Annotated in this window: 136 protein-coding genes, 1 tRNA gene and 2 pseudogenes (2 of these 139 running past the window's edge); 78 read left to right on the forward strand and 61 right to left on the reverse strand. The window is 61.1% G+C overall.

Features of this window, described 5'->3' with window-relative positions; genetic code table 11:
- A protein-coding gene (locus ACHMW7_RS15805; protein WP_395451117.1) for a nicotinate-nucleotide--dimethylbenzimidazole phosphoribosyltransferase crosses the window boundary here: on the forward strand, positions 1-326 show its 3' portion. Its footprint begins 670 nt before the window's first position; 326 of the gene's 996 nt are visible here — the last part of the coding sequence; its start codon lies off the left edge, out of view; the stop codon is at positions 324-326.
- A gap of 1 nt (position 327) precedes the next feature.
- Here ACHMW7_RS15805 and ACHMW7_RS15810 read toward each other — a convergent pair whose 3' ends face one another.
- The gene (locus tag ACHMW7_RS15810) at positions 328-1,845 is read right to left on the reverse strand and encodes a sensor histidine kinase (protein WP_395451118.1); all 1,518 of its coding nucleotides are present in this window, start codon (positions 1,843-1,845) and stop codon (positions 328-330) included.
- Between the two features lie 76 nt (positions 1,846-1,921).
- Between ACHMW7_RS15810 and ACHMW7_RS15815 the strand changes: the two genes are divergently transcribed.
- The 4 genes from ACHMW7_RS15815 (at position 1,922) to ACHMW7_RS15830 (ending at position 4,418) form a co-directional block, all read left to right on the forward strand.
- Positions 1,922-2,539, forward strand: a complete 618-nt coding sequence (locus tag ACHMW7_RS15815; RefSeq protein WP_395451119.1) for a thermonuclease family protein — start codon at positions 1,922-1,924, stop codon at positions 2,537-2,539.
- A 47-nt stretch (positions 2,540-2,586) separates the two neighbouring features.
- On the forward strand, positions 2,587-3,198 hold the full coding sequence (locus tag ACHMW7_RS15820; protein WP_395451120.1) for a glutathione S-transferase: 612 nt from the start codon (positions 2,587-2,589) through the stop codon (positions 3,196-3,198).
- A gap of 2 nt (positions 3,199-3,200) precedes the next feature.
- The gene (locus ACHMW7_RS15825) at positions 3,201-3,818 is read left to right on the forward strand and encodes a uracil-DNA glycosylase family protein (RefSeq protein ID WP_395451121.1); all 618 of its coding nucleotides are present in this window, start codon (positions 3,201-3,203) and stop codon (positions 3,816-3,818) included.
- 108 nt (positions 3,819-3,926) lie between these two features.
- Positions 3,927-4,418 (forward strand): Lrp/AsnC family transcriptional regulator, encoded by a 492-nt coding sequence (locus tag ACHMW7_RS15830; RefSeq protein WP_184767513.1) that lies wholly within the window; start codon positions 3,927-3,929, stop codon positions 4,416-4,418.
- Here the strand turns inward: ACHMW7_RS15830 and ACHMW7_RS15835 are convergent, their stop codons facing one another.
- The 12 genes and pseudogenes from ACHMW7_RS15835 to moaA form a co-directional block, all read right to left on the reverse strand.
- Positions 4,419-5,120, reverse strand: a complete 702-nt coding sequence (locus tag ACHMW7_RS15835) for a DNA alkylation repair protein (RefSeq protein WP_395451122.1) — start codon at positions 5,118-5,120, stop codon at positions 4,419-4,421.
- Positions 5,121-5,126: 6 nt separating this feature from the next.
- Positions 5,127-5,996: an NAD(P)-dependent oxidoreductase gene (locus ACHMW7_RS15840; protein ID WP_395451123.1), complete on the reverse strand. Its 870-nt coding sequence runs from the start codon at positions 5,994-5,996 to the stop codon at positions 5,127-5,129.
- A 94-nt stretch (positions 5,997-6,090) separates the two neighbouring features.
- Complete coding sequence (locus tag ACHMW7_RS15845) at positions 6,091-6,918, reverse strand: ABC transporter permease (RefSeq protein ID WP_395451124.1); 828 nt, start codon at positions 6,916-6,918, stop codon at positions 6,091-6,093.
- The gene (locus ACHMW7_RS15850) at positions 6,915-7,628 is read right to left on the reverse strand and encodes an ABC transporter permease (RefSeq protein WP_395451125.1); all 714 of its coding nucleotides are present in this window, start codon (positions 7,626-7,628) and stop codon (positions 6,915-6,917) included. Before ACHMW7_RS15850 ends, ACHMW7_RS15845 begins: the two co-directional genes overlap by 4 nt.
- Positions 7,629-7,761: 133 nt before the next feature.
- Complete coding sequence (locus tag ACHMW7_RS15855) at positions 7,762-8,541, reverse strand: ABC transporter substrate-binding protein (protein ID WP_395451126.1); 780 nt, start codon at positions 8,539-8,541, stop codon at positions 7,762-7,764.
- A 160-nt stretch (positions 8,542-8,701) separates the two neighbouring features.
- Positions 8,702-9,214 (reverse strand): molybdopterin-guanine dinucleotide biosynthesis protein B, encoded by a 513-nt coding sequence (gene mobB, locus ACHMW7_RS15860; RefSeq protein WP_395451127.1) that lies wholly within the window; start codon positions 9,212-9,214, stop codon positions 8,702-8,704.
- Positions 9,214-9,837, reverse strand: coding sequence for a molybdenum cofactor guanylyltransferase MobA (mobA, locus tag ACHMW7_RS15865; RefSeq protein ID WP_395451128.1), 624 nt, complete (start codon positions 9,835-9,837; stop codon positions 9,214-9,216). The genes mobB and mobA overlap by 1 nt, the downstream gene beginning before the upstream one ends.
- A gap of 2 nt (positions 9,838-9,839) precedes the next feature.
- Positions 9,840-10,760, reverse strand: coding sequence for a DMT family transporter (locus tag ACHMW7_RS15870; RefSeq protein WP_395451129.1), 921 nt, complete (start codon positions 10,758-10,760; stop codon positions 9,840-9,842).
- 92 nt (positions 10,761-10,852) lie between these two features.
- Positions 10,853-11,323: a hypothetical protein gene (locus tag ACHMW7_RS15875; protein ID WP_395451130.1), complete on the reverse strand. Its 471-nt coding sequence runs from the start codon at positions 11,321-11,323 to the stop codon at positions 10,853-10,855.
- Between the two features lie 48 nt (positions 11,324-11,371).
- A pseudogene (locus ACHMW7_RS15880) lies at positions 11,372-11,545 on the reverse strand (GTP 3',8-cyclase MoaA); the annotation flags it as partial.
- Positions 11,546-12,532 carry a hypothetical protein gene (locus ACHMW7_RS15885; protein ID WP_395451131.1) on the reverse strand — a complete coding sequence of 329 codons (987 nt, stop codon included), beginning with the start codon at positions 12,530-12,532 and terminating at the stop codon, positions 11,546-11,548.
- Between the two features lie 80 nt (positions 12,533-12,612).
- A complete protein-coding gene (moaA, locus tag ACHMW7_RS15890) occupies positions 12,613-13,608 on the reverse strand; it encodes a GTP 3',8-cyclase MoaA (RefSeq protein ID WP_395451132.1) in 996 nt (331 codons plus the stop codon).
- Between the two features lie 206 nt (positions 13,609-13,814).
- Here moaA and ACHMW7_RS15895 point away from each other — a divergent pair, with 206 nt between their 5' ends.
- The 3 genes from ACHMW7_RS15895 (at position 13,815) to ACHMW7_RS15905 (ending at position 15,873) form a co-directional block, all read left to right on the forward strand.
- Complete coding sequence (locus ACHMW7_RS15895; RefSeq protein WP_395451133.1) at positions 13,815-14,168, forward strand: gamma-butyrobetaine hydroxylase-like domain-containing protein; 354 nt, start codon at positions 13,815-13,817, stop codon at positions 14,166-14,168.
- Positions 14,169-14,235: 67 nt separating this feature from the next.
- Entirely contained in the window at positions 14,236-14,847 is a 612-nt protein-coding gene (locus ACHMW7_RS15900) for a pyridoxamine 5'-phosphate oxidase family protein (RefSeq protein WP_395451134.1), read from the forward strand.
- Positions 14,848-14,988: 141 nt separating this feature from the next.
- Positions 14,989-15,873 carry a sulfite oxidase heme-binding subunit YedZ gene (locus ACHMW7_RS15905; protein WP_395451135.1) on the forward strand — a complete coding sequence of 295 codons (885 nt, stop codon included), beginning with the start codon at positions 14,989-14,991 and terminating at the stop codon, positions 15,871-15,873.
- A 3-nt stretch (positions 15,874-15,876) separates the two neighbouring features.
- Here ACHMW7_RS15905 and ACHMW7_RS15910 read toward each other — a convergent pair whose 3' ends face one another.
- Entirely contained in the window at positions 15,877-16,326 is a 450-nt protein-coding gene (locus tag ACHMW7_RS15910) for a MarR family winged helix-turn-helix transcriptional regulator (protein WP_395451136.1), read from the reverse strand.
- Positions 16,327-16,374: 48 nt separating this feature from the next.
- Between ACHMW7_RS15910 and ACHMW7_RS15915 the strand changes: the two genes are divergently transcribed.
- Complete coding sequence (locus tag ACHMW7_RS15915; RefSeq protein WP_395451137.1) at positions 16,375-17,280, forward strand: alpha/beta hydrolase; 906 nt, start codon at positions 16,375-16,377, stop codon at positions 17,278-17,280.
- A gap of 39 nt (positions 17,281-17,319) precedes the next feature.
- On the opposite strand, the gene ACHMW7_RS15920 is transcribed toward ACHMW7_RS15915, so the two are convergent.
- The 3 genes and pseudogenes from ACHMW7_RS15920 to ACHMW7_RS15930 form a co-directional block, all read right to left on the reverse strand.
- On the reverse strand, positions 17,320-18,249 hold the full coding sequence (locus ACHMW7_RS15920; protein WP_395451138.1) for a hypothetical protein: 930 nt from the start codon (positions 18,247-18,249) through the stop codon (positions 17,320-17,322).
- 14 nt (positions 18,250-18,263) lie between these two features.
- Positions 18,264-19,067 carry a MerR family transcriptional regulator gene (locus ACHMW7_RS15925; RefSeq protein ID WP_395451139.1) on the reverse strand — a complete coding sequence of 268 codons (804 nt, stop codon included), beginning with the start codon at positions 19,065-19,067 and terminating at the stop codon, positions 18,264-18,266.
- 72 nt (positions 19,068-19,139) lie between these two features.
- Positions 19,140-19,536: pseudogene (locus ACHMW7_RS15930) on the reverse strand (rhodanese-like domain-containing protein).
- 275 nt (positions 19,537-19,811) lie between these two features.
- Here ACHMW7_RS15930 and ACHMW7_RS15935 point away from each other — a divergent pair.
- Positions 19,812-21,680 (forward strand): murein L,D-transpeptidase, encoded by a 1,869-nt coding sequence (locus ACHMW7_RS15935; protein WP_395451140.1) that lies wholly within the window; start codon positions 19,812-19,814, stop codon positions 21,678-21,680.
- Between the two features lie 77 nt (positions 21,681-21,757).
- Here ACHMW7_RS15935 and ACHMW7_RS15940 read toward each other — a convergent pair whose 3' ends face one another.
- The 26 genes from ACHMW7_RS15940 to ACHMW7_RS16065 all read right to left on the reverse strand — a co-directional run bounded on the left by ACHMW7_RS15940 (position 21,758) and on the right by ACHMW7_RS16065 (position 37,908).
- Positions 21,758-22,534: a glycosyltransferase family 25 protein gene (locus ACHMW7_RS15940; RefSeq protein ID WP_395451141.1), complete on the reverse strand. Its 777-nt coding sequence runs from the start codon at positions 22,532-22,534 to the stop codon at positions 21,758-21,760.
- 47 nt (positions 22,535-22,581) lie between these two features.
- On the reverse strand, positions 22,582-24,477 hold the full coding sequence (locus ACHMW7_RS15945; RefSeq protein WP_395451142.1) for an LTA synthase family protein: 1,896 nt from the start codon (positions 24,475-24,477) through the stop codon (positions 22,582-22,584).
- A gap of 997 nt (positions 24,478-25,474) precedes the next feature.
- On the reverse strand, positions 25,475-26,014 hold the full coding sequence (locus tag ACHMW7_RS15950) for a helix-turn-helix domain-containing protein (protein ID WP_395451143.1): 540 nt from the start codon (positions 26,012-26,014) through the stop codon (positions 25,475-25,477).
- Positions 26,007-27,071, reverse strand: coding sequence for a tyrosine-type recombinase/integrase (locus ACHMW7_RS15955; RefSeq protein WP_395451144.1), 1,065 nt, complete (start codon positions 27,069-27,071; stop codon positions 26,007-26,009). Before ACHMW7_RS15955 ends, ACHMW7_RS15950 begins: the two co-directional genes overlap by 8 nt.
- Positions 26,966-27,229 (reverse strand): helix-turn-helix domain-containing protein, encoded by a 264-nt coding sequence (locus ACHMW7_RS15960; RefSeq protein ID WP_395451145.1) that lies wholly within the window; start codon positions 27,227-27,229, stop codon positions 26,966-26,968. Before ACHMW7_RS15960 ends, ACHMW7_RS15955 begins: the two co-directional genes overlap by 106 nt.
- On the reverse strand, positions 27,226-27,489 hold the full coding sequence (locus tag ACHMW7_RS15965; protein ID WP_395451146.1) for a hypothetical protein: 264 nt from the start codon (positions 27,487-27,489) through the stop codon (positions 27,226-27,228). Before ACHMW7_RS15965 ends, ACHMW7_RS15960 begins: the two co-directional genes overlap by 4 nt.
- On the reverse strand, positions 27,482-27,718 hold the full coding sequence (locus ACHMW7_RS15970) for a hypothetical protein (RefSeq protein WP_395451147.1): 237 nt from the start codon (positions 27,716-27,718) through the stop codon (positions 27,482-27,484). The genes ACHMW7_RS15965 and ACHMW7_RS15970 overlap by 8 nt, the downstream gene beginning before the upstream one ends.
- A complete protein-coding gene (locus ACHMW7_RS15975) occupies positions 27,711-28,013 on the reverse strand; it encodes a hypothetical protein (RefSeq protein ID WP_395451148.1) in 303 nt (100 codons plus the stop codon). The genes ACHMW7_RS15970 and ACHMW7_RS15975 overlap by 8 nt, the downstream gene beginning before the upstream one ends.
- On the reverse strand, positions 28,003-28,458 hold the full coding sequence (locus ACHMW7_RS15980) for a hypothetical protein (protein ID WP_395451149.1): 456 nt from the start codon (positions 28,456-28,458) through the stop codon (positions 28,003-28,005). Before ACHMW7_RS15980 ends, ACHMW7_RS15975 begins: the two co-directional genes overlap by 11 nt.
- On the reverse strand, positions 28,455-29,255 hold the full coding sequence (locus tag ACHMW7_RS15985; protein ID WP_395451150.1) for a hypothetical protein: 801 nt from the start codon (positions 29,253-29,255) through the stop codon (positions 28,455-28,457). The genes ACHMW7_RS15980 and ACHMW7_RS15985 overlap by 4 nt, the downstream gene beginning before the upstream one ends.
- A 298-nt stretch (positions 29,256-29,553) precedes the next feature.
- Positions 29,554-29,907, reverse strand: a complete 354-nt coding sequence (locus ACHMW7_RS15990; protein ID WP_395451151.1) for a DUF4406 domain-containing protein — start codon at positions 29,905-29,907, stop codon at positions 29,554-29,556.
- Between the two features lies 1 nt (position 29,908).
- Entirely contained in the window at positions 29,909-30,229 is a 321-nt protein-coding gene (locus ACHMW7_RS15995) for a hypothetical protein (protein WP_395451152.1), read from the reverse strand.
- Positions 30,229-31,194, reverse strand: a complete 966-nt coding sequence (locus ACHMW7_RS16000) for a hypothetical protein (protein ID WP_395451153.1) — start codon at positions 31,192-31,194, stop codon at positions 30,229-30,231. The genes ACHMW7_RS15995 and ACHMW7_RS16000 overlap by 1 nt, the downstream gene beginning before the upstream one ends.
- Complete coding sequence (locus ACHMW7_RS16005; RefSeq protein WP_395451154.1) at positions 31,187-32,227, reverse strand: HNH endonuclease signature motif containing protein; 1,041 nt, start codon at positions 32,225-32,227, stop codon at positions 31,187-31,189. Before ACHMW7_RS16005 ends, ACHMW7_RS16000 begins: the two co-directional genes overlap by 8 nt.
- 1 nt (position 32,228) lies before the next feature.
- Positions 32,229-32,498: a hypothetical protein gene (locus ACHMW7_RS16010; protein ID WP_395451155.1), complete on the reverse strand. Its 270-nt coding sequence runs from the start codon at positions 32,496-32,498 to the stop codon at positions 32,229-32,231.
- Between the two features lie 94 nt (positions 32,499-32,592).
- On the reverse strand, positions 32,593-32,847 hold the full coding sequence (locus ACHMW7_RS16015; protein WP_395451156.1) for a hypothetical protein: 255 nt from the start codon (positions 32,845-32,847) through the stop codon (positions 32,593-32,595).
- Positions 32,848-32,973: 126 nt separating this feature from the next.
- Positions 32,974-33,183: a hypothetical protein gene (locus tag ACHMW7_RS16020; protein ID WP_395451157.1), complete on the reverse strand. Its 210-nt coding sequence runs from the start codon at positions 33,181-33,183 to the stop codon at positions 32,974-32,976.
- Positions 33,180-33,365, reverse strand: coding sequence for a hypothetical protein (locus ACHMW7_RS16025; protein ID WP_395451158.1), 186 nt, complete (start codon positions 33,363-33,365; stop codon positions 33,180-33,182). Before ACHMW7_RS16025 ends, ACHMW7_RS16020 begins: the two co-directional genes overlap by 4 nt.
- Entirely contained in the window at positions 33,362-33,781 is a 420-nt protein-coding gene (locus tag ACHMW7_RS16030) for a hypothetical protein (RefSeq protein ID WP_395451159.1), read from the reverse strand. Before ACHMW7_RS16030 ends, ACHMW7_RS16025 begins: the two co-directional genes overlap by 4 nt.
- A 3-nt stretch (positions 33,782-33,784) precedes the next feature.
- Positions 33,785-34,894, reverse strand: a complete 1,110-nt coding sequence (locus ACHMW7_RS16035) for a hypothetical protein (RefSeq protein ID WP_395451160.1) — start codon at positions 34,892-34,894, stop codon at positions 33,785-33,787.
- 2 nt (positions 34,895-34,896) lie between these two features.
- Positions 34,897-35,952, reverse strand: a complete 1,056-nt coding sequence (locus tag ACHMW7_RS16040; protein WP_395451161.1) for a hypothetical protein — start codon at positions 35,950-35,952, stop codon at positions 34,897-34,899.
- Between the two features lie 2 nt (positions 35,953-35,954).
- Positions 35,955-36,137, reverse strand: a complete 183-nt coding sequence (locus tag ACHMW7_RS16045) for a hypothetical protein (protein ID WP_395451162.1) — start codon at positions 36,135-36,137, stop codon at positions 35,955-35,957.
- Complete coding sequence (locus ACHMW7_RS16050) at positions 36,134-36,634, reverse strand: hypothetical protein (RefSeq protein ID WP_395451163.1); 501 nt, start codon at positions 36,632-36,634, stop codon at positions 36,134-36,136. Before ACHMW7_RS16050 ends, ACHMW7_RS16045 begins: the two co-directional genes overlap by 4 nt.
- A 91-nt stretch (positions 36,635-36,725) precedes the next feature.
- Complete coding sequence (locus ACHMW7_RS16055) at positions 36,726-37,115, reverse strand: VVA0879 family protein (RefSeq protein WP_395451164.1); 390 nt, start codon at positions 37,113-37,115, stop codon at positions 36,726-36,728.
- Positions 37,115-37,501 (reverse strand): hypothetical protein, encoded by a 387-nt coding sequence (locus tag ACHMW7_RS16060; protein WP_395451165.1) that lies wholly within the window; start codon positions 37,499-37,501, stop codon positions 37,115-37,117. The genes ACHMW7_RS16055 and ACHMW7_RS16060 overlap by 1 nt, the downstream gene beginning before the upstream one ends.
- The gene (locus ACHMW7_RS16065) at positions 37,501-37,908 is read right to left on the reverse strand and encodes a hypothetical protein (protein ID WP_395451166.1); all 408 of its coding nucleotides are present in this window, start codon (positions 37,906-37,908) and stop codon (positions 37,501-37,503) included. Before ACHMW7_RS16065 ends, ACHMW7_RS16060 begins: the two co-directional genes overlap by 1 nt.
- 101 nt (positions 37,909-38,009) lie before the next feature.
- Here ACHMW7_RS16065 and ACHMW7_RS16070 point away from each other — a divergent pair, with 101 nt between their 5' ends.
- The 38 genes from ACHMW7_RS16070 to ACHMW7_RS16255 all read left to right on the forward strand — a co-directional run bounded on the left by ACHMW7_RS16070 (position 38,010) and on the right by ACHMW7_RS16255 (position 64,618).
- Positions 38,010-38,384, forward strand: coding sequence for a DUF1064 domain-containing protein (locus ACHMW7_RS16070; RefSeq protein ID WP_395451167.1), 375 nt, complete (start codon positions 38,010-38,012; stop codon positions 38,382-38,384).
- 11 nt (positions 38,385-38,395) lie between these two features.
- Positions 38,396-39,232, forward strand: coding sequence for a hypothetical protein (locus tag ACHMW7_RS16075; RefSeq protein WP_395451168.1), 837 nt, complete (start codon positions 38,396-38,398; stop codon positions 39,230-39,232).
- Between the two features lie 136 nt (positions 39,233-39,368).
- On the forward strand, positions 39,369-39,611 hold the full coding sequence (locus tag ACHMW7_RS16080) for a hypothetical protein (RefSeq protein ID WP_395451169.1): 243 nt from the start codon (positions 39,369-39,371) through the stop codon (positions 39,609-39,611).
- Positions 39,612-39,617: 6 nt separating this feature from the next.
- The gene (locus ACHMW7_RS16085) at positions 39,618-40,085 is read left to right on the forward strand and encodes a helix-turn-helix domain-containing protein (protein WP_395451170.1); all 468 of its coding nucleotides are present in this window, start codon (positions 39,618-39,620) and stop codon (positions 40,083-40,085) included.
- On the forward strand, positions 40,082-40,345 hold the full coding sequence (locus ACHMW7_RS16090) for a hypothetical protein (protein ID WP_395451171.1): 264 nt from the start codon (positions 40,082-40,084) through the stop codon (positions 40,343-40,345). Before ACHMW7_RS16085 ends, ACHMW7_RS16090 begins: the two co-directional genes overlap by 4 nt.
- Positions 40,342-40,518, forward strand: coding sequence for a hypothetical protein (locus ACHMW7_RS16095; RefSeq protein WP_395451172.1), 177 nt, complete (start codon positions 40,342-40,344; stop codon positions 40,516-40,518). Before ACHMW7_RS16090 ends, ACHMW7_RS16095 begins: the two co-directional genes overlap by 4 nt.
- Positions 40,515-40,784: a hypothetical protein gene (locus ACHMW7_RS16100; RefSeq protein WP_395451173.1), complete on the forward strand. Its 270-nt coding sequence runs from the start codon at positions 40,515-40,517 to the stop codon at positions 40,782-40,784. Before ACHMW7_RS16095 ends, ACHMW7_RS16100 begins: the two co-directional genes overlap by 4 nt.
- Positions 40,781-41,470: a MucR family transcriptional regulator gene (locus tag ACHMW7_RS16105; protein ID WP_395451174.1), complete on the forward strand. Its 690-nt coding sequence runs from the start codon at positions 40,781-40,783 to the stop codon at positions 41,468-41,470. The genes ACHMW7_RS16100 and ACHMW7_RS16105 overlap by 4 nt, the downstream gene beginning before the upstream one ends.
- Complete coding sequence (locus tag ACHMW7_RS16110; RefSeq protein ID WP_395451175.1) at positions 41,471-42,010, forward strand: transcription termination/antitermination protein NusG; 540 nt, start codon at positions 41,471-41,473, stop codon at positions 42,008-42,010.
- 797 nt (positions 42,011-42,807) lie between these two features.
- The gene (locus tag ACHMW7_RS16115) at positions 42,808-42,984 is read left to right on the forward strand and encodes a hypothetical protein (RefSeq protein WP_395451176.1); all 177 of its coding nucleotides are present in this window, start codon (positions 42,808-42,810) and stop codon (positions 42,982-42,984) included.
- A gap of 37 nt (positions 42,985-43,021) precedes the next feature.
- Positions 43,022-43,318, forward strand: coding sequence for a hypothetical protein (locus ACHMW7_RS16120; protein ID WP_395451177.1), 297 nt, complete (start codon positions 43,022-43,024; stop codon positions 43,316-43,318).
- A 60-nt stretch (positions 43,319-43,378) separates the two neighbouring features.
- The gene (locus ACHMW7_RS16125) at positions 43,379-43,936 is read left to right on the forward strand and encodes a terminase small subunit (RefSeq protein ID WP_395451341.1); all 558 of its coding nucleotides are present in this window, start codon (positions 43,379-43,381) and stop codon (positions 43,934-43,936) included.
- Complete coding sequence (locus ACHMW7_RS16130) at positions 43,936-44,721, forward strand: terminase large subunit domain-containing protein (RefSeq protein WP_395451178.1); 786 nt, start codon at positions 43,936-43,938, stop codon at positions 44,719-44,721. The genes ACHMW7_RS16125 and ACHMW7_RS16130 overlap by 1 nt, the downstream gene beginning before the upstream one ends.
- 3 nt (positions 44,722-44,724) lie before the next feature.
- On the forward strand, positions 44,725-45,033 hold the full coding sequence (locus tag ACHMW7_RS16135) for a hypothetical protein (RefSeq protein WP_395451179.1): 309 nt from the start codon (positions 44,725-44,727) through the stop codon (positions 45,031-45,033).
- Between the two features lie 5 nt (positions 45,034-45,038).
- Positions 45,039-45,599, forward strand: a complete 561-nt coding sequence (locus tag ACHMW7_RS16140; protein WP_395451180.1) for a hypothetical protein — start codon at positions 45,039-45,041, stop codon at positions 45,597-45,599.
- 2 nt (positions 45,600-45,601) lie between these two features.
- Positions 45,602-46,018: a hypothetical protein gene (locus ACHMW7_RS16145; protein ID WP_395451181.1), complete on the forward strand. Its 417-nt coding sequence runs from the start codon at positions 45,602-45,604 to the stop codon at positions 46,016-46,018.
- A 3-nt stretch (positions 46,019-46,021) separates the two neighbouring features.
- The gene (locus ACHMW7_RS16150; protein WP_395451182.1) at positions 46,022-46,309 is read left to right on the forward strand and encodes a hypothetical protein; all 288 of its coding nucleotides are present in this window, start codon (positions 46,022-46,024) and stop codon (positions 46,307-46,309) included.
- Between the two features lie 10 nt (positions 46,310-46,319).
- The gene (locus ACHMW7_RS16155; RefSeq protein WP_395451183.1) at positions 46,320-48,686 is read left to right on the forward strand and encodes a hypothetical protein; all 2,367 of its coding nucleotides are present in this window, start codon (positions 46,320-46,322) and stop codon (positions 48,684-48,686) included.
- Positions 48,686-49,429, forward strand: a complete 744-nt coding sequence (locus tag ACHMW7_RS16160) for a hypothetical protein (RefSeq protein WP_395451184.1) — start codon at positions 48,686-48,688, stop codon at positions 49,427-49,429. The genes ACHMW7_RS16155 and ACHMW7_RS16160 overlap by 1 nt, the downstream gene beginning before the upstream one ends.
- Positions 49,429-51,816 (forward strand): hypothetical protein, encoded by a 2,388-nt coding sequence (locus ACHMW7_RS16165; RefSeq protein ID WP_395451185.1) that lies wholly within the window; start codon positions 49,429-49,431, stop codon positions 51,814-51,816. The genes ACHMW7_RS16160 and ACHMW7_RS16165 overlap by 1 nt, the downstream gene beginning before the upstream one ends.
- 109 nt (positions 51,817-51,925) lie before the next feature.
- Positions 51,926-52,147 carry a hypothetical protein gene (locus ACHMW7_RS16170; protein WP_395451186.1) on the forward strand — a complete coding sequence of 74 codons (222 nt, stop codon included), beginning with the start codon at positions 51,926-51,928 and terminating at the stop codon, positions 52,145-52,147.
- A gap of 14 nt (positions 52,148-52,161) precedes the next feature.
- The gene (locus tag ACHMW7_RS16175; protein ID WP_395451187.1) at positions 52,162-52,347 is read left to right on the forward strand and encodes a hypothetical protein; all 186 of its coding nucleotides are present in this window, start codon (positions 52,162-52,164) and stop codon (positions 52,345-52,347) included.
- Positions 52,344-53,333 (forward strand): hypothetical protein, encoded by a 990-nt coding sequence (locus ACHMW7_RS16180; RefSeq protein ID WP_395451188.1) that lies wholly within the window; start codon positions 52,344-52,346, stop codon positions 53,331-53,333. Before ACHMW7_RS16175 ends, ACHMW7_RS16180 begins: the two co-directional genes overlap by 4 nt.
- Before the next feature lie 35 nt (positions 53,334-53,368).
- Entirely contained in the window at positions 53,369-54,364 is a 996-nt protein-coding gene (locus tag ACHMW7_RS16185; protein ID WP_395451189.1) for a N4-gp56 family major capsid protein, read from the forward strand.
- A gap of 62 nt (positions 54,365-54,426) precedes the next feature.
- Positions 54,427-54,984 (forward strand): hypothetical protein, encoded by a 558-nt coding sequence (locus ACHMW7_RS16190; protein ID WP_395451190.1) that lies wholly within the window; start codon positions 54,427-54,429, stop codon positions 54,982-54,984.
- A 15-nt stretch (positions 54,985-54,999) separates the two neighbouring features.
- Positions 55,000-55,593 carry a hypothetical protein gene (locus ACHMW7_RS16195; protein WP_395451191.1) on the forward strand — a complete coding sequence of 198 codons (594 nt, stop codon included), beginning with the start codon at positions 55,000-55,002 and terminating at the stop codon, positions 55,591-55,593.
- A 56-nt stretch (positions 55,594-55,649) separates the two neighbouring features.
- Complete coding sequence (locus ACHMW7_RS16200) at positions 55,650-55,817, forward strand: hypothetical protein (protein WP_395451192.1); 168 nt, start codon at positions 55,650-55,652, stop codon at positions 55,815-55,817.
- Between the two features lie 77 nt (positions 55,818-55,894).
- On the forward strand, positions 55,895-56,149 hold the full coding sequence (locus ACHMW7_RS16205; RefSeq protein ID WP_395451193.1) for a hypothetical protein: 255 nt from the start codon (positions 55,895-55,897) through the stop codon (positions 56,147-56,149).
- Positions 56,146-56,610 (forward strand): hypothetical protein, encoded by a 465-nt coding sequence (locus ACHMW7_RS16210; protein ID WP_395451194.1) that lies wholly within the window; start codon positions 56,146-56,148, stop codon positions 56,608-56,610. The genes ACHMW7_RS16205 and ACHMW7_RS16210 overlap by 4 nt, the downstream gene beginning before the upstream one ends.
- 10 nt (positions 56,611-56,620) lie before the next feature.
- A complete protein-coding gene (locus ACHMW7_RS16215) occupies positions 56,621-57,187 on the forward strand; it encodes a hypothetical protein (protein ID WP_395451195.1) in 567 nt (188 codons plus the stop codon).
- A 390-nt stretch (positions 57,188-57,577) separates the two neighbouring features.
- A complete protein-coding gene (locus ACHMW7_RS16220) occupies positions 57,578-59,203 on the forward strand; it encodes a hypothetical protein (RefSeq protein WP_395451196.1) in 1,626 nt (541 codons plus the stop codon).
- Entirely contained in the window at positions 59,204-60,115 is a 912-nt protein-coding gene (locus ACHMW7_RS16225; protein WP_395451197.1) for a hypothetical protein, read from the forward strand.
- A gap of 11 nt (positions 60,116-60,126) precedes the next feature.
- Complete coding sequence (locus tag ACHMW7_RS16230; RefSeq protein ID WP_395451198.1) at positions 60,127-60,600, forward strand: hypothetical protein; 474 nt, start codon at positions 60,127-60,129, stop codon at positions 60,598-60,600.
- 39 nt (positions 60,601-60,639) lie between these two features.
- On the forward strand, positions 60,640-60,996 hold the full coding sequence (locus tag ACHMW7_RS16235) for a hypothetical protein (protein WP_395451199.1): 357 nt from the start codon (positions 60,640-60,642) through the stop codon (positions 60,994-60,996).
- Positions 60,959-61,876 carry a hypothetical protein gene (locus tag ACHMW7_RS16240; protein ID WP_395451200.1) on the forward strand — a complete coding sequence of 306 codons (918 nt, stop codon included), beginning with the start codon at positions 60,959-60,961 and terminating at the stop codon, positions 61,874-61,876. Before ACHMW7_RS16235 ends, ACHMW7_RS16240 begins: the two co-directional genes overlap by 38 nt.
- Positions 61,876-62,568 (forward strand): hypothetical protein, encoded by a 693-nt coding sequence (locus ACHMW7_RS16245; protein ID WP_395451201.1) that lies wholly within the window; start codon positions 61,876-61,878, stop codon positions 62,566-62,568. Before ACHMW7_RS16240 ends, ACHMW7_RS16245 begins: the two co-directional genes overlap by 1 nt.
- Positions 62,569-63,570: 1,002 nt before the next feature.
- A complete protein-coding gene (locus ACHMW7_RS16250; protein WP_395451202.1) occupies positions 63,571-63,738 on the forward strand; it encodes a YlcI/YnfO family protein in 168 nt (55 codons plus the stop codon).
- 55 nt (positions 63,739-63,793) lie between these two features.
- A complete protein-coding gene (locus tag ACHMW7_RS16255) occupies positions 63,794-64,618 on the forward strand; it encodes a hypothetical protein (RefSeq protein ID WP_395451203.1) in 825 nt (274 codons plus the stop codon).
- Positions 64,619-64,667: 49 nt separating this feature from the next.
- Here ACHMW7_RS16255 and ACHMW7_RS16260 read toward each other — a convergent pair whose 3' ends face one another.
- Positions 64,668-64,919, reverse strand: a complete 252-nt coding sequence (locus ACHMW7_RS16260; RefSeq protein ID WP_395451204.1) for a DUF2958 domain-containing protein — start codon at positions 64,917-64,919, stop codon at positions 64,668-64,670.
- On the opposite strand from ACHMW7_RS16260, the gene ACHMW7_RS16265 reads away from it, so the two are divergent.
- Genes ACHMW7_RS16265 through ACHMW7_RS16275 form a run of 3 tightly spaced genes read left to right on the forward strand, consistent with a single transcriptional unit; the run spans position 64,884 to position 67,463 of the window.
- Complete coding sequence (locus tag ACHMW7_RS16265; protein ID WP_395451205.1) at positions 64,884-65,108, forward strand: hypothetical protein; 225 nt, start codon at positions 64,884-64,886, stop codon at positions 65,106-65,108. The two genes, ACHMW7_RS16260 and ACHMW7_RS16265, sit on opposite strands and share 36 nt — an antisense overlap.
- Positions 65,105-65,749 carry a hypothetical protein gene (locus ACHMW7_RS16270; RefSeq protein WP_395451206.1) on the forward strand — a complete coding sequence of 215 codons (645 nt, stop codon included), beginning with the start codon at positions 65,105-65,107 and terminating at the stop codon, positions 65,747-65,749. The genes ACHMW7_RS16265 and ACHMW7_RS16270 overlap by 4 nt, the downstream gene beginning before the upstream one ends.
- Before the next feature lies 1 nt (position 65,750).
- On the forward strand, positions 65,751-67,463 hold the full coding sequence (locus tag ACHMW7_RS16275) for a hypothetical protein (protein WP_395451207.1): 1,713 nt from the start codon (positions 65,751-65,753) through the stop codon (positions 67,461-67,463).
- Here ACHMW7_RS16275 and ACHMW7_RS16280 read toward each other — a convergent pair.
- Complete coding sequence (locus tag ACHMW7_RS16280) at positions 67,460-67,846, reverse strand: hypothetical protein (protein ID WP_395451208.1); 387 nt, start codon at positions 67,844-67,846, stop codon at positions 67,460-67,462. The genes ACHMW7_RS16275 and ACHMW7_RS16280 overlap by 4 nt on opposite strands.
- 135 nt (positions 67,847-67,981) lie before the next feature.
- On the opposite strand from ACHMW7_RS16280, the gene ACHMW7_RS16285 reads away from it, so the two are divergent.
- The 9 genes from ACHMW7_RS16285 (at position 67,982) to ACHMW7_RS16325 (ending at position 74,685) form a co-directional block, all read left to right on the forward strand.
- Entirely contained in the window at positions 67,982-68,785 is an 804-nt protein-coding gene (locus tag ACHMW7_RS16285; protein WP_395451209.1) for a hypothetical protein, read from the forward strand.
- The gene (locus ACHMW7_RS16290; protein WP_395451210.1) at positions 68,785-69,552 is read left to right on the forward strand and encodes a hypothetical protein; all 768 of its coding nucleotides are present in this window, start codon (positions 68,785-68,787) and stop codon (positions 69,550-69,552) included. Before ACHMW7_RS16285 ends, ACHMW7_RS16290 begins: the two co-directional genes overlap by 1 nt.
- The gene (locus tag ACHMW7_RS16295) at positions 69,509-69,832 is read left to right on the forward strand and encodes a hypothetical protein (RefSeq protein ID WP_395451211.1); all 324 of its coding nucleotides are present in this window, start codon (positions 69,509-69,511) and stop codon (positions 69,830-69,832) included. The genes ACHMW7_RS16290 and ACHMW7_RS16295 overlap by 44 nt, the downstream gene beginning before the upstream one ends.
- Entirely contained in the window at positions 69,832-72,018 is a 2,187-nt protein-coding gene (locus ACHMW7_RS16300) for a hypothetical protein (RefSeq protein ID WP_395451212.1), read from the forward strand. The genes ACHMW7_RS16295 and ACHMW7_RS16300 overlap by 1 nt, the downstream gene beginning before the upstream one ends.
- Positions 72,019-72,253: 235 nt before the next feature.
- On the forward strand, positions 72,254-73,111 hold the full coding sequence (locus tag ACHMW7_RS16305; protein WP_395451213.1) for a glycoside hydrolase family 19 protein: 858 nt from the start codon (positions 72,254-72,256) through the stop codon (positions 73,109-73,111).
- A 415-nt stretch (positions 73,112-73,526) separates the two neighbouring features.
- Positions 73,527-73,775 carry a hypothetical protein gene (locus tag ACHMW7_RS16310; protein ID WP_395451214.1) on the forward strand — a complete coding sequence of 83 codons (249 nt, stop codon included), beginning with the start codon at positions 73,527-73,529 and terminating at the stop codon, positions 73,773-73,775.
- Entirely contained in the window at positions 73,696-74,025 is a 330-nt protein-coding gene (locus ACHMW7_RS16315) for a hypothetical protein (protein WP_395451215.1), read from the forward strand. The genes ACHMW7_RS16310 and ACHMW7_RS16315 overlap by 80 nt, the downstream gene beginning before the upstream one ends.
- A gap of 44 nt (positions 74,026-74,069) precedes the next feature.
- Positions 74,070-74,318 carry a hypothetical protein gene (locus ACHMW7_RS16320; RefSeq protein ID WP_395451216.1) on the forward strand — a complete coding sequence of 83 codons (249 nt, stop codon included), beginning with the start codon at positions 74,070-74,072 and terminating at the stop codon, positions 74,316-74,318.
- Between the two features lies 1 nt (position 74,319).
- Entirely contained in the window at positions 74,320-74,685 is a 366-nt protein-coding gene (locus ACHMW7_RS16325) for a DUF1515 family protein (protein ID WP_395451217.1), read from the forward strand.
- A gap of 72 nt (positions 74,686-74,757) precedes the next feature.
- Here the strand turns inward: ACHMW7_RS16325 and ACHMW7_RS16330 are convergent, their stop codons facing one another.
- The 6 genes from ACHMW7_RS16330 to ACHMW7_RS16355 form a co-directional block, all read right to left on the reverse strand.
- Entirely contained in the window at positions 74,758-75,036 is a 279-nt protein-coding gene (locus ACHMW7_RS16330) for a ribbon-helix-helix protein, CopG family (protein WP_395451218.1), read from the reverse strand.
- Between the two features lie 30 nt (positions 75,037-75,066).
- Positions 75,067-75,951: a non-homologous end-joining DNA ligase gene (gene ligD, locus ACHMW7_RS16335; protein ID WP_395451219.1), complete on the reverse strand. Its 885-nt coding sequence runs from the start codon at positions 75,949-75,951 to the stop codon at positions 75,067-75,069.
- Positions 75,951-76,106, reverse strand: coding sequence for a hypothetical protein (locus tag ACHMW7_RS16340; protein WP_395451220.1), 156 nt, complete (start codon positions 76,104-76,106; stop codon positions 75,951-75,953). Before ACHMW7_RS16340 ends, ligD begins: the two co-directional genes overlap by 1 nt.
- 20 nt (positions 76,107-76,126) lie before the next feature.
- Entirely contained in the window at positions 76,127-76,375 is a 249-nt protein-coding gene (locus ACHMW7_RS16345; protein WP_395451221.1) for a hypothetical protein, read from the reverse strand.
- 174 nt (positions 76,376-76,549) lie between these two features.
- Positions 76,550-76,624, reverse strand: a tRNA-Val gene (locus tag ACHMW7_RS16350).
- A gap of 68 nt (positions 76,625-76,692) precedes the next feature.
- Entirely contained in the window at positions 76,693-77,376 is a 684-nt protein-coding gene (locus ACHMW7_RS16355; protein WP_395451222.1) for a phosphoglycolate phosphatase, read from the reverse strand.
- A 145-nt stretch (positions 77,377-77,521) separates the two neighbouring features.
- Here ACHMW7_RS16355 and rpiA point away from each other — a divergent pair, with 145 nt between their 5' ends.
- The 4 genes from rpiA (at position 77,522) to ACHMW7_RS16375 (ending at position 81,911) form a co-directional block, all read left to right on the forward strand.
- Positions 77,522-78,220, forward strand: a complete 699-nt coding sequence (rpiA, locus tag ACHMW7_RS16360; protein ID WP_395451223.1) for a ribose-5-phosphate isomerase RpiA — start codon at positions 77,522-77,524, stop codon at positions 78,218-78,220.
- Positions 78,221-78,238: 18 nt separating this feature from the next.
- Positions 78,239-78,805 (forward strand): DUF2059 domain-containing protein, encoded by a 567-nt coding sequence (locus tag ACHMW7_RS16365; protein WP_395451224.1) that lies wholly within the window; start codon positions 78,239-78,241, stop codon positions 78,803-78,805.
- A 179-nt stretch (positions 78,806-78,984) separates the two neighbouring features.
- Complete coding sequence (gor, locus tag ACHMW7_RS16370; protein ID WP_395451225.1) at positions 78,985-80,379, forward strand: glutathione-disulfide reductase; 1,395 nt, start codon at positions 78,985-78,987, stop codon at positions 80,377-80,379.
- A gap of 158 nt (positions 80,380-80,537) precedes the next feature.
- Complete coding sequence (locus ACHMW7_RS16375) at positions 80,538-81,911, forward strand: class II 3-deoxy-7-phosphoheptulonate synthase (RefSeq protein WP_395451226.1); 1,374 nt, start codon at positions 80,538-80,540, stop codon at positions 81,909-81,911.
- Positions 81,912-81,993: 82 nt separating this feature from the next.
- Here ACHMW7_RS16375 and ACHMW7_RS16380 read toward each other — a convergent pair whose 3' ends face one another.
- On the reverse strand, positions 81,994-83,064 hold the full coding sequence (locus ACHMW7_RS16380) for a GGDEF domain-containing protein (protein ID WP_395451227.1): 1,071 nt from the start codon (positions 83,062-83,064) through the stop codon (positions 81,994-81,996).
- A 329-nt stretch (positions 83,065-83,393) separates the two neighbouring features.
- Between ACHMW7_RS16380 and ACHMW7_RS16385 the strand changes: the two genes are divergently transcribed.
- The 4 genes from ACHMW7_RS16385 (at position 83,394) to ACHMW7_RS16400 (ending at position 85,756) form a co-directional block, all read left to right on the forward strand.
- Positions 83,394-83,813 (forward strand): GFA family protein, encoded by a 420-nt coding sequence (locus ACHMW7_RS16385; RefSeq protein WP_395451228.1) that lies wholly within the window; start codon positions 83,394-83,396, stop codon positions 83,811-83,813.
- Between the two features lie 104 nt (positions 83,814-83,917).
- On the forward strand, positions 83,918-84,715 hold the full coding sequence (locus tag ACHMW7_RS16390) for a DODA-type extradiol aromatic ring-opening family dioxygenase (protein ID WP_395451229.1): 798 nt from the start codon (positions 83,918-83,920) through the stop codon (positions 84,713-84,715).
- A gap of 50 nt (positions 84,716-84,765) precedes the next feature.
- Entirely contained in the window at positions 84,766-85,125 is a 360-nt protein-coding gene (locus tag ACHMW7_RS16395; RefSeq protein WP_395451230.1) for a diacylglycerol kinase, read from the forward strand.
- Between the two features lie 40 nt (positions 85,126-85,165).
- Positions 85,166-85,756: a hemerythrin domain-containing protein gene (locus tag ACHMW7_RS16400; protein ID WP_395451231.1), complete on the forward strand. Its 591-nt coding sequence runs from the start codon at positions 85,166-85,168 to the stop codon at positions 85,754-85,756.
- Positions 85,757-85,759: 3 nt separating this feature from the next.
- On the opposite strand, the gene ACHMW7_RS16405 is transcribed toward ACHMW7_RS16400, so the two are convergent.
- Positions 85,760-86,341 carry a DedA family protein gene (locus ACHMW7_RS16405; RefSeq protein WP_395451232.1) on the reverse strand — a complete coding sequence of 194 codons (582 nt, stop codon included), beginning with the start codon at positions 86,339-86,341 and terminating at the stop codon, positions 85,760-85,762.
- Positions 86,338-86,895, reverse strand: coding sequence for a DUF1003 domain-containing protein (locus ACHMW7_RS16410; protein WP_395451233.1), 558 nt, complete (start codon positions 86,893-86,895; stop codon positions 86,338-86,340). Before ACHMW7_RS16410 ends, ACHMW7_RS16405 begins: the two co-directional genes overlap by 4 nt.
- A 97-nt stretch (positions 86,896-86,992) precedes the next feature.
- Here ACHMW7_RS16410 and ACHMW7_RS16415 point away from each other — a divergent pair, with 97 nt between their 5' ends.
- The 4 genes from ACHMW7_RS16415 to ACHMW7_RS16430 are packed head-to-tail and all read left to right on the forward strand — an operon-like array spanning position 86,993 to position 91,203.
- Positions 86,993-87,706, forward strand: a complete 714-nt coding sequence (locus tag ACHMW7_RS16415) for a DNA-3-methyladenine glycosylase I (RefSeq protein ID WP_395451234.1) — start codon at positions 86,993-86,995, stop codon at positions 87,704-87,706.
- A gap of 53 nt (positions 87,707-87,759) precedes the next feature.
- Complete coding sequence (locus ACHMW7_RS16420) at positions 87,760-89,442, forward strand: NAD+ synthase (RefSeq protein WP_395451235.1); 1,683 nt, start codon at positions 87,760-87,762, stop codon at positions 89,440-89,442.
- A gap of 45 nt (positions 89,443-89,487) precedes the next feature.
- Positions 89,488-89,907 carry a GNAT family N-acetyltransferase gene (locus tag ACHMW7_RS16425; protein ID WP_395451236.1) on the forward strand — a complete coding sequence of 140 codons (420 nt, stop codon included), beginning with the start codon at positions 89,488-89,490 and terminating at the stop codon, positions 89,905-89,907.
- Positions 89,908-89,916: 9 nt separating this feature from the next.
- Complete coding sequence (locus ACHMW7_RS16430; protein ID WP_395451237.1) at positions 89,917-91,203, forward strand: MFS transporter; 1,287 nt, start codon at positions 89,917-89,919, stop codon at positions 91,201-91,203.
- On the opposite strand, the gene ACHMW7_RS16435 is transcribed toward ACHMW7_RS16430, so the two are convergent.
- The 3 genes from ACHMW7_RS16435 to ACHMW7_RS16445 are packed head-to-tail and all read right to left on the reverse strand — an operon-like array spanning position 91,161 to position 92,511.
- Positions 91,161-91,781 carry an ATP-dependent Clp protease proteolytic subunit gene (locus tag ACHMW7_RS16435; RefSeq protein WP_395451238.1) on the reverse strand — a complete coding sequence of 207 codons (621 nt, stop codon included), beginning with the start codon at positions 91,779-91,781 and terminating at the stop codon, positions 91,161-91,163. The two genes, ACHMW7_RS16430 and ACHMW7_RS16435, sit on opposite strands and share 43 nt — an antisense overlap.
- Positions 91,782-91,816: 35 nt before the next feature.
- On the reverse strand, positions 91,817-92,200 hold the full coding sequence (locus ACHMW7_RS16440) for an SRPBCC domain-containing protein (protein ID WP_395451239.1): 384 nt from the start codon (positions 92,198-92,200) through the stop codon (positions 91,817-91,819).
- Positions 92,197-92,511, reverse strand: a complete 315-nt coding sequence (locus ACHMW7_RS16445; RefSeq protein ID WP_395451240.1) for an ArsR/SmtB family transcription factor — start codon at positions 92,509-92,511, stop codon at positions 92,197-92,199. Before ACHMW7_RS16445 ends, ACHMW7_RS16440 begins: the two co-directional genes overlap by 4 nt.
- 340 nt (positions 92,512-92,851) lie before the next feature.
- On the opposite strand from ACHMW7_RS16445, the gene ACHMW7_RS16450 reads away from it, so the two are divergent.
- Positions 92,852-94,654 (forward strand): ABC transporter ATP-binding protein, encoded by a 1,803-nt coding sequence (locus ACHMW7_RS16450; protein WP_395451241.1) that lies wholly within the window; start codon positions 92,852-92,854, stop codon positions 94,652-94,654.
- Between the two features lie 171 nt (positions 94,655-94,825).
- Positions 94,826-96,199, forward strand: a complete 1,374-nt coding sequence (gltX, locus tag ACHMW7_RS16455; RefSeq protein ID WP_395451242.1) for a glutamate--tRNA ligase — start codon at positions 94,826-94,828, stop codon at positions 96,197-96,199.
- On the opposite strand, the gene ACHMW7_RS16460 is transcribed toward gltX, so the two are convergent.
- The 3 genes from ACHMW7_RS16460 to ACHMW7_RS16470 all read right to left on the reverse strand — a co-directional run bounded on the left by ACHMW7_RS16460 (position 96,152) and on the right by ACHMW7_RS16470 (position 100,526).
- Entirely contained in the window at positions 96,152-97,123 is a 972-nt protein-coding gene (locus ACHMW7_RS16460) for a DUF2865 domain-containing protein (protein WP_395451243.1), read from the reverse strand. The two genes, gltX and ACHMW7_RS16460, sit on opposite strands and share 48 nt — an antisense overlap.
- A gap of 139 nt (positions 97,124-97,262) precedes the next feature.
- Positions 97,263-99,581, reverse strand: coding sequence for an NADP-dependent malic enzyme (locus ACHMW7_RS16465; protein WP_395451244.1), 2,319 nt, complete (start codon positions 99,579-99,581; stop codon positions 97,263-97,265).
- Positions 99,582-99,746: 165 nt separating this feature from the next.
- A complete protein-coding gene (locus ACHMW7_RS16470; RefSeq protein WP_395451245.1) occupies positions 99,747-100,526 on the reverse strand; it encodes an SDR family oxidoreductase in 780 nt (259 codons plus the stop codon).
- A 119-nt stretch (positions 100,527-100,645) separates the two neighbouring features.
- Between ACHMW7_RS16470 and ACHMW7_RS16475 the strand changes: the two genes are divergently transcribed.
- Together ACHMW7_RS16475 and ACHMW7_RS16480 are read left to right on the forward strand one after the other, a co-directional pair.
- On the forward strand, positions 100,646-101,464 hold the full coding sequence (locus ACHMW7_RS16475; protein WP_395451246.1) for a UDP-2,3-diacylglucosamine diphosphatase: 819 nt from the start codon (positions 100,646-100,648) through the stop codon (positions 101,462-101,464).
- A 308-nt stretch (positions 101,465-101,772) separates the two neighbouring features.
- Positions 101,773-102,996, forward strand: coding sequence for an MFS transporter (locus tag ACHMW7_RS16480; RefSeq protein WP_395451247.1), 1,224 nt, complete (start codon positions 101,773-101,775; stop codon positions 102,994-102,996).
- Here the strand turns inward: ACHMW7_RS16480 and dgcA are convergent.
- Positions 102,958-103,941: an N-acetyl-D-Glu racemase DgcA gene (gene dgcA / locus ACHMW7_RS16485; RefSeq protein ID WP_395451248.1), complete on the reverse strand. Its 984-nt coding sequence runs from the start codon at positions 103,939-103,941 to the stop codon at positions 102,958-102,960. The two genes, ACHMW7_RS16480 and dgcA, sit on opposite strands and share 39 nt — an antisense overlap.
- 77 nt (positions 103,942-104,018) lie before the next feature.
- Here dgcA and ACHMW7_RS16490 point away from each other — a divergent pair, with 77 nt between their 5' ends.
- Positions 104,019-105,206 carry an ABC transporter permease gene (locus ACHMW7_RS16490; protein WP_395451249.1) on the forward strand — a complete coding sequence of 396 codons (1,188 nt, stop codon included), beginning with the start codon at positions 104,019-104,021 and terminating at the stop codon, positions 105,204-105,206.
- Position 105,207: 1 nt separating this feature from the next.
- On the forward strand, positions 105,208-105,745 hold the 5' portion of the coding sequence (locus ACHMW7_RS16495; protein WP_395451250.1) for an ABC transporter ATP-binding protein. It continues 284 nt past the right edge of the window; 538 of the gene's 822 nt are visible here — the first part of the coding sequence; the start codon lies at positions 105,208-105,210; the stop codon falls past the right edge of the window.

A 105,745-nucleotide genomic window follows, 5' to 3' on the forward strand; every position in this document is an offset into this window, starting at 1 on the left:
GCCGCGTCGGCGGACGTGAATTTGCCGCCATTGCCGGTGCCATCCTTGCCGCGCGCATGGAAAAGATCCCGGTGCTGCTCGACGGCTATGCCACGACAGCCGCCGCCGCCGTGCTGCACGCTGTCGATCCGGCAGCGCTCGACCATTGCATGTTTTCGCACGTCTCGACCGAACCGGGCCACGCCCGCTTGCTGGCAAAGCTCGGCGCAAGGCCGCTGCTGGGCCTTGGCATCGATCATGGCGAGGCGGTTGGCGCCGGGCTAGCCGCTGGTCTGGTCAAAACCGCAGCACAGATCAGTTCGGGTATGGCGGCCGCAATCCGCTGACCTAGCGGCGGCCGGCAACACTGCGCGGCGTTGCCGATGGCAGGTCGTCGAGAACGCGGGCAGCGGGGAAGACAGCGATGGCCTCGGTGCCTTCGCGCAGCTTCGAGCGCAGTTGGAACTCACCGCCATGCAGGGCAAGCAGGCCCTGGACGATAGGCAAGCCAAGGCCGGTTCCTTGTTCCGCGCTCTTGATGGCGATCGAGCCCTGGCCGAACGCCGACAGCACGATCGGGATTTCGTCGGCGGGAATGCCGGGACCCTTGTCCTTGACCGAGATGTATTGTCCGCCGCCGGCGGTCCAGCCGACGCGGACGCGGATTTCGCTGCCCGTCGGTGAAAACTTGATGGCGTTGGACAACAGGTTGAGCGTGATCTGGCGGATGGCGCGCTCGTCGCCGAGCAGGCGTGGCAGTGCCGGTTCGAACTGCTCGACGATCCGCAGATCCTTGTTGCGCGCCTTGAGCTCCATCATGTGGCAGCAATCCTCGACAACCGAAAGCAGCATCAGCGGCTCTTCATTGAGCTGATAGCGGCCGGCTTCGATGCGCGACAGGTCGAGGATTTCGTTGATGAGATCGAGCAGATGCTGGCCCGATTGATGGATGTCGTGGGAATACTCCCGGTAGGTCGGGCTGTTGATCGGGCCGAGCACCTCGCCGGCCATGACTTCGGAAAAGCCGAGGATGGCATTGAGCGGGGTGCGCAGTTCATGGCTCATCGTTGCCAGAAAGCGTGACTTGGCGAGATTGGCGTCTTCCGCGCGGCGACGCGCTTCGTCGGACATCGACTTTGCCGTTTCCAGTTCGGCAATCAGCGCGTCCATTTCGGATCGCGACGCCATCAGCAGCAGCGCTGACCGGTTCTTGATCCTGGCGACATGCGAAAAGAAGGGCAGGGCGGCGACCAGCAAGGCGGCCATGACCATGCCGAGCGGTTCGGACAGTCTGGCGCCAAAGGCGGCATAGGCGGCGACTGGAACGACGAAGGTTGCAAGCAGCGCGCCGCGCAGCGAAGAGGCGACGATTGCGGTCGCGGCCATGGCAACGAGCAGGAAAGCGCCCTTGACGATGGCCAACAGGTCGGGTTCGCAGGCGGCACAGGTCATCGCGGCCAGGTAGGCCCAGGCAAGGCCGGTGACGAAGTGGCCAACGAAGAAGTTGCGGCGGATCGCCGACGGCGTCATCGCCGACGGTGCAGCCTCATCGGCGCGGCGGGCAAGCAGCGCCAGCCCGACATATCCCATCATGGCGACCAGCGCCCATTTGAGGATGTCCTCGTCGGCACCGAGGAGCAGGCCGATGCCGGCAAAGATGACGACCAGAAGCGGCAGTGTGGCTGAGTTGGTCCTGATCGAACGGGCGTGGAGTTTCAGCAATTCGCGGTCGAAGGCCAGGCCGCCCGGCTGCTGCGCCAATTGATCACGTGTCTTGCGCACAGCACGCGCGACATCGCTGTTGCGATGGCGTTTCCTGCGGTCCACAATGATCTTGTCCGCCGTGTTAGAGCGTTGCAACGGCATGTGATGTTTCGATTTTCGCGCGCGCTTACCTTAAGACTGCACGCTACGTCCGAATGATTAAGGGATTGTTTGCCATATGAGCCGTTCGTGGTCGGGCAGACCGCGACAGCGGTATTTCAGGCGTCCGCGCAGCCGCTGGCGCAAGTTTCTCGATTATTTGCTGGCGGCCGCCGTCCTCGGGCTGCTGATTCTGGTGTCGGCGCGGCTCGACCGGGTGGAAACGCGCCAGACCCAAGGCGTCGCTGTCGTCAATGACGGCGATTCGATCACCTTGGGGACTGAACGCATCCGCCTGCGCGGTATCGATGCGCCGGAGTATTCGCAGATTTGCAGGCTGGGCGGGGCCGAATATCCGTGCGGCCGGCGTTCACGCGAGGCGCTCAGCCGACTGATTGGCGCGCGCCAGGTGAGCTGCAGCGGTTGGGAGCGCGACAAATATGGCCGGTTGCTTGGCGAATGCAGTGTCGCCGGCACCGATCTCAACCGCACGCAGGTCGAAGCCGGCTGGGCGATCGCCTATGGTGGCTATGAAGTCGAGGAGGCTGTTGCGCGCCGTGACCGCAAGGGGCTTTGGGCCGGCGAATTCGATCGTCCGCGCGACTGGCGCAACATGCATGGCGACATGGCTGAAATCGAACATGGCAGCTATGGGCGCATACTCAACTGGCTGCGGGAAATCTTTCGATTCTCGTAGCTTGCGGCCTGTGGCTGCAAAGTCGCAACAAGTTTGAGGAGGCGGAAATGAAGCTGTTTGACGGAGGCCGGGCGCCTAATCCCAGGCGCGTGCGTGTGTTCCTTGCCGAAAAAGGTATCGAAGTGCCGATGGTTTCTGTCGATATGGGCGCGATGGAACACAAGAAGGCGGACGTTTCTTCGCGCAATCCGCTGCAACGCCTGCCCGTGCTCGAACTCGACGACGGTACCATCCTGACCGAGACCGTCGCCATCTGCCGCTACTTCGAAGAACTTCATCCTGAGCCGGCGTTGTTTGGTTGCGGCGCATTGGGCAAGGCGCTTGTCGAGATGTGGCAGCGGCGGATCGAGCAAAACCTGTTCCAGCCGGTGGCCTTTGCCTTCCGCCACATTCACCCGGCGATGAGGGATTGGGAGATCCCGCAGGTGCCGGAATGGGGCGAGGTCAACAAGCCCAAGGCCATCGAGTTCCTGGCTCTGCTCGACAAGGAGCTCGCCTCGCGTGAATTCGCCGCCGGCGACGAATATTCCATCGCCGACATCACCGGGCTTTGCGCCCTCGACTTCATGAAGCCGGCTCGGATCGTTGTGCCGGATGAATTTTCCAACGTGCGCCGCTGGCACCAGGCACTGGCCACCCGGCCGAGTGCCGCAGCCTGACAATGTCCGCCGAACTCGACAGGCTGGTTGCGGAGATCAAGGCCTGCCGCATCTGCGTCGAGCAACCATTGGGCAAACCGTTGCCGCACGAGCCGCGGCCGGTGGTCGTGCCGTCGTCCAGCGCGCGCATCCTCATCGCCGGGCAGGCGCCGGGCACCAAGGTACATCTGAGCGGAGCCCCATTCACCGACGCCTCCGGCGACCGACTGCGTGATTGGCTGGGCGTGTCGTCCGAGACCTTCTACGACCCAAACGCCTTTGCCATCGTGCCGATGGGTTTTTGTTTCCCGGGTCAGGATGCCAAGGGCGGCGACCTGCCGCCGCGGCGCGAATGCGCACTGGCCTGGCGCGCCCGACTGATGGCGCTGATGCCGCAGATCGATCTCGTGCTGACCATCGGCCAGTATGCGCAGCGTTGGCACATGGGGGCTGCACGGGCCGCCTCTCTCACCGACACCGTTGCCGACTGGCGGTCGGTCTGGGCGCGCTCGTCCTCGCCGCATGTCATGCCATTGCCGCATCCGTCATGGCGCAACACCGGTTGGATCAAACGCAATCCCTGGTTCGAAATGGAATTGCTGCCTTTTCTCAAGGCGGAAATCCAACGTCGCCTTCCCTAGGCGATATGGAAATCGATACCGAAGATACGGGGTGTGCGGAGAATTCCTTTCTTGTATGATGGGGTAAATCACAGGATTATGGCGAACCTTTTCTAACGGAGCCTGCATATGGACCGCCTCGACCGGAAAATCCTTCGCCTCCTTCAGGAGGACGCGACCTTGGCCGTGGCCGACGTCGCCAAGAAAGTCGGCCTGTCGACGACCCCGTGCTGGCGCCGCATCCAGAAGCTCGAGGAAGAAGGTGTCATCAAGCGCCGTGTGGCCCTGCTAGATCCCGAGAAGATCAATGCGCGCGTCACAGTGTTCGTCGCGATCCGCACCAATTCGCACAGCCATGAATGGCTGCGTCGCTTCTCCGAGGTGATCCAGGAGTTCCAGGAGGTCATCGAATTCTACCGCATGAGCGGTGACGTCGATTATCTTCTGCGTGTGGTCGTGCCTGATATCGCGGCCTATGACGCCTTTTACAAACGCCTGATCGCCAAGATCGAGATCCGCGACGTGTCGTCGTCCTTCGCCATGGAGCAGATCAAGTACACCACCGAAATGCCGCTCGACTACATGACCCTCGACAAGGAAAGCGGCGCGTCGGCGGCCTGATCAGCGCTTTTTCGCGTTCAATCGTTCAAGCGTCTTGGGATCGCTAAGTTCGCGCACGGCGTCCTTGCCGGTCCATCTCGCTGTCTTGTCGGATGAAGCCGCGAGCTTTTCCGACAACGCCAGTGCTGGCCTATGCAGGGCAGGCGAGCGCTTGCCGACCTGGCGCAGCGCCCAGTTGACGGCTTTCTTGACGAAATTGCGCTCGTCGGTGGAATACGCCTCGACCAGATTTAGCCAGCCTATGAAGGTTTCGTCAGGCTCTTTCTTCAGGTGCACGGCAGCGGTGGCGATCGTCGAGAAAGCCGTGCGCCGGACGAATTCGCGGTCATCCTGTGCGTAGGCAGGGATAATCTCGTGGGCGAGCTTCGCTTCGCAGATCAGATGAGCGGCGTGGTCGACGATCTCCCAGCTGTCGAACTCGGCCGCGATGGCGTCCAGCCGAGCGCGCGTGACTTTTGCCGGTTCGTCGGTGCCGATGGCCAGGATGCGCGCCTCGCGGATCCCCGTGGCCCAGAGCTCAAGCGCGCGGGCGTGATCGCGCTTCACCTGCCGGGCGATCGGGTTGAGCAGCGCATTGGGAATGCCGAGGGCGCGCTCGGTGGCAATGCCGAAGCGCGCCATGCCGGCACGGCTCTCCTCCGAGGCGAGCGTGCGCAGATGGGCGACGATCTCCTCGGCGGTCGATGCCAGCGACAGCGTCATGTTGGCTTACTTCTCGAGCCGTGCGAGCAGCGAGGACGTGTCCCAGCGCTTGCCACCCATGCTCTGCACGTCCTTGTAGAACTGGTCGACAAGGGCGGTCACCGGCAGTTTGGCGCCGTTGCGGTCGGCTTCTTCCAGGCAGATGCCAAGATCCTTGCGCATCCAGTCGACGGCGAAGCCGAAGTCGTATTTGCCGGCATTCATCGTCTTGTGGCGGTTTTCCATCTGCCAGGAACCGGCGGCACCCTTGGAGATGACGTCGACGACCTTTTCGATGTCGAGGCCGGCCTGCTTGCCGAAGTGAATGCCTTCGGCAAGGCCCTGGACGAGACCGGCGATGCAGATCTGGTTGATCATCTTGGTCAGCTGACCGGCGCCAGCCGGGCCCATCAGGCCGACCATGCGGGCAAAGGAATCGATCACCGGCCGGGCGCGCGCGAAGGCATCCTGCTCGCCGCCGACCATGACGGTGAGCACGCCGTTCTCGGCGCCGGCCTGGCCGCCAGATACCGGGGCGTCGAGGAAGTGGAAGCCGCCGACTTTGGCCGCGGCATCGAGTTCGCGCGCCACTTCCGCCGAAGCGGTGGTGTTGTCGATGAAGATGGCGCCCTTTTTCATCGAGTTGAATGCGCCCTTGGCACCTGTCGCGACTTGGCGCAAATCGTCGTCATTGCCGACACAGGCGAAGACGAAATCCTTGCCTTCGGCTGCCTCCGCTGGCGTTGCGGCGAACGCGCCGCCATGCTGGGCCGCCCATTTCTGGGCTTTCCCGGTGGTGCGATTGTAGACGGTGACGTCGTGCCCGCCCTTGTTCTTGAGATGCCCGGCCATGGGGTAGCCCATGACGCCAAGACCAAGGAACGCGACCGATGCCATGGCTCACCCTTTCGAAGTGCAAAAATGCTCTGGTGTCCGTGGTCTATGCCATGGAACGGATTCGTCAAGACGATCGTGGTTGGGCCAGGCTTGATCAGCGATGCAGGTGGCGGGTGATGCGCCTCTCGATCCAGTCCACCAGATGGCGCAGTGTTTCGACCAGTGACAGATACAGCAGCGCCGCCCAGAGATAGGTCTGGAAGTCGAAGGTGCGTGAGAAAGCGCGGCGCGTTTCGCCCATCAGGTCGTAGACGGTGATGATGGCGACGATGGCCGAGCCCTTGATCATCAGGATGATCTCGTTGCCGTAAGGCCTGAGCGCGACAATCAATGCCTGCGGCAGGATGACCTTGTAGAGCGTCTGCAACTTGGACAGGCCAAGCGCGGACGCAGCTTCCCACTGGCCCTTGCCGACGCTTTCGATCGCCCCGCGCAGGATTTCGGCCTGATAGGCGGCGGTGTTGAGGGCGAAGGCAAAGACCGCGCAATACCAGGCCTCGCGGAAGAAGCTCCACAGGCCGACGGCCTCGAGTTGGGGCCGGAACGAGCCAAAGCCGTAGTAGATCAGGAAGGTCTGGGCGAGCAGCGGCGTGCCGCGGAAGAAATAGACATAGCCGTAGGAAATCGCGTTCAGAACGCGGTTTTTCGACATGCGGGCGTAACAGATCGGTACTGACAGGATGGCGCCGAGGATGATCGAGATCGCCACCAGCACCAGCGTCACACGCAGGCCTGACAGGTAGGACGGCGCATATTTGGCGAAAAGTTCGGGGTTCCAGGCGCTGAACAGATAGGTGACCAGGCCAGCGCCGAGGGCGATCCAGAGGCAGACAAAGACCCAGCCCATAATGCGCTGGCGTGACCACCCGCGTGGCGGTGCCGGTGGGCGCTGCATTTTCACCGTCTCACTGGTCGCGCTCATCGCTGTGCCTCCCGCTTGCCGACCCAGCGTTCGATGGCGTGGATGCCGAAGGATGAGATGATGGCGAGCGCGAGGTAGATCAGGCAGGCAACGCCGAAGAACATGAATGCGTGCTTGGTGACGCGGGCAGCGACGCTGCTCTGGCGCACGATGTCGGTCAAGCCAACGGCAGAGACCAGGGCGGTGTCCTTGAGCAGGATGAGCCACAGATTGGACAGGCCGGGCAGGGCGATGCGGACAAGCTGCGGCACGATCACCAGCCGCATCGTCTGGCGTGGCGACAGGCCGATGGAAAAGCCGCCTTCATATTGACCACGCGGGATGGCACGGAAGGCGGAAAGAAACACTTCGCTGGCGTAGGACGAGAAGACGACGCCAAGAGCGACCATGCCGGCGACGAAGCTGTTGATCTCGACCACCGCCTCCGGCCGCACCAGTCGCACCGCCTGCTGGATGCCGATCTGCGCGCCGTAGAACACCAAAAACAGCGTCAACAGTTCCGGCAAGCCGCGGAAGATGGTGGTGTAGATGTTGCCGGCGAGCCGCATGGCCGGTTCGCTCGACTGCTTGGCAAGTGCCACAAGGAAGCCGATCAGCAGGCCCAATGGCAATGTCACCAGCGCCAGCGAAACTGTGACGAGCACGCCATAGGCAAGATCGTCACCCCATCCGTCAGGCCCGAAACTCAGAAGCGCCCACACGCTTTGCATCGGTATGCTGCCCCCGTTGGCCTCCCTTTGCAGGAGTACCGCCGCCTTTGATGAAGGCTTGTTGTTGTGCTTATGTTAGCCAAACGGCGGGAACTTGTCCCGCCGCTTGTTCAGTTTTCACACCATTGACGGCTCAATCGCCGTACACATCAAACTTGAAGTACTTGTCGTTGATTTCCTTGTACTTTCCGTTGGCACGGATGGCCGCGATCGCAGCGGTGAACTGGTCGGCCAGCGCGGTCTCGCCCTTGCGGACGCCGACGCCGGCGCCATCGCCGTGGATTTCAGGCATGTTCGGAACCGTGCCGACGATCTTGCAGCAGGCGCCATCAGGCGTTTCCAGCCAGTTGCCCATGGTCACTGCGTCGTCGCCGACCGCATCGAGACGACCGTTCGCCATATCGAGCTTGTACTCTTCGGCCGTCGGATACGACTTGATCTCGCTGTCGGTGAAAACCTTCTCGGCGTAGTTGTAATGGATGGTCGAGCCTTGCACGCCGATCTTCTTGCCAGCGAGATCTTCCTTGGTCACGCCCTTGATGTCGCTGTCCTTGGCGACCGCGATCACGGCGGGGGTGTTGATGTACTTCTTGGAGAAGTCGATCTTCTCCTTGCGCTCAGGCGTGATCGACATCTGGGCGATGATGGCGTCGAACTTGCCAGCCTGCAGGGCTGGGATCATGCCGTCCCACTCCTGGGCGACGATCTCGCACTTGACCTTCATCTCTTCGCAAAGCGCGTTGGCGATATCGACGTCGAAGCCGACGAGCTTACCGTCGGAGGTCAGGCTGTTGTAGGGAGGATATGCGCCTTCCGTGGCGATCTTGATTGTCTTTTCCTGCGCTTGTGCCATGCCGATGGTGAGCGCCAGGGCCGCGGTCGCGGCCAAGGCAATACGCTTGGAAATACCCATGATGTTCCTCTCTTCTCGCTTCGGCCGGTTCCCGTCCATGGCGGCCGTTGAGCGGATGAACTCCGCCGCTGGCGGCGATACTCCCACTGTTTTCAGTTAAAAATCAATCATGAAAAGGGGTTTTGTGCCGCTGGCGTCGGGCAAGTGCAGTGACGTTGCGTCAATGCTTGGCAAGGCCGGTCCGGACTTCGACAAAGTCGGCAATCGCCTTGATGTCGTCGATGCCGAACACCGCAACCTGCTCGCCCTCGACCGGATGATCGGAGGCAATGGCGACGATCGCTGGATCCTTTGAGGTCAGCGGCGAACGGTCCTTGGCGTCGAGCCGCCGTGCCTCGATCTTGAGATGATTCTCGCGCTTGTAGCCTTCGACAAGCACGAGATCGCAAGGCGCGATCCTCGCCAGCACCTCGTCGAGCGTCGGCTCGTCTTCGCCGCGCAACTCATGCATCAGCGCCCAGCGGCGGCCCGACACGATGGCGACTTCGGTGGCGCCGGCCTCGCGGTGGCGAAAGCTGTCGGCGCCGGGCTTGTCGATGTCGAAATCGTGGTGGGCGTGCTTGATGGTCGAGACCCTCCAGCCGCGTCCGACCAGTTCCGCCACCAGGCGTTCGGTCAAGGTGGTCTTGCCGGAGTTTTTCCAGCCGGTGATGCCGAACACCCGATGCGCCATCAGTCGGCACCACCGGACAAGCGTTGGGCCTCGGCGAGGTCTTCAGGCGTATTGATGTTGAAGAACGGATCGACCGTCACTGCGCCACGCTGTTCGACAGGGAAATCCACCACGTCTAGGCCTGCTTGCTCGATGAATGTCATCACCCTTCGGGTATCGCTGCTTTCCAGAAACGCTGCAAGCGCATCGCGCAATGAAACCGGCCACAGCGCGAAAGTCGGGTGCACACGCGTGTTCGAAGCCGCCACGGTGACTCGACCGGCGACCGCGCGCGCGGACAATCGCCGGGCAAGATCCAGCGGGAAGAACGGCGTGTCGCCGGCAACGCTGAGCAGATGGGTTGTGCCAGGCTTGTCGGCTGCCCATTCCAGTCCTGCCAGGATTCCGGCCAGTGGCCCCTGGTAGCCGGCAATGGGGTCGGCAACGATCTCAGCACTGAAGTCGGCGAAAGGCGCTCGGTCGGCATTGGTGTTGATGATGATCTGGCTGACCTGCGGCCGCAGGCGATCCAGCACCTGCCGTATCAGCGGACGGCCGCCAAGTTCCAGAAGCGTCTTGTCGGCGCCGCCCATCCGGCTCGATCGGCCGCCGGCGAGGATGAGCCCTGCGATCTGTCCTGCCATGCCTAGATCCCGTCGGGCGCCATCGAGGCGCTGGTGCTCTCGGCCGCCGGCCGACCCTTGCCGACAACGCGTTCGCGATAGAGCGAATAGAGGCCGGACGCAACGATGACGGCGGCGCCCATTATCATCGCCAGGTCGGGGATGTCACCGAAGACGAACACGCTGAGCGAGAGCGCCCAGATCAGGGCGGTGTAGCGGAACGGGGCGATGAAGGAGATTTCGCCTTCGCGCATCGCCATGATGACGAACTGATAGCCGAACAGCACCAGCACCGCGGCTCCGGCGAGGAACGCGACGAGGTTTGTCGTCATCGGCACCCAGCCACCGAACGGCACGATCGTCAGCGCACCGGTGATGGTGATGATGACGGTGGTGGTGGTCGAGACGAACAATGAAGGGATGTGGCCGGGGATCTTTCGCGTCGCGAGGTCACGCACGGCGCAGAAGGCGACCGAAAGCAGGGCCAGCAACGAGAACGCATTGAATCCCTCGAAACCTGGCCGGACGATGATCAGGACGCCGCCAAAGCCGGTGGCGATGGCCAGCCAGCGGCGCCAGCCGACGGCCTCGCCGAGGAACAGTGCTGCGCCCATGGTCACCGCCAGCGGCAGTGCCTGTAGCACGGCGGAGATGTTGGCCAGCGGCAGATGGGGCAGGGCGGCGAGAAAACACACCGTGCCGCCAACCTCGCCGACAAGGCGCAGGAACACCATCGGATGCCAGTAGTTCCGGTAGCCCTTCAAGGCACCCTGCTGCCAGGCGAGAAGGCTGATCAGCGTGGTGGCGAACAGCCCGCGCACGAGCATCAGCTGGCCCGGATTGATCGTCTGGGCGGCGAGCTTGCTCAACGTGTCGTTGAAGGTAAAGGCTGCCATGGCGACGACCATGAAGGTGGCGCCGCGAACATTCGAGGAAAGTGGCACTTCGGCTTTCCGTTGCTGCTGTTGCTTACGGCTTTAGCACCGGTGCGTGAAACAGCAATGCCAATCGGATGGACCAGACATGTCAATTGGCCTCACGGGCCGTTGAGGCTCTCGGCGATGGCGCCGACCAGCGGGTCGTATTTGGCCTTGGACGCCGCCGGGTATTTGAGCAGGAAGGCATGGATGACGCCGCCCCTGCCAAATTCGAGGCGGTGGTAGAATATGTCGTTGCCGTCATGGCCCGACAGCACGATCCAGTCCTTGCCCAGCTTGCGGTAGGTGACCTCCACGCCCTCGGAGCTCATGTCGGCAAGCTGCCCGGGCGTCTGCTCAAGCGCGTTGTTGGAGCCGTAGATCGCGAGGCTCGCCCCGTCCGCCGCCAGGAATGTCATGCCGTCGCCGTTCTCGGGCGGTTCGGCCTTGCTGACGAAGATCTCATGCGGAAACGTCACCGACGTGCCGAAGCGGGCATTGGTGTAGATGAATGGCTTGGCAAGTGCAGGCGCTGCTAGCACCATCGCCAGAGTCATTGCGGAGAACGTCCTGGCGAACCGGTAAGCCATGCCCATTACCTCACGAGGACGTTGTCGGGTGGCGACGATAGCTGCAACTTAGCCGCCTGTCACACTCATATGGCGCGAGACGGACGGGCGATTGGTGCGGCGGTCGATGATGAAATCGTGGCCCTTGGGCTTGCGCCCGATCGCCTCGTCAATGGCATTGGACAAAAGCTCGTTGCCTTCGGAGGCGCGCAGCGGCGCCCTGAGGTCGGCCGCGTCGCGACGCTACCGCAACCGCTGCAGCGCGGTCTTCACCGCATCGCGATTGTCCTGCCTCATTTGCTCGACGACCGCCTCGAATCGCCCGTCGCCGAAGATCCGTTCGCGATAGGCCGCGTAGTCGGCGAGCACCGCGCGCACCGTGTCGGCGAGTTCGCCGTAGCGCGCCCACACCACGAACGGGTGATACGCGATCGACTCGCGCAGCGGCACGTCTTCGCTGACGACGACGACACCGCACAGCAGCGCCGGCAACACGCGCAATTCCTCGAACGTGTGGTGCTGGCCGGTCTGATGCACGTTCACGAGCACGCGCGTGTCGCGGTACAGCGTGCACAGCGCTGCGCCCGCGTAGACACCGCTGACATTGAGCAGCGACAGGCGCGCCGCGTGGGCCGCTTCAAGAAACGCCGCGCGGCGTGGTTGCGCGACGTCGCCAAACAGCGTTATCGCGTCGCGCCGCCGCGTGCCCGGGGTGACGTCGGTGTCGTACAGCAGCGGCGCGAGCACGATCGTCTTGGCCAGATACGCATCGAAGCCGCCGGCGCGGCGCAGGTTTTCGACATTCGGCCGGCTGTAGTCGACGATCACGTCGGCCGATTCGACCACCGCGCGGTTCACCACGCGCGCGAGATAGTGCCCTTGGCCGTCCGGCAACGGCACGGCACCGGTCGGCGCGCCGTCGCTGTCGCGCCCGCCCGGCTTGACCAGCGTGTGTTCCCACTGGACATCGATGCGCCGCGTGCGGTTCGCATTGCCGCAGTCCACCTCGGAGTCGCCGAACACGAGATTGACCGGCGCGTCGCGCACGGCCAGCGTTTCGCGGAACAATGCGACACAGTACAAATAGTATTCCCGTACGAATGTCGGATACTGCGGATCGTATGCAAGCCGCGCACGGCCGACGGTTTCAACGCGGCACGCCGGCGCGCGCGGAAACACATGGCGCCACAGCGCTTGCAGCTTGCGTGCGACACGCTTCGCCAGCGTCATTGCGGAGAACGTCGCGGCGAGCCGGTAAGCATGCCCATTGCCTCACGAGGACGTTGTCGGGTGGCGAAGGTCGATGTCGCTCAGCCGCCCGTCACGCTCATATGGCGGGAGACTGACGGGCGATTGGTGCGGCGGTCGATGATGAAGTCGTGGCCCTTGGGCTTGCGCCCGATCGCCTCGTCGATGGCGTTCGACAACAGCTCGTTGCCTTCGGAGGCGCGAAGCGGCGCCCTGAGGTCGGCGGCGTCTTCCTGGCCGAGGCACATGTAGAGCGTGCCGGTGCAGGTCAGGCGCACCCGGTTGCAGCTCTCGCAGAAATTATGCGTCATCGGCGTGATGAAGCCGAGCTTGCCGCCTGTTTCGGCGACATTGACGTAACGCGCCGGACCGCCGGTCTTGAACGGAATGTCGGTCAGGGTGAACTGGCGTTCGAGATTGGCCCTGAGCAGCGACAGCGGCAAATACTGGTCGGTGCGGTCGGCATCGATTTCGCCCATCGGCATCGTTTCGATGACCGTCAGGTCCATACCGCGGCCATTGGCCCAGCGCAGGATTTCCGGGATTTCGGTGTCGTTGAAGTCCTTGAGGGCAACCGCATTGATCTTGATGTGCAGGCCGGCCACCTGGGCGGCGTCGATGCCTTCCATCACCTTGGCAAGGTGGCCCCAGCGGGTGATGGCGTGGAACTTGTCTGGATCGAGCGTGTCGAGCGAAACATTGATGCGTTTGACGCCGCAATCAGCCAATTCCTGGGCGAAGCGCGACAGCTGCGAACCGTTGGTCGTCAGCGTCAATTCTTCCAGCGCGCCACTATCGAGATGGCGCGACAGCTGGCGGATGAGGTGCATGACGTTCTTGCGCACCAGTGGTTCGCCACCGGTCAGGCGCAGCTTCTTGACGCCCTTTTCGATGAAAACCGTGCAGAGCCTGTCGAGTTCTTCGAGCGACAGCAGGTCCTTCTTGGGCAAGAAGGCCATGTCTTCGGCCATGCAATAGGTGCAGCGGAAATCGCAGCGGTCGGTGACCGACACGCGCAGATAACTGATCGAGCGACCGAAAGGATCGATCATATCCATGGTCTGCGCTTCCGTTTCCCGTTCGTGGTGCGTTAGCCGGCACCTTCATATTACGGCTATGTTGTACGCTTGGACATGTCAATCAAGATGAAAGTTTGTTGCCTTGGGGTGACTCCGTTCGCTTTGCGGTGTTGGTGGTGTCTTAGCGCTTTTCGCGGCGTCCGAAGCGCAGTAGTGAAGGGCAGTTCACAACGGCAGGGCGGATCATGACGGCACCGAAAGAACTGAGGGTCTCCAAGGACCGCAAGCTGTTGACGGTGACGTTTCCGGACCATCGCCCGTTCGAACTTTCAGCCGAGCTGCTGCGTGTGCTTTCTCCCTCGGCAGAAGTGCAGGGCCATTCGCCCGAACAGCGGGTCACCGTGCCCGGCAAGAAGGACGTTGCGATCCTCAAGATCGAGCCGGTGGGCAACTATGCAGTGCGCATCACCTTCGACGATTTCCACGACACCGGTATCTTCACCTGGAATTACTTGCACACGCTTGGCCACGACAAGGACAAGCGCTGGCAGGAATATGTCGACGAACTGGCGCAAAAAGGCTTGAGCCGCGATCGCTGACTGTCTTTGGTCGTTCACATTGGCCGGCTAAGCGCAGCTGCATCGAAGCAGGAAGAGGGGAGGGACGATGTCGCTCATTTCAACGGTGGAACAGCTCGAGGTGCTGTATGGCGTTCCCGGCGAAACCTCGCTGGTGAAGGAGCTCGATCACGTCATTCCCGAATACGCCGCTTTTATCGAAGCCTCGCCCTTCGTCTCGCTGGCGACCAGCGGGCCCGAGGGGCTCGACTGCTCGCCGCGCGGCGACCTGGCCGGCTTCATCCGCATCCACGATCCACGCACACTGATGATGCCGGACCGCCGCGGCAACAACCGTGCCGACTCGCTGAGGAACATCATCCGCGATCCGCGCGTCGCGCTGCTGTTTTTGGTGCCGGGTTCCGGCACGACGCTGCGCGTCAATGGTCGTGCCCATATCAACGTCGACGCGGAACTGTGTGCGTCGTTCACAGTCGAAGGCAAGCCGGCGCGATCGGTGACGGTGATCGACGTCGATGCCGTTTATTTCCAGTGCGCCCGAGCGATCGTCCGGTCCGAGTTGTGGAATCCGGAACGTCATGTCGATCCGAAGTCGTTGCCGACGCCCGGTCAGATTCTTGCCGTCACCAGCCGCCAGGGCATCGACGGCGAAACCTATGACCGCGAATGGCCCGAGCGCGCCAAGAAGTCGATGTGGTAGGCGGATGGGGGTAGGAAGTCCTGCGAAGGCCGGAAGAATGATGTGAAGCAGGCCAGCAGGCCTCAAATCAATGTGATTGCCGTCGGCGTAACTCGGACGGCATTCGCCACGTATACCGGCAAGATTGCTGGAGCCTTTTGAATGACACCTTGGACAGACCGCGCCGGAAAACTCTCGCCGCTCAAGGCTTTGGCATTTGCCGGAACGTTGGTGCCGGCGCTGCTGCTTGGCTACTATGCGGTGCAAGGCTTTCCGCAGGGCGCTGGTGCCAGCACGCTGCTCGGCCCGCGGCCGTTCACGGCGGCGATCCACGAAACCGGCGACTGGGCGATCCGCTTCCTGCTTCTGTCGCTGGCGGTGACGCCACTACGCCGCATCGGGCAATGGCCAAAGCTGATCCTCATCCGCCGCATGCTCGGCATCGCGGCTCTCAGCTACGCGCTCGGCCATCTGGTGCTCTATTTCTTCGACCAGAACTGGGATGTGGTGCGCGTGGTCAGCGAGATCGCGCTGCGCATCTATCTCACCATCGGATTTGTCGCGCTGCTCGGGCTTGTCGCGCTTGGTGCAACGTCGACCGACGCGGCGATCAAGAAGCTGGGTCGCAACTGGAACCGGCTGCACAAGATCGTTTACGGCGTCGCCATTCTGGCGGCGCTGCATTTCTTCATGCAATCCAAGGCCGATGTTTATCAGCCGACGCTGATGGCAGGCTTGTTCATGCTTTTGATGTTCTACCGCCTTGCCCACTGGCGTGGATTCAGCCTGACGTCGCCGCTTGTGCTGATCTCGATTGCAGTTCTTGCAGCGCTGTCGACTGTGCTTGTCGAGGCGGCCTGGTATGGGCTGGCGACCGGCGTGCCACCCCGCCGTGTGCTGTGGGCCAACCTGCAGTTCTCCTACACGATCCGGCCGGCATGGTGGGTTCTGGCGACAGGGCTTGCGGTGGCGGTGCTCGGGTTCGTCAGGTCGATGGGCAAGGCCGAAGTGCTGCGGGGCCGGCGGGCTGTCAGGGCAGCCGCCTGACGACTATTCCTTCAAGGCGTCGGCGACGCGCAGCATGTGCGCGCCGATCAGGTCGCATTGTTCCGGCGTCGACGCGCTCATCGCCTTTTCGATCAACGCACCATAGGCCTTCAGCGCCCGCATCAGCAGAGCCTCGCCGTCTTCGGTCAGCGTCAGCCGCATGACCCGGCGGTCCTTGGCGTCTGCCTCGCGGCGCACCAGCGTGCGCTTTTCCAGCTGCGGCAGGAGCATGGTGATGTTCGAGCGCCCGACCAGCAGCTTGCGTGCAAGATCGTGCTGCGAAATGCCAGGATGGCGATAGAGGTTCATCAGGACATCGAGCTGCGCCGGCTTGAGGTCGTGCGGCTGCAACGCGCTCGCCAGGGCGCGCTCCATCGAGTGGCATGCCTTGGCCACGGCAACCCAGTTGCGGAACCGCGGGTTGTCCCACGGCAAATCTTGCTTATTGTTCATGATTGAACTATTATTGTTCATGATTGAACTTATGGATGGACAATCACTATGGCATCAATCGGGCTCAAGGTCATCCGGCGGCTGTTCGGTGCGGCCGAACTGGTTTCGCCACGTCTCGCTGGTCGCGCCGCATTCGAGCTTTTTCGGCGTACGCCGAGTCAACGCTCGCTGAGCGCGGGCGAAAAGCGCGCCATCGGCAACGCATCGAGCTTCATGGCCGAGGCTCGCCATCATCGAATCAAGACCCAAAACGGCTGCGTGGCGATGCACGAGTTTCGCCCGGAGGGGGCGAGCAAGGGCACCGTGCTCGTCATCCACGGCTGGCGCTCGCGCACCGAGTATATGCAAGCGCTGATCGAAGGCTACAGGAATGCCGGCCTCAGGGTGATCTCGCTCGACCTGCCCGGCCATGGTAGCTCGCTCGGCCGCGTACTGGACATGGCCAAGGCCGTCGAGGCGGCCACTCTCGCCGGCCAGTGGTTCGGGCCCTTCGAGGCGATCGTCGGCCATTCCTTCGGCGGTGCGGTTGCCGTCAACGCTGCTGCCGGAACCGTCAAGGGGTTCGAGCCACTTGGAGCCAAGCGGCTGGTGCTGGTGGCCGCGCCCGATTCGATGCCCAAGCTGTTCGACGATTTCGGCCGCTATCTGAACCTTGGACCCAAAACGCAACGGGCTATTTCGGGGCAAGTGCAGCGTGTGACAGGTACCCCGATCGGCCAGTTCGTCGGCTCCAGGCTGCTGATGCGCCTGGCCACTCCGACGCTTGTCATTCATGCTCCCGACGACAGGGAAGTGTCCGCCAACGAAGCGCGCGCCATGGCCGGCGCCGGCGGCCATGTCAGGCTGTTCTGGGCCGACGGTCTCGGTCATCGGCGCATCCTGTCGAGCGCCAAGGTGGTGGCCGAGGCGGTTGGCTTTCTCCAGGCCGCTCGGGAGCTCGATACAGTCCACTAGCCGGTCGCCGATCCGCGGCGCCGCGTTGGAGCGCTGCGCTCAGCCCTGGCGTTCCAACGCCGCCCTTAGCATGTCGTAGGTCGGCGCCAGTTCGCGAAGCGATGCCGCCGCCGCGGTGTCATTGCCGGCAACGAGCGGATACTGCAGGGAGCCGATCAGCCGGGCCTGCTTGTCCGCAATCCTTGCCGCGTCGGTGTATCCCGCACGCTCCAGGCAGGTTGCGGCGTCCGCCGCGCGGCGTGCTCCGGCCCGGACAGCGAAGTGTATCATGTGGCCACGCAGGTCTTCCTCACAGCCGCGCTCGATCAGGCGCGCCAGCGCTTCGGCGGCCGCGGCATTGCCCGAGCTTTCCTTCGGCATGTCGTGCTCACCCGCCATCGACAGCCAGCGGATCGCCGAAGGGATCGACGCCTTGATCATGTCCACATCGGCGATGTCGGCTATCCGCCTGAAGGCGGTACGCATCGTATACGGCGTGCCATAGATCAGCGTCCTGGCACTCCAGGCGGCCATGAAGTCGACGAGCGGCAGGCGGGCGTAGGGATAGCCCTGCGGATCGTGCATCAGGATGCTCTCGTCGTCGACTTCGAGCGCCACGACGTAATGATCGGCCTCGATCGGGCCGCGCATGCGTGGCTGATGCCGGAGATGCCCCATTTCGACCGGACCGATCCAGACCGGGCCAGCGGCCAATGCCTCCTTGAGGCGCGCCAGGGCCTCCTCGGCGTCGCCACCTTGCGTGACATCAGATGTCCAGCCAAGCGCTGAAAGCGCGTCTTCAAAACCTTTCTCCGGGTCCCAGCCATAGGGGTCGAAGAATGGCATCGTGCCGCCGATCAACTGCATGCCGAACGGGCCGCCTATGGCCACCTCGATGACAGCGGTCGACGGCGCATCGGCTCCGAACATCATGGCGAAGGAATTGGCATAGCAATACGGGCCCGAGCCCGTGTAGGCAAAGTGCGTCATGTCTGGACCTCTTGTCAGATGATCGGGTAGGCGACGTCGAAACGTGCGCCTTGGGTTCCGGGATAGGTTTCGCAGGGGCTGCCGGTGCAGCTCAAGTCGCTCCGCGCGTCGAGCCAGACTTCAAGGGCGTCGTAGACGTGCATGACGCGGGGAAAATCCTCATAGGCCTTGGGCACCGGCAGATAGACCTCGCGCCTCGCCGGCTGCAGTCTGATCAGCAGGTCGCCTGCCGGCTCGAGGTTTCCCTCATAGTCCACTGCGACCTCGACGAGGCCTTCGCTGTCGCGGCTGACAAGGTCGTGAAAGTGTACGCTCGTCAATCCGTCGCAAGCCAATCCCGAGGCGCGCAAATGCGCCCGGATTTCCGCTTCGGCTCCGGCGATGAAATCGTCCAGCCCCTCGATTCCGATCTGGCGCTGTCGTGAGACGACCTTTGCGGCCGATACCTCGCGCAGGCCGATCGTCGCCGTCAATGCCGGTTCGCCGCCTTCGGCTTGCCGGGAGAGGGCGCGTACGAGTTCGGCCTGGTCGGCAAGCCTGTCGTTCTGCGCGCTCAGCCAGCTTTGCAGTTCGACGACGCGTGCTTCCGGCGTGAGCTCCAGCAACTGCGCGACGCGGGCGATCGGCAGCCCCAGCCGGCGCAGCCGCGCGATCAGACGCGCCCGTGGCGCCTGCGAGGAGGCGTAGTAGCGATAGCCGGTCTGCGGATCGACGTGGACCGGCACCAGCAGGCCTTGCTCGGCATAGAGCCGCAATGCCTTTGGCGACAGTCGCGTGGCGGCCCCGAAACGGCCGGCGAGGAGATAGGAATCGGTCATGGCAGCGTGTCTAGGGTTGGCCCCAGGGGCGAGGTCAAGCGCTCGGAAAAACTTCGCCCGCCCCGCTCCGGGTCAGCTTCTTTTTACGCCTGGTTCGGTCGGCAGGCCGGCGGCGCGCCAGGCGGTGAAGCCGCCAAGGATGTGGCGCACCGGCTCCAGCCCCATCTCCTGCGCGGTCTTGGCGGCGAGCGCCGAGCGCCAGCCGCCGGCGCAAAAGAAGACGAAATTCTTGCCGCTGGAAAAGAACGGCTTGTGGTAAGGGCTGTCCGGGTCGATCCAGAATTCGAGCATGCCACGCGGGCAATGCTGGGCGCCTGAAAATCCGGCCCTCGCGCTCGACCTCGCGCGGGTCGCGCAAGTCGACGAAGATGGTATTGGTATCGTCGAGCAGCGTGGCAGCTTCCTCCGGCGACACTACCTCGACCACTGCATTGGCCTCGTCGAGCAATTCCCTGTAACCCTTCTTCACCTTGCCCTCGCGTCAATTCGGCCCAAGTTCAGCTTGTCAGGCCAAGTGATCACATGAAGCGACAAGGCTGTCATCGCTGATGAATTGTGCCACCTGCCGGCTTGCCTCACGATGATGTGAAACTGTTCGGCAACAGCTGCCGGGAAATTTATGAAAGCTTAACGTTATCGGTATGAATCGAGAGAGTAGCGCCTTACATCAGCCATTTGGGGGCAGGAATTCTTCCGCCGGCGCATAGCGATTCTAGTGCAGTTTCCGGGCAGGGATGGTGTCTTATGAAGTTTTCTTTCCTGAACAGGACGATCTCGCTTCCGCTAGCTGCCCTGGCCGCGACGGTGGCGCTTGGCGCGCCGCAGGCCGGTGCGCAGAACTTCTTCGATATCCTGTTCGGTGGCAGCGGCAACCGTGCCCCCCGCCACCAGCAAGGCGAGTTTCCGCCGGCGCCGGTCCAGAAGAAACGGGCCCCCGTGGCTGCGACCAAGATCAGCGCGCCGTCCTATTACACCTACAAGACCGATGCGATGGTGACTGTCGACTTCTCCAAGCTGGTCGCCGGCACGCAGTCGGTGTCGCTGGAGCCGTCGCTTGCCGGCACTGCCTTCCGTGAAGCATTGGCCGGGCTCGATGCCTTCGATCTCGTCGCCGAGAAGGATATCGCCAAGGCGCTGCTCGACTATTACACGGCTAATCCCGATTTCATCTGGGTCACCGGGCATACCGCCAACAGCCGTGCCGAAGAGGCGATCAGGACGTTGAGCGACGCCGCCAGCCATGGGCTGATGCCGGCCGATTATGCGGTCTCGGTGCCGCCGGCAGCCTATGCGCTCGATGACACCGTCGGCAGGATGAGGACGCTGATCCGTTTCGAAATGGCGATGTCGGCGCGCGTGCTGCGTTATGTGCATGACGCGCAAGGCGGACGGATCGATCCGAACCGTATCTCGGGCTACTACGATTTCGCGGCCAAACCGCTTGATATGGTTGGTGTGCTGAAGAGCCTTGGCCAGTCGAATGAGGCGCGCGTGTTCCTCGAAGGGTTTCATCCTGAGAACCCCGAGTACAAGGCCTTGCGCGTCGAGCTCGAAGCGCTCAAGGCGAGCGAGGAAAACGACATCGTCGTCGACCCCAAGCTTCTGCTCAAGCCGGGCGAGACCAGCCCGGAACTGCCCAAGCTTCTGCACCTCATCGCCCGCGATCTCGACGACGAGATGGGCGGGGAGTTTGGCGAAACGCTTGCCCGGCTCGGCAACAGCGAAACCTATTCATCCGAACTGGTGCCGGTCATCGAGGCGGTTCAGAAGCGGGCAGGGCTCAAGGCCGACGGCGTTGTCGGTCCGCGCACGGTGGCGATACTTGCCGGCACGTCCAAGGCCGATCGGCTGGACAAGGTCCTTGTCGCGCTCGAACAGCTGCGCTGGCTGCCTTCCGACCTCGGCAGCCCACGCGTTTTCATCAACCAGCCGGCCTATACCGCAAGCTACATCGACGGTGGCGTCGAAAAGCTCAAGATGCGGACGGTGATCGGCAAGACCACCAACCAGACCAGCTTCTTCCAGGACGAGATCGAGCAGGTCGACTACAACCCGTATTGGGGCGTGCCGCAGTCGATCATCGTCAACGAGATGCTGCCGCGCCTGCGCAACGATCCCAGCTATCTCGACCGCGCCGGCTATGAAGTCACAGATTCGCGCGGCCAGCGCATTCCATCATCGGCGATCAATTGGGGCCAGTACGGCTCGAAGGTGCCCTTCAGCGTGCGGCAGGCGCCGAGCGAGGCAAATGCTCTTGGCGAGCTCAAGATCCTGTTTCCCAACAAGCATGCCATCTACATGCACGACACGCCGCAAAAGGCGCTGTTCGACCGCGACAGCCGCGCCTTCAGCCACGGCTGTATCCGCTTGTCCGATCCGCGTGCCATGGCAGCCGCAGTGCTCGGCACCGACGTCGATCACATCGCGGCCAAGCTGAAGCAGGGCCATTCCTTCGAGAAGGTGACGCGCAAGATCCCGGTCTATGTCGCCTACTTCACCGCCTGGCCCGATCTCGACGGCAAGGTCGAGTATTTCGGCGATGTCTACGACCGCGATGCAAAGCTGAAGGATGCCATGACACGCACCGACGCTGCCAGGGCACCGAGCATCTGATCGGCCACGCGGGCACGCAACCACCAGGTCAAGGATAAGGCCCCGGGCCAGCCGGGCATCTGCGTGCCCTGAACAAACTACTGGTTCTGGGCGCCCATCGGAATGATGGCACGCCGGGGCAGGCGCCGGATCCTCCAGAATAGCCGCCGGATTTCGCGCATTGCCTTTTCGGATCGCGACAGCCGCACTTTCGGCCGCGGCAGGCGTGGTGTCGCCCGCCGTTCCGGCTCAAGATTGCTCGGCAGCGTTATCTCGTGGCCGGGAAAAAACATTTCCTGGATGCCGATGGCGGGCGACAATTGCCAGCAGGGCGTCTGGTGCCTGGTCATGTCGAAGACAAAATCGTCCACCGGACGGTCGATCTTGCTCGCTAGCCCAACCAATTGTGCGGCCAGGCGCTTGGAGATGACATAGGCGGCGGCGCCATTGTGGAAACTGTACAGCGGCAGCAGGCGGTGCCCCATGATCTTGCGTCCTTGTCGGCCGACCAACACGGGATTCAGCGTCGTTTCGAGCTTGATCAGGTCGACCCCTGCAGGAATCCACGCGTCGTCGCTCAGAAAAAGGGCGGCATCCTGGCTGAAATAGACATCGTCTTCGAGCACGACCGCATGCGCGTCGCTGCCTTCGGCGATGCGTTGCCACACAGCGATATGGCTCATGAAACAGGCAACTTCGCCTGGTGACCAATGGTGGTGATCGCGGACAACGAGCCGGTTGATGATGTCGTCAGATAGCACGGTCTTGTCGATCGCGCTGAAGCGCTCGAAGCCCAGCCCCATCCGGCGGAAGGCCGCGGTCATCCAGGCCAGCCGTTTTGTCTCCCGATCAAGGTTGATGACGAAGCACCGCATTGGATCTTTCCCCGCTCGCCTGCTGATCGCAGAACGGTCGGTGCCGGTCAATTCGATGCAGTTTCCCCAGGCGGAAACACCCGATTTTGGCTCTCAAGCCAGTAGTACATCCTTACGTAGTTTTGATAGGCAAGGTGTTTCCCACTCACATCTGTTGCTGCTGGCGCCTTGGAAATCCCTTGCGGCCCGATGTAGTAGAACTCGTCTCCCATTGCTGCCAGCGGCATGTGGTGCGCGGGTGCTTGCTCAAAAATCGAAAATCCCATGAAGGCGTTTTTGACTCTCTGAAATGAAAGCAGATGCAGCAGCGTGGGGGCGAAATCGACCGATGTACGATAGTCGGCGTCGAAAGCCGCCGGCAGTGTCAATCCCCTGTGATGAATGATCAAAGGGATGCGGTCGACGAAGTAGGCTTGGTAGTCGTCAGCCTGCAAGGCCTTGACCACGGCGGGCTCGGGATAGGTCGCGTGATCGGCCGTAATTATCAGGATCGTGTTGCCGGAGAAACTCGAGTTCTGAAAGTAGTCTAGGAAACTTCCGAGCTGCGCATCGAAATTGTGCATCCGGTTCAGGGCAGGGTTATCGCCGTTGCCATAAGTCACGCCGGCGCTGTCGGAATCCAGGAAGGCGTGGGTGCCGACATTGTAGGTCGCGACAAAGAACGGCTGCTTATCGCCGCCTGAGGCCTGTTTCTCCAGGAAGCCTTTCAGGCCGGAAAATATCTCGGCGTCGGCAGCATCAGACGTGCCGGAACTGAGCGCTGCCGGTCTTCCACCCAACAATTCAGGGAGTGTTTCCACGGTGTAGACCGTTTCAAACCCAAGTGACTTCAGCATGATGTTGAAATTGGCGCCCTCAGCGCTCGAGGACAGAAATGCCGTCTTGTATCCCTGGTCCAGAAGGATGCTGGGTATCGTCCGGTAGTTGATGCTCTTGAGGTTTGCGGTGTTGTCTTCGCCCTCGGCCTCCCAGCCGCCACTTTCAGCGCCGCCGTTTCTTGGATATCCGGAAACCAGTTGTCCCTGAATTCCCCTATAGGTGGCTGCCGTGTGGCTGAAGTAATTGTAGACAGTCATCGAGCGCGCGGCGAAGCGGTCAATGTTGGGCATCAGGTCCTGATGCTTGCCGCCATAGGTTCCCAGAAAGCGGGCAGACAGTCCCTCGGCAAAGATCACGATGACGTTCGGCCTGTCTGCCGCCGATTGTGCTTTGTCAAACGACAAAGGGCTGGAATAGGCCTTGTCCCGCAACAAGGGGTAGCGGTCGTGGATCGGCAGGCTGATGCCTTGCCGATCCAGCGTGTCGGCCATGTCCGAGAGGCTGTTGCGAGCCCTGTGCAGATCGCGAAACTTGCGGGCAAGAGATGTGACCGGTGCCATATCCGGACGCAACTGAAGGGTCCTTTCGGTGAAGGAGGAGCTGTCAAACATGCCGGCGAAGAGCAGGCAGGCAACTGGGGCAACGATAACGAGGCCCTTTCCGGGCCGGCGGAGCACCGCCTGCCTGCGCGCCTTGAGGGCGACCAGAGAAATGCAGGTCCAGCTTCCGAATCCAATGGCTGCGATGATGAAGAACAGCGGCTTTGCCGCATACTGGCTGCCGTCGGTGTAGTTCTCCAATGCGAGAACGGAGATGTAATGCCCTGACAGATAGGCTGAAAAGCCCTGCACCATGTAGACCAACATCACTAGCAAGGGCACGCTGAGAAACACGAGTAATGCCGGCATGGCCAGCGAATTGGCACGCTGAACATGCCAGGCAACAAGCCCGAGCACCCAAAAGAACGCGAGCTCGATCGCCGGCAGCAAGATGGTGCTGGTGTTGATGGCGAATGCTGGATTCCGCTCTCGCAGGGCCATCAGTAGGAGGGCGAGATACAGAGCGTAGATGGCCACGAAATAGAGCGCGTAGCTTCGCTTCAAAAGGCTCTCGGTCAGTTTCATCTGTAAGTCGTTTGGAAATCACTTCAATAAAACAGAATCATATTGTGACGATCGAATCGCAACGAGGGCGATGTATTGGCCGGCCGCGATGTTTAGTCTAGGCATGCGTATAGTCGTTGCCGTCGCAAAGAGGATTGCATGCTTCCATGCAGCCTTTCGGTCTTCTCCCGGACATGGCCAATAGTGCAGACGAATCGATTGAATTAGCGATCCATCATGCAGAAGACTGCCATTGTCCAGGCCGCCGCTTTGCGTCTCCTGATCGAGGTTCGTAACGCAGTCGCGTGTTCTTTGTCTCCAGTAGTCCGAGAACTGAAGGGGCGCGTTGCGGCTATTCAATTCTTCCAGCAGATTCAAGTAGGTCGCCGCGAATTGTAGAATTGAGATAATTCAATAAACATTGTTATGCGGATTACGCCAAGTTATTTGAATGGTATTCGAAAATGTAATCTTGTGCGAATTTTGTTGTGCCTAAGGTGTTGGGCGGGGGGTGCGGTGTATCCGGAGGAATTCATGCCTTCTGTACGGAAGATTGCTCTCGTTTTTGTGTCACTTTCGCTGTTGGCGGCCTGCCAGGCCGATACGCGGCGGTGCAAAATTGAAAGCGGCGACGCTGCTTTTCGAAAGAGCGACCACTGCGAGCGTGCGGCAAAGCCGGCAGACGGCAGCGATCGTCCGGAGCGGCAGGTCAGACAAAAGCCTGTGACACCCGTGACACCCACAGAGCCGGAACCAGAAGGTCCGCTTCAACCGTAGTGCTGGCCTAGATCAGGCTCAGCTTGGCGCAGCTGCAGGTCGCCGAGGTGCGGAACAGCAACATCGACGAGATCGCGATCAGCGCGTGGTGACGTCGGGCCCGAGATATGCGGAATGGAGAATGGTGGGCGATATAGGGATTGAACCTATGACCCCACCCGTGTGAAGTGTCGGCCCGGTTCGGAAACCGCAGAAAACCAGCGTTTTTGCTGCGTCGTTTTCGGCAATGTTGGCAATCCGTTCACCTTCCGGGCACGGTCGTTGGTTCACGTGTGACACTGGGAACACCCTTGCGCGGTATAGACGCGATGAATTCCAGCAATTCGCCTCGTCGATGGAACCACTCGCCACGCACTCGCAACCTACAGAACCGGCGGTGCAAAGCCTTCTCATCACTTATTGTCCCGGACAGTATCGCTAGGAGAACAACGGGATGCGGGTTCATCGACTGAATGTCCCAGAGACGGGCCAAGAGGTTCGAGCGGCGAGCATAGCCGATCTTCACGTAGCCATCCGTGGCGGCAAAATAAACGTTGCCCTCGTAGGGCTCGCCCCACTTCGCAATTGTATCGGCGAGGTCGCGCCTGTCAGGGTCCGTATCAATTGGATTGCCGTATTTCTCCAGGTATTCCAGCACCGCCTGCTTCGTAATGCGGATATGGTTGAAGCCGACTCCTATGCTGAACGCCGGAAGTCGCCCACTGGTAACGATGGTATGAACGGTGGATCGCGAACAGCCCCATTCCTTCGCGAGCGACATCGAGGAGTAGACTTCAGCCAATTGCCTGCACCTCCGCAAAACCGATGTCGAGAACGTCGGCGGCGTCCTGCATGTGACCAGGGGCGAAACGAGCATAGACCTTCTCGGTGATCCGGCTGTCGCTGTGACCCAGATACTGGGCAATCTTGGACATCGGGATACCAGCCTCGGCCTGCCATCGTGCCGCCGAGTGCCTAAAGACGTGGGCGGTGACATCTTCAAGCCGAGCCTTCTCCGCTGTCTTCGCGAGCGATCGCTTGACCGACTTCACAGGTGCACCGTTCCATTCGATGACATACTTGCTGAGAGCCGCCTTGCGCGCCTCGACGAGAGCGACACGAACGCTCTTGTTCATCGGCACGGAGGCGCGGCCTTTACGCTTCTGCGTCGACTGCTGGTCATCCAGATGGATGATCCCACGAACGAAATCGATCTGCTCCCATGTCAGCGTAAGCAGGGCCTCTTTTCGCCCGCCGGTGGTTATCGCCAGGATGATGAACAACCGGACATGCTCGCTGGTCGCGTTGTCGATGAGCAATTGCACATCGGATCTTGAAAGCCATCGATCGCGTGGCGCCGGCTTCGGCGGCATAGGGATGTAAGGCGCAAGCTGGATGCGGTTGCGCTTCTTGGCCCATTCCATGACGATCCGGAGGTGGTTGAGCTCAGTCCAGATCGTGCCGTCTGATCGGCCGTTGGGATAGGCCGGCTTGCCGGGAATGCCAGGAAGGCCCGCGATAGCCTCAGTCGGCTGCCGTCGCCATTTGATGTAGGCGTGGACAGTCTCGTCGCCGATGCTCTCAGCAACGCGATCGCCGAATGTCGGCTCGAGCGCCTTCCATGTGGTCAACATGCTCTCGGCGATCCGGTGCCCGGCTTTCTCCTGCCGGTAGGAATCCCACAACTTCCTGACCGTCTGGCCTGGCGCGCTCTCTTCCCGTTTGTTGAGATCGTCGACTGCGGCTTGGGCCGCTACCTTGCTATCCGTGCCAAGCGAATTTCGGTGACGGGCGCCGCTCTCGTCATAGTAGACCGCGACATAGCCTCCGCGCAGTCTTCCGAGACGGTATTTTGGCATTGATAGTCCTCCACGGCCTTGGGATCGATCCTGAGTAGCTTGCCTACCCGGAAAGCCCGCAACTGGCCGGCATTGATGAGATTGCGCACATGGCGCTCGGAGCAGCCCCAGTTGATAGCCAGGGTCCGCGGGGAATAGACATTCGGGTGTGGCGTCATTCCGCCTTATCCTTCTGTGTAACAGGGGCGGGGGAAGCGAGAGGGCCAGCGAAGACATAGATGATGTCACCGGGCCGGCAATATTCAGCGTTGGCCACATTGGTATGTAGCTTGGGATCGTACCGAACAGCCTCAATGAGCCCGTACCTCTCGGCGGTTTCTTGGATTTCCCATCCATCCATGTCGCCACCATCAAAGGCGACACGACACATTTCGCGCGCGAATTCGATCAGCTTTTCCGTCTCCACCCTTCTACCCATTTGCTTCTCCCTCGGGTGATGCATCTCTGTCGATGGTGCAGTTGACTGAGGGGATGCGGTCTTTGTGGTCTTTGTCTACGCCCCACACGACACGCGTCACTTTGGCGACGAATGGGCCGTCTTTGAGATGAAACATCACATGCTCGCCTACATGCGGCACTGCCGGCCATTCCCGCGTCGCGTAGTCTTTCCCATCGAGAGTGAAATAGATGCGGAATGTCTCACCCATTTCGATCTTCCTTATTGAGGAGGCGGGAAAGGGCGTCCGTCACGCGCAGGTACGCATCGAACTCGGCCAAGTCGATGATCGTCAGAGACGGGTGCCGCACGACAAATTCGCGCGCGGCGACTTGCCTATCCTCCAGTTCAGCTATTCGCTTATCCTTGGCGTCGAGGGCGATTTCCGCTGCCTCCAGCTTGTCGATCAGATCAACGCGGCTGGCCCCCGCAACACTGCGAAGGCGCTTGATCTCAGCGTTCATCACGGCGATGACCGCCCGTGCCTCTGCAATCTCAGCGCTCATTGCTGTTCTCCTGGAGGGCTTTCAGGGTGGCGATCAGGAGGGCGATGGCGGGGGTGGGCGCATGGGCGCATTTTGCAGGGAAGTGGTCTGCAAAATCCTTGCCCCGCCTCATCAAATCGCACGTCCATGGCCCTCTCTGCCGAAGCACATCAGCGTCCCATTCGCAGAGGTTTTCGACACGCCACCCCGGAAGCACGCGCTCTACCAGAGCAACGGCTGCGTCGAGGGAGGCGGTGTAAGGCGGCACGCTCTGGCCGTACGTATCCTCGTGGCACCGCTTGCAAGTGAAGCCGCTGTCGTAATCGTTGCCGTCTTCAATGCAGTAGTATTCGGTTTCCCGGTGAGCGCACCCGCCGGTGGCTTCCAAGATGTCGGCATTGGCCTCTGTCGATGGCCCTTCCAACTTCTCCAGCCGCTCGATAAGCCCGCGCAGGGTGTCGGTCATGCTGCGGCCTCCGCTGCGTCGCAGTCTTCGATTTCAATGGACGCCGACTGGCAGATGATGCCGCATGAAATGTCCGGCTCGCTCTCGTATCGGCCAAGGTCTGGCGGCAGGCGGTCAAGCGGGATGCGCTCAAGATGGCGGGTGCCGTCTGGATCGCGCCACTCACGCTTGCAGATGGCGCGGCCTAGCTCGCGCTCGATGGCGGCCATCTCTGCGAACCGTTCGGGGAAATCGACGCGGATCTTGTTCCAGTAGCCGGCTTGGCCCTTTACGCAGCCAATGCAGTTGTTGTTGCGGTAGCCGAGCTTGTACATGGCCGGCAGTTCGATCCCGGCTCGCTCAAGCATCGCCAAGCAATCGTCTTTCGTCAGGCCTCGCTCATGCAGGATCGGCCAGAAGTTGACGAATGGCTCAGCTTGGGCCGTTCGCAGGTGGCGCCTTTCGAATTCCTCCGTGGTGTACCCAAGGATGACAGTGTCGTCAGGGCGCTGGAAACCCAGACGCACCGACCGCTTCAACTCGGATGTGCATCGCGCACCGGTTGGGCCGACAAGAAACCTCGTCTTACGAAACACCACATCGGGGTCGCGGTCATAGTCGTCATTGCCGAGGATGAGGACTTCCTGGCCGAACCAGCGCTCGCAGTCCCTGAGAAACCGGATGTTGTCGGGATGCTCGCGTTTGCTGGTGTCGCAGTAGGCAACGACGACGTCGCGACCGTTGGCGGCCTGAATGGCAAGCTTCGTTGCGACTGCGCTGGCGGCACCACAGGAGAACCAGGAGACGATACGGCTCACAGCTCACCCCCTTGCGCGCTGGCACTAGGGGCGGTGAGAGCGGCGCGTTTCTCGGCGAGGCGATCACTTAGTTCGGCGCGGCTGTAGGCGCCAGCAAGATAGATCGGAACGATAACTGCCGCGATGCTAACGCCGCCAACCAGAGCCCCCAAAATGCTTGCGGCTTTTGCCGCACCAGCGAGACCGCCCGCTCCGACCAATGCGATCACGACCACTGTGCCAGGATGCTCGCCGACGTGAGGAAGAGTGCCGCACCCACGGGAAATCTGTCTTGCTACCCCGCGCAGCCTAGAGGCAATCATGGACCACCTCCGACATCATCTACCATAGGCAGGGCTTCGCGTGCCCACGCCGACCATTCTATGATGTCGAGCCCGCAGTTTTCCGCTAGGCCAGCTTCGGTTGTCGCACCCTTCGAATGCTGCCAGCCTGGCAGAAGAACGATGGTGTCTGCGCGATTGCAGATGAAGTCGCAGTACGCCGCGAACGCCTTTCGCTTGGGGAATACGTTCTCGGTCCAGCAGAACTCGCGCGGGTTGAACACTTCGTGCCCCTCGGCGCGTAACTGCTGCGCGACGGACATAAAGAGCGGATGATTCTTGTCGGGCATGCCCGAGATGGGGCCACTTAGATAAATGGTGCGCTTCGCCATGCTACTTGCCCTCCACAGCCGGGGAGCGGAGGTCGGCGTTCAGCCACTTCTCGCCATAGACGTGGACGACGCGAGTACCGTCCTGCTGGACGACGACGCCCGACTTGCCTTCGCGGGTGATGTAGTGGCCGATGATCTCACCGGAGAAGCCATCGTGTGCGATAGCGACATGCCCGGTCGGGCGATCCCCCACAGGGGCTGAGACTGGCGTAGGCAGGGGCGGGCTTGGTGGAGGCGATGGGCTGTCATACTGGCGTGGTGGCTCGCAGTTGCGGCGATCACCGCAGCACGGGTTGAGCTTGCAGGTGAAGACGCTACCCATCAGACAATCCCTTCGCCGCGTTGCTGGAGCATCATGGCGAGGTTCGCCACGTCGACCGGGTCGCCCTTCTCGACGTGCTTGCGCAGCATGATGGACAGGATTTCGGCGTTACAGGCTGGCCCTTCCCAACCGCCACGGCCTTCCTCGCGCTTCTTTGCGAGCTTCGCCTTCATGACGGCGGCGAAACGGTCGACCGCCAAATCGTCGGGGTGGGCCGCCTCTTTCTGGCTGACTGGCGAGGGGCATTCGCAAGACAGATAGCCGCCCTGACCACGCTCTTCATTGCCGCAGACAGGGCATGGGGTCTCTGCCTCTTTCTGGCTGACTGGCGCACCGGACGAGGACGCAAGCGCGGAAAGGACGTTGCGCAGGTCTTGCGCGCGAACGGAGATCGTCACGGCGCTATCGCGGTGAGCAGCTTCATGAAGACGTTCAATCGCGTCAGCAACGCCGGGGTATGTGCTGACTGGCGCTACCCGAGAGGCTTCGAGGGCGGCTGAAATGCGAGCTTCGAAGTCCGATTGAGCAGTGGCTTTGGCCTCGGCCTCCGAACCTGTTTCAGCCAAAAGCTTGGCTGCGAGCCCGACATGAGTAAGGCGAAAGACGTCGCCCTCGATAGTCACATGGTAGGAACTGTCGAACGAGGTGGTGGCGGTCCAGCCAACTACCTCTGAAAGCCACTCGACTACCTCGTTCAATGTCGCCTGAAACGTGTAACCCGCTTCATCCTCGTTGAAGTAGAGGTTGCGCCACACGCGTTGCATGAGATCAACCGATACGGTCTGCTCCTCCGTCACTCCTGCTGAAGTGGTGGAGAGGTAGGCGGAAACACCGTCACGCGCTTGCTGGCGGTATGCGGCTTTGACGACGCCGTTTTCAGGCAAATGGTCGTAGTTGTCGGCCTCCATGCTTTCGCAGATCGCGCGCGCCGCCGCTTCCAGTCCCGTCTTGTCGAGTTCATGCATGGGAGCGACCATCCAATTTGGCGGCAGGGCGTTTGCCGTGGCTAGGGTGAAAACCGAAGGCAATCTCGGCCTTCGCGCACGCGCTGGATGCAGCTTCGATCGTGTCGAATAGGCCTAGGTATTTGGTCTGCCCAGTTATCTTGACCTGCGCTTGCCACTTGCGGGCGCGCCTATGCCAGACAACCCCCATCACACCGGATGTGTTGTTGCGCGGCATTGACTGGTTTCGACTGTTCTCGGCGTTTGTGACGAGGCGCAAATTGTCGAGACAGTTATCACTGCGATTGCCGTTGATGTGGTCAACCTGAAGTCCGTCAGGGATCTGCCCGTTGATGTAAATCCAGATCAGGCGATGTGCACTCCACGTTTTGCCGGCGAATTTGATGCGTCGATAGCCCTTCGCACCAATGACGCCAGCGACCGTGCCCGCGTAACGCGAGTTCCAAATCTTCCCGGCCGCAGCCGTCGCGAAATGGTCGCTCGGGCGTTCGCGCCAGATCAGATGCCCGGCTTCCTCGTCGAACGCGAACATCTCGCGAAGACGCTTCTGTGCCCTATGCATGGGAGGAGCCCTCCGCTTTCGAGATGACGTCGCGGGCGCAGTGCAGCGCTGCCCACGTTTCGGTTGTCGCCTCGTCGGAATGATCGTTGGCCCACGCGCTGAAGTGCTCGACCATGCGCTGAAGTGCTCGACCATGCGCTTAAGCTCGCCCAGAAGATCAGGAGCGGCGGCGATCAGGCGGGCGTCCGCGCAATTGATCCCGCGAACATCGTAACGGTAGACGCTGGTGTCCTTGCGAGCCGCGTCGACGCCTACGATATTCTGGTCTCCGACCTCGAACTGAAGCAGGTCTTTTGCGTCGACCATACCGCCGCGTTCGGGCTGGAAGCGAGGTTGCGCACCGCGCATTCCCCATCGCGTAAAATCCATGACGTAGCGGCGACCACCGTGAACTGTAGCTAGATAGACGTGGTTGCTATTTGCGTTGCCGAACCAAGCCCATGGGCCCGCCGTATGCTTTGTTCCAGCCATGCTAAGCACTCCTGGCTGGGGAGGGAGCGGGGGCGGATTTGGAACGGGCGGCAAGCAGGGCATCGGCGACTTCGTAGGAGATTTCCGCGACGATCTTGAACGCCGCAACGCGCTCAGCCTTGCTGAAACTGCCGAGACCATTTGCGGAGGTCATGGCAGCAGCAGCCTGTTGACCGGCGAACCAGTCGCGAAGGCTCATGCCGTCGAGCCCGTTTGTCTGCCCGTACAGAACTGGAAATGCCGGACCGCCGTCTTCAATCTTCATGCTCATGCCTCTGTCCTCACTTGTGCGAACAAGGGGCGGACAGCAGCGATGATGCGCTTGCCTGCCTCGATGTCGCCGGTGATTGAAATTGTGGATCTGGTCACCGGATTTCTCCGGTGCGGCGGTCGACGACCGTGCCGTCCATCCGCTTTTTCAGATACGGGTGCGACAGGCTCGATTTCGGCTTCTTGATGCCGAGGTTTCTGGCCTTGGTGGATTTGATCTTGGCCCTTACCGTCGCTTCGACGCGGGTCTTGTTCTTGTGGGCATCGCCGATCACAGCCTGCAAATTGCGCTCGCGGTTTTGGCCACCGAGCCAAAGTGGGGTGATGTGGTCGAGACTCGATGCCGTCACCGGGGCGGAACGCGCGGCCAGTAAGTGCGCACTTGTCGCCCTGGCGCTCGACGATCCGCAGCTTGCAAGCCTCGGAGGGCTGGCTGTCATCTGTCCGACCGATCCATTCTTCGACTTCGCGGGCCATCAGAAGGCCTCCCGAGCAGTGCTGGCACCCGGCATATCGATCGCTTCGCCGCGGAATCCGGTCAGCACCGTTTCGAGCTCGGCAATGAGGATGAAGGAGACGTGGTCGCCGTTGGCGACTTCGGCGCGCAGCTGGTCGGTGGTTTTCACAAACTGCGAATAGCCGGCGGGCTCGCGGGTGTAGGATGAGACGGAGACGAGCTTTTTCATTCTGCCTGCTCCCACTTCTTGGCGATGACCGGCCATTTGCGCGTGATGGCCGCGATGATGCCTTCCGAAGCGAGGTCGTGAGCCATCATCTGGTACAGCTCACATTCCGCTTTGAGTTCTTCGATGCGGTTTTCGAGGCGGTTTTCGAGGCGCTTAATTTTCCGTTCGGCTGAGGTGGTCATGCCGCCCTCCGTTTGCGTTCATGGACATAGCCATAGGTCTGGGAAAGCCAGCGCTCGGCGGCTGTGAAGAAGGCTTCGAATTCGCCTTCCTCCATCTTGTCGAAGCTGGTCGAGCCGGGGATTGCGACCTTCATGCCGTTCGGCAGTCCGATCAGGTCGACGACGCCGGTTTCGAGTTTGAGGACTTCATGCAGGCGTTCGGCTGACAGTGCGCATTCGGTGGCATCAACCACTTCCTGCAGCATCGCCCAATAGGCGCGGTGCCGCCCGACGTTGCGGAATTCCTTGATCTCGATCCGGACGCGCTGACCCTGGCTGATGCCGTCGAGCGCATGGATGTCCATGTCCCATTCGGGCACCAAATGGTTGCCGCGGCGAACGAAGGCGTAGACTGGTTTTTCTGGTTTCTTGGCCATCGCTCACATCCCATTCAAAGGGTGAATGGCGGTGAGGCGACGGCGCTTGATCAGGTCGGCCAGTTCCCGGCTTTCCTTGTCATCCTGAAACTTCGCTTCGGGGTCGAAATCTGTCCAGACTTCTTCGATCGAAGCGGCATCAGCCGCGCCCTGCAGCGCTTCCTCCAGCCGCTCGAAATAATCGCCGTAGTCGGTGCCGGTGTCATCTTCGCCGGGTTCGGACTGCTCGGAGGTTGCCTCCGTCTCCGTGATGGTCTGTTCCTCGACCGTCTCGTGTTCGATGGTTTCGGCTTCGGCCATCAATGCTGTCGGTGATGGTGGCCGAAGCACTGCCGGACGTGATGGCGTCACATCGCGCATTTCCTCGACTTCGGAAATTTCGCGGACTTCGAACTCGTCTTGGATGCCACCAAGGACGTCGCCGAACAATTCGCGGAGGCAGTAGCCGGCGGCGCGCCATGGAGCCATGCGCTGCGGGAAGCGGAACCAAGGGCTGGTGTTGGGGGCTTTTTCGTCCCAGACCTTGTTCCCGCCCTTCCACGCATAGCCGGGCTTCGTCGGGCTGTCCTGCCAAAGGCCAGCACGCTTGGCGTCCGCGACGGTGAACAGGACAGTCTTTTCTTCGCCGGTATCGCTGCGCTTTGCGGAACACCAGCCGCAAGTGCGCTCATCCGGCGTCAGGGCGTTGAGTGCTGCCTGGATCGAACCGGGGCGATCCTTCTCGTCTTCGTCCGACGGCAGCACGCCAGCGGCCTGCATGACCTTGATGTTGTCCCTGCCGAAGCCGGTGCGAAGGTAGGCGACGCGGCCCGACTGCCGAACGACGTTGATCAGTCCGTCGCCGTAAAGGGCGGGCTTGCCCTCGATGACGGTGAAACTGCGCAGCGCCACCATCGGTTTCAAACCGAGTTCAGCGCCGGACATGATCGCGACAGCAACAGCGCTGACTGCGTCGTCACCGACGAGCTTGCCGACGAGCGACTTCGGGGCCAGTCCGCCTTTCAGCACTGCTCTGGCAACTCGCCACGTCTCTTCGAAGGACTGGGGGATGATGGCGACGACGTGGCCGCCGCCAGCGAGGGCAGGGAGGCGCAATTCGGTCTGAGCGTTCATGGCTATGCAGCCCTCTTCTCTTCGACCCGCTCGACGCCGGCCAGTTCGATGCCGGCCTTAACGGCACGGTTCGCAAGCTGGTCGATCGCGTCCTTGAGGTCGCGGTGGTTGGCATCAAGCAGGGCTTTCGCCGCCGCGTGGTAGTCCGTGACACGGGCAGAGACGAAGGTGCGAAGCGCCACGCGAGCCCCGGTCCTGCCGGCGTTGGCGTTCCTGGCTTCGGCATCCCTTGCCGCATCAGCAGCCTCGCGGCTCAGCCGATCTGCTTCGGCGATGCGGTCGTTGTGTTCCTTAATCGCCATGGCATCAGAGATGCCTTCGGCAACCTTGGCGACAGCGGCTCTCTCGGCGGCAAGCCTCGCGTCATCGGCCTCACGCTGGATGCGTGCAGCCTCTTCGCGCGCCTTGCGCTGGCGTTCTTGTTCCAGACGATCCTGTTCGCGTAGGAAATCATCCATGTGCCGCTTGAGTTTCTTCGACAGCCCATCAGCGCCTTCGCGGACGTCGCGCCATTTGTCGTCAATTCGACGGCCTTCATCGAGGCTTGGCTGCTTCTCGACCTTGTGAAGATCGACCGCCTTCTTTGCGATGCCGGCGAGCCGCTTTGACCAGACAGCAGCCTTGTCGGCCTGCTCCTGCGTCGTGATGGGGGTTTCGAGGAACGATTCCGCGAGTTCCTTCTCACCAGCGAATTCGATGGTTAGCGCCTCGTGCGGGTCAGACGACTGGTTGTGTTCCTTCGGCACCGATGGCGCATCGTCAGGCCAAGCATTTCCGCTCTCGGCGACATCACGCCAGACCTGTTCGCTGACCGGCCATTGGCAGCACCACGTCCAGACATCAACGGCGTTGACCGGGTTGTCACCGGCCGTCGCCACGATGCTGCCCGGCACATGCCAGATAGCGACCGGAGTATCCTGGCCGTCCTTGTTGCGCTTGCGATAAAAGCCAGCCTGAGGCTCAGTCGTGATGCCGAGCGCCTGCTGCTGCTCGCGGGAAAGCCGACGACCACCGCCGATTTCCAGAGCCTTAGTCCACCATGCGTATTGCGCGTTCATATTCAGTCCTCCCGTGCAACAAGCTCCCGCTCGCGGTCGTGAAGGACGCGGCGGAGTTCTTGGGAAATGTCGGAGCGCAGCATGGTTTCGATTGCGATGCGCTCTTCGGTGAGTGTTGGGCGATAGAGTTCGCGGCTTGGCGGTTCAGCCTGCAGCGAAGCGCCTCGGACGAACGGGGCGTTCATGGAAGCACCGCCGAATCTTGAGTGCAGCCGACTGGGGTCCAGCCGTCGCCAATCCTGTAGCAGCGGTCTTCAGCGACGCCCTCAACTCGGTAGCAAACCCCGCAAACGGAACGAGTGGGCTCGTCAATCGGGCGCATACTGGCCGGTCTGACTTTGATGAGAAGCTGGTCGTTGTTTTTGAAGACGTCTTCGGCCTTGATGCCTTCACCGGAGGCGTCAGCGTTACGGTCGACCTGCACGACGAACTTGGTGCCACGTTCGCGAAGAACAGTGCCGTTGAACACAAGCGGCAGTCCCTCGTCGTCGTCGCCTGACTGCTCCCACATCACCCAGTCGAACTCGATGCGCTGACCGGCCGCGAACATCGGGCGCCTGTCGCTGCATTTGAATTTCAGGCTGTAAACGTGCTGGCCCTTCATGGCGTCGCGGAGGTTCGCGCGGCGCTGACAGGCAGACTGGTCGACTGCGCAGTTCAGGCATGTCGCGTAGTGGGCCATCACAGCCATCCTTCAACAGCATCGACGACAAGCGCGAACATGATCGCGAGGCCGACGAGTTCGAACGGTTCAAGGTTGTTGACGATCCTGCTCAGCATGACGCCACCTGCGCGACCGCGTTCTGCTCGGCCAAGGCTTGCGCCTCTTCTGGGGATGCCAATTCGAAACGCGGGTGGTGCTTGCCCTCACTGTCGACAACATCGAGACAGTGCAGCGTGAACAGACCGCCAAGCGACCAATCACAGCCGCGTCCAGGTGCGGTGCCCTTCTTGTGAGGACCAGCATCGGTGAAGCGTCCTACACAGGAGAACCCGACGAACTTTTCCACGTCATCGAAGGTCTTGCCGGCGCCAGCCTTGATCAGCGAGCGACCAGACTGGATCGTCCCGCAGATGACGCATTTGAACGCGAAATCCTCATGCGATTTGACACCTTGGGCCTTCAAGGCCGTTTGGAATTCTGGGAGGGTCATGGTTTGCATCACGCGGTCTCCTTAGCGGTGGCGATCGCCGCCTCGACCCTGTCGAGCAAATCCGCAGCGCGGTTGAACGGCTGGATGAAGTCAGCCGCCTCTTTCAGCACAGCCAGCAGATCGGGGGCCTGTTTGGCCTGCGCCTCATACGCATCAAACGCCGCCTTGAGGCATGCAGCATTGTTACCTTCGCATTCGAAGAAGGCGGCTTCACCTGCTTCGCGCGGAGTCATCGTGACCGGGGCAAGCGGCAGATCGTCAAAACACGGCCCGGTGTCTGTAGCCGTAAAGCAGCCTTCGCAGGTGTACTCGGCGGGGATGCTGCCGCAACCTTCATGGACTTGGCGAAGGCCGGTCGTCCTTCCGCAGTAGGGGCATTCGGGCTTCGTAGCCATCACGCGGCACTCCGACGGAAATGCCCGTCAGGATCATTGCCGCCAAGGCCGCGATAAACGACGCCCTCGCGCTCGTTGACCTTCTCTTGAAGCCAGCAGCTGCTGTCAGCCTGTTCGACGATGTAGAGCGCCAGCATGCGGGTGAAGGTCGATTTGCTGCGAAGCAAATCCTGCCCGCCGACAAGAACGGCATCGACCGAATATTCCGGGATGCCACTGTCCAGATTGACGGAAACATCATTGGCGCGCCGGCTGATCAGTGAGGCCGAATGCCACATCTGACACCCCGCACCCAGGAAATGCTGTCCTACTTCACCGGGCTTGCTCCGGTCGGAAACAGCTTTGAGGTTCCACGGTGCCAGGTTGCCGCGGATCTCGGCTTCCGCTGCGTCTCCATCTTCCATCATTACCTCAACCAGTTGATCGCCTCCGGTAGGGTCAGGCGCCTTGCGCGGGCCAGTGGTGGCTCAACTGGTGTGCTCGTCGTCCTCCGACGGTTGGAGGATGCATGAAGCAGCAACGAATGACAGCCGCCGAGTTCCGCCGGGAAAAGGCCAAGCCGAAGCGCAACAAGTTCGGAGCGAAGCGGACCGTGCTCGATGGTCAGACCTTCGATAGCAAGGCCGAGTCCGACTATTACGCTGTACTCAAGCTGCGCGAGAAGGCCGGCGAGGTGTCCGGTGTCGAGATGCAACGGCCCTTCGCCCTAATCGGGCCAGATGGGCTGCTGATCGCCACCTATCGCTGTGACTTCGCATTCTGGGATCATGTCGAAGACAGGTTTCGCGTCATCGACGTCAAGGGTGTCGAAACGCCGGTCTTCAAGCTCAAGCAAAAGCTGATGAAGTCCCTCCTTGGCATCAACGTCGAGGTGGTCGCATGAGCCCTCCGTGGATGAAGTTCTACACCAGTGATTGGCGAGCGGACCCAGCCCTGCGCATGTGCTCCGTCGGCGCGCGCGGCCTGTGGATGGAAATGCTCTGCATCATGCATGAGGCTGAGCCCTACGGGTCGCTACGTGTCAATTCCAGGCCAGTGATCGACAGGCAACTTGCGTCGCTCGCCGGCTCGTCCATCGACGAGGTTTCGTCCCTACTGGCCGAATTGGAAGCCGCGGGCGTCTTCAGCCGCGATAACGACGGGGTGATCTTTAGCCGCCGAATGCAGCGCGATCAGGAGAAGGCTGAAGCTCATAAAGCCAACGGTAAACGGGGCGGCAACCCAAAGCTTAAGAACAGGGTTAACCCCACCGTAAAGGCCGAGGATAAAGCCCAGAAGCCAGAAGCCAGAAGCCAGAACCTATCAGATGCTGGCGCATCTGACGGGCCAGTCGACTTTCGTGAAAGATTGTGGACCGAGGGCGTGGCGTCGATCGTCCGCACAACCGGCAAGACCGAGACATCAGCCAAGTCGATGATCGGCAAGTGGCTACGCGATGCCAAAGACGACTGCCGCCTCATCCTCCAAAAAATCCAACAAGCTGAAACCGAGCGTATCGGCGATCCGATTTCATGGGTTTCTGCCGCAATAAGGCCACCGCCGGCCAAGCCCAAATCGATCGGCGAAATGTTCCGCGAAGACGCAAGGCAAGAAGGGATCATCCCTCATGAGCAACCTACCAGCACAGCAGACCGACGTTTGGGCCAAGGCGACAGACCGCGAGAAATCGGCGGCGCTGGCGTCTCTCGGAGTTTTGCCGTCTCGGGCGATCTCCTCGGCCGAATTGGATAGGGCAGCCTATCACGTTGCCCTTGAGGGCGTGACGCGCTTTGGCCTGGCTGAGGGTGTCAGGTCAATCCTTCGCGGCGCGCTTGGCCACGCGTTCTTCCCAAGCCCGCCAGAGCTTCGCATGGAATGCGACAAGGCTATGCGACCTCTCGAGGAACGGCGCGACCGCGAGAACAGGCTTGCGCGCCTTGCCGAGGAGCAGGCGAAATTCCAGCCGGTAGCGAAGTCGCCGGCGCAGATCGCCAAGGGCAAGCGGCTCTATGCCGAGTTCTGCGCCAGCTACGACAAGGCCAGCACCTTCATTCCAAGCCTAGATCCCGAGTTGGTGGCGCAGGTGCCCGACAATCCGTCGGCACGCGAGCGCATGGGTACACAGGAGTAAGGCCAGATGTACGTTGAACATCAGAACGTGATGTACCGACCAGAATTCGTTCGGGCTGTGAACGAGCGGCGCCGGCAGATTGCTGAGGCGCGGAAACAGGGGCCCGCAGAACCTGCATTGAGCGCCGAAGAGCAGCGCGCACTGGACTGGCCCAATGCCGTGGCCGCGGCGCGCAAGATTGAAGCTGGGTGGCTCGAAAGCGGGCAACGCATTCCGGTTAAGGAGATCATCCGCCATTTCGCCAAACTTCACGGTGTCCACCCATCTGACATCACCATGAAGGGCATGAAGCGGAACGAGGTTTTGGCCGCCAGGATCGAGGCAATTCTCCTGATCAACAAACTCAGGCCCGAGTTCTCTTCAACGAAGCTCGGGCATATCTTCAATCGCGATCATTCATCGATTTTGCACATCCTCTCGAAATACGGCGGCGTCCAGAAGTCAGGTCAGCGCCCGACGGTGGAGGCAGGATGATGCGCCTCACAGAGCCTCAATCCGAATTGCTCGAGCAGATCGTCGGCGGTCTTACGCTGTGGTGCCACTTCGACCGCGACCGCACGGTCTGGTGGACCTTGGAGCCTAATGGGCCAGAGATTTCCCATTCCTTGGTCGAAGGGCTGATGAGGAAAGGCGCGCTTCTGTTTGGCGAGCCGCAGCGCAAGCCCGGTGGCAGGTCTGATGTCCGGTATGCGGTGACTGACATCGCAAGAACACACATGGAGGCAGCACGATGACACCGAAGGAAATGTACGACGCCCGGAAGGCTGCTCGGAAGAAGCTTGCCGAAGACCAGCAGATATCTTGGCAGGCGCGTCAAGCGAGAGAGCAAGCAGACATGTTCGACATTGCCGACCGGTTCGTCACGGCCATGGAGCGCATAGCCGATGCCATGGAGGCGGCACGATGAGCTGGTCACCATTCCAGATGAAGATCATCCTGCATCACTACGGCAGTTTTAGCGAGTGCCCGCAAAGCAATGCGCCAATTTTCGACGACACCGTGAGCCGGCTGAAGGAAATTGGCGTTCTGGAAAACCGTCAAAACCATGCGGACGGCGAGTCGCCATATCACCTGACTGACCTCGGCGTAGCCCTCGTGGATATGTGGGGCGCACAACCTCTCCCTGTCGTGACCTATGTCGATCCACGCTTTGCGGAGGGTCAGACACGATGAGCACATTCATCTATTCCAACGCGAAGAATCGCAGATCAGGCACCGCCATGCAGAAGCGGAAGCCGCGCGGCTCGATAGAGGTGTTCGAATACGCCCGCAGTGTTTTGCCGGGCTATCCCAAGACAGAGAAGTTTCGCACCAACGAGGAAATAGCAGCATATCTGAGGGGCGATAAGATTGCCTGTCTGTTGTGCGGAAAGTTCTATCGGCAACTAAGCCCGCACACGGCCCGCATCCACAACATTGATGCAGCGGACTACAAAGAAAGATTCGGCATCCCTCAATGCCGCGGGCTCGTCGGCGAAGGGAAAAGTGACGCCGCGCGCCGGTATTGGGCCAGCGAAGAGGCCCGCCCGAAAATTGAGAAGATGCTGGAGGCGGGGACCAATCGCACACGGACCAGTAACTACAGGCCGAACGTTCCTGCCACCAAAGCAGAGATGGTCTCGCGGATTGCATCGTATGGGATTGGCGAAACCAACGCCGCGGCGAAACTAACAGCCGAACAAGCCTCGGAAATCAAGCATTCGACGGAACGGACAGGGGATTTATGCCGCCGTTTCGGCATATCCCGAACGACTGTCAAAGGCATTCGTAAGGGAGAGCGCTGGCAGTCCCTTGCTCCCCAGCAAGAGGGCCCCAATCAGGTTCACTTGGCGCAGGCGCCGCTAGCTCGAGGTTCATGAATGAACGACGACAAGCCCAAATGGTATGTCCTTCGCCCCACGGTTCGCGGCGATCGTCGCGCTTCGGTAGAGCTTAGTGAAGCCGGCATCAACGTTTTCATGCCGACATTCAAGCGCTTCACCCTAGTCAAACATACCAAGGGGCAGCGCAAGGAAACCGAGATGCTGCTTATGCCGGGCTATCTATTCGCCCAGCTATCCATCGACCAGACCAAGACGGTGAACAAGCACCACCGCAAGTTCCAGCATATCGCTCAGGTGGTCAGGGCTTCGGGCACCGATCGCGCCATCCCGGTGGACTTCAAGGCCGTGGAGCAGCTTCGCTATCTCTGCTTCGAAGGCTTCTTCGATCAAGGCAAGGGGAGCCAAGGGTTCACCGAGGGCGATCAGGTGCTGATCATAGGCGGCCCATTTGACAATCTTCTCGCCACCTTCAAGGGCGGAAAGGTCAAGCCAGGCTTTGCAAGGCTGGTGCTGGAGAAGATGCTCGGCAAGGATCAGGTCGTTCTGGTGCCGGAAGACCTGATACAGGCGGCGTGATGACGCCCATCCAAGAACGAGACAGGCAATTCGGCGCCCTGTGCCGGGCGCTTCGTGATGCTGGCTTGGAAATGCATCAGGACCGCAACGGAAAGATCACCGTATGCAAGCGAAGGAAACAGAGATCGCGGCTTACATCGCAGACCATTATGGCAATTGCCGCCTTGCTGGGGCCTGCGGATGCTTGAAGCCTCGGATGCCTTGGCTTGGCAGGCTGTGCCCGAATTGGGCGCCGGTCCCTTGGAAGAGCTTTGACGAGATGCGCGAGGCGCTTAAGCAAGCCCGATAGCCTCTATCCACACCATCCCCTTGATATTTCCAACCAAATCACCCTATGCAGCACTTGGGACGAATGCTGATCAGTACGCAGCCTTTTCTAGGCTGAGCGTCTAGCGCCCGTTCCCCGTCGAGGTGTTAGGGCCCGACGGAGTGCGTAAGCAGTTCTCAGACGAATTCACAGTTGCGAGGCGGCTTCACGCAAGCCGAGCGGACGAGCCGAGAGAGCGTGCTTTCGGAAACCGCGTCGAAAGCCGGGCTTTGCGCCCGGCCCTTGCATTCAGTTCAGGACGGCAGCGCGGAAGGACGCGCGCGGCGGGCAAGCAATCGAACGGCAAATGTCGTAGTGAGCCGTATGCGAGCAAGCTAATGCTGTAGGCCATAGGCTGCGACAACATGGGGAGCCGGTATCAAGTCCGGCCCGTCCTGATAAATCGAGCAGGTCATACGAGGTATGCCAAAGGGTTGGAATCCCAGCCGCCTGCTCGCCCATACCACAATCCCTCGCGCGAGGTAGCTCCATGGCCTCCCATGACCGCATCAACGAGATGTCAGAGCAGGCAACTGCCGACTATCTCAAGCGCGCCAACAAGGCTGCGCTCGAAAACATGATCGCGCTATGCCTTCACGCAATGTCCGCCGAAGAGCTTGCAGACTTCCTCGAATGGCAAGCGATCGATCTGCGCGAACCGATCTAACCAGCAGCACCCCGAAGCAACACAAGGACGCAGACACATGCTCACCATCAAGCATATCCAGATCTCCGGCGAGGAAATGATCTACGCTTCGCCCATCGTGAACTATGTGCCCTATGCCGATTTTGGGCGGTGCCCGCCGACGCTCTGGATTGAGCCGGTGGGCCATGTCTCAGCAGGAACCCGTTTCCCGCTGACTGGCGGCACATGCTTCGTCATGAACGACAATGGCAAGACGATTGGTCGCTATGAACTCGGCGACGAGCCGAGCGACCCCAACGTATATGGGCGGAACCCAGAGTATCGCCAAAACGCGGTAGCTGGAGTGATTGCGTAAGCCGTGCCTATTCTCCGCAACCCCAAGCATGAGGCATTTGCTCAGGGCCTAGCCAAAGGCATGGTTCCCGAGACTGCGTATGCCGAAGCCGGGTTTAAGCCGCATCGTCAAAACGCCGCGCGCTTGATGTCAAATGATGACATCATGATGCGCGTCGCCGAATTGCAGACCAAGACTGCTGAAAAGGCCGAAATCGATATCGTCCGCGTGCTGCAAGAGCTTGTAAGGCTTGGCACTTCTGACGTTCGGGCGGCATTCGACGAGAACGGCAACCTCAAGCGGCCCGAGGAATGGAGCGACGAATTCGCGGCCTCTGTCGCATCAATTGAGGTGGTGACACGCACGCTTGGCGGCACCGAGATCGACGAAGATCTCGAAGGCCAGCCGCATGGCGGTGCGCTGAGGCGTTCCCGAGCCCCGGTCGAATACGTCCACAAGATCAAGATGTGGGACAAGAACAGCGCGCTTGAGAAGATCGCCAAGCACCTCGGCATGTTCATCGAGCGCAAGGAACTGACGGTCACCCATCGGTTTGAGGATATCCCGGACGACGAACTTGATCGTGAGATCGCGTCATTGGCCGGCAGTCCAAAGGCGGCGGGTAAAACCGCACATTGATGCTCGCCATAGACCTGGAGGTTGTCCGCGCCCTTCCGCGTGAGCAGAAGGAACGATTGGCCGCTCTCTTGGAAGAACGCGCCAAGCGAGAGTCGCAACGCCTTTTCTACACCCTGTTCCCAGATCAGGACACGATCCAGCCTGATGGTCGGATCATCCATGCTCGGGCCAAGTACGCAAAGCACCTGGAGTTCTTCCACGCCGGCGCCGACTATCGAGAGCGCTGCTTTCTGGCGGCCAACCGCGTCGGGAAGACCTTTGGATCTGGGTACGAGCTCACGGCACACCTGACCGGGCTCTACCCCGAGTGGTGGGAAGGCCGACGCTTCGATGGTCCGATCAGGGCTTGGGCTGCCGGCAAGACCAATGAAACGACCCGCGACATTGTCCAGGCTTCAATGCTTGGCGAGATCACATTCGAGGGCCAGCGCAAGGTTGTGACCGGCACCGGGATGGTTCCGGGCCGACTGATCGGCCTCCCGAGCTGGAAACAGGGCGTCCAAGACCTCGTCGACACGATCAAGGTCCGGCATGTCAGCGGCAAATGGTCGACGCTTGGCTTCAAGTCCTACCAGCAGGGCCGGGGCTCATTCGAAGGCACCGCGCAGCATGTGATCTGGCTTGACGAGGAATGCCCTGTCGACGTCTACGGCGAGTGCATCATCCGTACAGCCACCACCAATGGCCTTGTGATGCTGAGCTTCACGCCGCTTGAAGGCCTGACTCAGACAGTTTTGCAGTTCATGCCCTCTGAGGAGCGGCCGGCAGAGTTTGAGAGGAAATAGGCAATGGCAGACGTCTACATCACCGAATATGCCACGCTGGCACGCGACGCCCACAACTACATAATCCTTGCCGGGAAGGAGCCAGCCATCGCGGAACAGCAGATCGCCAACCCGGTCGCATCGACCCAGTCCAGCGCATTCAATGCGCAGACCGCCTTCATCATGGTCCACGCCTCGGCCGCCGCTCACATCGCATTCGGCACCAATCCGACGGCAGCGACGACCAAACATCGCCTAGGGGCCGGCGAGACACGTTTTTATGGCGTTCCAGTCGGCCAAAGCTTCAAGCTGGCCGCAATCAACGGGAGCTGATCGACATGATGTCTGGATCACGAGGCCAGGAAGCTGGCGTGCTCGAAGGGTTGATGACGCTGGTCAGCGATCCGACAGCCTTTGCTGCCCGGATTGCGGAGTTGCAGGAACACCAAGCCAAGATCGCGGCTATGTCCGACGATCTCGCTGCTCAGCGCATTGGCATAGAAGCCCGCGCGGCAGCCCTTCAGCGCAAGGATGACGAACTCTGCAAGGTCGTTACCTCAATCGCCGAATCCGAACGCGCCCTTGCTGAGCGCGAGGAAGCCCTCGCCAAGCATGAGGCCGACGTCGACGCCAAACAGGCCAAGCTCGAACAGAGCCGCATCAACCGCGACAAGAAGGCCGCCGAAGACAAGGCGGCACTCGCTGGCGAACGCAAGGCACTGAAGCAGGTCGCCGAGGTCAACGCCGCCACGGAAAACGGGCTCAAGGTCCGCGCCGCCGCGCTCGATGATCGTGAGGCCAAGCTTGCCGAGGATGAAGACGCCGCACAGGCGCTCATCGTCGACTACACGGCTAGGCTCGCCGCGCTCAAGAAGCTCGTCGCCGCCGAGGAGGCCTGATCATGGCCACGTATGTAAAATACGAACCCTTCATCCAGGGCCTCTGCGACAAGCTTTTCGACCTGTTCGGCACCACCGACACGCTGAAGGTGGTGATCCACTCCGACGCGCCGGTGGTGGCCACCGATGACGAGCTCGCCGACCTGACCCAGATCACCGGTACCGGTTACACCGCCGGCGGCGAAGACACCCAGAACGACAGCACCCGGTCGGGCGGCACCGTCACCATGACCGGTGTTGATGTGGTCTGGACGGCGTCGGCCGCCGACTGGGCGGCTGGCCGCTATGTCTCCATGCATGACGATACCTCTACGACCGATCGGCTGATCGCGTCATGGGATTACGGCGCCAACTTCACGTTGGGCAACGGGGAAACCTTCACAGTCGATTTTGGCGCCTCGATCCTGACGATGACCTGACCGATGGGTCTGCATCTCGACTTGCCACCAACACAGATCCCGGCTTGCCCGCGCTATCCCGTGGCAAAGCTCGGCGGCCTGATCCCGGCCAAGTTCATCGAGGCGTTGGAGCAGAACCAGAAGATTGCTTCCTGCTGCCGACATCCTGAGAACCACGAGATCGAGGCGCTTTACAGCAGCCCCGCCGAAACGACACCGGACATCTATATCTTTCACTGCACCTGCGGCCGAAAGCATCCCCGGTTCATGTGTGGCGGTGGTGATGTCCGCCCGTTTTGGGAAGTCCGCTAAGGCCTGAGATATGGCCATTGTCGTCGTCGGTTCCGCGGTTGGTTCGGCCAACCCGACCACATCGTTTACGATCACGATTCCCTCTACGGTGCGCACCGGGGACATCCTGGTCTTTGCATCGACAAACCGGGATGCGACAACTGCCCCGTCCGTCACCGACAACGATACCGGTGGTAACGCCTGGACGAAGAAGAATTCTGAGACCTCCAAGGGCTCGTTGTGGTGGAAGCGGGCCACGTCGGCGACGGCCAGCAAGACCATCACGGCATCAGGGTTTACAGGATCTTCGGCTGGCGGCGTCGTCGTTCTCCGCTATGCATACCCGACCGGCGATCCGTTCGACACCTACACGCTCGAAGACAATATATCGGGCAATGAGACCCATGCGGCGATCACGCCAAGCGTCAACAACTGCATGGTTGGACTCATCGTCTACAATGTCGGCAACGACGAAGCGGTCTCGACGCAGAGCACGACCAGCCCCGGAACGCTGACTGAGCGCTTCGAGCATCTGAGCACTGGCGGTTCGGACTGCGCTGTTTCATTGGCCTGCCGGACGCAGACGACAGCGGCCAGCACCGGGTCGCTGACATGGGCACAGACGGACGGCGTCACGATCTCGATTGCCTTTGCGATCAAGCCTGACACAAGTTTCGTCACTACCTACATCACGACGACGGGCAGCGGCACCTGGACCAAGCCGTCAGACTGGTCCGACGTCAACTGCATCGAGGCTATCGCCGGTGGTGGCGCTGGCGAAGATGTTCAGGGTGGCGGTGGCGGCGGTGGAGCCTATTCGGCTTCGTACAATGTCACCGGTCTCAGTTCGACCGAGAATGTAGTTGTTGGCACAGGTGGTGCGACCAGTTCCGCGAACGGTGCAGACACCTGTTTCGGCGGCACCACGCTTGCAGGCTCCAAGGTCTCGGCCAAGGCCGGTACCGGCTCGACAGGAACCGCAGGCGGGGCAGGTGGCGACACCTCTGGCATCGGCGATGTCAAATTCGCTGGCGGCAATGGCGGCTTGGGAGATGCTGGCGGCCAAGGCGCGGGCGGTGGCGGTGCCGGTGGTATCGGTGGCGCCGGCAAGAACGGCGGTGCCGGTGCCACGGGCTCCAATGATGGCGGTGGTGGTGGCGGTGGGGCCGGTGGCAACATGTCCACCGCAGGCACCAACGGTGCCGCGAATGGTAGTGCCGGCGGCTCTGGACCATATGGAAACGGCGGCGGCGCTGGTGGAGCGGGAGCAGGCACAGGCGGTGCCGTAGGTGGTGGCGGTGGTGGCGGTGTCACCACAGGTGCCGCTGGTGGCGTCGGCGTCGAGTGGGACAACACCCATGGCTCTGGCGGCGGTGGTGGTGGCGGCGGTTTCTCTGGCGGCGCCGGTGGCGCTGGTGCCCTCTACGGTGGTGGCGGCGGAGGCGGTGGTGATACCGGAAACGGCGGCATCGGTGCGCAAGGCATCATTGTCATCACCTATGCGATCGGCACGACGGCTTACACGATTGCAGCAGATGCAGGATCATATGCGGTCACGGGGACCGCGGCCTCTCTAAAGTTTGGCCGTAAGGTAGCCGCTTCGGCAAGCTCCTATGCTGTTTCTGGCAGCGCAGCGACAATTCGGCGTGGGCTCCCGATCTCGGCCACGTCAGGCAGTTACGCAGTCAGTGGAACAGCGGCGGGGCTGAAGCGCGGCTTCAAGATTGCAGCGGTTTCGGGTTCCTATGCCCTTGCCGGGACAGCGGTTGGTCTCAAGTCAGGCTTCAAGGTTGCTGCCGTATCCGGGGCTTATTCAGTCTCTGGCACATCGGCCACGCTGAAGCTGGCGCGCCTGGTTGCGGCTAATGCCGGCTCATACTCGTTGAGCGGAACAGCAGCGGCACTGAGGCGGGCTTATCCGCTTACAGCATCAGGCGGCAGTTATTCGGTCAGCGGAAGTGCCTCTAGTTTGCGCGTTGGCTACAAGGTCTCGGCTGTTTCCGGTCCCTATAGCCTTTCAGGCCAGCCGGTTACGCTTCGCAAGACATCGAAGCTTGCGGCAGGGTCAGGCACCTACAGCATCACAGGTTCCGATGCGACGCTGGTCCTTACGACCGTCGGTGCCTACTCGATTGTTGCCAACGGCGGCAGTTATGCCGTTTCAGGCACTGCAGCCGGTTTGAGTATAGCCCGCAAGGTTGCGGCCCTGACAGGTTCGTATGCGGCCACAGGCTCGCCGGCCACGCTTCGCACATCACGGCAGCTGTCAGCGGCCAATGGAAATTACTCAGTCTCCGGGACTGCTGCCACGCTCAGTGTGAGCGGAGCGTCATCACCGGCAGGCGATGCTCACGGAGCAGGTTGTATGTTCTCGATGAGCAAGTGGATGGGGCACTGATGCCCGAGATCAGTTCATCCAAGTTTATGGTGCAAGCGGGCTGGAACGACGTCCCGCACCTGGACGCGAAGACGAAAGCCGAGTTGCTGGCGGCAACGCCGCCACATCTTCGCAAGGCACGGTCGCAGGGCATTCCGTCGCTTGGCTCAGGCGCGATTTACCCGGTCGAGCTTGAGGACATCGAGGTTGCCCCGTTCGCGATCCCACGGTTCTGGAAACGGGCCTATGCCCTCGATGTGGGCTGGAAATGCACCGCTGCCATTTGGGGAGCGCAGGATCCGTCTGACGGCACGATCTATTTCTACGCCGAGCATTATCGCGGGCACGCTTTGCCGATCGTTCATGCCGCTGCGATCAAAGCCCGCGGTGAATGGATCAAGGGTGCGATCGATCCCGCTGCGCGCGGCCGGTCGCAACGCGACGGCGAGCAACTGATCGCCGACTACAAGGGGCAGGGGCTCCATCTGGTCAATGCCGTCAACGCTGTCGAAAGCGGCCTCTACGAGGTCTGGCAGCGGCTCGAACTGGGAAGGCTCAAGGTCTTCTCGACGCTGGTCAACTTCAAGGCCGAATACAAGCTCTACCGCCGCGATGAGCACGGCAAGATCGTGAAGGAATTCGATCACGCTATGGATGCAGGACGCTATCTCATTGCGACATGGGACAAGATCGCTTCGGTGCAGGCACCTGACCGCACGGTTGGTGCCTCGTCGATGATCTCGGATTCGGACGCCGGTTACTGATGGCCGAAGACTTCGCCATGCAGGACCAGGAGCAGCCCGAGGTCAACCCGGAGGTCGAGCGCCAGAAACTGGCCGCACGGCTCATGGGTATCATTGGACGCCTCGAGGCGGAATCCACCAAGCGTATCGCGGCACGGCAGTCGCTCGAAGACCGTTGGCTCGAAGACCTTGCCCAGTACCATGGCCGCTATGACGCCGACACCGAACGCAAGCTCAACGCCGGCAAGAAGTCCAAACTGTTCATCAATCTGACCCGTCCAAAGACCGATGCGATGTCGGCGCGGTTGATGGATCTGCTGTTCCCGACCGATGACAAGAACTGGGGCATCCAGCCAACACCGGTGCCGCGCCTGACCAAGGCAGCGGAAGATGCCGAAAAGGCTGCGACACAGGCCAGCAAGCAGGCCGAGGATGCCCAGAAAGCAGCCCCACAGCAGGAAGGCCAGCCGCCTGACCCTCAGGCTCAGGCCATGCAGCAGCAGGCCAATGAAGCTCAAGCCAAGGCTGAACTGCTTCAGAAGCTGATCGAGGAAGGTCGGCGCCGTTGCGACCTCATGGCCGCCGAGATCGACGACCAGCTCAAGGAATCGAACTATCACGCCGTCAAGCGCGATCAGATCGAGGACGCCTGCAAGATCGGTACTGGGGTCACCAAGGGGCCGGTGACAGGGGACAAAATCCGCAAGGGCTGGCAGAAGCAGCAGGTTGCCGCGACTAACCCTGATGGAACACCGCAGGTTTGCGCTGACGGTCAGCCCGTCATGGCTGAAGGTGGCGACTACGCCCTGCAGATGTCCGACGGTGACCGACCAGCCATGCGATGGGTCGATCTCTGGTCGTTCTTCCCTGACATGGATGCGAGGAACATCGAAGAAAGCGAGGGTGTCCTCGAACGCCACTTGATGAACACCAAGAAGCTGAAGTGTCTCGCTCAGCTCAAGGGGTTCGACAAGGACGCGATCCGTCGGCTGTTGAAGTCGAAACCGAAGATGGCGGCACCGTCCTATATGGCGACGCTGCGCAACATCTCGAAAGACCAGCAGCAGGTTACCGGCGAGCTTTATCACGTCTGGGAATACTCCGGCCCGCTCAGTGCCGAGGATATGCAAGACCTGGCACTGGCCTTCGGCGACGAAGACACCGTGAGGGACTTGGGTGAGGTCGATCCGCTGACCGAACTCAACGCCGTGGTCTGGTTCTGCGATGGCGAACTGCTGAAATTCTCGATCTATCCCTACGATTCCGGGGAGTGCATGTATTCGGTGTTCAACCTCGTCAAGGACGAGAGTTCGATCTTCGGCTACGGCATCCCTTCGATCATGCGCGATCCGCAGAAGTCGCTGAACGCCGCATGGCGCATGATGATGGACAATGCTGGGTCCAGCGCTGGTCCTCAGATCATCGTCGCCAAGGGCAAGGTTGAGCCGGAAAACGGCGACTGGACGATCGGCGGCGGCGTCAAGGTCTGGCTCGCCAATGAGGGTATCCCGAAGGAAAATCGTCCGTTCGAGACCTTCGATATCCCGAACAACCAGATCCAGTTCGCCAACATCATCACGCTCTCGAAGCAATTCGTCGATGACATGACGGCAATGCCCCAGATCGCCCAAGGCGAGCAGGGCAACACAACGAAGACCGTGCAGGGCATGGCCTTGCTGATGAACTCGGCGAACGTCGTGTTCCGCCGCATCGTCAAGAACTTCGACGACGACGTCACCACCCCGGATATCCGCCGGTTCTACGACTGGAACATGCAGTTCAACCCCAAGACGGAGATCAAGGGCGACTACGAGGTCGATGCCCGGGGCTCCTCGGTCCTCCTGGTGCGTGAGATGCAGGCCCAGACGCTTATGGCCGTTGCGACCCAGCTTGGCGGCCACCCGATCTATGGCCCGATGCTGAGGAACCGTGAGGTTCTGCGCAAGATGTTCCAGGCCCTGATGATCCCGGCGGCCGACGTCGTTCTCACCGATAACGAGATCGATGCGCTGATGGCGAGCGCGGCCGCAAACGATGCCGTCGCTCAGGCTGAGATGAAAAAGGTCGAGTTGGCAGAGAAACAATTCGAGCTCGAAACCATGAAGATCGATGCGATGATCGCTCAGTCCAACATGGACAACGAAGCGAAACGCGACATCGCCTTGATCCAGCGTGAAACCGAACTGATCAAGCTGGCGCAAACCTCCAACATCTCGCTTGATCAGCTCGAAGCCAAATTAACCATGCACAAGGAAACGCTTAACTCGAAGGAGCGCGTTTTTGCGGCTGAGGCAGCGCTGGAAACCGCCAGTGCTGCGGAAGCGCGTGCGCGTGGCGAAGAACCTCAGGGCAGCGGCGGTTATCTCTCGGCCGGCGGCAAGCCCAATGGCGAAGTCAGCCCGGCGTGAGGTCAATCCTTGTGCTGATCCTGGTCGTTGCCAGCCAAATCGGACTGGTCATGCTCGGTGAACCGCAATCGGTCTGGTTGTGGTGCGACATGGCGCGGCTTTGCACCCCATGAGCGACTTCAAGATCGAAGCCAACAGCACGACGTGGTTGGCGGTCAAGGCTCACGCCGAATCCGAGATCGAAAAGGCGCGGACACGGCTCGAAATGCCGTCCCTGACGCAGACCGAGACCGATGTGGAGCGCGGCCAGATCAAGGCGCTGCGCGCTCTGCTCGACCTCGGGAAAGAACAGATCAAGATCACCGTCACCAGCGGCGGCATTGAGTACTGAGAAGGAACCCAGAAATGGCATCCAAGAGCATGGGCTGCAGCCCGATGATCGACAAGGAATGGGAAGCCGAGAGCGATCTCCGCTCCCTGATCGAAGCCGAGAAGGTCAAGGCGGACCCGGCCCGCCTCAAGGCAGCGATGAAGAAGCAGGCCGAAATGAAGAAGGCAATCGATGCCGTTGGTATGGAGGCCAAGAAGTGACTGAAGCCAATCAGGCCGCGCCTAGCGCCGCCGAAACTGCCGCCCTCTCGGCGGACGACCTCAACCTGCTCGATCCGCGTCTCGCCGATGGAGCAAAGAGCGAGGACGAAATCTGGAACGAAGTCCAGGCTGAAAAAGCCGCGAAGGACGATGGCGGCGACACGCCAGAGCCCGTTCCAGCCGCAGCGGTCGTAGAGCCACAAGCTGGTGCGCCGGCCGCTGAGCCCGCACCATCGAAGCCCGCAGACGCCGGCAATGCTGATATCTGGGCAACCGCCACGCCGGAGCAGAAGGCCGCATTCGAAGCGGCCAGCGCCGACAAGGCCAAGTTTGAGCAGCGCTATCGTTCGAGCGTCGGACGCATCAGTGCGCTCCAGAAAAAGATCAATGCCGCTCAGGCCACGCCGAGCCGCGATATTGGAAACGCCCGCGACGAAATCGCCGGCATCCAGCAGGATTACCCTGACATCGGCCAGCCCCTGATCAAGGCGCTGGAGAAGATCGACGGGAAACTCGACCATCTCAGCAATACGGAAAAGGCCGATCTCGAATCCGCCCGGACCGAGCTCAACGAGATTGTCGACGGCGAAACCAAGAGACTGCTCTCCGTCCATCCCGATTATGAGGATGTTCTGGCAAAGAACGGCAAGGCCTTTGTTGCCTGGGTTGAGGACCAGCCCCGCAGCATTCGCGAAGCCGCGCACCAGAACGCCCAATTCATCGCTGACAGCGACGGTGCGGCCAAAGTCATCGAAGGTTTCAAGCGACATCTCGGGCTGATCAAGGAGCCACCGGCGCCCGCGCCAACTCCGCAGCCCGCACCCCAACCCAAGCTCGACGACAGGCGCCAACGCCAGATCGAGGGCTCTGCCTCTCCACAGAGGACGGGTGGCCGTCCGACCATCACCGGGATTCCCGCTGAAGGCGACGAAGACGCCATCTGGGCCGCGATCCAGGCTGAAAAAGCCCAAAAAGCCCGCGCCTGACCCGTTGAGCAGTTCCCTTTGAAAGGACTGCTGAAATGACCACGCATTATGGCGACGCTGGGATTTCCCAGCGCACAAACGTCTATGCTGCCGACCAGATGCTCGAGCACGCCAAGCCCGTCATGGTCTTGGAAAAGCTCGCCACTCCCAAGCAGATGCCGAAGAACAAGTCGGATACCATCAAGTTCCGCCGCCCCCGCGTCTTCGATGCGGCGACGGTTCCGCTCCAGGAAGGTGTCACCCCGACTGCCACTTCGTTCGGCTATGACGACGTCTCCGCGACGCTGACCCAGTACGGTATGGTCGTCGAGATCACCGACAAGATCGAAGACCTGCACGAAGATCCCGTCCTCCAGGACGCGACCCTTCAGTGTGGCCAGAACGTTGGGCGCACCATCGAGGCGTTGAACTACGGCGTCGTTCGCGGCGGCACCAACGTCTTCTATGCCAACGGTACCCAGCGTACCGACGTGAACACCCCGATTTCTCTGTCCAAGCAGCGCGCGGTCACCCGTGCCCTGATGGCTCAGAAGGGCATGAAGATCACGTCAATCCTCAGCGCATCGCAGAATTTCGCGACCCGCGCCGTGGAAGCAGCCTATGTCGCCGTCGGTCATACCGATCTTGCCTCGGACATTCGCAACATGCCGGGCTTCCTGCCGGTGGCGGAATACGGCCAGCGCAACCCGATCTCGGAATATGAAATCGGCACCGTCGAGGATGTTCGCTACATCCTGTCGCCCGATCTCGACCCGTTCCTTGATGCCGGCGGCGCCAAGGGCTCGATGGTGTCGACCTCCGGCACTTCGGCCGACGTCTATCCGGTCATGTATTTCGCGCAGGCATCGTGGGGCCAGGTTGCCCTGCGTGGCGCCGGCTCGATCTCGCCGACCATCATCCCTGTCGGCCAGAAGACCAAGGACGATCCGCTCGGCCAGCGCGGCTATGTCGGCTGGAAGACCTGGTGGGCAGCCCTGGTGCTGAACCAGCTCTGGATGGCCCGCCTCGAAGTGGCGACGACCGCCCTCTGATCCCCTGATTGGCGGGGCTCCGGCCCCGCTTCCTCTCCTCAATCTTTGAAAGGACCGATCCTATGAAGGGTCAGCCAATTACTGGGATCACCGTCGGCAACGGCGCGGCTCTCAACATCAGCCTCGGCTTCGTGCCGAACATGGTGCAGCTTTACAACTGCACCGACGGTGATCTGATCACCACCGCATTCCTGGACTGGATCGTCCCGTTTACTTCGGGCGGCACCACCACGATTGCAGCTGGCGATACGATCAAGGGTGCAACCACCAGCGCCACGGCTCGTGTCAAGGAAGTGCTGCTCTACTCCGGCTCGTTTGCCGGCGGCGACGCAGCTGGCTTCTTCGTCATCCAGGAAGGCACCCTGCGCGGCACCTTCGGCTCGGAGAACGTCTACGTCTCCAGCGACACGACCGCCGGCATCGACGATGCCACGGTCACCGTCAACGTTGTCCACAACGTTGCCGTCGCTGCGGCTGCTGCCAGTGCCACCGGCACCTCGGCAATCTCTCGTTACGAGGGTGCTGCCGGTTCGGCCGCCAAGGGCTTCACCATTGGTTCGGTGATCGCCGAAGAAGCCAAGCTGCTCCGCTATGTCGCGTGGCGCGGCGACAACCAGTAAGGGGAGGGCTTCACCATGGCTCTCACCAACACGATCGCCAACCAGATGCTGACTGCCATCCGCAAGCTGGGGTCGAAAGACCTCGGCGAGGTGCTGAAGGCTCTGGTCAACGGCGACTTCTTCTATCTCGGCGGAACTGAGGTCATCGCGACCGCCGCCGAGCTGAACCGCGTCGCGGATGTCTCCACCCGCGTCGTGACACTGACCGGCGCCACCACCATCGACCCCGCTCTGCATGAGAACAAGACCCTCCTGCTCGGTGAAGTCGGCGGTGATGCTGCCCTTGCGGTGACCTTGCCGGCGGCAACCGGCTCCGGGGCGATCTACAAGTTCGTCGTCTCGGTGCTCAACACCTCCGGCTACACCATCAACAAGGCAGGATCTGACCTGTTCAAGGGTATGATCCTCTCGCTCGACAACGATGCCAACGCAGTCACCGGCTATGCCGCGATTGCAGCGGGCGACGACGTTGTCACGTTGAATGGCACCACCACTGGCGGCCAGGTCGGCGACTACCTCATCTTCGAGGACATCCTTGCCGGGTTCTGGCATGTGCGCGGCGCCGTCGTCGTACCTGCCGGCTCGAACGTGGCTGACCCGGTCTCGTAAGCCATACAGCGGGCGGGGTTCGCTCCGCCCGGCTCCCTCAATAAAGGATCAATCAAATGAAAGCAGAGCCAATTCCGGCTGGCTGCGTCGTCATCAAGGGTGTGGGCAACCTGCCATTGATTGCGAACGGGGCAATCCGCCGGGTTCCTCGCGGCGAGGTGGTTGCGGTCAGTGATGCCGAGCGCGCGTATCTCACCCGCGCCAAGATCAAGTTCAAGGGCTAGCACCCGACAAACCGGGGAAACCCGGCACTTTTCCGGCCGCTCATTCGAGCCGCCCCAACTCCAAGGTCCATCACCTCATGATCGATCCATCGCTTATCGAGCGAGAGCTCAACCGTGTGCTCGCTCAAGCCCAAGAGGCCCGAGAGATGCTGCAGAAGGCGCACAACGTCACCCAACAGGCGATCGGAGCCGAGAAGGCGTTCAACGCCGTCTTGCACCTGATGAAGGAAGCCGAGGCCAACGCCGCAGCAGCCAAAAAGGCCCAACAGCAGGCCGCCGCCGCGTCGCGCCGCCTCGCTCGTCAGCGCAAGGCAAAAGGAGACCAGAAATGAAGCGCATTCCTATCACTGAAGCCACTGCAACCCAGTTGGCGGATTTTGCAACCGCGAACCTCGGGCTGACCGATGTCCAGTTCCGTATGGGCGCTGACAAGATCAGGTCCCTGATGGCGACCGTCGGCTACGACAAGGATTATATCGAGATTGCCGAGCCGCCAGTCGGCGCGGGGCGCGCTCCGATCGATCCCGATGCAGTTCCGTCGACCGAGCGCAGGTACGTCAACATCATCATTCAGGCCCAAGAAGGCCCCGGCGGTTCCGATCCGGTCCCTGTGAGCGTCAACGGACGCGCGATGTGGATCGAACGCGCCAAGGAATCCCGCATCCCGTTCGAGTATTTCGAGGCACTGCGCAACGCGGTAAAGAAGGTCTACGACCCGAACCCGCAGGGCGGGCTAATGCCGCCGCGCAACGTGCCGACCTATCCGTTCACCGTTCTGTCGCTGAACGCCTGATCGGCCGACCATGAACTTCCTTCAGCTTTGCCAGAAGGTCTCGTCGGACTCCGGCACGGTGGACGATAGCGCCACCTTGTCGACCGTCGTGGGGGTAACTCGGCGCAACAAGAAGATTGTGCGCTGGGTCAACGATGCCTGGCGGCAGATTCAGAACGCGCATTCGACGTGGCGGTGGATGCAGGCCGAGTTCTATGGGCCTACCATCGCTCACCAGCAGCGCCATGCCTATTCCGGGTTCAATGATTTCGCGACATCGGCGGCGATCACCCGTTTTGCCGACTGGATCTATTCGACGGACGATTGCGACAGCGGTCTTTCGCTCTATGATCCTGCCATTGGCGTCTCAGACGAGGGCGGCCTGCGCTTCCGTCAATGGGATTGGTTCTACAAGACCCAATTGCGCCGGCACCCAGAACGAAGGAAAACCAACGCTCTTCACCATCGCACCGGATGGGAAGCTTGTTTTCTCCTATACCCCGGATGCGGTTTACACGATCCGTGGCAGGTACCGGAAAGATGTCCAGGAACTGGCGGCCGACGCCGATATCCCGGAATGCCCGACACGGTTCCATGATGTCATCGTCGATGTTGCCCTGCAGATGCTTGGCACCCATGACGAGGCCCCGGCGCAAATCCCGCTATGGCGGCTGCGTCAGTCCCAGAATTTCTGTGCTCTGGAACGCGACCAGCTTCCGCGCATCTCCATGGCTGGATCGCTGGCCTGATGTCGCAGCAGACCACGACATTCCTGCTCAGGGGTGGGCTCAATCTCGTCACGCCGCCGATTGCCATTCCGGCAGGGCAGTGCATTGCAGCGATCAACTATGAAGCCGATGTGCTGGGCTATAGCAGGCACGGCGGTTACGAGCGCTTCGATGGTCGGGCAAGGCCTTCGGATTCCGACGATCCGGCAACCATTGCTGATCGGCGCGCGGCAATCCAGACCGTTCCAGGAACCGGCCCAGTGCGCGGCGTCTGGGTCTTCGACAGCCACGTCTATGCTTTCCGCGACAGTATCGCCGGTGCCGGAAAGATGTATCGGGATTCCTCCGCAGGATGGGAGGAAATGGCATTCGGCTACGTCATCGATTTCACCGCAGGAACCACCGAGTTCGTTCAGGGCGAAGTCCTTGTTGGTGGAACATCGACCGCGACGGCCACGATTGATCGGGTGGTTCTGAGTTCCGGTGCCTGGAATGGCACCGCAGTCGGTTATCTCGTCATCTCCAACGTGGCCGGCACCTTCACCACGGAAACGATCACCTCCGATAGTGGGTCAGCTTCAGGGACGCCCGCTGTTGCAATCACGCTCTCAACGGGCGGCAAATACGATTTCACGGTCCACAATTTCTATGGTGCTGCCCGCCAGCCGGCGATGTATTTCACCAACGGGCAAGGTTACGGCTACGAATGGACGGGCGAGGCCCTTTCGCCGATCCGTACCGGGACACAGGCCGGCCTGCTTGAGGAAACGATCAACGTCCTTGAGCGTGACGGCGACCGCATCCTGACACGCGGCGGCGACGTCGTGATCATGCGAGCCCAGTTCGATCGGCCGGTCTACGTCAGCCACTACAAGAACCACTTGTTCCTGTCGTTCTCATCAGGGTCCGTGCTGTTTTCCAGTCTCGGCGAGCCTTTGCAGTACATGACGACCACCGGAGCCGGCGAGTTTTCGTTTGGTGAACTGGTCACAGGGCTTCTGGCTGCGGCATCGACCTCGCTTGTGATCTTCGGGGCTGGCCGCATCGAATATATCGCCGGCAACGACAGCAGCGATTTCCAGATGCTGCCGATCACCGATGGGTCAGGAGCACAGCCAGGCAGTATCCAGATGATGGATCGTCCTGTTTATCTCGATGATGGCGGCGTCCGCGATCTGGGTTCAACAGCGGCTTATGGCGACTGGCGCACCGGTACGCTGACGCAGATGATCGAACCTCTGCTCAAGAAGAAGCGGGATACCGGTGTCCGTGTTGCAGCCTCGATGCGAGTGAAGTCGAAGGACCAATATCGGCTGTTCTTCGATGATGGCACCGGGGTCACGATCTACATCGGCCGCAAAGTACCGGAGCCGATGCCGTTCAATTTGCCGATCGATGTGTTTTGCGCCTGTTCGGGCGAAGTCTCGAATGGGGCAGGGGATCGGATCTTTGTCGGTGGCACCGATGGTTATGTCTACGAGCTTGATCGCGGCCTTTCCTTCGATGGGGCCGCGGTAAAGGCCTATATCAGGTTCCCATTCAATTCGATCGGTAGCCCGACACAAAGGAAGGTCTTCAAGAAGGCTACTTTCGACGTCAGTTGCCAGGATGACATCGAGGTCGGAGTTTCGTTCGATGTGGACTATGCGCGCGGGCAGGGCGGCACACAGGTCGACCACGATGTCACTGCCGGCGCGGAGATGGTCACGTCGGACTATTTCGAGAACATCGACTGGACCCAAGCCGTCCAAGGGGTTCTTGAAGCCCACATCGATGGGCTTGGTCAGAACATCGCGGTGACGCTCATCACAGATGATGACGACAAGCACCCGCACACGTTCCCATCTGGGACGTTCAACTACGCCCTTCGCGGCTTGGTGCGCTGAGTGTCGCAGCAATCAAACCTTCTGATATCGGTTGCTGCCAGGCTGAAGGCCTTGGAAGCCGGATTGCCAGTCGGATATCAGCCGATCAATTCAAACCTGACGGCCATTTCGGCTCTGACCACAACGGCATATGGTCGGGCATTTCTTACCTTTGCCGACGAAGCTGCGTTCAAGGCGGCGGTCAATCTTGAGGCTGGGACCGATTTCCTGTCACCGGCTGCGATTGCGGCCGCATATCAACCGCTCGACAGTGACCTGACTTCATGGGCGGCGATTACCAGAGCATCTGGCTTTGATACATTCGTGGCAACACCGTCATCGGCCAATCTTCGCTCGCTTCTAAGCGATGAGACCGGCACAGGGGCCGCGGTTTTTGCGACGTCGCCTACGCTGGTGACCCCGGCACTTGGCACCCCTTCGGCTCTTGTCTTGACCAATGCGACGGGGTTGCCGATCGGTACTGGCGTCAGCGGGCTTGGAACAGGTGTAGCTACCTTTCTTGCTACCCCATCCAGTGCAAATCTTGCTGCGGCCCTCACCAATGAATCCGGCTCGGGTGTCGTACCATTTCAAGAGACAGGAACAACAACCCCGACGCCGACGTCCAGCAGCGGCTCGTTCACGACTGTTTCTGCTTCTCTGAAATATAGCAAGACTGGCAATGTGGTCGATTTCACGGTGACAGTGACCATCACCACAGCAGGGACTGCTGCAGGCGCTCTCCTTGTTCCGCTCCCGTTTACGGCGGCGTCGTCCTCAATCGCTGTCGGGCGCGAGACGGCAGCTGTAGGATTCATTCTTCAGGGGGAGATCGGGGCTGGTGGCGCCAGTATGGGCATTTTGAAATATGACAACACCACAATCATAGCTTCTGGCCGGACCGTCGTGGCGACCGGCACCTATTTTACTTAGGAGAAGTTCAAGTGTCGGTCACAGTCACTTTGGAGCTTCAAGGGCGCTTCCAGGCAATCGGGGTCAAGACAGCCGACAACGGTGTTGTTGTCGATAGACGAGTGATTTTGCCTGGTCACCTCGATGCGGGTGTTTTTGTACCCACAGACCTGACTGCCGAGCCGGATGAAATTCGCGCCCTGGCAAAGCAGATCTGGACACCAGATCTAGTCCGCGCATGGTTAGAGCACTTGGGTGCTCAGCCCCCTGTGTTCTGGGACGCTTACCGGGTGACGGCCCGGCAATTTAAGCTTCAGCTCTTTGCGGACAACCTTCTCGATCAAGTCGAGTCATGGGTCGCCACGCAAGGCAAAGCTATCCAACTCGCCTACGACAACAGCGGCACATTCGTTCGCGATGAACCGATGATGCAGACAGGGTTTGTTGCTCTCGGTTTTTCAGCCGAGCGGATCGACAAGTTTTTTGCCGACGCGTCGAAGCTCTGACCAGAAATCCACCGGTAAGCCCAAAGGACACGCCACAACATGGCTGACGTCTATATCCATTCGCTGACGGACCTGTGGAACGACGCAGGAACGGACTATCACGCGATCAAGATGAACGTGACGAACTCCGCTTCGTCGGCGGCTTCGCGGCTGTTGACGCTGCAGGTTGGTGGCTCGGACAGGTTCTACGTCGACAAGAATGGTGCTGTTGTTGCCGCCAGCACCATCAAGCCGTCTGCCAATGATGGTGCTGCTCTTTGGCGCCTCGGGCACTGCCTTCTCGGATCTCTTCCTCGCTTCGGGCGGCGTCATCAACTGGAATGCCGGCGACGTCACCGCAACGCATTCGGCCAATGCTTTGGCCTTTGCCGGCGCTTCGAGCGGGTACAGTTTTGATGCGGTTGTGCTGCCATCAGCGAACGATGCCGCTGCGCTCGGCTCGGCGACGGTGTCTTGGTCCGACGCCTTTTTCGCCTCTGGTGGTGTGCTGAACTTCAACAACGGCGACGTCACCATCACCCACGCCGCGAATGCCTTAGCCTTCGCCGGGGCAACCACCAACGGCTACAGCTTTGCTGATGGTCCGATCAAGCCGGCTGCGAACGATGGCGCCGCGCTTGGTGTCTCCGGTACGGCATGGAGCGATCTGTATGTCGCATCTGGCGGCATCATCGACTTCGCCGCAGGCAATGTCGTCCTGACCCATTCCAGCGGTGTCCTGACCCTCGGCACTGGCGATCTGCGTATCACCACGGCAGGCACGAACGCGGCCAGCGCCGTGACCGTCGGCGGCACCCAGACGCTGACCAACAAGACGCTGACGACGCCGGCATTCAGCGGGACACCGTCGGGTATCGATGCTTCGACCACAGCCAAAGGCATTTCCGAGTTTGCAACTGCTGCAGAATATCGAACCGGTACTGATACGGCTCGCTCCATTGTTGTCAGCGAAGTCTGGGCTTCCACGGCTGTGGTCTCGCTCACGGATGCAGCGACAATTGCCGTTGATATGTCGACGTTCATCAATGCATCCGTCGTTCTCGGTGGCAACAGGACGCTTGGCAACCCAACCAACCCGAAAGTTGGTCAAAGTGGCTTCATCCTCCTTGTGCAGGATGGGACCGGTGGGCGCACGGTGACTTTCGCGTCGAACTGGAAATTTGCTGGCGCCGTCGACCCCGTCCTCTCGACTGCAGCCGCTGAGAACGATTTCCTGTTCTACACGGTGATCAACAGCTCATTCATTGCTGCAAGCCTTATGAAGGGCGTCAACTGATGCTGCCTGGGCTCGGCGGGATGCTGGCAGGACTGGGGCGGCAACCCGTCGAACTCGTAGCCTCGTCCATCGACACGACCGATCGCTCAGGCTCCTACACCTTCGCCGGGCTGAATTTCGGTGAGGATTTCACGGGGCGGACGCTTGTGGCAGTGGTTACCCTATTCGCCACAGGCAATGTGATCCTTGACCAAACGTCAGTTACTATCGGCGGCAGCGCGGCTGCCGGAAATGATAATGGTGACGCGGGCGGCGGTGCTCCTAATGGCACTGCTGGTGTGGGTATCTGGGCTGCAAAACCGAGTGGCACTTCTGGCAGCATTGTTGTAAATTTCACATCTGGAACCGCAGGGACGTGCGCAGTCTGGGTGTTTGCAGTTACCGATGTTGCTTCGACCACTACATCATCAACCCTCCAAATTTCTAGTGCATCGGGGTACACTTCGGGGGCAAGCGGAACGCTGAACATTCCAGCCAATGGCACTCAATTTACGGTGGTCGTTCGGGCGAACAATACCGGCGCAATCACACTCTCTGGGGCAACCGAACGAATCCAGACAACTATTGAAACCGTTCATCGCGTGGCTATAGGCTACGACTACAGGATGGCCGCTGAGACTGGAAGAACGGTCGGGTTCACAACCGGTTCTGCCAATGTTGTTTTTGCTCTGCGAGTTGCCACCTATGTCTAGTCGGGGTGGCTTGGGTGCCAGCCGTTGCAGTGGCCCTGTTCGTGCCTAAATATGGCTTGAGGCGTAGAGCCTCGCCAAGTTTTGTTTACAATGTACATGATGCAATGGTCGCCATTGGGTTTGGCGCATCCCCTGACATTTATATCTGGCTCTCGCGTGCCCGCCATTTGGTGCAGATGGCGGCATTTTTTGAACACCTCCGACTGAGGCAGATAGTAAACCTCAAGCCGCCCAGTGTATGGGTGATCGTATCTCGATGGTGGGTTCCATGTCGGGTCGTTTTTGCCCGCATAAGCTGGTTCAAGCAAGGCAGTAAATGCCAGAATTGCGATAACACCCCGCATGTCTACCACGAGTCCGGCCCCGTACCGTCATCGCTGCTTTCTGAGCGTTCATTCGTTGTGGTGGGTTGAACGACTGGCTTTCTCACCACTCGCTTGGGCGCAACGGCAACCTTCTTCACCGCCGGAGCAGGCTTAGCCACAGCAGCGGGCGCTTGATATGCCACAGGCTCTTCGGCCTTCGGCAACATCGCGCAGCTGCTCAACATCAATGCGGGTATGCAAATCAGGGCAATGCGCATGGGGTCTCTCCTGGCTGTTGCACTGGCGCCCATCACATCAAGCGAATGTAGCAGTTGGCCTAGACTCTTTCAATTAGACCCGCAGAGCTACTCGTTGGCATCACCACGGAGGTGAGCCGCCGTCTTCGGAAGGCGCGCTACTGCTATTTGGCGTATCGGGTCGACTGTGCGGCGAAGAATCGTGCTCGTTGAGATGGGCCGATTGCGTCATGGTAGCGAGCGGCACCGCGCAGTTGCTCAATACCAATGTAGGCATGAAAACGAACGTTGCAGCTAGTAAGAGGCGGGACATTCTGGCGGTCTCCGATCTGGACAATTGCTGGAATAAGTGATATCGCTTATAAGATTAAAAGTCAATAAGCGATATCGTTTATGGTGATCGTTTGACCAAAACATCGGCATCAGGTAGTCCCAACCGAATGGGACGTCCACCACTCAATGTGAAGCCGATACTGGTTCGATTGCCGGATGACGTGCCGGAACGGATCGACGCCATCGTCGGCAAGAACAAGCGCGCAGAGTTCATCCGTGAAGCCGTCGAGCGCGAGTTGAAGCGCCGCGAGCGCGACCAGTCCGACAAGGGCTGACCAATTCCCATCCTCTGGCCTTTAGGCCTTCTCGCTCACCTGAAAGGAGCCGCGCATGGTCGCGCCAAACCCGCTTCAGCCTATCAAGGCCCCGGGCCTATACGACGCCGCCAAGGCCGGTGGTAAATCGTTCGCCCAGTGGAATGCCGAGAACGGCGCCAGCAGCCCGATGCCGTCGATCGCCCCGGCGCAGGTCAACGATTCCATGGCGGACAAGGTCAACGAACTGACCTCGCAGGATAGCAAGCTCAACCAGGCGGCACGAACCGAAGGCTTGAAGATGGCCAACCGGCGCGGGCTTCTGAATTCCTCGATGGCCGTCGGTGCCGCTCAGGATGCGGTGATCAAGAACGCCATCCCGATTGCATCGCAGGATTCGGCGCAGGATTTCGCCCGAAATCAGGATGCTCGGGCCTTCGAATATGGCATGGCCGGCCAGAACGACGCCCAGGCGTTCGCCAAAGATCAGGCCAGTCTGGATCGTGCTCTGCAGGTCCAGATGCAGAATTCATCGATCGACGCCAATCAAGCCCAGCAGATCAGGGATATCGCTTCCCGCGAAGGCATGGCGGCGGCCGACCGCGCCCTGCAATCTGCGCTTGTCGACCGGGACATCACTTTCCGCACCGGCGAGAACAAGCTTGACCGCGCTCTTCAAGAGAAGATCGCCGGGCTCAACCTCAATTCCTCGGATCGGAATGCAGCGGCGCAATTCCTGACCAACATGGAAGACATGTACAACCGGTCGCAGCAGTCGATCATGGCCAACACGGCGCTGGACGCCACCCAGCGCAACCAGCAGCTTACCGCTGCGAAGGCCTTGCGCGACAAGCAACTGAACTTCGTCGAGCAGATGTACAACATCGACCTGAAGTGGTGAGCACATGATCCGTGACGCCACATTCTCCGATATCCCGGCGATCGTCCGTCTATTGGAGGGCGCTTATCTCCAGACCCATTATGCCAAGACTGGTCAGGCCCAGATCGACATCCCGGAGACCAAGCGGCTGCTGCTTGCCTCGATCCAGCGCCACGGTCAACGCCATGGCGGGGCCTGCTGGGTGCAGGTTTCTGACGGCGGGGCAAGCATCAACGGGCTGATCTTGGGAACCCTGGCAAGGGTCTATGTCATCGGCAACAAGTTGATGGCGTCCGACCTGTTCTGGCTTACCAACGAACATGCCGATCCGCGCGATGCGGTTTCCTTAATGCGCGGCATGGTCGAATGGGCGAAGCCAAACCCGCAAGTGGTCGAGATCCGCTGCGGGACCACCGCAATTATGAATGACCCAGAAGGCGCAGGAAAGCTCCTGCAGCACATGGGTTTCAAGCCTTACGGCAACATCTATCGCATGGAGGTCACACAATGAGTGGCGTCGTTTCTGGCATCGGCAAGGTCTTTTCATCTGTCGTTTCTGGCGTTGCCAAGGTCGGCAAGGCTGTTCTTGGGGTCGGTGCTTCCGTCTTTACGGGTGGCGCCGCATCGGGGGCCGGCGGTATCGGCAGCATTGCCAGCGGTGGCGGTGTCCTTGGAAACATCCTCAGTGGTGCCTCGAAGATCGCCGGCAACCTGTTCGCTCCGCCTGGCATGGCGCAAGCGGCAGGTGGACTGTTCTCGTCGGCCGGTCTGGCGCCAGCGGCAACTGCGACAGGGCTTTCACCGCTCGGCAAGGCTGGCGGCGGCCTGTTCGACTTCCTGAAGAGCGAAACCGGCGCGGGGCTCATTTCTGGTATCGGCGGCGGCCTGATGAAAAAGGCCGAAATGGATGCCTATTCCGAAGAGCAGCAGAAGGACCGCGATTTCCTCCGCGCCAAGGATCAGCGCGTCACCGACAGCTACAATCTGCCGGACAATGCCTTTGCCGCGAACACAACACCACCGCCTGCGCCTGCCGCGGCCGCACCGCCTGCGCAGCCTGCGCAGACCATGCCTGGTGCTCCGAAGTCGCCCCAGCGCTTCCGTTACAACTACGATTCCCAGACCAAGCGCATCGAGAGGGTGGCCAGCTAAGATGGGCATGCTCGACGCAGAAAACGCGAACCGCCCGGACAAATCGTCATCTGGCGGCAGCAGCAAATCGAGCGGCGCCGGCAGCACCAGCAACCATGCTTCGGAACGTGAAATCGACAGGTCGACGGGCAACCGATCAACGACGGATCGGTCGAGCTCGGCGAGCAGCGACCGTCCTGACCGTTCAACCTCATCGGTGAGCTCTGATCGTCGCGAGATAGATCGTTCGCTCTCCGAGCGCCCGACCTCAGATCGCAGTACTGGGCTGAACTCTGCCGGAAATCGGTCTACCGGTGCCGGTCCTATGGCATCTACGAACCGCAGCACGACGCCGACAGGTCTTTCGCCGGCGCTTGGAGGCCATGCCGCCGAGCGCGGGATCGATCGCTCTCTTGGTAGCCGCGCGACCCCGGCAACGCCTACAGGTGGGCTCTATACCTCGGCGCGCGCTACTGAAATCAAGAGCATGGCCGATCTCGACCAATTTCAGCGTACCGATCTGGCATCGAAGGCGAGGGCTGCTGAAAACAAGTCGATGGCTGATCTGGCCGTTGAGAAGACATTGGCTCGAATCCGGGCGGCTGAAGCGGGCACCACCAATCCATATAACAGGCTAGTTTCTGGCGGCCCTGTCGATTACGTCGACCTCAGCAACATGACACTTCGGCAGGTGCTCGACTACCAGAAAGGAATGATCGCGGCGGGCCATGCCTCTACAGCTTTGGGGGCCTACCAGATCAAAAACTCGACTTTGAAGATGGTCACCGACCAACTCGGCGTTGGCCTGGATCAAAAGTTCACCCCAGAGCTTCAGGATCAACTGGCGAAGGGGCTTCTGCAGAATCGCGCCAATCGGGCAGCAGTCGATGGAAACATTGATGTGGACAGGTTCGCGAATGAACTGGCGAACGAATGGGCTGCGTTCAAAGGCAGTTCCGGCTCTGGCAAGTATGATGGAGACGGCAAGAACACAGCAACCGTGTCTTATGACCAGGTTCGCGACCTGGCGTCTGGCCTGGTCGATTATGGTGTCGTTTCTGGCCGACCGGCGAGGACTGGAACGTCCACCGGACTGCCATCAGAAGTCGCGATGCTTCCCTCGTCGCGACCTTCTTTCGAGGAAAAGTATCTGGGTGGGTCCAGCCCGAACACCAACACCGGCGGTCTATCTCCGAAACAGGTCGCCGATTACAAGGACTATGGCCTCAACCGAAGCTATGGGCCGGTGAACCCGGTTTCGCGACCGTCGGCAAGTCAGGTTGCAGCAGCTACACCCTCCGCGCCTAGTCGTTCGGCTGGGTCTACATCGACATTGCCAGGCAACGCCCCGGCGCCCAGTTCGGCGCCGCAGGCTCCGAAAGAACTGTCGACTGGCCAGAAGATTGTTGCCGGGGGCATCGATATTCTCGGTGGCATGATCCCTGGAGTTGGCAACGGGCTGACCATCGCAAACGCGGGCTTAAAACTAACCGGAAACCGAACCATCGGCGAGCGGATCGTTGGTGATTTCGCCAGCGGAGACGGCAAAAACGGTTCCGTTCTTATGGCCAGTAACGGCAGCGACCGGCCAGAGCGTGGTGGTTCAGGCAAGAGCACGAATGCCGATCCGGTCGTTCGTTTCGAGGAAACCTATCTCACCCCGCCCACGCCATTCGATGACGGTGTGAAACGCCCGACGCCGGCTGAGCGATGGGGTGGGGTCGGCCTTGGTTAGTCGTCTGGACCGCAGACCAGAGATGTCGAATCGACGACATGCTCGTCTTCTGCGCCTTCGGCAGTAATTACCCGCAACCAGTTCTTGTTCTTGTCTACGAAGACGGCCTTACAAAAACCGCGCCCGGTGCCGGAGCAGGCTTCGACCTCGAAAAAACCAGTCTCGGCAATCCATTCTTCTGCAAATGGGGGCGGGTTCGGATTGCTGATCTGGTTTTGATCCAGAAACGGTTGCCACCCAGCAGCGATCAGCTTGCCCCGCGCCTCGGGATAAGGCTGTTCCAAGACGCTCGGTATCACCGGGTTGCTTTTGGGAGCGCAGTCAGCCCAAGCCGGGCCAGTCAGAATCGCAAGAATGATTGCGGCGTAACGCATCGGTGTCATTGCCTGATCGTGAGCGGGCATAGCTGGGTTGCGCGAACGGTTATTGCCGCTGCCGAACCCATGCAGTCGTAAAAGCAAATCTTGTTCAAACCGTCCGTTTGCTCTCCGGTCTTGAAGCACGTCGAGGCGGCTAACTTGGGTTCGATTGTCGATGCTGGTCGTGATGGCTGTTGCAAGAAGAACGCAATGGCGGCGGTCAGAAGCAAGCTTTTCATAGTCACCCCTCGCTATTCCTTAAACATACTCCAAAATCCGACGAACCGAAAGGATCGCCCTATGGCGCTTCAAGACATGGCTAACGACCCAGCCGCGGCGCTGCCTGGCCAGCCCGCGCCGGACATGCAGCAGGCCCAGCAGCCGGCTCAGGGTGGCCTTGGCGAATCCGTGCAGGCCAGCCCGGAAGAGCAGCAGGCGTACGAGCATTTCATCGGCAAAAGCATGGAACTGATCTACAACAAGCAGATGCTGCCCCAGGTGCTCAGCCTCCTTCAGGGCGAGGGCGATCCAATCGAAGGCTTGGCTCGAGCCTCAGCGCTCGTCATCGGTCGCGTGGCAAGTGCTGCCCAGCAGGCCGGCGAAAAGCTGAGCGGTGACGTTCTCCTGCACGCCGGTACCGCGACTTTCGAGGATTTGGCCAACCTCGCCAGCGAGGCTGGCATCCATGATTTCGGCGAGGACCAGGATGGGCTTGAAGGTGCCTATTTCAAGGCCTTGGACCTCTATCGGGAGATGCTGCAGAGCTCGGGCCAACTCGACGAGGCAGCGGCGGCCGAAGACCTCAACAAGCTGATGCAGGCCGACAAGGATGGTCAGCTCGAAGCGATGTTCCGGCGCTTGGCTGAAGAAGATGCCGGCGGAAACAAGCCACCGAACGGTCAGGAGCCACCGCCAGACGATAGCCAGATGCCGCGCGGCGGTCTCATGCAAGGAGTTCAGTGATGGTCGGATTTGCGATGATCGCCGGCGGCGCCATGCAGGGCTACGGCAGCGCTCAGCTTGAGCAGGCCAAAGCCCAGCGCGAGGCCGCGCTTGAGGAAGTACGTGCCCAGCGGGATATGAAATTCCGCAGCGATGAGGCAGCGACTGCGCGGCGCTTCGATGCCGAGGAAAACGAAAAGAACCGCACCTTTCAGCGCGATAACGTTCAGGGCGATCTTATCGATATGGGCGGCGGCAAAATGGGCGTCCGCAAGGGCTCTCGTGTAGAGGCGCTGACTGATGGGGGCGGCAAGGCCATTGCCGTGGCCCCAAAAACAGGGTTCCGACTGCTCACAGCGGAAGAAAAGAAGGCTGCGGGACTGGATGCCGGCAAGGCTTACCAGATCGATGAATCCGGCGAGACCAAGGGCAAGATTTCAGCCGTCGGTGGCGAGGGCACAACGGTCAATGTTGGCGGCGAACGCGGTTACGACAAAACAGTCGGCGAAGAGTACGGCAAGCGCTTCATGGCGGTTCAGGACGATGAGAAGTCGGCCAACCGCACCATCACGGCGCTCAACGTCATGTCGAAGGCGATGGATGATCCGAATTTCTATTCCGGCAGCGGGTCCGAGATCGTCACCAAGCTGAAAAAGGCTGCCGTCGCCATGGGCGCTGATCCTGAAATCGGTCTCGTCGACCGAAACCTTCAATGCGATGGCCAAGCAGGCAGCTCTCGACAGCATGGGCGGTTCGCTTGGGTCCGGCTTCTCCAACGCCGATCGTGATTTCGTCACCGATCAGGTTCCGACGCTCAGCAATACCCCGGAAGGTAACCGCGCACTCATTGAGGTCCAGAAGAAGATCGCTCAGCGCAAGATCCAGATCGCCAAACTGGCCCGCGACTACGCCAAGACGAACGAAGGGCGGATCGATGCAGGCTTCGACGAAGCACTCGCTGGATGGAGCGAGCAGAACCCATTGTTCCCCACGAAAGCGGCAGGCGCATCAACATCGAAGCGCCGTCCAGTCGTTATTGATGGCTTCACGATCGAGGAGATTGACTGATGCCGCAATACCAGATCACCGGTTCAGATGGGCGCAAGTACAAAGTGAGCGGCAGCAGCCCCGAGGGAGCGGTTGCCGCACTTAAGAAGCATATTGGGTCAGCGCCGTCCGATAGCAGTGTTGAGGGTGCTCGTCGTGACAGCGCATCGGACTATTCTCGCTTATCTGATGAAGACCGCGCATCGCCGATCCCTGATGCCCTGATCGAAAGCGGTAAGGCGATCGTCAACGACGCCGGCAAGCGCTCCATGGGCGAAGACATCATCCGCAGCCTTGGTTCCGGCCTTCGCAGTGGCGTGGAGAGCACCATTGGCATGTTTGGCGACGCCGCAAAGATGCAGGGCGATATAGCCGCATGGGGTGCCAAGAAGCTCGGGGCGTCGGATGAAACAGCCGAGAATGTCCGCCTCGCCGGCCGCACACTTTCCCCTGGCGCTTTGATGGCAAGCACTGAGGATGTGCAGTCAGTCACCACGCCGGTCGTAGGTGAGCACTACCAGCCAGAAACCAAAGCTGGCGAGTATGTTCGGACCATCGGCGAGTTCGCCCCGGCGGTGGCCGCAGGACCGGGCCGGCTTGGTCAGAAGGTCGCCTTGACGGTGGTGCCAGCAGTGGCATCGGAGGCCGCTGGACAAGCGACAAAGGGAACGGCCTATGAAAAATACGCGCGAGCCGCAGCCGCCTTGGTCGCCGGTGCCCCAATTGCGTTCTTCGGGGCGGGTAAGCTTTCGGGCGAAACGATTGCGCGCGCGGTTGAAGACGCCACCCCGCAGCAGATCGATCGTGCAGAGCAGCTTTTCCATGAGGCGCAAGCCGCCGGCACGCCGATAACTCGATTTGAGGCAGTCCAGGAAGTCACCGGAGGCGCGTCGCGCGCTGGGGATATTCAGCGGGTTGTTGAGGGCCAGGGTGGCGGACGGGAGTTCTTCGCGGCGCGGCCCGAGCAAGTCGAGGCCGCTGCGCGCCGGGAGTTCGGGGCTATCGACCCGGCCCCGGTAAACCCATCCGGCATCGGACCAGCAGCGGCTGAAACAGCCAGCGACTTGGTCAACGATGCCCGCACCGTGATCAATCGTGTCACGGAACCGTTCTATACCCGGGCTGAAGCGACAAGGCTGTCGCAGCCTGAGTTTCAGCGCGTCCAGGCGGCGCCAGGATGGGAGGAGGCTCGGAATGCAATCCGGAACGATCCGCAGCTTGCTCGCTACGTTGAGGGCATGCCGGACGACTCCGTAGGCTTTCTCAACGAAGTGCAGAAGTATCTTCGCCAGCAGGCCGATAATGCGGCAGGGCCGACCAATGCTCAGCGTAACCAGCAGCGCTCGGCTGGATACGGCAGTGACGCCACCGTTGTCAGGAATGCTGCTGAAGCGGCTTCGCCGGATTTCAGGACTGCTGTGAACGCGCAGGCCGATCTGCGTCGCCAGTATCTTGACCCGATCTTGCAAGGTCCGATCGGCAAGCTCGCCAAGGATGATGTCACGACGAAGGAAGCGGTTGAGGCGCTGTTTCCCAAGAACCCCTTGCCAAACTCCGAGGCGGAAATCGGCAGAACCGTTGCTGCTCTTGCAGCGCGCCGGCCGTCTGTGGCTCGGCAGCTTGTAAGGGCTCATCTTGAAAGTACGTTCAACCAGGCGACACGCGAATTGCAGGCGGGGGCCAACCAATGGGGCGGCGCCGGTTTCGCGGCTGCTGTGCGCGGTAACCCTCAACAGGCGGCCAATCTTCAGGCAGCAATCACTGCGCTCCCGAATGGTCAGGCCCTGTGGCGGGGTTTCGACAGGTTCCTGAACATCTTGCATGCGCAGGGAACTCGGCAGCGCGTTGGTTCCCAGACAGCTTTCAATCAGGAAATTCAGCAGGACTTGAAGCGCGGTAGTGCGCTCGGAACCGGCTTAACGGTCGCTTCGGGGGGTGGTCTGGCTTGGCCCAAGAAGGCCCTTGAAGTCGTCGAGCGGTGGCGGCTGGGCCGTAATGTAAGCCAGATAGCGGATCTCATCACCAACCCCGAATCTGGGGCTGAATTCCGTCGTCTCGCTACCGCCACCAGTGGTCAGGCGATGCGAAACATCGCCGTTTCCTTGACGCTGCAGGCCAAAGCCGGCGGAACTTCCGGAGGCCCAGGAGCCGCCAACCACCGTTCGCATGAATCGGCGGTGGCGAAGCCGGCGAACAAGGTCGACTGACCTGACCCATCCCAAGGTTATGCCGTAGGCCGCCATAAAGGCCCAAGCGGCGGCGATATTGGGGTTGATTGGGTAGTCATTCGTTTCGCTAAACCAAATCGTCGCGAACAGTACCGCGACGAAGATCACGCCTTGCAAGAGCATCCATCGGATCTTGAGCATGAGCAGACATATAGCCGAATTCCCGCGCTTCTGAAAGCGGGTGGCACTCATCCCAACATCAAAGGATATCGCGATGTTCGACGAGCTGAAGGCGTTCGCGCCCGGCGGCAGGCCGGCGCTTATCAAGGCCATTGCGGATGCGCAGCCGGAAATGGAGCGTGCCGGGATCAACACCCCGCTTCGGATCTGCCACTTCATGGCGCAGGTGTTTGTCGAAAGCGGCGGGCTGCGTGTCACCGAAGAGAACCTGAATTATTCGGCGAAGCGGCTTTGCGCGGTTTGGCCGAAGCGATTCCCGACTTTGAATTCGGCTGGGCCCTATGCCATGAACCCGCGCGCCCTGGCCAACAAGGTTTATGGCGGCCGGATGGGTAATGTCGGCCCAGACGATGGCTGGCGCTACCGTGGCCGCGGCCCCAAGCAAATCACCGGCAAGGACAACTACCGCGAGATCGGGCGCGCCATCGGCCTGGATCTGGTCAAGGAACCTGACCTCCTGCTCGATCCGTTGATCGGGGTTCATGCCGCGATTTCGTTCTGGAAGATGAACGGTTGCAATGCGCCGGCGGACAAGAATGATATCCGCGGCGTCACGCTCAAGGTCAATGGTGGCTACAACGGCCTTGCCGATCGCCGCGCGGCCTTCCGCAAGGCCGTTCAGGTCTGGGGCGACGACAACGTCTCCGAGATTGGCAGCAAGACCGCTGCCCGCTCGAACATCGGGCGGGCAAGCCTTCTGGCTGGTGGTCTTTCCACGGCGGGGATCGGAAACCAGCTTTACGAGGTTTCCAGCGCGGTCGAAAGTGGTCGATCGCTCATGGATGCGCTCGGGGTCAGCTTCCTGACGCTCATCCTGCTTGCCGCTGTGCTGGGCCTGGTCGTCTACATCTTCCGCGACCGGCTGTTCATCTCGAAGCATGAGGGCCTGTGAGATGAAAGCCGCTTGGTTCTGCCCTGCATGCCAGAAGCATCATGCACCTCATGTCGAAACGTGCCCGCGCCCGGTTGATCTGATCAGCACCACACCGATGCCTGTCTACCCGCTTACCGTCCCCGGAGTGTCTGGGGCACCAATCCCGGATTGGATGCGGTTTCAGCGCCGGCCATGCAACTGCAAGGGGCCATGCGGCAACGTCGCTTGCCCGAACCGCATGGTTGTCACCTGCAACAGTGTTGGCGTCGGGACCGCGCTCCAATGACTTGGCTCGCCCTCAAGCCCTTCGCGCTCGCCACTTGGCGGGTGCTCACCATCATGATCCCGATTCCGCTGGTCTTGATCGTGGCTGCCGGCCTCTGGGCCCGATTTCGACAAGTCGTCAGCCATTCGCAAGGCGGTCGACAAGGCTGTGTCCGAGCTCGTCGCCGGGGCTGAACTCGATGCGCTTCAGGCTCAGGTGATCGAGGAGCGCCGCCTACGCGCCTTCGTCGAGGGCAAGGCCGCATCCCTGGCTGATGCCAACAAACGCTTCGAAGACGAACGCATCGCCACCGAGCGCGAAAAAGAGGGGCTTTCCGATGAAATCGAACAACTCAAGGCCGGCGCTGTTCCTGATGGTGTCGATCAGCCTCTCTTTGACCGGATGCATAACAAGTGATCGTGCGCGGCTGGCTGATGCCAAGCGCGCTCAAGTGGCGGCCGAGGCTACGCGCGCCGCGATACAGGAAGCCGCCAAGGTTCCCGAAAAGCCAGCGGATTGCGGCCTCAAGGAACGTTCCGGCGTCAAGCTAGGTGATCGCCTGGATGTCGCATTGCTGAAAACTGACCGCGCCCTTGGTCGGGCAAATGCGCGGATCGATCGTTGTTGGGCTTGGGATCAAAACTACCGGAAAGGGCTGGGGAAATGATCAGGACATGGCGGTACACTCTATGGGTAATGGCTGGACTTGCCATGCTCATAGCCCTGTTTTTGATGTCGAGGCCGGCGGATGCGCAGCAGATGTGCGCGCCGGAAGCCGCAGCATTGAAAGACCTTCAAAAGCGATTTGGCGAATTCGTTATCATGCGGGGAAAAATCCCTGATGGCGAAGTGATCATCACCCGGTCAAACGATGGGTCGTGGTCGGTGGTCGTGGTCCAGAAAGCCATGGCGTGCCTGACCATGGGTGGCAAGCATTCCGAAATCGACAAGGGCGTCTGAGATGACGACCAGCCTGAACGAGATCAACCGAACCCTTGGAACGATGATGGGCAAGCTCGACGCGCTCGGCAAGGAAATCGGTGACATCCGCGACGACATGAAGGATTCGGAAGACAAATCGGACGTCAGCCGTGCCACGGTCCATCGTCGCCTGGATGAGGTGGTGGTCCGAACCGGATATCTCGAATCGGATATGAAGGCGGTGAAAAACGACATGCAGACCGTGAAAACCGTGACTGATGATGTTACGAGATGGAAACAAGCCGGGATGGGGGCTCTGGCTGTTACCGGGCTCGCGAGTTCGGCGCTGACCGCAATCCTTCTCTCCTACGGCTCAGAAATTGTGAAGATGATACGCGGCAACTGACCATGCCGTAATTTACAATTTGTACAATTTGTACATTTTGCAGAACCCCGCCATGTGCGGGGCTTTTGCGTTTTAGGCCTCGTCTTCCTCATCAGCCATCACCGGAAGATAACTACCCTTTTCCAGCCATTCACGGATCATGGTCCGCAACAGATCTTGCTTGGTCATCCTCAGATCGGCCGCCAGCGCATAGACCGCATCATCGATCTCTTGATCGAGCACGATCCCTTCGGTGTTGCGAAGCCTGAGTGCAGCCCGCCGCAGCATGATCTGCAGATCGGCGCGGCTGATGTCCGCGATCCGGTTGGCTGCGTCTTCGAGCTCGTCGGCAAAGTCGATGCGGGTGCTCATATGGTCAGCCTAGCCGTGAGCGTCTGGATTTCAAGGGGTGAGGATTTCCACGACCGTTGCGTGGCGAAGCTTTTCTTCACCTCGCAGATGTTTGGCCATAACCTTCAAGATGGGCTGGACAGGCACCGCAGCCTTGTTGCCGGTGCCTGTCGGGGTAGCGAAGTGGCTGGTGTGCAGGAACTCGAGCGCTTGCCAAAGCTCGTCACGCCGATCTTGCCGGATTGCGGGGATTGCCCTGCCAACATAGCGCAGGCTGGCGTCATTCTCCTCGGCAAGCAGTAGGGACGGGGCAGCACCGCGCTTGCGCTCATAGCCGATCACGACGAATTCTCCTGTGATGTAGGCTTTCGTCTTCAGCCAGTCCTTGCTGTCACCTGATCGGTAGATGCTGGCCTTTCGCTTAGACACGATGCCCTCAAGGTCCATCTTCTCGACGGCGGCGAAGAACTCGGCACCCGAGCCTTCGAACGATTGGCTAAATTGGATAGGCGAGATTGGCCGCGGATCGCCGACGAGCTCGAGCAGTCGTTCCCGACGATCCTCGCAACGCTGCTTGCGCAAGTCGTTGCCGGCCAAGCTCAGCAGATCGAAGGCGTAGAACACCAAACTGGCGCCCTCCCACCGGATTGCAGTGGCCAGCTTTTTGAAGTCGGATCGGCCGCTCTCGTCCTGCACGACCATTTCGCCATCGAGGATCGCATCGCGACTGATCAGGTCCCCCGCTGCGGCTAGCACCGCTGTGTACTTCGCCGACCAATCATGGCCATTGCGGGTGAAGGCTCGGGCCTGGCCGTCCGCCAGATGGATCTGTGTGCGGTAGCCGTCATATTTGATTTCATGCGTCCAGGCATCGCCCTCAGGCGGTTTGTCGACGAGCGTCGGGATGCATGGCAGGATGAATGGGCCGGCGGCCATCAGCGGCGCGGCCTCTTGCTGGTCTGACCCAAGGAGATCTCTTGGGCGACGAGCAGCGCGGTCCCGATATGGAACGATAGGTTTCGCTCGTCGATCGCATCGGCCTGGCGCTTGGCCTCCGCGAGCAAATTCATGATCTCATCGATCGTGGACATCGCAACCCCGCCGCCCATCGTCACCGTGGCAGCTTACCAGCGATAAAGATTCGGTTGTGATGTTTGTTCCGGCAGCGCGTGCAGATCAAGAACCGGCTGGCAAAGCGCAGCAGTCGGTTCTGGGCTCGCCTGTTGAGCCTGTCGCGGTTGAACGGTCCCTGGTGCCCGCAGCAGGCACAGCGCCCGCCCAATATCCACCACTCGGCAATATCGTCGAGGGTGATCTCGTAATAGGCCTTCCCCACGAGGGCCGTGACTTCCATTTCCATAGCGGCCTCCAGAGTGTGTGAGGTCGCCGCACGAAGAGTGGATTATTCCTGCGTCGTATGATCGTCAATGGAAATGAGAACATCCGCCGAACAAACGGCGAAACAGCCGCGCGACTGGTTCAAACGAACCATTACGGAGGCGCAACGAAAATCAGCTAAGTATTTGAAAAGAAATGGTGGGCGATATAGGGATTGAACCTATGACCCCACCCGTGTGAAGGGTGTGCTCTCCCGCTGAGCTAATCGCCCGTCCGAGGCCTCAAGGGCCGAACGTCCGGGCGATATAGGGGAGGGGCGGGAGTCGTGTCAAGGCGACTTTAGCGACTTGCCGCGTCAATCAGCTTTTGCGCCATGCCAAGCGTCAGCTCGTCATAGTGCGAGATGACCACCGAGGGCTCGTATTCGCTGACATGGCGGTCGGTGTAGCCAAAATCGACGGCAACGACAGGAATGCCGGCGGCTTTGGCCGTGTCGATGTCGGTCACCGAATCGCCGACCATCACGGCGCGCGTGACGTCGCCCCCCGCCTTTGCGATGGTTTCAGTGAGGTGCCGTGGGTCGGGTTTGCGAATGCCGAACGTTTCGGGCCCGGTGATGGCAGCGAAGCGGTCGGAAAGACCGAGCGCCTGAATGAGACCCTTGGCGAGGTTTTCGTATTTGTTGGTGCAGACGGCGAGCAGGTAGCCGGCCTCGGTGAAGCGGTCCATGGCCGCGACCACGCCTGGATAAGGCAGAGAGCGGCCAGGTATGTTGACCGTATAGTGGTCGAGGAAGATGTCGTGCAGACGGTCGTGTTCGGCGACGGCCAACTGCTTCTGCTGGGCGTTGTAGGCACGCTCGATCATCACGCGGCCACCTTGGCCGACGAAGCGGCGGAATGCCCTGTCATCAACTTCTGCGAGGCCGCCGGCGAGGAGCGTGTGATTGAGGCTGTCGAGCAGGTCGGGAGCGGTGTCGACAAGGGTTCCGTCGAGGTCAAAAACGATAATCGGCTTGGACATGGCTCCGCTTTCATAGATTTGTGCGTCGCAAGAGCCGATAGCCTTGGGGTCGCGATGGCGCAAGCCACAGGTCATAAAGCCTTTGACCCAACGGGCAAAAATGCTAGGAGCCAAGCCTGATATTCGAGGATTTTGCGAACAAGTCATGGATGCCAAGGCTTTGAAGATCGAGGCGGCACGCGCTGCCTTGGGTTATGTTGAGAGCGGAATGCGCCTTGGCATCGGCACCGGGTCGACTGCCGAGGAGTTCGTCAGGCTGCTCGCCGTTAAGGTTGCCGCCGGCATGCAGGTCATAGGCGTGCCGACCTCGGAGCGTACGGCAGCCCTTTGCCGCGAGCTGTCGGTGCCGCTTTCGACGCTCGATGAAACGCCCGAGCTCGACCTCACCATCGATGGTGCCGACGAGATCGACCCGGCACTCACGCTGGTCAAGGGTGGCGGTGGTGCACTGCTGCGCGAGAAGATCGTTGCCGCAGCCTCGACACGCATGGTCGTCATTGCCGACCAGACCAAGCTGGTCGATATGCTCGGACGCTTTCCACTGCCGATCGAGGTCAATCCGTTCGGCCTCAAGGCCACCGAAATCGCCATTGCCAAGGCTGCCGGCAAGCTCGGTCTTTCGGGACCGCTGGTGCTGCGCAAGGCAGGTGGCGAGACCTTCGTAACCGACGGTGGACATTTCATTATCGATGCATCTTTTGGCCGCATTCCCGATACAAGAGCGCTTTCGGATGCCCTGTACGCCATTCCCGGCGTCGTGGAGCATGGTCTCTTTTTGGGTTTGGCCACCGTTGCCGTCATCGCCGGCTCGGACGGGGTCAGAACCGTTCATCCGGCACGCTAAACAGGAGTTCTATTCATCATGATTTTGACAAACCGGCTTCGCCGCTTCTCCGTCATGGTGGCGGCTTCGGCATTCGCGGCCGTCGCATTCGCGGCCCAGGCCCAGGAAATCGGCGAATCCCACCTCAAGGCCGCGCATGCGGCCATTTCGGCGATCCACGCGACCGATTCCTTCGATTCGATCTTGCCGCAGGCAGCCGCCGCGCTGAAGCAGCAGCTGATCCAGCAGAACCCGGACATGCAGGAAGTGATCACGCAGACCGTGGACGAAAAGACGCTGGCGCTGGCCGCGCGTCGTGCCGACCTCGAAAAGGAATCGGCGATCGCCTACGCCAAGGCCTTCTCCGAGCAGAACCTCAACGACATCGCCGCCTTCTACAATTCGGAGGCCGGCAAGAAGCTGATCGAGAGCGGCCCGATCGCCTCGCGCGAATTGGTCAAGGCCGCCGAGATCTGGCAGAACGGCGTCGCGCGCGATCTCGCCGAACAGGTTGGTGAAAAGCTCAAGGCCGTCATCGGCACCAAGGCTCCGGCCGAAGGCGCTGCCCCTGCCGAAGGTGCTGCACCGGCCGCACCGGCGAACTGATCCACCGCGACCAACGGTCACGATGCAAAAGCCCGGCATTTGCCGGGCTTTTCTTTTGATGTCGCTGCCACTACCTGTGGCCGTATCACAGGCGCATCGAACGCGGTGCGCAGTTTCAAGGACTTAGAGCAACCGTTGCGCGCCACAAGCGCGCTGCTCTACCGCAGGGAAGGACGCCCATGGCCCAGTACGACTACGATCTCTTCGTCATCGGTGGCGGCTCGGGCGGTGTGCGTGCGGCACGCGTTGCCGCAGCGCTCGGCAAGCGCGTTGCGCTGGCCGAGGAGTTCCGTTTCGGCGGCACCTGCGTCATCCGCGGCTGCGTGCCCAAGAAGCTCTATGTCTACGCCTCGCAGTTTCCCGAGCATTTCGAGGACGCTGCCGGCTATGGCTGGACGGTCGGCGAGGCCAAGTTCGACTGGAAGACGCTGGTGGCCAACAAGGAGCGCGAGATTTCGCGGCTCGAGGCGATCTACAAGCGCAATGTCGAGGGTTCCGGCGGCGAGACGATCCATTCGCGTGCCGTTCTGGTCGACAGCCACACCATCAGGATCGTGGACGAAAACCGCACCGTCACCGCCGATCAGATCCTGATCGCCACCGGCGGACGGGCTGCCGCACATCCCGCACTGCCGGGGCATGAGCACTGCATCTATTCCAACGAGGTCTTTGACCTTCCCGAATTGCCCAAGGCGATCATGATCGAGGGCGGTGGCTACATCGCCGTCGAATTCGCCAACATCTTCCACGGCCTCGGTGTTGAAACGACCCTGGTCTATCGCGGCAAGGAAATCCTCAGCCGCTTCGACATGGATCTCCGGCGCAGCTTGCATGAAGCGATGGAGCAGAAGGGCATCAAGATCCTGCTGCATTCGGTTTCGCAACAGGTCGGCAAGCGCGGTGATGGCCGCCGCGACGTTACGCTGAACACGGGCCAGAAACTGACCGTCGACCAGGTGCTGCTCGCCATCGGCCGTACGCCCAACACCGAAAACCTTGGCCTTGAAGCAGCCGGCGTCGAGATGGACAAGCAGGGCGCTGTTATCGTCGACCGGTTCTCCAGGACCAGCGCCGAAAACATCTGGGCCGTTGGCGACGTTACCAACCGTGTCCAGTTGACGCCCGTGGCCATCCACGAGGCGATGTGTTTCGTCGAGACGGCGTTCAAGAACAACCCGACCGAGCCGGATCACGATTGCATCCCCACAGCCGTGTTCTCACAACCCGAGATCGGCACGGTTGGCTTGTCCGAGGACGATGCGGCCAAGCGTTTCAAACATCTCGAGATTTACCGCACCAGCTTCCGGCCGATGCGCCACACACTGTCGGGCCGTCAGGAGAAGATGCTGATGAAGCTGGTGGTCGACGGCGATACGCGACTGGTAGTGGGCGCCCATGTGCTGGGTCCCGACGCCGGCGAGATGGCACAGCTTCTAGGCATAACGCTCAAGGCTGGGCTGACCAAGGACGACTTCGACCGCACCATGGCGGTGCACCCGACGGCGGCCGAGGAACTGGTGACGATGTACAAGCCAACCTATCTGGTGAAAGACGGCGCGCGCGTCGAAAACTGACGTTGCGGCCGCCCCGGGACCTGCCGCAGGGAAACGTTCGATCCCAGGCGTGTTCCGGGGTAGATTAGGGGCCCCTCATCGTGTAAAGAGCCGCGTTCCCGCAATGGCGGGTTATGGCGCGGGTGAGGTGCCCGTTAGCGAACTTTTTAGGTGCGAACATGACGAAATGGTCCCCGAATTCCTGGAGAAACATGCCGATCCAGCAGGTGCCGGCTTATCCGGACGCTGCGGCACTCGCGGAAACGGAAGCTCGTCTCGCAACCTTTCCCCCCTTGGTTTTTGCAGGTGAGGCGCGCAAGCTGAAGAAACAGCTTGCTGCCGTTGCCAATGGCGAAGCCTTCCTGCTGCAGGGCGGCGACTGCGCCGAAAGCTTCCTGGAACATGGCGCGGACAACATTCGCGACTTCTTCCGCGTGTTCCTGCAGATGTCGGTCGTGCTGACTTTCGCTGGCGCGCAGCCGGTCGTGAAGGTCGGTCGCATTGCCGGCCAGTTCGCCAAGCCGCGTTCGGCCGACAATGAGACCAAGGGTGACGTGACCCTGCCGAGCTATCGCGGCGACATCATCAATGGCCCGGCCTTCGACGAGAAATCGCGCGTGCCCGATCCGGCGCGCCAGGAGATGGCCTATCGTCAGTCGGCGGCGACGCTGAACCTTTTGCGCGCCTTCGCCCAGGGCGGCTATGCCAGCCTCGAGAACGTGCACCAGTGGATGCTCGGCTTCGTTTCCAACAGCCCGCAGGGCGAGCGCTACGAGGCACTGGCCAACCGCATCACCGAAACGATGGACTTCATGAAGGCCGTCGGCATCACCTCGGAGACGAACTATGCGCTGCGCGAGACCGATTTCTACACCAGCCACGAAGCCCTGCTGCTCGGCTACGAGCAGGCGCTGACCCGCGTCGACTCGACCTCGGGCGACTGGTACGCGACCTCGGGCCACATGATCTGGATCGGCGACCGTACCCGCCAGGTCGACCACGCCCATGTCGAGTATTGCCGTGGCGTGAAGAACCCGCTCGGTCTCAAATGCGGTCCGTCGCTGACGCCGGACAGCCTTTTGAAGCTGATCGATGCGCTCAATCCGGAGAACGAGGCTGGCCGTCTCACCCTGATCGCGCGCTTCGGCCACGACAAGGTCGGTGATCACTTGCCCAAGCTCATCCGCGCGGTTGAGAAGGAAGGCCGCAAGGTCGTCTGGTCGTGCGACCCGATGCACGGCAACACGATCACGGCGGCTGGCTACAAGACGCGCCCGTTCGACCGCATCCTGAGCGAAGTGCAGAGCTTCTTCGACATCCATCGCTCCGAGGGTACCCACCCGGGCGGTATTCATGTCGAGATGACCGGCAACAACGTGACCGAATGTACTGGTGGCGCCCGCGCCATCACCGCCGAAGAGCTGCAGGATCGCTACCACACCCATTGCGATCCACGCCTCAACGCCGACCAGGCGATCGAGCTCGCTTTCCTGGTTTCGGAACTGCTCCGCAAGAGCGCGCCGACACCGGCGAAGAAGGCCGTCAACGCCTGATCGGCAAGACGCGGTTTGCAAAAATCAAAAAAGGCGCCGGTTTGACCGGCGCCTTTTTTGTTTGGGTTGACGCGCGATGCGCTCAATCCTTCTTGTACAGCATCCAGTTCTTGCCCTGGCGCTCGGCGATCGTCGAGTATCGCGTGACACGGTTGCGGCCGATCAGCTTGGAGCGATAGAGTGCGCGGTCAGCCTTGGCGTAGAGGTCTTCCGCGCCGTCGGCATCCGATGCCATGCAAACGCCCATCGAGACAGTGACCTGGCCGCAGTTCACTCCCGGCTGGATGTCCTTGAGTTGTGTCTGTGCAACCAAAAGGCGAACGCGGTCGGCGATCTCGAAGGTGGCCTCTTCGGTCGTGCCCTCGACAATCAGCGCGAACTCTTCGCCGCCGGTGCGGGCAACGAACATGTCGCGGTGGACGCTGGACTGGAAGATGCTCGCGATGATGCGCAGGATCTTGTCGCCGACGGGGTGGCCGTGACGATCGTTGATGTCCTTGAAGCGGTCGATATCGGCCAGGATCAGTGCGCTGAACAGCACGCCCCTGTTGTCGTTGTAGATCTTGGCGATCCGCCGGTCGAAGGCGCGACGGTTCCAGATATGGGTGAGGGGGTCGGTGTCGGCGAGTTTCTTGTACTCTTCGAGTTTCGACTTGACGCTTTCGAGTTCGCTGGACTTGTCGCTCAGCGTCGTCGCTACCTGCTTGCCGTGGTCGATCGTCGAGGCAGTGGCCACGGCCATGACGCCGACGATCTTCTGCAGCAGTTCCTGCGACATGGCGGTGCGGCTGTTCAGCCCGCTCGACGTCTCGTCGAGCACCTTGCCATAACGCTCCAGATGGGTCTGCTCGTTGCGCAGCAGGCTGGCGACGCCCTCAAGTTCGCGGGCTAGAACCTCGCGGGCATGTTCGACGATGCCTTGGCCGTGGTGCTGGGCAAAAAACTTGTGACCAATCAGGTCGAGCTGTTCCTGAGTCGGACGATTGCCGAGCGCAATGACCTCCAGGCTGAGCGCAGCATTGGTACCGGTCAGCGCTTCATAGAAGATCTCGTAGTTACGCGGCAGGCCGATGACGCCCATCTGGCTCATCGTCGCCACGACAGTGCTCGCAATATCGTTGCCTCGTTCTGTCGGGGCGGCTGCAGATTGCATGTATGTCCCGTTTCAGTTGGCCAAGTGACCGGCTGCGCCGCCAGCATGATGCTGGCATGCGAACCGGTCGGGGGCGCGAGCGGCGTGAAAGAGAAAGCTTGCGGCGGCGCAGGTCCCCTCTGCGCTCATCACTTGTAATGACCTCTAATTTAGGCTGGCTAAGGTTTCCTTAATTTGCTGCGTTGTTACGGCAATTTTTCTACCACAGGGTGTAATTTCCACTGTGCCAGACGCCCCGCTGACGCTGGCCAGTATGCCGAATGTCGCAAACCCTCATGCGCCGCGCCTGGATCAAGATCAAAATGGTCCGATCAGTAGAGGAGAATGCAATGGACGATGTGCATAGCGGCTCATGTCTGTGCGGTACGGTGCGTTTCACCACACGTGGGCCGCTGCGCGGCGTGATCTATTGCCACTGTACGCAATGCCGCAAGCAGAGCGGGCACTATTATGCCGCAACGAACGTCGCCAACGACAAGGTGGAGATCGAGGGTAGCCAGAGCATCACTTGGTACGCGGCATCGGATTTCGCGCGCCGCGGTTTTTGCAGCCGCTGCGGCTCGCTGCTGTTTTGGAAGCCGAACGAGCTGCCTTATGTTTCGATCATGGCAGGGCTGTTCGACTCGCCGTCATCGTTGCAAGGCGAGTGCCACATCTTCGTCGGCCAGAAGGGCGGCTACTACGAGATCGACGACGACTTGCCGCGGCATGAACGCTCGACGCCTGATATCGCCGTGGCAGAGGGTTGAACAGGGAAAGCCTTCTTGTTCACATATGGTGAACGCTTCGTCGCATGCTGGGCCTCTGCTCGAAGCCGACGGCCGCGCGTATATTCCGGGCAAGGAGAAAGAAAATGACTTCGTTGCCCACTCTTTTCATTTCGCATGGCGGCCCCGACATCGTTTTGGCCGACACGCCAGCGCGCCATTATCTCGAGACGGTTTCGCGGTTGATGCCGAAACCCAAGGCGATCGTCATTGTGTCTGCGCATTTCGAGACCGATGGCGTTGCGGTAGTGACCGATCCCAAGCCAGGCATGATCTACGATTTCGGCGGCTTTGCTCCGGAGCTCTACAAGATGGTCTATCCGGCTGTGGGCGAACCTGCGTTGGCGGCCAAGGTCTTTGCCAGGCTCGAGGAGGCTGGTCTCAAGCCGCATACCTATGAAAAGCGTGGCTACGACCACGGTACCTGGACGCCGATGAAGCTGGCGTTTCCGGATGCTGATATCCCAATCGTACAGGTGTCGATCGACCCCAATCGCGATGCCACCTGGCATCATGCCATCGGCAAAGCGCTTGCGCCGCTGCGCGACGAGGGCGTGCTGCTGATCGGTTCTGGCCATATCACGCACAATCTGCGTGCCTATTTCAGCAGGTTGCGCAAGGGCGCTGAGCCAGATCCGGCGCTGGCAGGCAAGGTTCAGGCCTTCACCGATTGGTTCGCCGACAGGCTCGCCAAGGGCGATACCGCAGCGCTGCTGGACTGGCGAGCCAAGGCGCCTTTCCCGGGAGATAATCACCCGACCGACGAGCATCTGATGCCAATCTTCTTTGCTTACGGCGCGGCAGGTGAGGGCGCAAAGGGCCGTCGCGTGCATGATTCGGTCGATCACGGCTTCTTTGCCAACGATTCCTATCTGTTCGACTGAGCGCCGAGCCGCTAAATGATGCCCCTTCGATTGAGTTGAAAGGGCATTCCATGGAGCGGCTGGTCAAGGCTTTCCAGAATTCGGTGCGGGCGTTCTCGCGGCTGATCCGCACCGAGGCGGCATTCCAGCAAGAGATCGTGCTGCTTGTCGTGGCACTTCCGCTGGGCTGGTTCGTGGCCGGCACCTGGGGCGGCTATGCCTTGCTGATCGGCTCGATCCTGTTTTTGATCACGGTCGAAGTGCTCAACACCGGCATCGAGGCGGCGTGCGATGCCGTCAGCCGCGAGTTCAACATCGATATCCAGCTTGCCAAGGACTGCGGTTCGCTCGCCGTGCTGATCTCGATCGTCATCGTGCTTGGCGTCTGGGGCTTCGCTATCGTCGAGCGCGCGCTTGGTCTTCCGATCTGAGGATTGCGCCCCCATATATCGGTTACCAAAGGAGACCGATATGGCTGAGCTGGCCAACATCCATCATCTCGAGGCCCGCGATGGCCTGCCTGAAGACCTGCGCTGGCTGGTCGAGAAGTATCCACGTCAAGACTGGCGCGCCCACGACAATGTCCATGGCATGGCTTCGATGTGGCTGCAGCGCCACGACATGTTCCGCGAGCTGGGCGGAACAATGAGCGGAGGCATCGGCGACTATCGCGAGGGCCGGCTGGATGCGGCTGAGTTCGCTCGCTGGTTCGCGCCGCGGCTCAACTTCTTTCTCGGCAATCTCGACGGCCACCACAATGTCGAGGACCAGCACTATTTCCCTGCCTTCGCCAATGCCGAGAAGCGGCTGAAGCGCGGCTTTGACATCCTCGATGCCGACCATCACCTCATCCATGAGGCCCTGGAACGTAATGCCGAGACGGCCAACACCTTTCTCCGCGCGCTGCAGGAAGGCGAAGACAAACAGCGCTTCGCCGCCGACGCTTATGCCGATGAGAATGCGCGGCTGGTGGCGATGCTGACCAGGCACCTCGACGACGAGGAAGACCTGATCATTCCGCTCATTCTCGATCGCGGCGACCGCGCACTCGGCGTCGGCTGACGGCTACTCCAGCGGCTCTTTCTTGGCAACATGACGTGCGAGCAGCCAGGCTGCGAGCGCGACGACGACGGCGATGCCGAGCCCTATCAGCAAGCGCTGATGACCCTTCAGCGCATCGCCGATGATGTGTTCGGCGCCGAGGCCGAAGACGTAACCCAGGCTGACGAACAGCGCCGCCCAAACGAGCGCCGACAGTGCGTTGAGCGCGACAAATGCTGGGATCGGAATGCTCGACAGGCCTGCGGCGATGCCACCGGCGAGCCGCATGCCGTAGATATAGCGGTTGGCCAGCACGAACAGATTTGGGTGGGCCTGCACCATTCTGTAGGCATGGCTGAAACCGGGCCGGCGCCGGAGCAAGCGCACCCATTTGTGGCCGGAGAACCGCCGACCGAGGACAAAAAACAGCGTGTCGCCCAAAAAGGCCCCGGTCGCTGCAACAGTAAAGGCCTGCCACGGCGCAAACACCTGCTGGTGGGCGAAGAAGCCGCCGAGGATCGCCACGCTTTCGCCCTCGGCCATGCAGCCGATGAAGACGGCTAGTAACCCGAAGCGCTCGACGAGGTGGTGGATGGTGTCGATCATTGGATGGGTGCGTCACCTGGGGGCGCGATACGGCCGATCTGCTCGGTAAGCGCGCGAAGCTGTTCGCGCAACAGGATGATTTCCTGGAATCGTATCTCGTCGAGTTTTTCGTGCAGCGCCATGATCTCGATCTCGGCCTTGAGGTTGACCGCATAGTCGTGCGAGGCGTCGATGCGGTCGCGCTCGGCCTGCCGGTTTTGCGACATCATGATGATCGGCGCCTGGATGGCGGCGAGCATCGACAAGATGAGATTGAGGAAAATGAATGGGTAGGGATCGAAGGAATCACGGCCCAGAAGCCAGGCATTGAGGATCGTCCAAACGACGAGGAAGGCTAGGAAAGCGAGGATGAAATTCCAGGAGCCGCCGACGCGAGCAATCGTGTCGGCCAAGCGGTCGCCGGTATCTTCGTGCAGCGAAATGCTGTCGTTGACGTTACGCGCAACAGCCTTCCGGTCGATGGCGCTTTGCAGGACCTTGTGCTCGACCTCGCTCAGGTTTTCGGGTTTTCGGGTCAGCCAGCGGCTGGCCAGGTCAGCTACGGTCTTGTTCATCGTCCACTCCGCAGTGAAGGCGCCCGCTTGGCAGCCGTGTATCCATATACGAAGATAATGGCATACCGCGCCATGATGCGGCGAGGAGGGAAGATCAATGGCAGATTTCGCAAAGATCAGGGCGCGCGCGGCCGAACGCAAGGGCGGCGAAGCCGTGCTGAAATCGTTACTCGGGCCGGCGTCCAACAATGCCGCGCTGGCCAAGGTCGGCGACGACCGCGTTCTTTCCACCATGGCTGAACGGGTGTTTGCCGCCGGTTTCGTCTGGCGGGTCATCGAACAGAAATGGCCGGGTTTCGAGGAAGCTTTCCTCGGCTTCGAGCCGAAGCGGCTGCTGTTCCAGCCCGACGACTTCTGGCACGACCTCGCCTCCGACAAGCGCATCGTGCGCAATCCGCAAAAGATCAGGTCGGTGCGCGACAACGCTGTCTTTGTCGAGCGCGTGTCGAAGGAACATGGCGGCTTCGGAAAGTTCCTGGCGGCCTGGCCCGCCGACGACCAGGTCGGGCTGACGGCTTATCTCGGCAAGCATGGCAGCCGGCTTGGCGGCAATACCGGACAGTACCTGTTGCGCTGGCTTGGCTGGGATACGTTCATCATGTCGCGGGACATGATCCTGGCGCTGCGTGATGCCGGCCTCGACATTGGCGAGGCGGCCACTTCCAAGAAAGACCAGGCCAAGGTGCAGGCGCAGATCAATGAGTGGGTGGCGGCTACCAAGCTGCCCAGGGCGCATATCTCGCGCATCCTGTCGATGTCGATCGGCATCAATCACCCGGCTGAAGAGCTGCGCTTCTACATGGCCGAATGATGGTCCAATCGAACGGCATTGCCCGACACCAATACGCAGGCTAAATCGCTGACATGACGAAAAAATCGACCCCTGACATTCTTCGTATCGCTGTTGCCCAGCTCAACCCGACGGTCGGCGACATCCAGGGCAATCTTGCCAAGGCGCGCGAGGCGAGGGCGGACGCGGCGCGCCAGGGGGCTGATCTGGTGCTGTTCACCGAGCTATTCCTCGCCGGTTATCCGCCGGAGGATCTGGTGTTGAAGCCGGCCTTCCTGGCGGCCTGCGAGCGGGCGGCGGAAGACTTCGCCAAGGATACGGCCGATAACGGCCCCGGCGTGATCATCGGCGTGCCGCTCAAACGCAAGAGCGGCGTTCACAATGCGATCGTCTTCGCCGACGGCGGCAAGATCGTTGCCGAACGCTTCAAGGTGGATCTGCCCAATTATGGCGAGTTCGATGAAAAGCGCGTCTTCCAGCCTGGCCCCGACATGCCAGGACCGGTCAATTTCCGTGGCGTGCGCATTGGCATCCCGATCTGCGAGGATATCTGGGGCGAACTCGGCGTCTGCGAGACGCTGGCCGAGAGCGGCGCTGAAATCCTGCTGGTGCCGAACGGCTCGCCCTACTACCGCGCCAAGATGGATGTCCGTCATCAGGTGGCAATCCGCCAGGTGATCGAGAGCGGCCTGCCGCTGCTTTACGCCAACCAGCTTGGCGGCCAGGACGAGCTTGTCTTCGACGGCGCGTCGTTCGCGATCAATGCCGACCATTCGCTGGCTTTCCAGATGAGCCAGTTTGAGGAAACGGTCGCCATAACCATGTGGCGGCGCGGCGACGAGGGCTGGGCCTGTGTCGAAGGGCCGATGTCGAAGATCCCCGAGCGCGAGGAGGCCGACTACCGGGCCTGCATGCTGGGCCTGCGCGACTACGTCAACAAGAATGGCTTCAAGAACGTCGTGCTCGGACTTTCCGGCGGCGTCGATTCGGCGATCTGCGCGGCCTTGGCCGTCGATGCTTTGGGCGAAGAACGCCTGCGCGCCATCATGATGCCCTATCGCTACACCTCAAGCGACTCGCTCAAGGATGCCGAGGACTGCGCCCGCGCGCTCGGCTGCCGCTATGACATCGTGCCGATCCATGAGCCGGTCGACGGCTTCTCGCATGCGCTGACGCAGCTGTTCGAGGGCACCAAGGAAGGCATCACCGAAGAGAACCTGCAGAGCCGTGCCCGCGGCACGATCCTGATGGCTGTGTCCAACAAGTTCGGCTCGATGGTCGTGACCACGGGCAACAAGAGCGAGATGTCGGTCGGCTACGCCACGCTCTATGGCGACATGAACGGCGGCTTCAACCCGATCAAGGACCTCTACAAGATGCAGGTCTATGCGCTGTCGCGCTGGCGCAACACACATGTGCCGCCCGGCGCGCTCGGACCCTCGGGCGAGGTCATCCCGAAAAACATCATCGACAAGGCGCCGTCGGCCGAACTCAGGCCCAACCAGACCGACCAGGATTCGCTGCCGCCCTATCCGGTGCTCGACGACATCCTGGAATGCCTGGTCGAAAACGAGATGGGCGTCGACGACATCGTGGCGCGTGGCCACGATCGCGATACGGTGCACCGGATCGAACATCTGCTCTACATCGCCGAATACAAGCGGCGGCAGGCAGCACCTGGAGTGAAGATCACCAAGAAGAATTTTGGCCGCGATCGCCGCTATCCGATCACCAACAGATTCAGGGATCGCGGCTAAGTCACTGCAACTGAATTGAAAACCGACAGCAGACCGGAGGGGGTGATGGCCGAGGTCGAAATCAGCTTCGACACGTCGCGGATCGACTTCGACAAGACGTCGGAAGTCATCAAGGCGAGCTACTGGGGCCAAGGCCGAACCGACGACATCCATCGCCGGGCCTTCGCCAACTCACTTTGCCTTGGCGCCTATGTCGACGGCGAGCAGGTAGGGTTCGCCCGCGTTGTCACCGACTATGCCTGCTTTGCCTATGTCGCTGACGTCATCGTTTGGCCCGAGCGGCGCGGCCTCGGCGTCGGCAAGAAGCTGATCCAGGCGTTGCTCGACCATCCCGAGCTGGCGACAGTGGCCGGTTTCTCGTTGCGGACCTCGGACGCGCATAGCCTCTACGAACAATTCGGCTTCGTCACCTCGACAGACGGCATGAACATGCGGCTGACGCGGCAGCCGGCTGCTCGCGAATAGACCGGGCGCGTGTCTTACATCTCCTTCGTTCGAGACAATTCGCGCTGGCTGGCCGGCGGGTTCTTGCTCACCTTCTTTTCAACCTTCGGCATGACCTCGTTCATCGCTTTGTCGGCCGGCGACATCAGGCGCGACTATGGGCTGTCGCATGGCGAGTTCGGCACGCTTTACATGTTCGCGACACTGGCCAGCGCGTTGAGCCTGCCGCGGCTTGGCCAGATCGTCGACCGCTACAGCGCCCAGAAGGTCGTGCTCCTCGTCGTGCCGATGCTGGCCTTGGCGAGCGCATCGATGGCGCTGTCGCAGCAGCTCGTCGTCTTGTTCGTGACCATCTATGTGCTGCGCCTGTTTGGCCAGGGCATGATGGTGCATGCTGCCTACACCGCGACCGCGCGCTGGTTTTCGGCGCAACGGGGGCGGGCGCTTTCAACCGTCATTCTTGGCCACAACGCCGGTGATGCCATCATCCCGATGGCTTTTGTGCTGATCGCCACCTCGGTTGGCTGGCGTAACGGCTGGCTGCTGGCGGCCGTAGCGCTGGCCTTGATCGCCGTGCCGGCGATCGCGTTGCTGGTGGCCGCGGACCGAAAGCCGCGCTCGTCGGATCCCGCGGCACGCCAGATCGATGCGCGCGACTGGACACGCGCCGAGGTGATCCGCGATCCGATTTTCTACTTCTTGCTGCTTGGCGTCATGGCGCCGGGCCTGATCGTGACGACCCTGTTCTTCCACCAGGTCTATCTGGTGGAGTTGCGTGGCTGGTCGCTCGAGGTGTTTGCGTCGTCCTTTCTGGTGACGGCAGTGGTCAATGCCGCCTTCACGCTTGTCGTCGGCCAGCTCATCGACCGCTTTTCCGGCGTGTCGCTGCTGCCTTTCGTGCTGTTGCCCCTGGGGGCGGCCTGCCTGCTTTTAGGTCTCGTCGACGCGCAATGGAGCGCCTTCGGCTTCATGGCGCTGCTTGGCATTTCGAATGGCCTGTCGACGACGCTGTTCGGTGCCATATGGCCTGAAGTCTATGGCCTCAGGCACCTTGGCTCGATCAGGGCGCTGATCGTCTCTGCCGGGGTGCTCGCCTCGGCGATCGGACCGGGCCTGACCGGGTATCTGATCGACGCAGGCGTCGGCTATCCCGGCCAGATCGTGGCGATGGGGATCTACTGCTTCGCCATTTCGTTCGTCCTGCTGCTTGCTTCGCGCCGAGTGCGCGCGAAGCAATGTCCAGGCCACGCCTGCTGTGGCTTGAGTGCAGCCAGCTACTTCCCGGAAATGCCTTCGACGGTTTCGCGGCGGTCATAGACGTGGTCGACGATGCCCCAGTTCTTGGCTTCTTCCGCCGTGAAGAAGAAATCGCGATCGAGCACGCGCGTCACTTCCTCCTCCGTGCGGCCGCAATGTTCGGCGTAGAGCCTGGTCATGCGCCGCTTGAGCTTGATGATGTCCTCGGCATGGCGCTCGATGTCCGAAGCCTGGCCGCGGAAACCGCCGGAAGGCTGGTGCAGGACCACGCTCGCATTGGGCAGGGCGATGCGCCTGCCAGGCGCGCCGGCCATCAGCAGGAACGAGCCCATCGAGCCTGCCGTGCCCATGCACAGCGTCGAAACAGGGCAGCGAATGAATTGCATGGTGTCGTAAATCGCAAAGCCGCTGGTCACAACGCCGCCGGGCGAGTTGATGTAGAACGAGATTTCCCGGGTTGGGTTTTCCGACTCAAGGAACAACAGCTGCGCGCAGATCAGCGACGCCGAATTGTCGTCGACCTCGCCGTTGAGAAAGACGATCCGCTCGCGCAGCAGCCGCGAAAAGATGTCGAAGGAGCGTTCACCACGCGGCGATTGTTCGACGACCATAGGGACGAGTTGCATCGTGTCGCGCATGCGCGAAATCCTTTTCATCGGTGAAATGTTTGGGTTTAGGCGGCGACGCGCATCAGCGGCGGGCTATTCGAATTTGCCGGCGCGGCGATGGTTCTCACCGGCTCGACGCTATGGGTCAGGCGGAACCATGTGCCACCGTCCGGCTGCGCTTCGAGATCGAAGGTCACGAAGGTTTCGGGCTTGTTTACCGTGGTGTCGTTCCAGGCATAACGAACGCGCGAAAAGGGCAGGGCCTCGATGATGCGGTAGGCAGGGCCGGTCGTATCCGCGGTGACCTTGTCCGCCGCCGGCACGTCGAGCCAGGTTGCGACAAATTCCGGCACCGTCAGCGCTCGCCAGACCTTTTCCGGGGCGGCTTCCAGCTCGCATTCGACGACGATGGTGTCCTCGTTCGTTTCCTGCCTTTGGGCGTCCGTCATTGGTCCATCTCCTTGAGCAGCGTCTTCAGTCTCTCGATACGGTCGGGCCAGAAGCCGCGATAACGGGTGAGCCAGTCGAACAGCGGCCGCAGCCCATCGGGATTCACGCTGTAGTTCACATGCCTGCCGGCACGCGCTTCGTTGATCAGGCCTGCGCCGCGCAGCACGGCGATATGCTGCGAGATCGCCGGCTGCGAAATCGCAAGCCCTTCGCGCAACTCCGTTGCGTTTTTCTCTCCCGCGGTCAGGCGATCGAGAACGGCACGGCGGGTGGGATCGGACAGGGCGCGAAAGACTTCAGATTCGTTCATGGATTTGAGATAAGCATGGACTTATCTGTTTCGCAAGTGGCCTGCCGATTTTGGCCCTGTTCTGGCACAACAGGCTTCGGTCCAGAGCGGGGGTTGGCTAAGCAAAAATGCTCGGTTATAAGCAAATTCTTCGCGGCCACTAACAGGGAGGTCTGAATGCCAGAATATGACATGTCCTCCCGAGGTTCGAACCGAGGTCATTGACTCGGCGATCCGTCTTCGGCGTCCCTTCTTTCTGACGCTGCCGTTCCGCGACTTCCTGATTCAGCAAGAATTATTCGTCGCGCCTTTGAACATCTTTCTCTAGGGACGGCGTCGGCTTCCGGCGCCTCATGGCATCATGTCTCGTTTTCGTATCGATCTGCGCGGCGGAGCTTTCCGAAGCGTTCTGGGTTTCACGTTCAGGCACTGGCAGCGTCAGCCGGTGCGGCTCGTCATCATCTCGGCGGCCGTACTCGTCTCGACGATGGCCGACGTCTTGACGCCGCTTTATTCAGGCCGGCTGATCGACGCCGTGGCCAGTGGTGCTGCGACAAATGAAGTGGCGTGGAATGCAGCACTTGCCGCGTTCTTCACCTTGCTTGCGCTGGCCACCGGCTCGCTGTTGTTCCGCCACATCGCGTTTGTCGGCATCATCGAGCTGACGCTCAAGATGATGTCCGACATCGCCCAGGACGCGTTCCACCGCGTCCAGCGCTTCTCCACCGACTGGCACGCCAACAGCTTCGCTGGCTCGACAGTGCGCAAGGTGACGCGTGGCATGTGGGCGCTCGACCTGCTCAACGACACGCTGCTGGTGGCGCTGCTGCCTTCTTTCGTGATGTTGGTCGGCTCGACGATCCTACTTGGCTGGCACTGGCCGATGATGGGCCTGATCATTGCCGCAGGCTCGCTGATCTTCATCGCGCAAACGGTGGTGATGTCGCTCGGCTTCGTGGCGCCGGCGGCAAGTCTCGCTAACAGCTGGGACACGCGGCTCGGCGGCTCGCTCGCCGATGCCGTCAGCTGCAACTCGGTGGTCAAGGCTTTTGGCGCCGAGGAGCGCGAGGAAAGCCGTCTCGCCAAGGTGATAGCCAAATGGCGTCACCGCACGGGCCGGACCTGGATGCGCGGTACGATCAACGGCACGTCGCAGAACGTCACTCTGGTTCTGCTGCGTGCTGCGATCATCGGTTTCGCGTTGTTTCTGTGGTCGAGTGGACAGGCAAGTGCTGGCGACATCGCCTTCGTGCTGACCTCGTTCTTCCTGCTGCAGGGCTATCTGCGCGATGTCGGCATGCACATCCGCAACCTGCAGCGCTCGGTCAACGATATGGAGGAGCTTGTCGACATCCAGGGCCAGCCGCTCGGCGTTGCCGATCGTGCTGGCGCCAAGGCGATCCAGATCCGCGACGGTGGCATCGAGTTCGATCACGTGACGTTCCACTATGGCACGCATGCATTGCCGCTCTACCGGGACTTCTCGGTGTCGATCAAGCCGGGCGAACGTGTCGGTCTTGTCGGCCACTCCGGCTCGGGCAAGACGACTTTCGTCAAGCTGATCCAGCGGCTCTACGATGTCGGCGATGGCCGGATCACGATCGACGGGCAGGACATCGCCAAGTCGACGCAGTCCTCGCTGCGTTCGCAGATCGCGATCGTTCAGCAGGAGCCGATCCTGTTCCACCGCTCGCTGGCGGAGAACATCGCCTACGCCCGGCCGGGTGCGACGCAGGCCCAAATCGAACACGCGGCGAAACTCGCCAGCGCGCATGATTTTATCCAGCGTCTGCCCAAGGGCTATGGCACGCTGGTCGGCGAACGCGGTGTCAAGCTGTCGGGCGGCGAGCGTCAGCGCGTGGCGATCGCCCGCGCCTTCCTGGCCGACGCGCCGATCCTGATCCTCGACGAGGCGACATCCAGCCTCGATTCGGAATCGGAAGTACTGATCCAGCAGGCGATGGAACGCCTGATGGTCGGGCGCACCACGCTGATCATCGCGCACCGGTTGTCGACTGTGCGTTCGCTCGACCGGCTGCTTGTTTTCGATCGCGGCGAGATCGTCGAGGAAGGCCGGCATGAAGCGCTGGTCCGGAGAGATGGCGGCATCTATCGGCGCCTGTTCGAACGCCAGGCGCTGGAGCTCACCAAAGGGCTCGTCTAAGTCTGGAGTGGGCCGCGAGCGATCGCGGCCCATTCGTCATTTGCAAGTAGGCGGCAAGCAGATGTAGCCCCTTTGGTCGGCTTCCATTCCGGCCAAGCTTGCTCTATTTCTGGAAACCAGGTGCGGGGGTGCCGCCTTGTCAACGCAAAAGCCTTCCGCTACGCCCCGATCATGACAGTTACAGTTCGCTTCGCTCCTTCGCCCACCGGCCGCATCCACATCGGCAATGCGCGCACGGCCCTATTCAATTGGCTGTTCGCCCTCAAGCACAAGGGGCGTTTCGTCCAGCGCTTCGACGACACCGATGTCGAGCGCTCGCGCCAGGAATTCGCTGACTCGATTCTCTACGATCTGCATTGGCTCGGCATTTTCCCCGACCAGACCGAGTACCAGTCGCGCCGCTTTGCCAGCTACGATGCCGCTGTCGACAAGCTCAAGGCTTCAGGCGTGCTCTATGCCTGCTACGAAACGCCTGAGGAACTCGATCTGCGCCGCAAGGTGCGCCGTACGCGCGGCCTGCCGCCGGTCTATGGCCGCGAGGCGCTGAAACTCACCGACGACGAGCGTTCAGCCTACGAACATGATGGGCGCAAGCCGCACTGGCGTTTCCTGCTGCCCAATTTCGCGTCCGATCCATTCGAGACCCAGCGTACGGACATCCATTGGAACGACGTCGTACGCGGTGAAGAGACCGTCGATCTGGCGTCGCTATCCGATCCGGTGCTGGTGCGCGAGGACGGCACCTATCTCTACACGCTGCCTTCGGTGGTCGACGACATCGAGATGGAGATCAGCCACGTTTTCCGTGGTGACGACCATGTCACCAATACCGGCGTTCAGATCGCGCTGTTTCGGGCGCTCGGCGCCGAGCCGCCTGTTTTCGGCCATCACAATCTGCTGACGACCGCCTCGGGCGAGGGGCTGTCCAAGCGTACTGGCGCACTTTCGATCGAGAGCCTGCGCGACGGCGGCATCGAGCCGATGTCGGTGGCTTCGCTTGCCGTGCTGGTCGGTACCTCGGAGAACGTGACGGCGGTGCCAAACCTGCTCGATCTCGCCGAAAAATTCGAGCCGGCGGCGACGTCGAAGTCCGCCGCCAAGTTTGATCCCGACGAATTGGTGGTGCTCAATCGTGCGCTGCTGCACCATATGTCGTTTGATGAAGTGCGTGACCGCTTGATGGTGCTCGGCGTCAGCGGTGAGCATGCCGAGGCGTTCTGGATGGCGGTGCGCGGCAATCTTGACCGGCTGTCAGATGCGGTCTCCTGGTGGCGAATCCTGCGTGAAGGGCCGCAGCCTGCGGCTGATATCGCCGAAGAGGATCGCGAGTTCGTCGGCCAGGCGCTCGACCTGCTGCCCGAAGAGCCTTGGGACGGCAACGTCTGGAAGGATTGGACGGCCAAGGTGAAGAAGGCGACCGGCCGCAAGGGCAAGGCGCTGTTCATGCCGCTGCGGCTCGCGCTCACCGGGCTGGAGTCGGGCCCGGAGCTCGCAGATCTATTGCCGCTTGTGGGTCGGGAAGGAACGTTGGCCCGACGGCCCTGACCTTGCGGTTGGGGTCTGGCGCCGGACGCGGCGCTGCCGGTGCCGGCGGCTCTGCCACCACGGGCTTGGCTTGCGGGCGCTCGGCAGCGGGCGCCCTTCGCCGGCAATGACTGAAAAATTCCTGTTCTGGCTGATGTTGCAGCCGCAAGCCGGCACGCGTGGCAGGTCGACACGCTTGTAGCGGTAGGCGGTCTGCAGATTGCGATAAGGCTGGCCCGAACGGGCGGAAACCATGCTTTCCTGCGGCTGGCCCGCATTCAGGTGGTAGAAAAGCTCGATCTCGGTGCCGGGGCAACTTGCTTCGCAGTTCTTCTCATCACGCTGGAAATCGGACAGGTCTGCAGCGTTCGACATCGGAAAGAAGTAGCCGTCGCAGGTGCGTACGCAAAGCGTGCGATACTCGCCGATCCCTTGACTGCGCCCAATTACGATGTGGTTCGGGTAGCTCTCGTTGAAACTCAGGCTTGTCGTATCCCCGCCACGGATGATCGTTGCGCCAACGCCGGGCGGTTCGGTGGTGGTAGCCTCGCTCTCGTCTCCGTCGGTTTGATCGTTGCAGCCGGCCATCTGCATCGCGTCGAGAATGCGGATGCGCTCACGCCGCGCGTTGTGGTTCGGACGTGTCGACTGTCCGTCGAGCTTGCCGAGATTGTCCTCCATCACAGCGATCTTGGCATTCAATGCGGCGCACTGGGCGATCATGTCGCCCGAAATCGCTCGACCGCAGCCAAGGTCCGAGGCTCTTATCCGGGCAAGGTCGATCTGGTCTTGCTGGGTGTCGGCGGCAGCGGCGAATTCGTCCGGCTGGACAAAGCTGCCAGTCGCCTGCGCGGGCAAGTGCGCAAGCTCGGCCTCCAGTTTCAGGCATTGCGGCGAGGCGGCGAATGACGTGTCGAGCGCAAGCACCGACAATACGACAGCCATCAACCAGGCGGAGCCTGTCCGCTTCAACATGGTTTTGGTTTCGCCGCGCCCGAACATGCCGATCCCGCAAGGATGGACTCAACCCTAGCGCTGGCGAGGTTAACCGTTTCTTGGGAAACGGCTAACCTCGCGCTGATGCTCAGGATATCGCGTGCGCCCGCTGCGATGCCTCGACGACGGCAAGGGCCGTCATGTTGACGATGCCGCGCGAGGTGACGGACGGCGTCAGGATGTGCGCAGGCTGGGCGGTGCCGAGCAGGATCGGTCCGACATGCAGCGCATCCATCATCGTCTTGACGGTGGTCAGCGCGATGTTGGCGGCGTCGAGATTGGGGAACACCAGCAGATTGGCTTCGCCCTTCAGCGTCGAGTGCGGGTAGACGCGCTGGCGCAGAACCTCCGAGAGTGCCGAATCGCCATGCATCTCGCCGTCGCTGGCCAGTTCCGGGGCGATCCGCTTCAAGATCGAGGCCGCTTCGCGCATCTTTTGGGCGCTTTGCGAATCGCGCGAACCGAAATTGGAATGCGACAGCAGTGCTGCCTTGGGCTCAATGCCGAAGCGGCGGATTTCGTCGGCCGCCAGCATCGTCATCTCGGCGATTTCTTCGGCGGTCGGATCGACGGTCACATAGGTGTCGGTGAAGAACAGAACGCCGCGCTGTGAAATCAGCATCGACAGGGCGGAAAGATCGCGATCCTTGACGCCATCACGCGCACCAACAATCAGCGTGACGTTGCGCAGATGGCGCTCGAAACGGCCTTCCAGCCCGCAGATCATGGCGTCCGCATCGCCGCGCTTGAGGGCGATGGCGGCGATCACCGTGTTGTTGGTGCGTACCATGGTACGCGCCGCCTCAGGCGTGATGCCCTGACGGCCGCCGAGGTCGATCAGATGGTCGACATAGTGGCGATAGCGCGGATCGTCCTCGGGGTTGATGACCTCGAAATCGATGCCGGGACGGATGCGCAGCCCATAACGCTTGAGCCTGACTTCGATGACGTGCGGACGGCCGATCAGGATCGGCTTGGCCAACCCTTCTTCCAGCACAACCTGGGCCGCGCGCAGCACGCGCTCGTCCTCGCCGTCGGCATAGATGACGCGCTTGGACGTTGCCTGCTTGGCGTTCGAAAAGATCGGCTTCATCACCAGGCCGGAGCGGAAGACGAAGCGGCTGAGCTTTTCGGTATAGGCGGTGAAGTCGCTGATCGGGCGAGTTGCCACGCCGGTTTCGCAGGCAGCCTTGGCGACGGCAGGCGCAATCCTGAGGATCAGCCTGGGGTCGAAGGGCGAAGGAATCAGGAAGTCGGGACCGAAGGTAGGCGTCTCGCCGGAATAGGCGCGGGCGGCAACATCCGACGGCTCTTCGCGCGCCAGTGCCGCGATGGCACGCACCGCGGCCATTTTCATCTCTTCGTTGATGGCGCGTGCGCCACAGTCGAGCGCACCACGGAAGATGTAGGGGAAGCACAGCACGTTGTTGACCTGGTTCGGGAAATCCGACCGGCCCGTGCAGATCATCGCATCGGGACGCGCGGCCCGCGCGACCTCGGGCATGATTTCAGGGTTCGGATTGGCCAGTGCCAGGATCAGCGGCCTGTCAGCCATCTGGCTGAGCAGTTCAGGTTTGAGAACGCCGGCCGCGGACAGGCCGAGGAAAACGTCGGCTCCACCAATCACATCGGCAAGCACGCGGGCGTTGGTGTCCTTGACGTATGGATCCTTCCACCGATCCATCTCTTCGACACGGCCCTTGTGGGCGACGCCGAAGCGGTCGGTGACCCAGATGTTTTCAAGCTTGGCACCGAGCGAAACCAAAAGGTTGAGACAGGCGAGGGCTGCTGCACCTGCGCCGGAGGTGACGATCTTGACGTCTTCGATCTTCTTGCCGGCAAGCTCCAGGCCGTTGAGCACCGCGGCTGCGACGATGATCGCCGTGCCGTGCTGGTCGTCGTGGAAAACCGGGATGCCCATCTTGGCCTTGAGCTGCTCCTCGACGTCGAAGCATTCGGGTGCCTTGATGTCCTCCAGATTGATGCCGCCGAATGTCGGCTCGAGCGCCGAGATCGTGCTGACCATCTGCTCGATCTCGGGCGCGTCGATCTCGATGTCGAAGACGTCGATGCCAGCGAATTTCTTGAACAGCACGGCCTTGCCTTCCATCACCGGCTTGGACGCCAGCGGACCGATATTGCCAAGGCCAAGCACGGCAGTGCCATTGGAGATAACGGCGACCAGGTTGGCGCGGCCGGTATAGTCGGCGGCGGTTTCCGGGTCGTCCTTGATGGCGAGGCAGGGGGCTGCGACACCTGGCGAGTAGGCCAGCGCCAGGTCGCGCTGGTTGCCGAGCGGCTTGGTCGCCTGGATTTCGAGCTTACCGGGAACCGGGTGCTTGTGGAAAAAGAGCGCCGCCTGATCAAGATCGGAGAGCGCTTCCTTCTTCTTGTTGTCCCCGGCCATAGCTAGCTCCTTAGAATCCAATAGCAAAGGCTGTTATTAGCACGCCCGATGCATTTTTCGAGGCGTCAGCGGCCAAATGGATGTTGAATCACTTTCAAGCGCTGGAACTGCAATTATTCCAACCGCTTGACGCTGCTTGCTGATATTCCGAATCAATCCATGGCGTCAGAAGGCGCTGACGTAGAGCCCGCCATCGACCGGAATGTTCTGGCCCGTCAGGTATCCGGCATGTACCGAACACAAGAAAGCGCAGATCTGGCCGAATTCCTCCGGTGTGCCAAGCCGGCCGGCAGGGATTTCAGCACTCAGACGGGCGCGCCGTGCTGCACCTTGCTCAGGGTCCTCGATGCTGCCCGGTTCGTGTGGCCCGCGCAGGCGATCGGTGTCGAGCTTGCCCGGCAGCATGTTGTTGATGGTGACGTTGCGGTTGGCAACTGTCCGTGCAACGCCCGCCAGGAACGCCGTGAGCCCGGCACGGGCGCCCGACGACAGGTCGAGGCCGGGGATCGGCGTGTAGACCGACAGTGAGGTGACGTTGACGATGCGGCCGAATCCGCGTTCGGCCATGCCGTCGATCACTGCTTTAACGAGCTCGATCGGGGTGACCATGTTGTTGGTCACGCCTTCGAGGATCTTGGCACGGTCGAGTTCGCGGAAATCGCGATAGGGCGGACCGCCATTGTTGTTGACCAGGATGTCGGGAGACGGGCAAGCTGCCAGCAGTGCCCTCTGCACCTCGGGATTGGAGACGTCACCGGCAATTTCGGTGACCTTCACGCCGAATCGCTTGCGGATTTCGTCCGCCGTGCGGCTGAGTGCTGTGGCGTCGCGGCCGTTGAGGAATAGTTCGCAGCCGGCTTCGGCGAGCGCGATGGCGCAGCCTTTGCCGAGGCCGCGGCTCGACGCGCAGACGATTGCCTTCTTCCCGCTGATGCCGAGATCCATGATGTATGTCTCCTGTAGGTGATGACCCACCCTAGGACCGTCGGCAGGCCGCCGCAACCGTCATACGCCTGTTGCATGAATCTGGGCATAGCCAGCGCGACAGCAACGGGTGAAATGCCATGTCCGGCACCGGCACACGCAGTTTCCGAACGCTTTTCATCTCCGATGTCCATCTGGGCTCGAAGGGTGCGAAGGCCGATTATCTGATCGACTTCCTGCGCCATCATGAGGCTGAGAGCATCTATCTCGTCGGCGATATCGTCGATGGCTGGCGCCTGCGCCGTTCCTGGCACTGGCCGCAGACGCACAACGACGTTGTCCAGAAATTGCTGCGCCAGGCGCGCAAGGGTACGGCCATCACCTACATCGCCGGCAATCACGACGAATTCGCCCGGATGTTCCAAGGCGTGCATTTCGGCGGCATCGTCGTTGCCGACCGCGCCATCCACGAGGCCGCCGATGGCAAGCGCTTCCTGGTCATCCATGGCGACCAGTTCGATGCGGTGGTGCAGAATGCACGCTGGCTCGCCTATCTCGGCGACTTTGCCTATGACGCCGCCATGGCCACAAACCGGATCGTGGCGCGCTTCCGTCGCACCTTCGGCATGCCCTACTGGTCGTTCTCGTCCTGGGCCAAGGTCAAGGTCAAGAAGGCCGTCAACTTCATCGGTGCCTTCCAGGACGTGTTGACGGAAGAGGCACGGCGCTCCGAGGTGGACGGCGTGATCTGCGGCCACATCCATCATCCGGCAATCGAGAATTTTGACGGCATCCAATACATCAACACCGGCGACTGGGTCGAAAACTGCACTGCGGTAGCCGAGGATTTCGACGGCAGTTTCGTCATCCTGCGCTGGCCCCATGTTCTGGCCAGCAAGCTGGTCAATGAACCTTTCGTGCCGATGGTTGTCGACCAGCGCGTCGACAAGGCAGCCTGAACGGAACAGCATGCATGTGCAACACGAAACATGTCTCGCGCCATTGGCGGGAGGGGCCGGGCCATGCTGTCATCGATATGCCGCGCGCCGCACTGCCGGTGCATAGGCGAGCGCAGCGGCTCGGCGCTGATGATCGTCCGGCGGACGTGCAAACGTCAACGCAGCTTGGCGTGCGGGGCGGTTGGCCCCCAGCTTTGGGCCTTTGCACGGAGCCGGCGGCTTTCGTGGGGAGGGCACCCATGATAATGGATCAGGCAAATTGGTGAGGCTTGCTTGGTTCGGGTCGCGCCCGGACCCGCATACCTGCCATGACACTTCCGCCACTCACGCCAGAACAGCAGATCAAGCCGCGACGCTTTGAGCTGCGAATCTCGTTGCTATTCGCGGCACTTTTCGTGCCGATGGGCGTGCATCTGCCGTATTTTCCCCTGTGGCTCGAAGCCAAGGGGTTCGATCCCGAACAGATCGCCATCGTCTTGTCGGCACCGATGTTCCTGCGTGTCATCACCACGCCGCTGATCGCCGCCATGGCCGACCGGGCCAAGGACCGCGCCAACGTCTTCATTTTCCTTGCGGCGTCAGCGCTGCTGCTGTCGCTCGGATATTTCCTCGAGCCGTCCTATCTCATCGTGCTCGCTGTTTCGCTGGCGCTTTCGGTGGTGTGGACACCGCATTCGCCGATTGCCGACTCGCTGGCGCTGTCAGGTGTCCGCCGCTTTGGAGCGGATTACGCCGCAATGCGGATCTGGGGCTCGATCGCTTTCCTCGCCGGCAGCCTCGGGGCAGGGTTCATCCTGTCGCTGACGGGTGCGGACGCAGTGCCGGCGATCATTTCGATCGGCCTGCTCGGCTGCTTTCTGATGTCGTTCATCACGCCTCGCCTGGGCAGGCCTCGGCGTGCCTCGCCGCTGTCGGCGACGGACATGCAGCAAGCGGCGCCAAAACTGTTCAACCGCTACTTCCTGCTGATGGCGGGCGGCACTGGCGTCATCATCGGCAGCCACGGCTTTCTCTACGGCTTCGTGTCGATCTACTGGAAGTCGCTGGGCATCAACGAAACGGTGGTCGGACTGCTGTGGAGCTGGGGCGTCGCGGCCGAGATCGTCATGTTCATGTTCTTCACCCGACTGTTCGGTTCCAGGTCGACGGCACTGGTGCTGGTGCTGGCCGGCGCCGGCGCCATCGTCCGCTGGATTGCTTACCCATTGATCTGGCCGCTTGGTCTTGGTGTTCCAGGCTTCTTTGCCGTCCAAAGCCTTCACGCCGTGTCGACCGCACTTGTGCTGATCGGCGTGCAGAAGCTGATCGCCGAGTCGGTGCCTGAAGAACGCACCGGTGCAGCGCAAGGCGTTGCCTACTTCGCCAACGGCATGTCGATGGCCATCGTGACGCTGATTTCGGGGCCGCTCTACCAGCGCTTCGGCGTTGACGGCTTCTATTTCATGGCCGTCGTCGCTGCTTGCGCCATCGTGCTTGTGGCGCTGGCGTCCCGCTCAGCCCCAAAGTTCGGGCAGGGGCGGCGACACCATTGAACCCTCGTAGATAAGCCCTGGCGAGCGGTCACGCGCCAGAAGCAGCGGGCCGTCGAGGTCGACGAACTCGGCTCCCTGGGCAAGCAGCACCGCCGGTGCCATGGCCAGCGACGTGCCGACCATGCAGCCGACCATGACCTGGAAGCCAAGGGCGCGGGCCTGGTCGCGCAGTTCGACCGCTGCCGACAGGCCGCCTGACTTGTCGAGCTTGATGTTGACGGCGTCGTAGAGACCCTTGAGCTTGGCGAGATCAGCGGCGACGTGAACGCTCTCGTCGGCGCAGATCGGCACCGGGTGGGCAATGCGTCCAAGGATCTGGTCGGCTCCGGCGGGCAGCGGTTGTTCGATCAGCGCAATGCCAAGCTCGGCGGCGATTGCCAGGTTTTCCTCGATGTTGGCGTCGGTCCAGCCTTCATTGGCATCGAGGATGAGGCGGCTGTTGGGTGCCGCTTGGGTCACGGCGCGGATACGGGCAATGTCGTTGTCGCCACCGATCTTGACCTTCAGCAGTGGTCTGGCGGCATTGGCGCGCGCCTGTGCCGCCATCGCCTCCGGTTCGCCAAGCGACAATGTGTAGGCGGTCTCAAGGGCCTGTGGCCCCGTAATGCCGAGCCTGTCCTTGACCGGCACTTTGCTCATTTTCGCTTCCAGGTCCCACAGCGCGCAGTCGATGGCGTTGCGCGCCGCACCCGCCGACATCAGCGTCAGCAGGTCGACGCGCGAGGCACCGTTCTCGATCGCGCCGCGCGCTTGCTCTATCGCCTGGCGCACGCCTTCCATGGTCTCGCCATAACGCTTGTAGGGCACGCATTCGCCGCGTCCGATGAAGCCTGATTCGGTGATTTCGCAGGTGATGACTTCGGCTTCGGTCTTGGAACCACGCGAGATGGTGAACGTTCCGGCGATGGGGAAGCGCTCGTCTACGACCGAAAGGACACGCGACATGAAAATCTGCTCCGTTCAACTGCTTGGCGAGGTTGCGAAAATCGACATGCCGCAGCCGACGCGTTAAGTAGTGTGCCATGTTGACCATCGGCAAACGGGAAGCAAGCGGCGGGGCAGCCGACGGCCGAGACCACCGACCGCAAGTTGCGGTGGCGGAGCGTGAGGGCGTGCTCGCCTGCGTGTTCACCGGCATCTGGACCACCCGCACCGTCGCCTTCATCGACGCCGAGATGCGCAAGATCGAAGCCCGCAACGGTTTCAAGACCCTTGCGCTCGACCTCGGTGGCATCGAGAAGATGGACACCGCCGGCGCCTGGGTCATCGACAGGCTTGTCAGCGCCAATGAGAAGAAGGGCGTCGAGGTCAGGATGGAAGGCCGCAGCGAGGTGGCCAAGATCCTGCTCGGCGCCGTCGGCGAGGCGGTACGTCGCGAGGGCGAATCTGCCCCGGCCGGACCGCCCAACATCATCATGCGCATGCTGGAGGCTGTCGGCCGGCGCGTCTACGAGATGCGCGACGACTTCCTGGCTTCGATGAACATCCTCGGTGCGACCATTCGCGGCGCCCAGATGAAGCTCGGTCGCGGTCACGCGGTCAACCCTGCCGCCATCTTCAACCAGATCGACCGCATGGGCGTCGGCGCCATTCCCGTCGTCGTGCTGATGTCGGCGATCGTCGGCGCCATCGTTGCCCAGCAGGGTGCCTACCAGCTTGCCTATTTTGGTGCCGACATCTTCGTCGTCGATCTCGTCGGCGTGCTGGTGCTGCGCGAATTGGGTGTGCTGATGACCGCGATCATGATTGCCGGCCGCTCAGGCAGCGCGATCACCGCCGAGATCGGCTCGATGAAGATGCGCGAAGAGGTCGACGCGCTGACGGTCATCGGGCTCGATCCCATCGGTGTGCTGGTGTTCCCGCGGCTCGTGGCCTTGGTGATTGCGTTGCCGTGCCTCACCATCATCGCCAACTTCGCCGCCCTTGGCGGTGGAATTCTTGCGGCCTGGCTTTATTCCGACATTCCGCCGGCTGCCTTCATCGATCGCCTGCGTCTGGCAATCGACCTCAGCACCATCTCGGCTGGTCTGATCAAGGCGCCGTTCATGGCGCTGATCATCGGCACCATCGCCTCCGTCGAGGGCATGAAGGTCGGCGGCAGCGCCGAATCGCTTGGTCTCCATGTCACCGCGTCCGTAGTCAAGGCGATCTTCGTCGTCATCATCCTCGATGGCCTGTTTGCCATGTTCTATGCAGCGATCAACTTCTGACATGGCAAGCCGCACAAGGACCATTCAAGTGGAAAGCCACGGTGCGGAAACTCGAGGCGAGGTCGTGCTTTCAGTGCGCGACCTGACGGTTGCCTTTGGCGAAAAGGTCATTCTCGAAGACCTCGACCTGGACATCAGGCGCGGTGAGATCCTCGGCTTCGTTGGCGCTTCGGGGGCCGGCAAGTCGGTGCTGTTGCGCACCGTCCTCGGCCTGATCCGCAAGCAATCCGGCACGATCGAGCTGTTCGGCGTCGATCTCGAGCAGGCCAGCGAGGAAGAGCGTCTCAGGATCGACATGCGGCTCGGCATGCTGTTCCAGCACGGCGCGCTCTTCTCGGCGCTGACCGTGCTGGAAAATGTCCAGGTGCCGATGCGCGAATATCTCGACCTGCCGAAAAAGCTGATGGACGAACTCGCCATGCTCAAGATCGAGCTGGTCGGCCTGCCGCCGGATGCGGCACGCAAGTTTCCGTCCGAGCTCTCCGGCGGCATGATCAAGCGCGCCGCACTCGCGCGAGCGCTGGCACTCGATCCCGACA

Source organism: Aminobacter sp. UC22_36 (assembly GCF_044056035.1).
Classification (GTDB): domain Bacteria; phylum Pseudomonadota; class Alphaproteobacteria; order Rhizobiales; family Rhizobiaceae; genus Aminobacter.

Excerpts from the sequence above, each read along its gene's own strand:
- ACHMW7_RS15810 (WP_395451118.1), bottom strand. The coding sequence starts at position 1,845 with ATGCCGTTGCAACGCTCTAACACGGCGGACAAGATCATTGTGGACCGC.
- ACHMW7_RS15815 (WP_395451119.1), top strand. The coding sequence starts at position 1,922 with ATGAGCCGTTCGTGGTCGGGCAGACCGCGACAGCGGTATTTCAGGCGT.
- ACHMW7_RS15820 (WP_395451120.1), top strand. The coding sequence starts at position 2,587 with ATGAAGCTGTTTGACGGAGGCCGGGCGCCTAATCCCAGGCGCGTGCGT.
- ACHMW7_RS15825 (WP_395451121.1), top strand. The coding sequence starts at position 3,201 with ATGTCCGCCGAACTCGACAGGCTGGTTGCGGAGATCAAGGCCTGCCGC.
- ACHMW7_RS15830 (WP_184767513.1), top strand. The coding sequence starts at position 3,927 with ATGGACCGCCTCGACCGGAAAATCCTTCGCCTCCTTCAGGAGGACGCG.
- ACHMW7_RS15835 (WP_395451122.1), bottom strand. The coding sequence starts at position 5,120 with ATGACGCTGTCGCTGGCATCGACCGCCGAGGAGATCGTCGCCCATCTG.
- ACHMW7_RS15840 (WP_395451123.1), bottom strand. The coding sequence starts at position 5,996 with ATGGCATCGGTCGCGTTCCTTGGTCTTGGCGTCATGGGCTACCCCATG.
- ACHMW7_RS15845 (WP_395451124.1), bottom strand. The coding sequence starts at position 6,918 with ATGAGCGCGACCAGTGAGACGGTGAAAATGCAGCGCCCACCGGCACCG.
- ACHMW7_RS15850 (WP_395451125.1), bottom strand. The coding sequence starts at position 7,628 with ATGCAAAGCGTGTGGGCGCTTCTGAGTTTCGGGCCTGACGGATGGGGT.
- ACHMW7_RS15855 (WP_395451126.1), bottom strand. The coding sequence starts at position 8,541 with ATGGGTATTTCCAAGCGTATTGCCTTGGCCGCGACCGCGGCCCTGGCG.
- mobB (WP_395451127.1), bottom strand. The coding sequence starts at position 9,214 with ATGGCGCATCGGGTGTTCGGCATCACCGGCTGGAAAAACTCCGGCAAG.
- mobA (WP_395451128.1), bottom strand. The coding sequence starts at position 9,837 with ATGGCAGGACAGATCGCAGGGCTCATCCTCGCCGGCGGCCGATCGAGC.
- ACHMW7_RS15875 (WP_395451130.1), bottom strand. The coding sequence starts at position 11,323 with ATGGCTTACCGGTTCGCCAGGACGTTCTCCGCAATGACTCTGGCGATG.
- ACHMW7_RS15885 (WP_395451131.1), bottom strand. The coding sequence starts at position 12,532 with ATGACGCTGGCGAAGCGTGTCGCACGCAAGCTGCAAGCGCTGTGGCGC.
- moaA (WP_395451132.1), bottom strand. The coding sequence starts at position 13,608 with ATGGATATGATCGATCCTTTCGGTCGCTCGATCAGTTATCTGCGCGTG.
- ACHMW7_RS15895 (WP_395451133.1), top strand. The coding sequence starts at position 13,815 with ATGACGGCACCGAAAGAACTGAGGGTCTCCAAGGACCGCAAGCTGTTG.
- ACHMW7_RS15900 (WP_395451134.1), top strand. The coding sequence starts at position 14,236 with ATGTCGCTCATTTCAACGGTGGAACAGCTCGAGGTGCTGTATGGCGTT.
- ACHMW7_RS15905 (WP_395451135.1), top strand. The coding sequence starts at position 14,989 with ATGACACCTTGGACAGACCGCGCCGGAAAACTCTCGCCGCTCAAGGCT.
- ACHMW7_RS15910 (WP_395451136.1), bottom strand. The coding sequence starts at position 16,326 with ATGAACAATAAGCAAGATTTGCCGTGGGACAACCCGCGGTTCCGCAAC.
- ACHMW7_RS15915 (WP_395451137.1), top strand. The coding sequence starts at position 16,375 with ATGGCATCAATCGGGCTCAAGGTCATCCGGCGGCTGTTCGGTGCGGCC.
- ACHMW7_RS15920 (WP_395451138.1), bottom strand. The coding sequence starts at position 18,249 with ATGACGCACTTTGCCTACACGGGCTCGGGCCCGTATTGCTATGCCAAT.
- ACHMW7_RS15925 (WP_395451139.1), bottom strand. The coding sequence starts at position 19,067 with ATGACCGATTCCTATCTCCTCGCCGGCCGTTTCGGGGCCGCCACGCGA.
- ACHMW7_RS15935 (WP_395451140.1), top strand. The coding sequence starts at position 19,812 with ATGAAGTTTTCTTTCCTGAACAGGACGATCTCGCTTCCGCTAGCTGCC.
- ACHMW7_RS15940 (WP_395451141.1), bottom strand. The coding sequence starts at position 22,534 with ATGCGGTGCTTCGTCATCAACCTTGATCGGGAGACAAAACGGCTGGCC.
- ACHMW7_RS15945 (WP_395451142.1), bottom strand. The coding sequence starts at position 24,477 with ATGAAACTGACCGAGAGCCTTTTGAAGCGAAGCTACGCGCTCTATTTC.
- ACHMW7_RS15955 (WP_395451144.1), bottom strand. The coding sequence starts at position 27,071 with ATGCCAAAATACCGTCTCGGAAGACTGCGCGGAGGCTATGTCGCGGTC.
- ACHMW7_RS15960 (WP_395451145.1), bottom strand. The coding sequence starts at position 27,229 with ATGACGCCACACCCGAATGTCTATTCCCCGCGGACCCTGGCTATCAAC.
- ACHMW7_RS15965 (WP_395451146.1), bottom strand. The coding sequence starts at position 27,489 with ATGGGTAGAAGGGTGGAGACGGAAAAGCTGATCGAATTCGCGCGCGAA.
- ACHMW7_RS15970 (WP_395451147.1), bottom strand. The coding sequence starts at position 27,718 with ATGGGTGAGACATTCCGCATCTATTTCACTCTCGATGGGAAAGACTAC.
- ACHMW7_RS15975 (WP_395451148.1), bottom strand. The coding sequence starts at position 28,013 with ATGAGCGCTGAGATTGCAGAGGCACGGGCGGTCATCGCCGTGATGAAC.
- ACHMW7_RS15980 (WP_395451149.1), bottom strand. The coding sequence starts at position 28,458 with ATGACCGACACCCTGCGCGGGCTTATCGAGCGGCTGGAGAAGTTGGAA.
- ACHMW7_RS15990 (WP_395451151.1), bottom strand. The coding sequence starts at position 29,907 with ATGGCGAAGCGCACCATTTATCTAAGTGGCCCCATCTCGGGCATGCCC.
- ACHMW7_RS15995 (WP_395451152.1), bottom strand. The coding sequence starts at position 30,229 with ATGGGTAGCGTCTTCACCTGCAAGCTCAACCCGTGCTGCGGTGATCGC.
- ACHMW7_RS16000 (WP_395451153.1), bottom strand. The coding sequence starts at position 31,194 with ATGCATGAACTCGACAAGACGGGACTGGAAGCGGCGGCGCGCGCGATC.
- ACHMW7_RS16005 (WP_395451154.1), bottom strand. The coding sequence starts at position 32,227 with ATGGCTGGAACAAAGCATACGGCGGGCCCATGGGCTTGGTTCGGCAAC.
- ACHMW7_RS16010 (WP_395451155.1), bottom strand. The coding sequence starts at position 32,498 with ATGAGCATGAAGATTGAAGACGGCGGTCCGGCATTTCCAGTTCTGTAC.
- ACHMW7_RS16020 (WP_395451157.1), bottom strand. The coding sequence starts at position 33,183 with ATGAAAAAGCTCGTCTCCGTCTCATCCTACACCCGCGAGCCCGCCGGC.
- ACHMW7_RS16025 (WP_395451158.1), bottom strand. The coding sequence starts at position 33,365 with ATGACCACCTCAGCCGAACGGAAAATTAAGCGCCTCGAAAACCGCCTC.
- ACHMW7_RS16030 (WP_395451159.1), bottom strand. The coding sequence starts at position 33,781 with ATGGCCAAGAAACCAGAAAAACCAGTCTACGCCTTCGTTCGCCGCGGC.
- ACHMW7_RS16035 (WP_395451160.1), bottom strand. The coding sequence starts at position 34,894 with ATGAACGCTCAGACCGAATTGCGCCTCCCTGCCCTCGCTGGCGGCGGC.
- ACHMW7_RS16040 (WP_395451161.1), bottom strand. The coding sequence starts at position 35,952 with ATGAACGCGCAATACGCATGGTGGACTAAGGCTCTGGAAATCGGCGGT.
- ACHMW7_RS16045 (WP_395451162.1), bottom strand. The coding sequence starts at position 36,137 with ATGAACGCCCCGTTCGTCCGAGGCGCTTCGCTGCAGGCTGAACCGCCA.
- ACHMW7_RS16050 (WP_395451163.1), bottom strand. The coding sequence starts at position 36,634 with ATGGCCCACTACGCGACATGCCTGAACTGCGCAGTCGACCAGTCTGCC.
- ACHMW7_RS16055 (WP_395451164.1), bottom strand. The coding sequence starts at position 37,115 with ATGCAAACCATGACCCTCCCAGAATTCCAAACGGCCTTGAAGGCCCAA.
- ACHMW7_RS16060 (WP_395451165.1), bottom strand. The coding sequence starts at position 37,501 with ATGGCTACGAAGCCCGAATGCCCCTACTGCGGAAGGACGACCGGCCTT.
- ACHMW7_RS16065 (WP_395451166.1), bottom strand. The coding sequence starts at position 37,908 with ATGATGGAAGATGGAGACGCAGCGGAAGCCGAGATCCGCGGCAACCTG.
- ACHMW7_RS16070 (WP_395451167.1), top strand. The coding sequence starts at position 38,010 with ATGAAGCAGCAACGAATGACAGCCGCCGAGTTCCGCCGGGAAAAGGCC.
- ACHMW7_RS16075 (WP_395451168.1), top strand. The coding sequence starts at position 38,396 with ATGAAGTTCTACACCAGTGATTGGCGAGCGGACCCAGCCCTGCGCATG.
- ACHMW7_RS16080 (WP_395451169.1), top strand. The coding sequence starts at position 39,369 with ATGCGACCTCTCGAGGAACGGCGCGACCGCGAGAACAGGCTTGCGCGC.
- ACHMW7_RS16085 (WP_395451170.1), top strand. The coding sequence starts at position 39,618 with ATGTACGTTGAACATCAGAACGTGATGTACCGACCAGAATTCGTTCGG.
- ACHMW7_RS16090 (WP_395451171.1), top strand. The coding sequence starts at position 40,082 with ATGATGCGCCTCACAGAGCCTCAATCCGAATTGCTCGAGCAGATCGTC.
- ACHMW7_RS16095 (WP_395451172.1), top strand. The coding sequence starts at position 40,342 with ATGACACCGAAGGAAATGTACGACGCCCGGAAGGCTGCTCGGAAGAAG.
- ACHMW7_RS16100 (WP_395451173.1), top strand. The coding sequence starts at position 40,515 with ATGAGCTGGTCACCATTCCAGATGAAGATCATCCTGCATCACTACGGC.
- ACHMW7_RS16105 (WP_395451174.1), top strand. The coding sequence starts at position 40,781 with ATGAGCACATTCATCTATTCCAACGCGAAGAATCGCAGATCAGGCACC.
- ACHMW7_RS16110 (WP_395451175.1), top strand. The coding sequence starts at position 41,471 with ATGAACGACGACAAGCCCAAATGGTATGTCCTTCGCCCCACGGTTCGC.
- ACHMW7_RS16115 (WP_395451176.1), top strand. The coding sequence starts at position 42,808 with ATGGCCTCCCATGACCGCATCAACGAGATGTCAGAGCAGGCAACTGCC.
- ACHMW7_RS16120 (WP_395451177.1), top strand. The coding sequence starts at position 43,022 with ATGCTCACCATCAAGCATATCCAGATCTCCGGCGAGGAAATGATCTAC.
- ACHMW7_RS16125 (WP_395451341.1), top strand. The coding sequence starts at position 43,379 with ATGGTTCCCGAGACTGCGTATGCCGAAGCCGGGTTTAAGCCGCATCGT.
- ACHMW7_RS16130 (WP_395451178.1), top strand. The coding sequence starts at position 43,936 with ATGCTCGCCATAGACCTGGAGGTTGTCCGCGCCCTTCCGCGTGAGCAG.
- ACHMW7_RS16135 (WP_395451179.1), top strand. The coding sequence starts at position 44,725 with ATGGCAGACGTCTACATCACCGAATATGCCACGCTGGCACGCGACGCC.
- ACHMW7_RS16140 (WP_395451180.1), top strand. The coding sequence starts at position 45,039 with ATGATGTCTGGATCACGAGGCCAGGAAGCTGGCGTGCTCGAAGGGTTG.
- ACHMW7_RS16145 (WP_395451181.1), top strand. The coding sequence starts at position 45,602 with ATGGCCACGTATGTAAAATACGAACCCTTCATCCAGGGCCTCTGCGAC.
- ACHMW7_RS16150 (WP_395451182.1), top strand. The coding sequence starts at position 46,022 with ATGGGTCTGCATCTCGACTTGCCACCAACACAGATCCCGGCTTGCCCG.
- ACHMW7_RS16155 (WP_395451183.1), top strand. The coding sequence starts at position 46,320 with ATGGCCATTGTCGTCGTCGGTTCCGCGGTTGGTTCGGCCAACCCGACC.
- ACHMW7_RS16160 (WP_395451184.1), top strand. The coding sequence starts at position 48,686 with ATGCCCGAGATCAGTTCATCCAAGTTTATGGTGCAAGCGGGCTGGAAC.
- ACHMW7_RS16165 (WP_395451185.1), top strand. The coding sequence starts at position 49,429 with ATGGCCGAAGACTTCGCCATGCAGGACCAGGAGCAGCCCGAGGTCAAC.
- ACHMW7_RS16170 (WP_395451186.1), top strand. The coding sequence starts at position 51,926 with ATGAGCGACTTCAAGATCGAAGCCAACAGCACGACGTGGTTGGCGGTC.
- ACHMW7_RS16175 (WP_395451187.1), top strand. The coding sequence starts at position 52,162 with ATGGCATCCAAGAGCATGGGCTGCAGCCCGATGATCGACAAGGAATGG.
- ACHMW7_RS16185 (WP_395451189.1), top strand. The coding sequence starts at position 53,369 with ATGACCACGCATTATGGCGACGCTGGGATTTCCCAGCGCACAAACGTC.
- ACHMW7_RS16190 (WP_395451190.1), top strand. The coding sequence starts at position 54,427 with ATGAAGGGTCAGCCAATTACTGGGATCACCGTCGGCAACGGCGCGGCT.
- ACHMW7_RS16195 (WP_395451191.1), top strand. The coding sequence starts at position 55,000 with ATGGCTCTCACCAACACGATCGCCAACCAGATGCTGACTGCCATCCGC.
- ACHMW7_RS16200 (WP_395451192.1), top strand. The coding sequence starts at position 55,650 with ATGAAAGCAGAGCCAATTCCGGCTGGCTGCGTCGTCATCAAGGGTGTG.
- ACHMW7_RS16205 (WP_395451193.1), top strand. The coding sequence starts at position 55,895 with ATGATCGATCCATCGCTTATCGAGCGAGAGCTCAACCGTGTGCTCGCT.
- ACHMW7_RS16210 (WP_395451194.1), top strand. The coding sequence starts at position 56,146 with ATGAAGCGCATTCCTATCACTGAAGCCACTGCAACCCAGTTGGCGGAT.
- ACHMW7_RS16215 (WP_395451195.1), top strand. The coding sequence starts at position 56,621 with ATGAACTTCCTTCAGCTTTGCCAGAAGGTCTCGTCGGACTCCGGCACG.
- ACHMW7_RS16235 (WP_395451199.1), top strand. The coding sequence starts at position 60,640 with ATGGCTGACGTCTATATCCATTCGCTGACGGACCTGTGGAACGACGCA.
- ACHMW7_RS16245 (WP_395451201.1), top strand. The coding sequence starts at position 61,876 with ATGCTGCCTGGGCTCGGCGGGATGCTGGCAGGACTGGGGCGGCAACCC.
- ACHMW7_RS16250 (WP_395451202.1), top strand. The coding sequence starts at position 63,571 with ATGGGACGTCCACCACTCAATGTGAAGCCGATACTGGTTCGATTGCCG.
- ACHMW7_RS16255 (WP_395451203.1), top strand. The coding sequence starts at position 63,794 with ATGGTCGCGCCAAACCCGCTTCAGCCTATCAAGGCCCCGGGCCTATAC.
- ACHMW7_RS16265 (WP_395451205.1), top strand. The coding sequence starts at position 64,884 with ATGGCGTCCGACCTGTTCTGGCTTACCAACGAACATGCCGATCCGCGC.
- ACHMW7_RS16260 (WP_395451204.1), bottom strand. The coding sequence starts at position 64,919 with ATGTTCGTTGGTAAGCCAGAACAGGTCGGACGCCATCAACTTGTTGCC.
- ACHMW7_RS16270 (WP_395451206.1), top strand. The coding sequence starts at position 65,105 with ATGAGTGGCGTCGTTTCTGGCATCGGCAAGGTCTTTTCATCTGTCGTT.
- ACHMW7_RS16275 (WP_395451207.1), top strand. The coding sequence starts at position 65,751 with ATGGGCATGCTCGACGCAGAAAACGCGAACCGCCCGGACAAATCGTCA.
- ACHMW7_RS16280 (WP_395451208.1), bottom strand. The coding sequence starts at position 67,846 with ATGACACCGATGCGTTACGCCGCAATCATTCTTGCGATTCTGACTGGC.
- ACHMW7_RS16290 (WP_395451210.1), top strand. The coding sequence starts at position 68,785 with ATGGTCGGATTTGCGATGATCGCCGGCGGCGCCATGCAGGGCTACGGC.
- ACHMW7_RS16295 (WP_395451211.1), top strand. The coding sequence starts at position 69,509 with ATGGGCGGTTCGCTTGGGTCCGGCTTCTCCAACGCCGATCGTGATTTC.
- ACHMW7_RS16300 (WP_395451212.1), top strand. The coding sequence starts at position 69,832 with ATGCCGCAATACCAGATCACCGGTTCAGATGGGCGCAAGTACAAAGTG.
- ACHMW7_RS16305 (WP_395451213.1), top strand. The coding sequence starts at position 72,254 with ATGTTCGACGAGCTGAAGGCGTTCGCGCCCGGCGGCAGGCCGGCGCTT.
- ACHMW7_RS16315 (WP_395451215.1), top strand. The coding sequence starts at position 73,696 with ATGAAATCGAACAACTCAAGGCCGGCGCTGTTCCTGATGGTGTCGATC.
- ACHMW7_RS16320 (WP_395451216.1), top strand. The coding sequence starts at position 74,070 with ATGCTCATAGCCCTGTTTTTGATGTCGAGGCCGGCGGATGCGCAGCAG.
- ACHMW7_RS16325 (WP_395451217.1), top strand. The coding sequence starts at position 74,320 with ATGACGACCAGCCTGAACGAGATCAACCGAACCCTTGGAACGATGATG.
- ACHMW7_RS16330 (WP_395451218.1), bottom strand. The coding sequence starts at position 75,036 with ATGAGCACCCGCATCGACTTTGCCGACGAGCTCGAAGACGCAGCCAAC.
- ligD (WP_395451219.1), bottom strand. The coding sequence starts at position 75,951 with ATGGCCGCCGGCCCATTCATCCTGCCATGCATCCCGACGCTCGTCGAC.
- ACHMW7_RS16340 (WP_395451220.1), bottom strand. The coding sequence starts at position 76,106 with ATGTCCACGATCGATGAGATCATGAATTTGCTCGCGGAGGCCAAGCGC.
- ACHMW7_RS16345 (WP_395451221.1), bottom strand. The coding sequence starts at position 76,375 with ATGGAAATGGAAGTCACGGCCCTCGTGGGGAAGGCCTATTACGAGATC.
- ACHMW7_RS16355 (WP_395451222.1), bottom strand. The coding sequence starts at position 77,376 with ATGTCCAAGCCGATTATCGTTTTTGACCTCGACGGAACCCTTGTCGAC.
- rpiA (WP_395451223.1), top strand. The coding sequence starts at position 77,522 with ATGGATGCCAAGGCTTTGAAGATCGAGGCGGCACGCGCTGCCTTGGGT.
- ACHMW7_RS16365 (WP_395451224.1), top strand. The coding sequence starts at position 78,239 with ATGATTTTGACAAACCGGCTTCGCCGCTTCTCCGTCATGGTGGCGGCT.
- gor (WP_395451225.1), top strand. The coding sequence starts at position 78,985 with ATGGCCCAGTACGACTACGATCTCTTCGTCATCGGTGGCGGCTCGGGC.
- ACHMW7_RS16375 (WP_395451226.1), top strand. The coding sequence starts at position 80,538 with ATGACGAAATGGTCCCCGAATTCCTGGAGAAACATGCCGATCCAGCAG.
- ACHMW7_RS16380 (WP_395451227.1), bottom strand. The coding sequence starts at position 83,064 with ATGCAATCTGCAGCCGCCCCGACAGAACGAGGCAACGATATTGCGAGC.
- ACHMW7_RS16385 (WP_395451228.1), top strand. The coding sequence starts at position 83,394 with ATGGACGATGTGCATAGCGGCTCATGTCTGTGCGGTACGGTGCGTTTC.
- ACHMW7_RS16390 (WP_395451229.1), top strand. The coding sequence starts at position 83,918 with ATGACTTCGTTGCCCACTCTTTTCATTTCGCATGGCGGCCCCGACATC.
- ACHMW7_RS16395 (WP_395451230.1), top strand. The coding sequence starts at position 84,766 with ATGGAGCGGCTGGTCAAGGCTTTCCAGAATTCGGTGCGGGCGTTCTCG.
- ACHMW7_RS16400 (WP_395451231.1), top strand. The coding sequence starts at position 85,166 with ATGGCTGAGCTGGCCAACATCCATCATCTCGAGGCCCGCGATGGCCTG.
- ACHMW7_RS16405 (WP_395451232.1), bottom strand. The coding sequence starts at position 86,341 with ATGATCGACACCATCCACCACCTCGTCGAGCGCTTCGGGTTACTAGCC.
- ACHMW7_RS16410 (WP_395451233.1), bottom strand. The coding sequence starts at position 86,895 with ATGAACAAGACCGTAGCTGACCTGGCCAGCCGCTGGCTGACCCGAAAA.
- ACHMW7_RS16415 (WP_395451234.1), top strand. The coding sequence starts at position 86,993 with ATGGCAGATTTCGCAAAGATCAGGGCGCGCGCGGCCGAACGCAAGGGC.
- ACHMW7_RS16420 (WP_395451235.1), top strand. The coding sequence starts at position 87,760 with ATGACGAAAAAATCGACCCCTGACATTCTTCGTATCGCTGTTGCCCAG.
- ACHMW7_RS16425 (WP_395451236.1), top strand. The coding sequence starts at position 89,488 with ATGGCCGAGGTCGAAATCAGCTTCGACACGTCGCGGATCGACTTCGAC.
- ACHMW7_RS16435 (WP_395451238.1), bottom strand. The coding sequence starts at position 91,781 with ATGCGCGACACGATGCAACTCGTCCCTATGGTCGTCGAACAATCGCCG.
- ACHMW7_RS16440 (WP_395451239.1), bottom strand. The coding sequence starts at position 92,200 with ATGACGGACGCCCAAAGGCAGGAAACGAACGAGGACACCATCGTCGTC.
- ACHMW7_RS16445 (WP_395451240.1), bottom strand. The coding sequence starts at position 92,511 with ATGAACGAATCTGAAGTCTTTCGCGCCCTGTCCGATCCCACCCGCCGT.
- ACHMW7_RS16450 (WP_395451241.1), top strand. The coding sequence starts at position 92,852 with ATGTCTCGTTTTCGTATCGATCTGCGCGGCGGAGCTTTCCGAAGCGTT.
- gltX (WP_395451242.1), top strand. The coding sequence starts at position 94,826 with ATGACAGTTACAGTTCGCTTCGCTCCTTCGCCCACCGGCCGCATCCAC.
- ACHMW7_RS16460 (WP_395451243.1), bottom strand. The coding sequence starts at position 97,123 with ATGGCTGTCGTATTGTCGGTGCTTGCGCTCGACACGTCATTCGCCGCC.
- ACHMW7_RS16465 (WP_395451244.1), bottom strand. The coding sequence starts at position 99,581 with ATGGCCGGGGACAACAAGAAGAAGGAAGCGCTCTCCGATCTTGATCAG.
- ACHMW7_RS16470 (WP_395451245.1), bottom strand. The coding sequence starts at position 100,526 with ATGGATCTCGGCATCAGCGGGAAGAAGGCAATCGTCTGCGCGTCGAGC.
- ACHMW7_RS16475 (WP_395451246.1), top strand. The coding sequence starts at position 100,646 with ATGTCCGGCACCGGCACACGCAGTTTCCGAACGCTTTTCATCTCCGAT.
- ACHMW7_RS16480 (WP_395451247.1), top strand. The coding sequence starts at position 101,773 with ATGACACTTCCGCCACTCACGCCAGAACAGCAGATCAAGCCGCGACGC.
- dgcA (WP_395451248.1), bottom strand. The coding sequence starts at position 103,941 with ATGTCGCGTGTCCTTTCGGTCGTAGACGAGCGCTTCCCCATCGCCGGA.
- ACHMW7_RS16490 (WP_395451249.1), top strand. The coding sequence starts at position 104,019 with ATGTTGACCATCGGCAAACGGGAAGCAAGCGGCGGGGCAGCCGACGGC.